The sequence below is a fragment of the Nocardiopsis sp. MT53 genome (assembly GCF_019598965.1).
In the GTDB taxonomy this organism is placed as follows: domain Bacteria; phylum Actinomycetota; class Actinomycetes; order Streptosporangiales; family Streptosporangiaceae; genus Nocardiopsis; species Nocardiopsis changdeensis.
In genome coordinates, this window is the sequence record NZ_CP080599.1 from 980118 (window position 1) to 1095156 (window position 115039).

General features: G+C 74.1%; 97 protein-coding genes and 1 pseudogene (1 of these 98 running past the window's edge). 40 read left to right on the plus strand and 58 right to left on the minus strand.

Annotated elements, in window-relative coordinates; genetic code table 11:
- Positions 1-12 precede the first annotated feature (12 nt).
- The gene (gene gatB, locus K1J57_RS04135) at positions 13-1509 is read right to left on the minus strand and encodes an Asp-tRNA(Asn)/Glu-tRNA(Gln) amidotransferase subunit GatB (RefSeq protein WP_220565340.1); all 1497 of its coding nucleotides are present in this window, start codon (positions 1507-1509) and stop codon (positions 13-15) included.
- A 241-nt stretch (positions 1510-1750) separates the two neighbouring features.
- Between gatB and K1J57_RS04140 the strand changes: the two genes are divergently transcribed.
- From K1J57_RS04140 to K1J57_RS04155, 4 genes are all read left to right on the plus strand, one after another.
- Positions 1751-2875, plus strand: coding sequence for a thioester domain-containing protein (locus K1J57_RS04140; RefSeq protein ID WP_220563148.1), 1125 nt, complete (start codon positions 1751-1753; stop codon positions 2873-2875).
- 371 nt (positions 2876-3246) lie between these two features.
- The gene (locus K1J57_RS04145) at positions 3247-4458 is read left to right on the plus strand and encodes a thioester domain-containing protein (RefSeq protein ID WP_220563149.1); all 1212 of its coding nucleotides are present in this window, start codon (positions 3247-3249) and stop codon (positions 4456-4458) included.
- 272 nt (positions 4459-4730) lie between these two features.
- Entirely contained in the window at positions 4731-5930 is a 1200-nt protein-coding gene (locus K1J57_RS04150; protein ID WP_220563150.1) for a thioester domain-containing protein, read from the plus strand.
- A 225-nt stretch (positions 5931-6155) separates the two neighbouring features.
- Entirely contained in the window at positions 6156-7271 is a 1116-nt protein-coding gene (locus K1J57_RS04155; RefSeq protein ID WP_255646836.1) for a thioester domain-containing protein, read from the plus strand.
- A gap of 279 nt (positions 7272-7550) precedes the next feature.
- On the opposite strand, the gene gatA is transcribed toward K1J57_RS04155, so the two are convergent.
- The 7 genes from gatA to mnmA all read right to left on the minus strand — a co-directional run bounded on the left by gatA (position 7551) and on the right by mnmA (position 17160).
- A complete protein-coding gene (gene gatA, locus K1J57_RS04160; protein WP_220563152.1) occupies positions 7551-9050 on the minus strand; it encodes an Asp-tRNA(Asn)/Glu-tRNA(Gln) amidotransferase subunit GatA in 1500 nt (499 codons plus the stop codon).
- 2 nt (positions 9051-9052) lie between these two features.
- Positions 9053-9352, minus strand: a complete 300-nt coding sequence (gatC, locus tag K1J57_RS04165; RefSeq protein ID WP_220563153.1) for an Asp-tRNA(Asn)/Glu-tRNA(Gln) amidotransferase subunit GatC — start codon at positions 9350-9352, stop codon at positions 9053-9055.
- A 44-nt stretch (positions 9353-9396) separates the two neighbouring features.
- Positions 9397-11526 (minus strand): bifunctional diguanylate cyclase/phosphodiesterase, encoded by a 2130-nt coding sequence (locus tag K1J57_RS04170; protein WP_220563154.1) that lies wholly within the window; start codon positions 11524-11526, stop codon positions 9397-9399.
- A gap of 321 nt (positions 11527-11847) precedes the next feature.
- Positions 11848-14142, minus strand: a complete 2295-nt coding sequence (gene ligA / locus K1J57_RS04175; protein WP_220563155.1) for an NAD-dependent DNA ligase LigA — start codon at positions 14140-14142, stop codon at positions 11848-11850.
- Positions 14143-14169: 27 nt separating this feature from the next.
- The gene (locus K1J57_RS04180; protein ID WP_220563156.1) at positions 14170-15213 is read right to left on the minus strand and encodes a methionine synthase; all 1044 of its coding nucleotides are present in this window, start codon (positions 15211-15213) and stop codon (positions 14170-14172) included.
- A 103-nt stretch (positions 15214-15316) separates the two neighbouring features.
- The gene (locus K1J57_RS04185) at positions 15317-15901 is read right to left on the minus strand and encodes a DedA family protein (protein WP_220563157.1); all 585 of its coding nucleotides are present in this window, start codon (positions 15899-15901) and stop codon (positions 15317-15319) included.
- A gap of 161 nt (positions 15902-16062) precedes the next feature.
- Positions 16063-17160, minus strand: coding sequence for a tRNA 2-thiouridine(34) synthase MnmA (gene mnmA / locus K1J57_RS04190; protein ID WP_255646837.1), 1098 nt, complete (start codon positions 17158-17160; stop codon positions 16063-16065).
- A 73-nt stretch (positions 17161-17233) separates the two neighbouring features.
- Here mnmA and K1J57_RS04195 point away from each other — a divergent pair, with 73 nt between their 5' ends.
- On the plus strand, positions 17234-18415 hold the full coding sequence (locus K1J57_RS04195) for a DUF695 domain-containing protein (protein ID WP_220563158.1): 1182 nt from the start codon (positions 17234-17236) through the stop codon (positions 18413-18415).
- A gap of 176 nt (positions 18416-18591) precedes the next feature.
- Entirely contained in the window at positions 18592-19539 is a 948-nt protein-coding gene (locus tag K1J57_RS04200) for a hypothetical protein (RefSeq protein ID WP_255646838.1), read from the plus strand.
- Positions 19540-19559: 20 nt separating this feature from the next.
- On the opposite strand, the gene K1J57_RS04205 is transcribed toward K1J57_RS04200, so the two are convergent.
- Complete coding sequence (locus K1J57_RS04205; protein WP_220563159.1) at positions 19560-19898, minus strand: helix-turn-helix transcriptional regulator; 339 nt, start codon at positions 19896-19898, stop codon at positions 19560-19562.
- On the minus strand, positions 19895-20752 hold the full coding sequence (locus K1J57_RS04210) for an SRPBCC domain-containing protein (protein WP_220563160.1): 858 nt from the start codon (positions 20750-20752) through the stop codon (positions 19895-19897). Before K1J57_RS04210 ends, K1J57_RS04205 begins: the two co-directional genes overlap by 4 nt.
- Before the next feature lie 245 nt (positions 20753-20997).
- Here K1J57_RS04210 and K1J57_RS04215 point away from each other — a divergent pair, with 245 nt between their 5' ends.
- Together K1J57_RS04215 and K1J57_RS04220 are read left to right on the plus strand one after the other, a co-directional pair.
- The gene (locus tag K1J57_RS04215; protein WP_220563161.1) at positions 20998-21345 is read left to right on the plus strand and encodes a hypothetical protein; all 348 of its coding nucleotides are present in this window, start codon (positions 20998-21000) and stop codon (positions 21343-21345) included.
- Between the two features lie 98 nt (positions 21346-21443).
- Positions 21444-21731: a DUF4287 domain-containing protein gene (locus tag K1J57_RS04220; RefSeq protein WP_220563162.1), complete on the plus strand. Its 288-nt coding sequence runs from the start codon at positions 21444-21446 to the stop codon at positions 21729-21731.
- 73 nt (positions 21732-21804) lie between these two features.
- Here the strand turns inward: K1J57_RS04220 and K1J57_RS04225 are convergent, their stop codons facing one another.
- Positions 21805-22323, minus strand: a complete 519-nt coding sequence (locus K1J57_RS04225; RefSeq protein WP_220563163.1) for a hypothetical protein — start codon at positions 22321-22323, stop codon at positions 21805-21807.
- Positions 22324-22446: 123 nt separating this feature from the next.
- Between K1J57_RS04225 and K1J57_RS04230 the strand changes: the two genes are divergently transcribed.
- A complete protein-coding gene (locus tag K1J57_RS04230; RefSeq protein WP_220563164.1) occupies positions 22447-23118 on the plus strand; it encodes a TetR/AcrR family transcriptional regulator in 672 nt (223 codons plus the stop codon).
- 46 nt (positions 23119-23164) lie between these two features.
- Here K1J57_RS04230 and K1J57_RS04235 read toward each other — a convergent pair whose 3' ends face one another.
- On the minus strand, positions 23165-23761 hold the full coding sequence (locus K1J57_RS04235) for a TetR/AcrR family transcriptional regulator (RefSeq protein WP_220563165.1): 597 nt from the start codon (positions 23759-23761) through the stop codon (positions 23165-23167).
- A gap of 78 nt (positions 23762-23839) precedes the next feature.
- Here K1J57_RS04235 and K1J57_RS04240 point away from each other — a divergent pair, with 78 nt between their 5' ends.
- Both K1J57_RS04240 and mug read left to right on the plus strand, forming a co-directional pair.
- Positions 23840-25087: an FAD-dependent monooxygenase gene (locus tag K1J57_RS04240; protein WP_220563166.1), complete on the plus strand. Its 1248-nt coding sequence runs from the start codon at positions 23840-23842 to the stop codon at positions 25085-25087.
- 61 nt (positions 25088-25148) lie between these two features.
- Entirely contained in the window at positions 25149-25775 is a 627-nt protein-coding gene (mug, locus tag K1J57_RS04245) for a G/U mismatch-specific DNA glycosylase (RefSeq protein WP_220563167.1), read from the plus strand.
- 541 nt (positions 25776-26316) lie between these two features.
- Here the strand turns inward: mug and K1J57_RS04250 are convergent.
- From K1J57_RS04250 to K1J57_RS33335, 7 genes and pseudogenes are all read right to left on the minus strand, one after another.
- Positions 26317-27042, minus strand: a complete 726-nt coding sequence (locus tag K1J57_RS04250; RefSeq protein ID WP_220563168.1) for a hypothetical protein — start codon at positions 27040-27042, stop codon at positions 26317-26319.
- A 195-nt stretch (positions 27043-27237) separates the two neighbouring features.
- Positions 27238-28137, minus strand: a complete 900-nt coding sequence (locus K1J57_RS04255) for a hypothetical protein (protein WP_220563169.1) — start codon at positions 28135-28137, stop codon at positions 27238-27240.
- Between the two features lie 71 nt (positions 28138-28208).
- Positions 28209-28676, minus strand: coding sequence for an ATP-binding protein (locus K1J57_RS04260; protein ID WP_220563170.1), 468 nt, complete (start codon positions 28674-28676; stop codon positions 28209-28211).
- The gene (locus K1J57_RS04265; RefSeq protein ID WP_220563171.1) at positions 28673-29200 is read right to left on the minus strand and encodes a hypothetical protein; all 528 of its coding nucleotides are present in this window, start codon (positions 29198-29200) and stop codon (positions 28673-28675) included. The genes K1J57_RS04260 and K1J57_RS04265 overlap by 4 nt, the downstream gene beginning before the upstream one ends.
- Positions 29201-29590: 390 nt before the next feature.
- On the minus strand, positions 29591-29770 hold the full coding sequence (locus K1J57_RS04270) for a DUF397 domain-containing protein (protein WP_220563172.1): 180 nt from the start codon (positions 29768-29770) through the stop codon (positions 29591-29593).
- Entirely contained in the window at positions 29767-30351 is a 585-nt protein-coding gene (locus tag K1J57_RS04275) for a DUF5753 domain-containing protein (RefSeq protein WP_255647112.1), read from the minus strand. The genes K1J57_RS04270 and K1J57_RS04275 overlap by 4 nt, the downstream gene beginning before the upstream one ends.
- Before the next feature lie 51 nt (positions 30352-30402).
- Positions 30403-30540: pseudogene (locus tag K1J57_RS33335) on the minus strand (multiprotein-bridging factor 1 family protein); the annotation flags it as partial.
- Between the two features lie 97 nt (positions 30541-30637).
- Between K1J57_RS33335 and K1J57_RS04280 the strand changes: the two are divergent.
- Positions 30638-30916, plus strand: a complete 279-nt coding sequence (locus K1J57_RS04280; RefSeq protein WP_220563174.1) for a hypothetical protein — start codon at positions 30638-30640, stop codon at positions 30914-30916.
- A complete protein-coding gene (locus tag K1J57_RS04285; protein ID WP_220563175.1) occupies positions 30913-31308 on the plus strand; it encodes a hypothetical protein in 396 nt (131 codons plus the stop codon). The genes K1J57_RS04280 and K1J57_RS04285 overlap by 4 nt, the downstream gene beginning before the upstream one ends.
- Before the next feature lie 860 nt (positions 31309-32168).
- On the opposite strand, the gene K1J57_RS04290 is transcribed toward K1J57_RS04285, so the two are convergent.
- On the minus strand, positions 32169-33104 hold the full coding sequence (locus tag K1J57_RS04290) for an ion transporter (protein WP_220563176.1): 936 nt from the start codon (positions 33102-33104) through the stop codon (positions 32169-32171).
- Positions 33105-33815: 711 nt separating this feature from the next.
- Here K1J57_RS04290 and K1J57_RS04295 point away from each other — a divergent pair.
- Positions 33816-34367: a thymidine kinase gene (locus tag K1J57_RS04295; protein ID WP_220563177.1), complete on the plus strand. Its 552-nt coding sequence runs from the start codon at positions 33816-33818 to the stop codon at positions 34365-34367.
- 220 nt (positions 34368-34587) lie between these two features.
- Here K1J57_RS04295 and K1J57_RS04300 read toward each other — a convergent pair whose 3' ends face one another.
- Complete coding sequence (locus K1J57_RS04300) at positions 34588-36588, minus strand: LCCL domain-containing protein (RefSeq protein ID WP_220563178.1); 2001 nt, start codon at positions 36586-36588, stop codon at positions 34588-34590.
- 771 nt (positions 36589-37359) lie between these two features.
- Here K1J57_RS04300 and K1J57_RS04305 point away from each other — a divergent pair.
- Positions 37360-40011 carry an FtsX-like permease family protein gene (locus K1J57_RS04305; RefSeq protein WP_220563179.1) on the plus strand — a complete coding sequence of 884 codons (2652 nt, stop codon included), beginning with the start codon at positions 37360-37362 and terminating at the stop codon, positions 40009-40011.
- A gap of 5 nt (positions 40012-40016) precedes the next feature.
- Positions 40017-40814, plus strand: a complete 798-nt coding sequence (locus K1J57_RS04310; protein ID WP_220563180.1) for an ABC transporter ATP-binding protein — start codon at positions 40017-40019, stop codon at positions 40812-40814.
- 27 nt (positions 40815-40841) lie between these two features.
- Here K1J57_RS04310 and K1J57_RS04315 read toward each other — a convergent pair whose 3' ends face one another.
- The 5 genes from K1J57_RS04315 to K1J57_RS04335 form a co-directional block, all read right to left on the minus strand.
- Complete coding sequence (locus K1J57_RS04315) at positions 40842-41933, minus strand: GNAT family N-acetyltransferase (RefSeq protein WP_220563181.1); 1092 nt, start codon at positions 41931-41933, stop codon at positions 40842-40844.
- 422 nt (positions 41934-42355) lie between these two features.
- Complete coding sequence (locus tag K1J57_RS04320; RefSeq protein ID WP_220563182.1) at positions 42356-43126, minus strand: hypothetical protein; 771 nt, start codon at positions 43124-43126, stop codon at positions 42356-42358.
- Complete coding sequence (locus K1J57_RS04325) at positions 43119-44294, minus strand: bifunctional lysozyme/C40 family peptidase (protein ID WP_220563183.1); 1176 nt, start codon at positions 44292-44294, stop codon at positions 43119-43121. Before K1J57_RS04325 ends, K1J57_RS04320 begins: the two co-directional genes overlap by 8 nt.
- A gap of 4 nt (positions 44295-44298) precedes the next feature.
- Entirely contained in the window at positions 44299-44964 is a 666-nt protein-coding gene (locus K1J57_RS04330) for a hypothetical protein (RefSeq protein ID WP_220563184.1), read from the minus strand.
- Between the two features lie 40 nt (positions 44965-45004).
- Complete coding sequence (locus tag K1J57_RS04335; protein ID WP_220563185.1) at positions 45005-47275, minus strand: type IV secretion system protein; 2271 nt, start codon at positions 47273-47275, stop codon at positions 45005-45007.
- Positions 47276-48110: 835 nt separating this feature from the next.
- On the opposite strand from K1J57_RS04335, the gene K1J57_RS04340 reads away from it, so the two are divergent.
- A complete protein-coding gene (locus tag K1J57_RS04340; protein WP_220563186.1) occupies positions 48111-49232 on the plus strand; it encodes a hypothetical protein in 1122 nt (373 codons plus the stop codon).
- Between the two features lie 132 nt (positions 49233-49364).
- Complete coding sequence (locus K1J57_RS04345; RefSeq protein ID WP_220563187.1) at positions 49365-50138, plus strand: hypothetical protein; 774 nt, start codon at positions 49365-49367, stop codon at positions 50136-50138.
- Positions 50139-50434: 296 nt separating this feature from the next.
- On the opposite strand, the gene K1J57_RS04350 is transcribed toward K1J57_RS04345, so the two are convergent.
- The gene (locus K1J57_RS04350; RefSeq protein ID WP_220563188.1) at positions 50435-51211 is read right to left on the minus strand and encodes an SDR family oxidoreductase; all 777 of its coding nucleotides are present in this window, start codon (positions 51209-51211) and stop codon (positions 50435-50437) included.
- 92 nt (positions 51212-51303) lie between these two features.
- On the opposite strand from K1J57_RS04350, the gene K1J57_RS04355 reads away from it, so the two are divergent.
- On the plus strand, positions 51304-52230 hold the full coding sequence (locus K1J57_RS04355) for a sigma-70 family RNA polymerase sigma factor (RefSeq protein ID WP_220563189.1): 927 nt from the start codon (positions 51304-51306) through the stop codon (positions 52228-52230).
- Between the two features lie 463 nt (positions 52231-52693).
- A complete protein-coding gene (locus tag K1J57_RS04360; RefSeq protein WP_220563190.1) occupies positions 52694-55186 on the plus strand; it encodes a serine/threonine-protein kinase in 2493 nt (830 codons plus the stop codon).
- 37 nt (positions 55187-55223) lie between these two features.
- Here the strand turns inward: K1J57_RS04360 and K1J57_RS04365 are convergent, their stop codons facing one another.
- The 4 genes from K1J57_RS04365 to K1J57_RS04380 form a co-directional block, all read right to left on the minus strand.
- A complete protein-coding gene (locus K1J57_RS04365) occupies positions 55224-56504 on the minus strand; it encodes a hypothetical protein (RefSeq protein WP_220563191.1) in 1281 nt (426 codons plus the stop codon).
- Positions 56505-56712: 208 nt separating this feature from the next.
- The gene (locus K1J57_RS04370; RefSeq protein WP_220563192.1) at positions 56713-57750 is read right to left on the minus strand and encodes a hypothetical protein; all 1038 of its coding nucleotides are present in this window, start codon (positions 57748-57750) and stop codon (positions 56713-56715) included.
- A gap of 374 nt (positions 57751-58124) precedes the next feature.
- Complete coding sequence (locus tag K1J57_RS04375; RefSeq protein WP_220563193.1) at positions 58125-60590, minus strand: ATP-binding protein; 2466 nt, start codon at positions 60588-60590, stop codon at positions 58125-58127.
- Positions 60591-60905: 315 nt separating this feature from the next.
- A complete protein-coding gene (locus K1J57_RS04380) occupies positions 60906-61565 on the minus strand; it encodes an HNH endonuclease family protein (protein ID WP_220563194.1) in 660 nt (219 codons plus the stop codon).
- A gap of 560 nt (positions 61566-62125) precedes the next feature.
- On the opposite strand from K1J57_RS04380, the gene K1J57_RS04385 reads away from it, so the two are divergent.
- Positions 62126-62992 carry a phytanoyl-CoA dioxygenase family protein gene (locus K1J57_RS04385; protein ID WP_220563195.1) on the plus strand — a complete coding sequence of 289 codons (867 nt, stop codon included), beginning with the start codon at positions 62126-62128 and terminating at the stop codon, positions 62990-62992.
- A 139-nt stretch (positions 62993-63131) separates the two neighbouring features.
- Here the strand turns inward: K1J57_RS04385 and K1J57_RS04390 are convergent, their stop codons facing one another.
- From K1J57_RS04390 to K1J57_RS04400, 3 genes are all read right to left on the minus strand, one after another.
- Complete coding sequence (locus K1J57_RS04390; protein ID WP_220563196.1) at positions 63132-66917, minus strand: conjugal transfer protein; 3786 nt, start codon at positions 66915-66917, stop codon at positions 63132-63134.
- Between the two features lie 18 nt (positions 66918-66935).
- Positions 66936-67244 (minus strand): hypothetical protein, encoded by a 309-nt coding sequence (locus tag K1J57_RS04395; protein ID WP_220563197.1) that lies wholly within the window; start codon positions 67242-67244, stop codon positions 66936-66938.
- Between the two features lie 72 nt (positions 67245-67316).
- Entirely contained in the window at positions 67317-68267 is a 951-nt protein-coding gene (locus tag K1J57_RS04400; RefSeq protein ID WP_220563198.1) for a conjugal transfer protein, read from the minus strand.
- Between the two features lie 361 nt (positions 68268-68628).
- On the opposite strand from K1J57_RS04400, the gene K1J57_RS04405 reads away from it, so the two are divergent.
- A complete protein-coding gene (locus K1J57_RS04405; RefSeq protein WP_220563199.1) occupies positions 68629-69312 on the plus strand; it encodes a lysoplasmalogenase in 684 nt (227 codons plus the stop codon).
- Between the two features lie 30 nt (positions 69313-69342).
- Here the strand turns inward: K1J57_RS04405 and K1J57_RS04410 are convergent, their stop codons facing one another.
- On the minus strand, positions 69343-69969 hold the full coding sequence (locus K1J57_RS04410; protein ID WP_220563200.1) for a 1,4-alpha-glucan branching protein: 627 nt from the start codon (positions 69967-69969) through the stop codon (positions 69343-69345).
- Between the two features lie 22 nt (positions 69970-69991).
- The gene (locus K1J57_RS04415; protein WP_220563201.1) at positions 69992-70483 is read right to left on the minus strand and encodes a YbaK/EbsC family protein; all 492 of its coding nucleotides are present in this window, start codon (positions 70481-70483) and stop codon (positions 69992-69994) included.
- A gap of 87 nt (positions 70484-70570) precedes the next feature.
- On the opposite strand from K1J57_RS04415, the gene K1J57_RS04420 reads away from it, so the two are divergent.
- On the plus strand, positions 70571-71098 hold the full coding sequence (locus K1J57_RS04420; RefSeq protein ID WP_220563202.1) for a helix-turn-helix domain-containing protein: 528 nt from the start codon (positions 70571-70573) through the stop codon (positions 71096-71098).
- On the opposite strand, the gene sigJ is transcribed toward K1J57_RS04420, so the two are convergent.
- Entirely contained in the window at positions 71077-72000 is a 924-nt protein-coding gene (sigJ, locus tag K1J57_RS04425) for an RNA polymerase sigma factor SigJ (RefSeq protein WP_220563203.1), read from the minus strand. The two genes, K1J57_RS04420 and sigJ, sit on opposite strands and share 22 nt — an antisense overlap.
- 101 nt (positions 72001-72101) lie before the next feature.
- On the opposite strand from sigJ, the gene K1J57_RS04430 reads away from it, so the two are divergent.
- Positions 72102-72491, plus strand: coding sequence for a hypothetical protein (locus tag K1J57_RS04430; protein ID WP_220563204.1), 390 nt, complete (start codon positions 72102-72104; stop codon positions 72489-72491).
- Between the two features lie 90 nt (positions 72492-72581).
- Here K1J57_RS04430 and K1J57_RS04435 read toward each other — a convergent pair whose 3' ends face one another.
- Complete coding sequence (locus tag K1J57_RS04435; RefSeq protein ID WP_255646840.1) at positions 72582-73289, minus strand: hypothetical protein; 708 nt, start codon at positions 73287-73289, stop codon at positions 72582-72584.
- A gap of 187 nt (positions 73290-73476) precedes the next feature.
- On the opposite strand from K1J57_RS04435, the gene K1J57_RS04440 reads away from it, so the two are divergent.
- A complete protein-coding gene (locus K1J57_RS04440) occupies positions 73477-73833 on the plus strand; it encodes an iron chaperone (RefSeq protein ID WP_220563205.1) in 357 nt (118 codons plus the stop codon).
- Positions 73834-73877: 44 nt separating this feature from the next.
- On the opposite strand, the gene ychF is transcribed toward K1J57_RS04440, so the two are convergent.
- Entirely contained in the window at positions 73878-74969 is a 1092-nt protein-coding gene (ychF, locus tag K1J57_RS04445) for a redox-regulated ATPase YchF (protein ID WP_220563206.1), read from the minus strand.
- 285 nt (positions 74970-75254) lie between these two features.
- On the opposite strand from ychF, the gene K1J57_RS04450 reads away from it, so the two are divergent.
- Complete coding sequence (locus K1J57_RS04450) at positions 75255-76196, plus strand: FkbM family methyltransferase (RefSeq protein WP_220563207.1); 942 nt, start codon at positions 75255-75257, stop codon at positions 76194-76196.
- 241 nt (positions 76197-76437) lie between these two features.
- Here the strand turns inward: K1J57_RS04450 and K1J57_RS04455 are convergent, their stop codons facing one another.
- From K1J57_RS04455 to K1J57_RS04465, 3 genes are all read right to left on the minus strand, one after another.
- The gene (locus tag K1J57_RS04455; RefSeq protein WP_220563208.1) at positions 76438-77136 is read right to left on the minus strand and encodes an alpha/beta fold hydrolase; all 699 of its coding nucleotides are present in this window, start codon (positions 77134-77136) and stop codon (positions 76438-76440) included.
- Positions 77137-77444: 308 nt separating this feature from the next.
- Complete coding sequence (locus K1J57_RS04460; protein ID WP_220563209.1) at positions 77445-78140, minus strand: alpha/beta fold hydrolase; 696 nt, start codon at positions 78138-78140, stop codon at positions 77445-77447.
- Positions 78141-78166: 26 nt separating this feature from the next.
- Positions 78167-79372, minus strand: coding sequence for an MFS transporter (locus tag K1J57_RS04465; protein ID WP_255646841.1), 1206 nt, complete (start codon positions 79370-79372; stop codon positions 78167-78169).
- Positions 79373-79579: 207 nt separating this feature from the next.
- Between K1J57_RS04465 and K1J57_RS04470 the strand changes: the two genes are divergently transcribed.
- Positions 79580-80590, plus strand: coding sequence for a LacI family DNA-binding transcriptional regulator (locus K1J57_RS04470; RefSeq protein ID WP_220563211.1), 1011 nt, complete (start codon positions 79580-79582; stop codon positions 80588-80590).
- A 296-nt stretch (positions 80591-80886) separates the two neighbouring features.
- Here K1J57_RS04470 and K1J57_RS04475 read toward each other — a convergent pair whose 3' ends face one another.
- Positions 80887-83400 (minus strand): glycoside hydrolase family 3 protein, encoded by a 2514-nt coding sequence (locus K1J57_RS04475; RefSeq protein ID WP_220563212.1) that lies wholly within the window; start codon positions 83398-83400, stop codon positions 80887-80889.
- A 134-nt stretch (positions 83401-83534) separates the two neighbouring features.
- Between K1J57_RS04475 and K1J57_RS04480 the strand changes: the two genes are divergently transcribed.
- The 3 genes from K1J57_RS04480 (at position 83535) to K1J57_RS04490 (ending at position 86311) form a co-directional block, all read left to right on the plus strand.
- Positions 83535-84188, plus strand: coding sequence for a TetR/AcrR family transcriptional regulator (locus tag K1J57_RS04480; protein WP_220563213.1), 654 nt, complete (start codon positions 83535-83537; stop codon positions 84186-84188).
- Positions 84189-84194: 6 nt separating this feature from the next.
- Complete coding sequence (locus K1J57_RS04485) at positions 84195-85451, plus strand: DNA recombination protein RmuC (RefSeq protein WP_220563214.1); 1257 nt, start codon at positions 84195-84197, stop codon at positions 85449-85451.
- A gap of 281 nt (positions 85452-85732) precedes the next feature.
- A complete protein-coding gene (locus tag K1J57_RS04490) occupies positions 85733-86311 on the plus strand; it encodes a DUF6542 domain-containing protein (protein WP_220565343.1) in 579 nt (192 codons plus the stop codon).
- Between the two features lie 75 nt (positions 86312-86386).
- Here K1J57_RS04490 and K1J57_RS04495 read toward each other — a convergent pair whose 3' ends face one another.
- The 4 genes from K1J57_RS04495 to K1J57_RS04510 all read right to left on the minus strand — a co-directional run bounded on the left by K1J57_RS04495 (position 86387) and on the right by K1J57_RS04510 (position 89425).
- On the minus strand, positions 86387-86653 hold the full coding sequence (locus K1J57_RS04495) for an exodeoxyribonuclease VII small subunit (RefSeq protein ID WP_220563215.1): 267 nt from the start codon (positions 86651-86653) through the stop codon (positions 86387-86389).
- A gap of 2 nt (positions 86654-86655) precedes the next feature.
- Positions 86656-87915 (minus strand): exodeoxyribonuclease VII large subunit, encoded by a 1260-nt coding sequence (gene xseA / locus K1J57_RS04500; protein ID WP_220563216.1) that lies wholly within the window; start codon positions 87913-87915, stop codon positions 86656-86658.
- Positions 87916-87999: 84 nt separating this feature from the next.
- Positions 88000-88518, minus strand: coding sequence for a DUF3060 domain-containing protein (locus tag K1J57_RS04505; protein WP_220563217.1), 519 nt, complete (start codon positions 88516-88518; stop codon positions 88000-88002).
- A 166-nt stretch (positions 88519-88684) separates the two neighbouring features.
- Positions 88685-89425 (minus strand): hypothetical protein, encoded by a 741-nt coding sequence (locus tag K1J57_RS04510; RefSeq protein WP_220563218.1) that lies wholly within the window; start codon positions 89423-89425, stop codon positions 88685-88687.
- 348 nt (positions 89426-89773) lie between these two features.
- Between K1J57_RS04510 and K1J57_RS04515 the strand changes: the two genes are divergently transcribed.
- Complete coding sequence (locus K1J57_RS04515) at positions 89774-90709, plus strand: 4-hydroxy-3-methylbut-2-enyl diphosphate reductase (protein WP_255647113.1); 936 nt, start codon at positions 89774-89776, stop codon at positions 90707-90709.
- A gap of 72 nt (positions 90710-90781) precedes the next feature.
- On the opposite strand, the gene K1J57_RS04520 is transcribed toward K1J57_RS04515, so the two are convergent.
- Positions 90782-91354, minus strand: coding sequence for a DUF4245 domain-containing protein (locus K1J57_RS04520; RefSeq protein ID WP_220563220.1), 573 nt, complete (start codon positions 91352-91354; stop codon positions 90782-90784).
- 97 nt (positions 91355-91451) lie between these two features.
- On the minus strand, positions 91452-92069 hold the full coding sequence (locus K1J57_RS04525) for a TetR/AcrR family transcriptional regulator (protein WP_220565344.1): 618 nt from the start codon (positions 92067-92069) through the stop codon (positions 91452-91454).
- Positions 92070-92219: 150 nt separating this feature from the next.
- Here K1J57_RS04525 and glpX point away from each other — a divergent pair, with 150 nt between their 5' ends.
- Positions 92220-93236 (plus strand): class II fructose-bisphosphatase, encoded by a 1017-nt coding sequence (glpX, locus tag K1J57_RS04530; protein ID WP_220563221.1) that lies wholly within the window; start codon positions 92220-92222, stop codon positions 93234-93236.
- 290 nt (positions 93237-93526) lie between these two features.
- Positions 93527-95104, plus strand: coding sequence for a hypothetical protein (locus K1J57_RS04535; protein WP_338151191.1), 1578 nt, complete (start codon positions 93527-93529; stop codon positions 95102-95104).
- A gap of 59 nt (positions 95105-95163) precedes the next feature.
- Here the strand turns inward: K1J57_RS04535 and K1J57_RS04540 are convergent, their stop codons facing one another.
- A complete protein-coding gene (locus K1J57_RS04540; protein ID WP_220563223.1) occupies positions 95164-96006 on the minus strand; it encodes an ABC transporter permease in 843 nt (280 codons plus the stop codon).
- Positions 96003-96968, minus strand: coding sequence for an ABC transporter ATP-binding protein (locus K1J57_RS04545; protein ID WP_220563224.1), 966 nt, complete (start codon positions 96966-96968; stop codon positions 96003-96005). Before K1J57_RS04545 ends, K1J57_RS04540 begins: the two co-directional genes overlap by 4 nt.
- A 629-nt stretch (positions 96969-97597) precedes the next feature.
- On the opposite strand from K1J57_RS04545, the gene K1J57_RS04550 reads away from it, so the two are divergent.
- Together K1J57_RS04550 and K1J57_RS04555 are read left to right on the plus strand one after the other, a co-directional pair.
- Positions 97598-97963 (plus strand): RNHCP domain-containing protein, encoded by a 366-nt coding sequence (locus K1J57_RS04550; protein WP_220563225.1) that lies wholly within the window; start codon positions 97598-97600, stop codon positions 97961-97963.
- Position 97964: 1 nt separating this feature from the next.
- Positions 97965-98399 (plus strand): RNHCP domain-containing protein, encoded by a 435-nt coding sequence (locus tag K1J57_RS04555; RefSeq protein ID WP_220563226.1) that lies wholly within the window; start codon positions 97965-97967, stop codon positions 98397-98399.
- Between the two features lie 19 nt (positions 98400-98418).
- On the opposite strand, the gene K1J57_RS04560 is transcribed toward K1J57_RS04555, so the two are convergent.
- Positions 98419-99627 carry a hypothetical protein gene (locus K1J57_RS04560; protein WP_220563227.1) on the minus strand — a complete coding sequence of 403 codons (1209 nt, stop codon included), beginning with the start codon at positions 99625-99627 and terminating at the stop codon, positions 98419-98421.
- 166 nt (positions 99628-99793) lie between these two features.
- Between K1J57_RS04560 and K1J57_RS04565 the strand changes: the two genes are divergently transcribed.
- The 3 genes from K1J57_RS04565 to K1J57_RS04575 all read left to right on the plus strand — a co-directional run bounded on the left by K1J57_RS04565 (position 99794) and on the right by K1J57_RS04575 (position 104149).
- The gene (locus K1J57_RS04565) at positions 99794-100384 is read left to right on the plus strand and encodes a DUF1707 domain-containing protein (protein WP_220565345.1); all 591 of its coding nucleotides are present in this window, start codon (positions 99794-99796) and stop codon (positions 100382-100384) included.
- A 119-nt stretch (positions 100385-100503) separates the two neighbouring features.
- Positions 100504-101892: an aspartate ammonia-lyase gene (locus K1J57_RS04570; protein ID WP_220563228.1), complete on the plus strand. Its 1389-nt coding sequence runs from the start codon at positions 100504-100506 to the stop codon at positions 101890-101892.
- 259 nt (positions 101893-102151) lie between these two features.
- Positions 102152-104149, plus strand: a complete 1998-nt coding sequence (locus K1J57_RS04575; protein WP_220563229.1) for a serine/threonine-protein kinase — start codon at positions 102152-102154, stop codon at positions 104147-104149.
- 60 nt (positions 104150-104209) lie between these two features.
- Here K1J57_RS04575 and K1J57_RS04580 read toward each other — a convergent pair whose 3' ends face one another.
- Positions 104210-104854 (minus strand): lytic transglycosylase domain-containing protein, encoded by a 645-nt coding sequence (locus tag K1J57_RS04580; RefSeq protein ID WP_370634596.1) that lies wholly within the window; start codon positions 104852-104854, stop codon positions 104210-104212.
- Between the two features lie 43 nt (positions 104855-104897).
- Positions 104898-105590 carry a lytic transglycosylase domain-containing protein gene (locus tag K1J57_RS04585; RefSeq protein ID WP_220563230.1) on the minus strand — a complete coding sequence of 231 codons (693 nt, stop codon included), beginning with the start codon at positions 105588-105590 and terminating at the stop codon, positions 104898-104900.
- Between the two features lie 416 nt (positions 105591-106006).
- On the opposite strand from K1J57_RS04585, the gene K1J57_RS04590 reads away from it, so the two are divergent.
- Positions 106007-110047: an SCO7613 C-terminal domain-containing membrane protein gene (locus K1J57_RS04590; protein WP_220563231.1), complete on the plus strand. Its 4041-nt coding sequence runs from the start codon at positions 106007-106009 to the stop codon at positions 110045-110047.
- An 81-nt stretch (positions 110048-110128) separates the two neighbouring features.
- Here K1J57_RS04590 and K1J57_RS04595 read toward each other — a convergent pair whose 3' ends face one another.
- The 3 genes from K1J57_RS04595 to K1J57_RS04605 form a co-directional block, all read right to left on the minus strand.
- A complete protein-coding gene (locus K1J57_RS04595; RefSeq protein ID WP_220563232.1) occupies positions 110129-111478 on the minus strand; it encodes a PhoH family protein in 1350 nt (449 codons plus the stop codon).
- Positions 111479-111745: 267 nt separating this feature from the next.
- Positions 111746-112507, minus strand: coding sequence for an isoprenyl transferase (locus K1J57_RS04600; protein ID WP_220563233.1), 762 nt, complete (start codon positions 112505-112507; stop codon positions 111746-111748).
- A gap of 95 nt (positions 112508-112602) precedes the next feature.
- On the minus strand, positions 112603-113214 hold the full coding sequence (locus K1J57_RS04605; protein ID WP_220563234.1) for an RNA polymerase sigma factor: 612 nt from the start codon (positions 113212-113214) through the stop codon (positions 112603-112605).
- 355 nt (positions 113215-113569) lie between these two features.
- Here K1J57_RS04605 and K1J57_RS04610 point away from each other — a divergent pair, with 355 nt between their 5' ends.
- The gene (locus tag K1J57_RS04610; protein WP_220563235.1) at positions 113570-114937 is read left to right on the plus strand and encodes a serine/threonine-protein kinase; all 1368 of its coding nucleotides are present in this window, start codon (positions 113570-113572) and stop codon (positions 114935-114937) included.
- Positions 114938-115003: 66 nt separating this feature from the next.
- Here the strand turns inward: K1J57_RS04610 and K1J57_RS04615 are convergent, their stop codons facing one another.
- Positions 115004-115039: the final stretch of a thioredoxin domain-containing protein gene (locus K1J57_RS04615; RefSeq protein ID WP_220563236.1), read on the minus strand. It continues 2004 nt past the right edge of the window; only the last 36 of its 2040 coding nucleotides appear in the window; its start codon lies beyond the right edge, outside the window; the stop codon is at positions 115004-115006.

Consider the following 115039-nt stretch of genomic DNA (forward strand, 5'->3'; position numbering starts at 1 on the left):
GCACACGCGGGGTCAGGAGACGCCGAGCCGCTCCAGGATCAGCTGCCGGGCGCGCCCGGCGTCGGCCTGCCCGCGCGTCGCCTTCATGACCGCGCCGACCAGGGCGCCGGCCGCGGCGACCTTGCCGCCGCGCACCTTGTCCGCGGCGTCGGGGTCGGCGGCGATGGCGGCGTCGACGGCGGCGCCCAGCGCGCCGTCGTCGCTGACGACCTTGAGGCCGCGGGCCTCGACGACCGCGTCGGGCTCGCCCTCACCGGCGAGCACGCCCTCGACGACCTGGCGGGCCAGCTTGTTGGTGAGCGTGCCCTCGGCGACCAGGGCGATGATCCGCGCGACCTGGCCGGGGGTGATCGGCAGGGCGGACAGCTCCACCTCCTGCTCGGTGGCGCGGCGGGACAGCTCGTTCAGCCACAGCTTGCGGGCCTCGCCCGAGGGCGCCCCGGCGGCGACGGTGGCCTCCACCAGCTCGACCGCGTCCGCGTTGACCAGGTCGCGCAGCTCGGTGTCGCTGAGGTTCCACTCGGCGCGGATGCGGGCCCGCTTGGCGGCGGGCAGCTCCGGCAGGGTGGCGCGCAGCTCCTCGACCCACTCCGCGGACGGGGCGACCGGGACCAGGTCGGGGTCCGGGAAGTAGCGGTAGTCCTGCGCCTCCTCCTTGCTGCGGCCGGAGACGCTGGAGCCGGTGTGCTCCTGGAAGTGGCGGGTCTCCTGGACGACCCTGCCGCCCGCCTTGAGCACGCCCGCCTGCCGCTCGATCTCGGAGCGGACGGCGCGCTCGACCGAGCGCAGGGAGTTGACGTTCTTGGTCTCGCTGCGGGTGCCCCACTCGGCGGCGCCGCGCTCGTTGATGGAGACGTTGACGTCGCAGCGCATGGAGCCCTCCTCCATGCGGACGTCGGAGATGCCCAGGGAGCGGACCAGGTCGCGCAGCTCGGCGGCGTAGGCGCGGGCCACCAGCGGGGCCAGCTCGCCGGTGCCGGTGATCGGCTTGGTGACGATCTCCAGCAGCGGGATGCCCGCGCGGTTGTAGTCGACGATGGAGTACTCGGCGCCGTGGATGCGGCCGGTGGCCCCGCCCACGTGGGAGGTCTTGCCGGTGTCCTCCTCCATGTGGACGCGCTCGATCTCCACCCGGAACTCGCGCGGCCCGTCGGGGGTGTCCACCGTCACGTCCAGGTACCCGTCGACGCAGATCGGCTCGTCGTACTGGGAGATCTGGTAGTTCTTCGGCATGTCCGGGTAGAAGTAGTTCTTCCGGGCGAACCGGCCCCAGGGGGCGACGGAGCAGTTGAGCGCCAGGCCCAGGCGGATGGCGCCCTCGACGGCCTTGGCGTTGACCACCGGCAGGGAGCCGGGCAGCGCCAGGCATACCGGGCACACCTGGGTGTTGGGCTCCGCGCCGAACCCGGTCGGGCAGGAGCAGAACATCTTCGAGGCGGTACCCAGCTCGATGTGGGTCTCCAGGCCGAGCACCGGCTCGTATTCGGCCAGCGCCTGCTCGTAGGCCACCGGGCCGCCGTTGGTGGTGGGAGTCACCGCGTGGGCCATCGCCGCAAACCCGTTTCCGTAGAGGACATACCTTCCAGGTCAGCCTACCGAGCGCCCGGGGGTGACGCGTCCGACGCCGGATGTCACGTGATGCGCACGATCAGGCCACCGTAGAGGTGTTCCTTCGTCACCCACGGTGCCGGACCGTTAGTCTGAGTGTCCCCAGGAGACGATTTCGCCAGGCCGAACACGGGAGCTGTACATGGGCGTCCTGCTTCGGTGCGCAACGCTGTTTTCCTCGGTCGCCCTCGTCGCGGCCCTGGCCGGAGCCCCGGCCGCCCTCGCCGACGACTTCTCCCGTGTGGAGCGCGACGCCGTGGCCGGGACGGACCTCGTCACCGCCGGCGGCGGACCCGTGCCCACCGCGCTCTACAGCCTGCGGACCGGGAACGAGGGCGCCGTGCGCGCCTACACCGCCTCGCCCGACGGCGAGGTCCGCCGGCGTGCCGCCTACGTGGAGTCGGGCTGGTCCGACACCGGGGCCGGGGACGGCGACCGCGCCCGGTGGATCGTCGCCCACTCCTACCCCCACGTGGACCTGCTGGCACTGGGCCTGGACGTCGGCCTGCCGCTGGGCGAGGAGCAGGCGATCGCCGGCACCCAGGCCGCCCTGTGGAAGGTGCTGTCGGGCACCGAGCCGGACCGCGAGGCCAACGACGAGGCCGTGCTGGCCCTGTACGACCACCTGACCGAGGCCGAGGGGGTCCTGCCGGCGGGGCCGCGCCCGCTGACCGTGGACCCCGGCCACCTGGAGGCCACCGCCCCGCAGGAGCCCCTGGGCCCGCTCACCGTGTCGAGCACCGGCGACGGGCCGGTGAGCCTGTCGCTCAGCGGGGCGCCCGCCTCCTGGCTGGTGGACGCGCAGGGCGACCGGACCGACCGGGCCGTCGACGGCGACCCGGTGTACCTGGACGTGAGCCCGTCCGTCCCGGCCGGGGTGGTGACCCTGCACGTGCGCGGCGAGGACCTGCCGCTGGCCGAGGGGAGCCTGTTCACCGGCCGCGACGGGGTGCGCACCCGCCCGCTGGTCACCGCCGAGCCGGCCGAGGCGACCATCACCACCACGGCGACGGTCACCTGGCGCGCCCCGAGCCCCGAGCCGACTCCGGTGCCCGAAACCCCGGCCGAAACCCCGGAGCCGGAGCCCGAAGAGCCCCTCACCGAGGCCGTACCGAGCCCGGAGGCCACGCCGACCGAGGCCGACCGAATCCCCGAGGAGGACCTGCCGACGACGGGCACCTGGCTGTCGGGGCTGCTGGTCATCGCGGGGGCCCTGGTGGTATCGGGCCTGATCATCCTGGTTCTGGGCCGCAAGCGACGCGAGTGACCCCCGTTCAGTTGCATAACATTCGCCCATAATGCGGCCTTGTCCGCGCGCCATTTTTTCTCGCCCGTATCCGGTCACATTTTTCGCGAACCGGGTTGGAAGTGGCGAATGGGATCGCTAGTATCGGGCGGGCGATCGACCTAGTGCGGCGCCGCAGGCCCGCCCCCGCGAGACGGCTCAGCCCGGGACCGGGACGCACCCACGCCCTTCCCCATGGCTCCACGCCGCCTGACCCCGACGTTGCTACCCCCGACCCGGACGCACGTGTGGCGGCCTGTACCGCCCGTCCTTCGCACGGATCGCACCGCGGTCCCCTACCGCGACCCGAACCGTTTCCATCCGGTCACCCCTAGATGACACCGGGATACGACTTGACTCAGATCTCCCTCCTCCGCACCGCCGGGCGCGCGGGCCTGGCGGCCACCGCCGCCGCCTTCCTCGCCTTCGGCCTGGCGGCCCCCGCCTCCGCCGAGCCCGAGCTCTACGAGGGCGCGGTCACCGGCACCTACGTCGGCAACGCCGAGAGCGGCACCCGCGTCAAGATGGACGGCGGCGCCGCCTCCACCAGCCTCTTCAACCTGAAGCTGCAAGACGGCACCATCCTCACCACGTACTGCATCGACTTCAGCACGAGCATCGTGAGCGGCGCGGGCTACGCCGAGGACAAGTGGGAAAACTACCCGGGCAAGGGCGACTTCGCCGAGCCCGCCAAGGTCCACTGGATCCTCCAGAACGCCTACCCGAACGTCAGCGCCGAGGAGCTGGGCGCCGCCGCCGGGGTCGAGGGCCTGACCCCGAAGGACGCCCTGGGCGGCACCCAGGCCGCCATCTGGCACTTCAGCAACGGCATGGACCTGACCGACGACAACTCCGCCGGCGTCAAGGCCGTCTACGAGTACCTGGTCGGCAATGCCGAGGACCTGCCGCAGACCTCCGAGCCCGACGCGACCCTGAGCATCACCCCCGGCACCGCCGAGGGCGTGGCCGGCACCACGGTCGGCGAGTTCACCATCGAGACCAACGCGACCTCCGCCATCGAGGTGGACCTGACCGCCCCCGCGGGCGTCGAGCTGGTCGACCTGGAGACCGGCGAGGCCGTGACCGAGGTCGAGAACGGCGACAAGGTCGGCTTCGAGGTGCCCGCGGGCACCGAGGCCGGCCAGGCGTCCTTCGCTCTGGAGACCAGCGCCCACGTCGCGACCGGCCGCCTGTTCCAGGGCATCGAGATCGTGACGCAGACCCTGATCACCGCCGAGGGCGGCGACACCACGGCCTCCGCCTCGGCCTCCGCCACCTGGACCGCCGGCGGCGGCGAGGAGCCCACCCCCTCCCCGTCCCCGTCCGAGGAGCCCAGCGAGTCCCCCTCGCCGACCCCGGGCCCGACCCCGACGCCGTCGGAGTCCCCCTCCACCCCGGCCTCCCCGAAGCCGAGCGCCCCGGACGATGACCGTCCGGCCCTGCCGGTCACCGGTGGCGCCCTGGCCGGCCTGGTCGCCGCGGGCATCGCCGCCCTCGGCGCCGGCGGCGGTGCGATCTACCTGAGCCGCAAGCGCAAGGCGGCCGGTACCTCCACCGAGGACTAAGGCCACCTCGTGAGAGCCCCCTCCCGGGATTCACCCGGGAGGGGGCTTTCGCGTGTACACCGTTCGCCCCGCCCGCGCGTCCTCTTCCCGGGAGCCGCGAACCGCGCTCCGGGGCCCCGCCCCTCTCGGCTTGGTGGGGACATCCCATATCGCTAATATCGGTCACGCGGTATTCGCCGACTCCCCGCTCACCCTCCTCACGGTGTTCCTCCTGCCGTGCGAGCATCCCCTGGTCCCTCCGCGGACACCACCGCAGAACTCAAGGAAGAGACGTGACGAACGTGTCCCTCCCCCGTGCCCTCGGGCGCACGACCGTCGCCGCAGGCGCGGCAGCCCTCCTCGCCCTGGGCCTGGCCGCCCCGGCCGCCGCCGACAACGCCGTCCGCGCGCAGTACACGGGCACCACCGGCCCGAACAGCGTCCAGATCACCATGGGCGGCCAGAACGTCGGCGCGACGATGTTCGAACTCACGCTGGAAGGCGGGGACACCTTCAGCGCGTACTGCATCGACCTGGAGACGAGCACCCGCAACAACGCCTGGTACGTCGAGGACGCCTGGGCGAACTACCCGGGCAAGGGCGACTTCACCGCGCCGGGCAAGGTCCACTGGATCCTCCAGAACAGCTACCCGACGGTCTCCGCCCAGGAGCTCGGGCAGCAGGTCAACCTGCCCCGCCTGTCCGAGTCCCACGCGATGGCCGCCACCCAGGCCGCCATCTGGCACTTCACCAACGGCGCCGACCTGGGCCGCGCCCCGGCCAACGTCACCAAGGTCTACCGCCACCTGATCGAGAGCGCCGAGGACCTCCCCCAGGAGCCGGGCCCGTCCCTGACCGTCACCCCCGGCACCGCCGAGGGCGAGGCCGGGTCGACCGTCGGCGAGTTCGCCATCGAGACCAGCGCCGCCTCCGTCCCGGTCACCGTCGAGGCCCCCGCGGGCGTCGAGCTGGTGGACCTGGAGACCGGCGAGGCCGTCTCCGCCGTCGAGAACGGCGACAAGGTCGGCTTCGAGGTGCCCGCGGGCACCGAGGCCGGCCAGGCGTCCTTCTCCCTGGAGACCACCGCCGAGGTGTCCGCGGGCCGCCTGTTCAAGGGCGAGGACCCGGCCAAGCCGACCCAGACGCTGATCACCGCCAAGTCCGAGGACGTCACCGTCTCGGCCTCCGCGACGGCCACCTGGACCGCCGGCGGCGGCGAGGAGCCCTCCCCGAGCCCCTCCCCGTCCCCCTCCGAGGAGCCCAGCGAGTCCCCGGAGCCGACCCCGGGCCCGACCCCGACCCCGACGCCGTCGGAGTCCCCCTCCACCCCGGCCTCCCCGAAGCCGACCGCTCCGGACGATGACCGCCCGGCCCTGCCGGTCACCGGTGGCGCCCTCCTCGGCCTGGTCGCCGCGGGTGTCGCCGCCCTCGGCGCCGGCGGCGGCGCGATCTACCTGAGCCGCAAGCGCAAGGCCGCTTCCGGCCAGGAGTAATCCACCGGCCCTGGGGCCCCGTCCTGTTACAGGACGGGGCCCTTTGTCATGTGTTCAACGGACAAAAACCCCAACTGTGGACACAGTGCACTTGAGCCACTACCGAGGGTTGGTCTCATGGAGTCGAATCGCTACCATCGGCCCGGTATCCCCCAGCGGAACAGGTACCCCGCCACCGTTCCCGAGCACCTCTCCCCCTCCGCTCCCCCCGACGGAAAGAGAACCGTGAACACGTCCGCACTCCGCCGCCCCGCCCTCGCCGTGGTCGCCGCCACCGTGCTCCTCGCGGGCCCGCTGGCCCTCCCGGCCGCCGCCGACCCCGTCCGCGGGCGGTACACAGGGGTCGACGAGCACGGGCACGGGATCGTCATGCGGGGCGAGGAGTTCACCACCACCGCGACCTTCGGCCTCGACCTGGGCGACCGCACCCTACCGACCTACTGCATCGACTTCCGGACCGGGATCGTGGGGGACGCCTGGTACGTGGAGGACAGCTGGGCCGACTACCCGGGCGAGGGGGACTTCAGCGAGCCGGGCCGGGTCCACTGGATCCTCATGAACTCCTACCCGGTCGTGGAGATCGGCGACCTGCGCGAGGAGACCGGCATCCCGGGGCTGACCAAGGCCGAGGCCCTGACGGCGACCCAGGCGGCGATCTGGCACTTCAGCAACGGGCTCGACCTGGAACAGGTGGAGCAGAACCCGGACCTGCCCACGGTCTCCGAGGAAGAGGTGGTGGAGCTCTACGAGCTCCTCGTCGCCGACGCGCGGGAACTGCCCGACGAGCCGCCGACCGCCCTGTCGGTGTCCCCCGAGGAGGCGTCGGGGCTGGCCGGGGAGACCGTCGGCGAGTTCACCGTGGAGACCAGCGCCGCGTCGGTGCCCGTCGAACTGGACGCGCCCGACGGCGTGGAGGTCGTCGACCTGGCGACCGGGGAGGCCGTCGAGACCGTGTCGGACGGCGACCGGATCGGGCTGTCGGTCCCGGCGGACGCCGCCGCGGGCGAGGCCGGGTTGACCCTCGCCGCGGAGGCGGCGGTGCTGACCGGGCGCCTGTTCAAGGGCGAGGACGCCGACGAGCCCACCCAGACGCTCATCGCGGCGGCCGACGGCGAGATCACCGTCTCCCGCACGGTGACCGCGGCCTGGGACGAGGCGGGCGGGACCCCGCCGCCGATCGCGAGCCCCTCCGCGAGCCCGGTGGCCGCGGCGGCCGACGACCGCGGCCTGGCCCTGACCGGACCGACCGTCGCCGCCCTGGTGGCGGTCGCGGCGGTCCTCATCCTGGGCGGCCTGGCCTTCCTCCTGGCCGCGCGCCGCCGCCGCACCGCCCGGGACTGACCCCGAACCCGGGGCCCGGACCGTACCCCCCACGGCCCGGGCCCCGCCCCCACCCCCGGGGAGCCGACCACTACCGGAGGCGGCGCGGTGCTCCCGCCCCGCCGGGCCCTCCACCCGACCGAGGCGGCCGGGGCACGGCCGGAGGGCCTTCACCCTGAGGGGCCCCGACCCCCCGGCGCGACCGGGGCCCCGGGGCGGAGGCACACTCACGGCCCGGGCACACGACGGCGCCCGCCGCCCCGGAGGGGGCGGCGGGCGCCGTGCGTCCGTCCTTCGCGCCTACGCGTTGACCGCGTACGGGCTGCGCGCGATGAGCGCGCCGTCCCGGTCGGCCAGGGCGCGCTCGACCGCGGCCGCCACCCGGTAGGTGCGGTCGTCGGCCAGCGGCGGGGCCATGATCTGCAGGCCCACCGGCAGCCCGTCCTCCGGCGCCAGGCCGCACGGCACCGACAGCGCCGCGTTGCCCGCCAGGTTGGACGGGATGGTGCACAGGTCCGCCAGGTACATCGCCATCGGGTCCTCGGCGCGCTCGCCGATCGGGAACGCGGTGGTCGGCGTGGTCGGCGAGACCAGCACGTCCACGCTCTCGAACGCCGCGTCGAAGTCGCGCTTGATGAGCGTCCGCACCTGCTGGGCGCTGCCGTAGTAGGCGTCGTAGTAGCCGCTGGACAGCGCGTAGGTGCCCAGCATGATCCGCCGCTTCACCTCGGGGCCGAAGCCCTGGGCGCGGGTCAGCGACATGACCTCCTCGGCGCTGCGCGTGCCGTCGTCGCCGACGCGCAGCCCGTAGCGCATGGCGTCGAACCGGGCCAGGTTGGACGAGCACTCGCTGGGCGCGATGAGGTAGTACGCCGACAGGGCGGCGTCGAAGCTGGGGCAGGACACCTCGACGATCTTGGCGCCCAGGGACTCCAGCAGCTCCAGGCTCTCGTGGAAGCGCTGGCGCACCCCGGCCTGGAAGCCGTCGCTGTCCAGCTCCTTGACCACGCCGACGCGCAGGCCGTCGATGTCGCCGCGGCGGGCGGCCTCGACGATCGGCGGGACGGGGGCGTCGATGGAGGTGGAGTCGCGCGGGTCGTGCCCGGAGAACGCCTCCTGGAGCAGGGCGGCGTCGAGCACGTTGCGCGCGAACGGGCCGGGAGTGTCCAGGGAGGAGGCGAACGCGATCATCCCGTACCGGGACGAGCCGCCGTAGGTGGGCTTGGCGCCGACCAGGCCGCACACGGCGGCGGGCTGGCGGATGGAACCGCCGGTGTCGGTGCCGGTGGCCAGGGGGGCCTCGAACGCGGCGACGGCCGCGGAGGACCCGCCCGAGGACCCGCCGGGGATGCGGTCGGTGTCCCACGGGTTGCGGGTGACCTGGTAGGCGGAGTTCTCGGTGGAGGAGCCCATGGCGAACTCGTCCATGTTGGTCTTGCCCAGGATGACCAGCCCGGCCTCGCGCAGGCGCGCGGTGACGGTGGCGTCGTAGGGCGGCTGCCAGCCCTCCAGGATCTTGGAGGCGGCGGTGGTGGGCATGTCCTTGGTGACGAACACGTCCTTGTGGGCGACGGGCACGCCGGCCAGCGGGCCCTGCTCCTCGCCCGCGGCGCGGCGGGCGTCCACGGCCCGGGCCTGCTCCAGGGCGGTCTCCCGGCGCACGTGGAGGAAGGCGTTGATCTCGCCGTCCACGGCCTCGATCCGGTCCAGGTAGGCGTTGGCGGCCTCCTCCGCGGAGACCTCGCCCGCCTTGATCGCCGCGCCGAGGTCGGCGGCGCTGAGACTGACGATGTCGCTCATGGCTACTCCTCCTCCCCGAGGATGCGCGGGACCCGGAACCGCTGCTCCTCCACCGCCGGGGCCCCGGACAGGGCCTGCTCCGGGGTGAGGCACGGCCGGGCCTCGTCGGGGCGGAAGACGTTGGTCAGCGGCAGGGCGTGCGAGCTCGGCGGGATGTCGCCCTTGGCGACCTCCTGCACCTTGGCCACGGCGGTGAGGATGTCACCGAGCTGGGCGGCGAGCGTGTCGAGCTCGCTCTCGTCGAGCGCCAGCCGCGACAACCGGGCGAGGTGCGCGACCTCATCGCGGGTGATGGCGGTCATGAGTGTCTAACCGTTTCTTCGGCGGACGGGCTAACCCGTCAATCCTATGGCTCCCCCGCCGTCCCCGGTGCCGGTACACCGAGGCCGGGACCGGGATCACCCGGGTGCCGGCCCCGGCCGGGGCCCTGACCGCCGCCCGCCCCGGCCGGCCCGCTCCCCCGGTGTCCGGTGAGCCAGGCGGGGACGTCGGCGGCGGGCATCGGCCGGGCGAAGTAGTGGCCCTGGGCGGCCTGGCAGCCGGTGTCGCGGGCCGCCTCGGCCAGGGCCCGGGTCTGCACGCCCTCGGCGGTGGCGCGCATGCCGAGCGCGTTCACCAGGGCGATGGCGGCGCGGACGACGGTGGGGCCGTTGCCGGTGCCGTCGGTGAGCCGGGCGGTGAACGACCCGTGGATCTTGACCTCGTCCAGCGGCAGCCCGGCGAGCTGGACCAGGGTGAAGTGGCCGGTGCCGAAGTCGTCGAGGGCCAGCCCCACCCCCAGGTCGCGCAGCCGGTGGACGGCGGCGGTGGCGGCCTCGGTGTCGGTGATCAGGGCGTTCTCTCCGATCTCCAGCACCAGCCGCTCGGGCGGGACCCCGTGTTCGGCCAGGGCGGCGGCCACGGTGTCGGGCAGGTCGGGGTGCAGGAGTTCGCGCACGCCCAGGTTGACGGAGACGGGCAGCATGACGCCGCGCTCGCGCCAGCGCGCGGCGCGGGCCAGGGTGATGTCCAGGACCTGCCCGGTGAACGCCCGGAACAGGTGGGACTCCTCCACGACCGGCATGAACTCCCCCGGCTCCAGCAGCCCCCGGGAGGGGTGCCGCCAGCGGGCCAGGGCCTCCAGCCCGACGGCGTGCCCGTCGTCCAGGCTGACCTTGGGCTGGTAGTGCATCTCCAGGGCGCCCTCGGTGAGCCCGCGGCGCAGTTCGCTGAACAGGCTGAGCCGGGCGGTGGAGTTGCGGTCCTTGCCGGGGTCGTAGGACTCCACCCCCGAGCGGGCGGACTTGGCGACGTACATGGCGACGTCGGCACGCTGCATGAGGTGCTCGAAGTCGACGGCGTCCTCGGGGTGCAGGGCGATGCCGATGCTGGCCTCCAGGTCGAGGTCCATGCCGTCCAGGCGGACGGGTTCGCTCAGGGCGCCGCGCAGCCGGGTGGCGACCTCGGCGGCGGCCTCGGTGTCGCGGATCTGGGGCAGCAGCACGGCGAACTCGTCGCCGCCGAGCCGGGCGACGAGGTCGCCGGGGCGGACGCTGTGGGTGAGCCGCCCGGCGACCGTCTGGAGCAGCCGGTCGCCGGTGGGGTGCCCCAGGGTGTCGTTGACCTCCTTGAACCGGTCCAGGTCGAGCAGGAGCAGGCCGACCCGGCCGCCGCGCCGCCGGGCGGCGTCGATCTCCTGGTGGGCCCGGACGGTGAGGAGCTTGCGGTTGGCCAGCCCGGTGAGCTCGTCGTGGTTGGCCTGGTGGTCGCGTTTGACCGACAGCAGGGCGCTGCCGTGCAGGGCGAGCAGCGGCAGCGCGAACAGCGGCACGTACAGCACCGAGTGGGTCGCGGTGACGGCCACGAGGGGCGCCAGCGCGATGAGGACCGCGTTGACCCGGGCCTGGCGCCCGATGCCCTTGAACAGGACCTGGGACAGCGACACGCGTTCGTGCATGGCGACGGCGCAGGTCACCAGCACCCGGTTGACCGCGAAGTAGGCGGCCCCGGCCAGGCCGACGGCGATGAGGCCCTCTCCGGCGGGGATCCAGCCGGTGGCGCGCAGCGGCGGCAGGACCAGGCGCAGGACGGCGTCGGCGGCGCCCAGGGACAGCACGTACTGGGCGGCGTTGAACGCGGTGCGGTGGGCGGCGTGGCCGCGGGCGAACCCGGCGATGACGGTGGCGGCGGCCTGGACGAGCCCGGCCAGGGGCAGCCCCTGGAAGATGACCAGGGCCAGGGAGAACGGCAGCGAGGTGGGGACGCCGTCGCCGGGCGCCTGTCCGGGGATGGCGATGGGGCGCAGCTCGCCCAGCACGACCATGACGAGCAGGACCCAGGTGAGGGGTTCGACGGCGTACCGGAGCAGGTCGGGACCGGCCCACGGCAGGGCGGCGGCGAGCAGGAGCGTCCCGGAGACGACGGTGCCCGCCATGTACAGCCAGAGCGGGGTGCCGGCGCGGGGGCCGATGTCCCGGGTGCTGATGGGGTCTCTCATGCGTGCTGTCCTCATGAGGGGGACGCGGAGACCGGCGGCACCGTCGGTGCCACCGCTCCTGATGGTTCCGGCCTGCGGGAGCGGTCACCCCTCCATGACCGAATCCCGGGATCGGTGGTGCCCGTTTCACGGGGTGCACTGTCCACCTTACGCCGCTTCGTCACCAAGTGTCGCCTGTTCGGAACTATCAGTTAACCAAGACGCGGGTCGATTGTGACGTGAACCGGGAAAAAGATACGGCGGCCCGGAACGAACCCCGATCCGCACGCCCGCAGAACAGGCGTGCGGCTCCGGGCGTGCCGGGCCGCCGTATCCGGTGCGCTACTCCTGCGCGGGGGCCTCCTCCGCCGCGGCCCCGGAGCCGTCCCCGGCCTTTTCGGCCCCGGCCTCGGCCCCAGCGGCGTCCCCGTCCCCGGGCTCCTCCTCCGGCGGGTTGATCCGCACCTTCTCCGCCGCCTCGGGCCCCGCCTCCAGCAGCACGCGGAACCCCTGCTCGTCGAGGATCGGCACGCCCAGCTTGACGGCCTTGTCGTACTTGGACCCGGGGCTGTCGCCCACCACCACGAACCCGGTCTTCTTGGACACCGACGCCGTGGCCCGGCCGCCGCGTTCGGCGATCGACTCCTTGGCCCCGTCCCGGGTGAAGCCCTCCAGCGAGCCGGTGACCACCACGGTCACTCCGTCCAGCACGCCCGAGAGGGCCTCGTCGACCTCGTCCTCCATGCGCACCCCGGCCGCCGCCCACTTGGCGACGATCTCCCGGTGCCAGTCGACCTCGAACCACTCCCGGATGGAGCGGGCGATGGTCGGGCCGATCCCGTCCACCGCGGCCAGCTCCTCCTCCGAGGCGGCGCGGATGGCGTCCATCGACCGGAAGTGCCGGGCCAGGTCCTCGGCGGCGCGCGGGCCCACGTGCCGGATGGACAGCGCCACCAGCACCCGCCACAGCGGGCGCGACTTGGCGATCTCCAGCTGCTCGAACAGCTTCTCCACGGTCTTCTTGGGCTCGCCCTTGAGGTTGGCGAAGAACGAGACGACCTTGGGCTCGCCGGTCTTGGGGTCGGTCTTGGGCTCGGAGGTGTCGGGGTCGAGCACGTGGGTGCGGATCGGCAGCAGCTGCTCGACGGTGAGGTCGAACAGGTCGCCCTCGTCCTTGAGCGGGGCGTCGGCGGGCTCCAGCGGCTGGGTCAGCGCGGTGGCCGCCACGTACCCGAGCGCCTCGATGTCCAGGGCCTTGCGGCCGGCCACGAAGTACACCCGCTCGCGCAGCTGTCCGGGGCAGGACCGGGCGTTGGGGCAGCGCAGGTCGACGTCGCCCTCCTTCTGCTGGCCCAGCGGCGTCCCGCACTCGGGGCACTTCTCCGGCATGACGAACGGCCGCTCGCCGCCGTCGCGTTTCTCCACCACCGGCCCGACGATCTCGGGGATGACGTCGCCCGCCTTGCGCAGCACCACCGTGTCGCCGATGAGCACGCCCTTGCGCTCGACCTCCTGGGCGTTGTGCAGGGTGGCGAACTCCACCTCGGACCCGGCGACGAACACCGGCTCCATCACGCCGTAGGGGGTGACCCGGCCGGTGCGGCCCACACCGACCTTGATGTCCACCAGCTTGGTGGTGACCTCCTCCGGCGGGTACTTGTACGCGATCGCCCAGCGCGGGGCGCGGCTGGTCGACCCCAGCCGCCGCTGGAGGGCGAAGTCGTCCACCTTGATGACGATGCCGTCGATCTCGTAGGCGGGCTCGTGCCGGTGCTCCTGGTAGTGGGCGACGTAGGCGCGCACCTCGTCCATGGTGGACACGACCTTGTAGCGGTCGCTGAGCGGCAGCCCCCACTCCCCCAGCAGGGCGTACGCCTGCGACTGGCTCGTGAACCGCACGTCCTCCGAGCCCTGCGCCGGGGTGTAGGCGCCCACGCCGTGCACGATCATCGACAGCGGCCGGGTGGCGGTGACCCGCGGGTCCTTCTGCCGCAGCGAGCCGGCCGCGGCGTTGCGCGGGTTGGCGAAGGGGGTGTGCTCGCCGGTCTCGGTGATGCGCCGGTTGAGCGCCTCGAACGCCTCCACCGGCAGGAACACCTCGCCGCGCACCTCCAGCAGCTCGGGCGCCGGGCGCACGCTCTCGTCGAGCTGCTCGGGCACGACGTCGATGGTGCGGATGTTGAGGGTGATGTCCTCGCCCACCCGGCCGTCGCCGCGGGTGGCGGCGCGCACCAGGCGGCCCTTCTCGTAGACCAGGTCCACGGCCAGGCCGTCGATCTTCAGCTCGCACAGGTAGGCGCCCACGGGCACCTCCGCCGAGGCGCGGTCCGCCCAGGCGTTCAGCTCGTCGAAGTCGAAGGCGTTGCCCAGGCTCTCCATCCGCACCAGGTGCTCGACCGCGGCGAAGTCGACGCTGATCGGCGCGCCGACCTTCTGGGTGGGCGAGTCCTGGGTGATGAGCTGCGGGTGCTCCTCCTCGATGCCGCGCAGCTCGCCCATGAGGGCGTCGTACTCGGCGTCGGAGATGACGGGGTTGCCCAGGTAGTAGCGGTAGCTGTGGTCGTCCAGCTCCCGGGAGAGCTCCTCGTGCCGGTTGCGCGCCTCGTCGGGGATCTCGGTGCTGTTCTCGGGCGCCACGTGGCCGCCTTTCCGTCTCGTGCTCGACTACGACCGGTGGGGCTCGTCCCGCAGGACGCGCGCCCCGTTCCGGACGGCCTTCAGGGCCGCCCGGGCGTGCTCGGGGGAGGCACCGGCCAGCCCGCACGCGGGGGTGGGCACCACCGCACGGGTCAGCAGGTCAGGGCCGAAACCCAGCCGGTTCCACAACTCGCGTACGACCTCGACGTTAGCCGCCGGGTCGGACATTCGGTCGCGCTGCGCGGGGGGCGGATCGACCGCCGGAACGACGCCCAGCATCAGGCCGACACCGGCCTCCACGGCGGTGCCGACCATGTCGTCGTGGCGCCGGTCGAGCAGCGCGGCGTCCAGGCCCAGCGCCCGCGCGCCGCTGCGGCGCAGCAGGTCGAGCGGGGCGTTGGCGGCGCAGCAGTGGACGACGGGCACCGCCCCGGCCTCCTCGACGGCGCCGAACAGGGTGCGCAGCACCTCCTCCACGCGGACCCGGTCCACCGCGCGCAGCCGCCCGTAGCCGCTGGCGGTGGGCAGGGCGCCCATGAGGACGGCGGGCAGGGAGGGCTCGTCCACCTGGACGAGGAGGCGGGCGCCGGGCACCCGCTTGCGGGCCTCGGCGATGTGCGCGAGCACCCCCTCCAGGTGGGAGGCGGCCAGGTCGCGGTAGGCGCCGGGGTCGGCGGCCATGCGCTGGCCGTTGCGCAGTTCGACGGAGGCCGCCATCGTCCAGGGGCCGGCCACCTGGATCTTGAGGGCGCCCTCGTAGGCGTGGGCGTGCTCGGCCAGGAGGTCCAGGTCGCGGGAGAGGAAGCCGCGGGCGCGGTACAGGTCGCGGCCGGGCGAGTCGGCGACGCGCCAGCCGGTGGGCTGCACCTCGACGGGGAACTCCACCAGGAGCCCGGCGGTGCGGCCGATGACGTCGGCGCCGACCCCGCGGCCGGGCAGCTCGGGCAGGTGCGGCAGGTCGGGGAGTTCGCCCAGGACGGTGCGGACCGCCTCGTCGGGGTCCTCTCCGGGCCAGGACCCGACCCCGGTGGAGGAGGCGGCGGGCCAGGGGTAGGGGTGCTGTTCGCTCACATCGCCCAAGGTTAGGGCAACGGCGGGCCAAGGAACGGTACGGCGCGGCCGCCCGGCCGGTCCGGCGCCGGGAGGGGGCGGCGCGGCGGGACGCGGGGCGGGGTCAGCCGGCGGCGGTGCGCTCGGGGGCGGAGCCGGTTCCGGAACCGGTGCCGTTCTCGGCCCCGGGCTCCTCTGCTTCGGGCTCCTCGTCCCCGGTGCCGGGCCCGGCCGCCCGCGCCCCGCGGCTCCGGCGGCGCAGCAGCACCATGGCGGTGACCAGCACGGCCGCCGCCGCGACGACGCCCACGGCGGTCCACGGCGAGTCCAGGAAGAGTTCCAGCCAGGTGCCGACGATCCCGGAGATGACCATGCCCCACAGGCCCGCCCAGGCCAGGCCGCCCAGGAACACGGCGGCGAAGTAGCGCGGGAAGCGCATCCGCACCACGCCCGCGGACAGGTTGATGGCGGTCTGCATGCCGACGGTGAAGAAGCTCAGGGTGACCACGGGGGCGCCGTAGCGGTCCACGAGGCTCTTGGCCCGCTCCAGGCGGGGCCCCAGGCGGGCGCCCATGCGGCTGCGGTTCACCCCGGCGCCCAGCCCGCGGCCGATCCAGTACGTCGCGGGGGCGCGCAGCAGGATGACGACGAGCAGGGTGAAGTAGACGACCCAGAAGGGTTGTCCTTCGAGGAAAGCGAACTGGGGCATGGACGGGTCTCCCAACCTTGACCCCCCTGAGTTTGCATTGCCTTACCTAACCCGGGCAAGGGGCGAAGGTCGGAACGTGACCGAAAAGCCGCCCCGTTCGTCCCTTTTTGTCCGATGGGTGGCGAGACTCACGCCCCGCCCGCCCGCGGCTCACTCCCAGGTCAGGCGGACACCGCCGCGCGCGACGTCGCGGAGATCGTCGCCGACCCCAGCACCGTGTCGCCCCGGTCCCCGTCGTAGACCACCACGGCCTGCCCGGTCGCCACCCCGGTGGCGGGCTCGGCCAGCCGCACCACCAGCTCGGGGCCGTCCGCGCCGTCCCGCTGGTGCACCTCGGCCCGGTACACCTCGCCGTGGGCGCGCAGCTGCACGTGGCAGCCGACGGGCTCGGCGGGCGGCTCGGCGCCGCTCCACACCGGGCGCACCCCGGTGATCGTGTCCACCCGCAGCGACTCGCGCGGGCCCACCGTCACCGTGTTGTTCACCGGCTCGATGGACAGCACGTAGCGCGGGTTCGGGGAGCCGCCCAGGCCCAGGCCCTTGCGCTGGCCCACCGTGAACGCGTGCGCCCCGCCGTGCGAGCCCAGCACGTTGCCGTCCTCGTCGAGGATGTCCCCGGGCCGCTCCCCCAGCCTGCGGTTGAGGAACCCGGCGGTGTCGCCGTCGGCGATGAAGCAGATGTCGTGGCTGTCGGGCTTGTCGGCCACCGACAGGCCGCGCCGCTCCGCCTCGGCCCGCACCTCGGCCTTGGTGCAGTCGCCCAGCGGGAACATCGCGTGCTCCACCTGCTCGGCGGTGAGCACGCCCAGCACGTACGACTGGTCCTTGTCCCGGTCCACGCTGCGCACCAGCCGCCCGTCGACCTTGCGGACGTGGTGGCCGGTGGCGACCGCGTCGAAGCCCAGGGCGACGGCGCGGTCCAGCACGGCCTCGAACTTGATCTTCTCGTTGCAGCGCAGGCACGGGTTGGGGGTGTTGCCGGACTCGTACTCGGCGACGAAGTCCTGCACGACCTCTCGGTCGAACTCCTCCGACATGTCCCACACGTAGAAGGGGATGCCGATGACGTCCGCGGCCCGGCGGGCGTCGTGGGAGTCCTCCACCGTGCAGCACCCGCGGGCGCCCGTGCGGTAGGACTGCGGGTTCTTGGAGAGCGCCAGGTGGACGCCGGTCACGTCGTGGCCCGCCTCGGCCACCCGGGCCGCGGCGACCGCGGAATCGACCCCGCCCGACATGGCGGCCAGTACACGCAAAGTCATAGTGCTTCCAGCCTATGCGCCCGTCGGGGGTGTGCGGGGCGGGTGTGGTCGTCCGCTCTGCGAAAATCGACCCATGGCTCTGTTCCGTCGTCGCCGCTCCAACGACACCACCGATTCGACCGCCGCGATCACCGCGTTCTGGGAGGCCTGGCCGTCCCTGCGCGACCCCCTGGCCGAGGCCGCCGAGGCGGACCGCCCGGTCTCCGACGAGGCCGCCGAACGGGTGACCGCGCTGGTCAAGGCCGTGCACCCGGACCTGGACTGGGAGGTGGGGCCCGCGCCGAGCGCGCCCGCCCCGGACCTGACCGACCTGGACCTGTCGATGGACGTCGACCCCGACGAGCTGCTGGCGCGGCTGGCCGCGCTGGACGACCCCGGCTCCCTGGCCGAGCCCGCCGCCCACGCCCTCACCCTGCGTCCGGGCGCCTCCGACGACGCCCGCATCCAGTCCGAGCGCTGGGCGCGCTCGGCCCCCGAGGACGGCGCCTGGCGGTTCCTCCCGGCGCGGCCCGCCGACCACGACGGCCTGACCCGGACGGTGACCTGGGACGGCCACGAGCTGGACCTGTCCCACGTGTCGGTGTCGATGCGCGTGAACCACGCCACGGGCCGGATCGAGGTGGGCGTCTACCACCCGGACAACATGTTCCTCTCCGAGGAGGTGCGCCGCTCCCTGGCGGACCACGTGGTGATGCTCGCCCTGGGCGAGGACGACATGGTGCGCTACATCGCCAAGGTGGACCCGCTCGACGAGTCGCCCATGGACCCGCTGCCGCCCACGTCGATCCCCGCGACGGTGCGCCAGATGGTGGACATGCTCGGCGGCGGCGAGGGCGGCTGGGTCACCCTGCACGGGACCGGCCCGGGCCGCGGGCGGGTGACCTTCTCCGCCCGCCATCCGCTGACCCGCCGCGACTTCCCGGCGCTCACCCTGGCCGTGCGCGTGATCGTGCCCTACGCCGAGACCGCCGCCGACGGCAGCCCCGGCGAGTCGTCCGAGCTGGCCCTCCAGGACCTGGAGAACCGGCTCAACCGGGTGCTGGGCGACAACGGCGCGCTGTTCATGCACCAGACCGTGCCCGGCCGCAAGGACATGCTGTACTACCTCGACCCCGACTCGGGCGCGCTGGCCCCGTTCGAGGAGGAGCTCAAGGGCTGGGCCGAGGGCGACCTCAAGCTCAGCACCCAGCTGGACCCGGCCCGGAGCGTGTTCGGCGGCCTGCTGCGCCCCTACCGCTCCTTCTTCAAGAACTGACGCGTCAAGCGGGGCGGGCCGGGCGTGGACTCCCGTTGACCGTGGGACGACCCGGTGCGGACCCTCCCGCACCGGGGGCGCCGCGCGGGTCAAGCCCTGTCACCGCGTTGCACATCTGGCGCTCAAGCCCCAAGAGGCGTAACGTGGCCTCCCCGCCAGGAGGATGATTCGGCCTGATGGACGGTGTGCTTCCCCGCGCTCCCACGGGCCGGCCACGGATCGCCGCGGTCGGTGCGATCCTCGCCCTGTGCCTGGTGGGCGCCCCGCTGATGTCGCTCTTCCCGCTGGCGCTGTGGGAGTTCTCCCGCGCCCTGACGCTGAGCGACGCGGGCATGGGGCTGTTCCTGCTCGCCCCGGTGGTCACCGGGGTCGTCCTGCTCATGGCGTGGATGGCCGACCGCTGGCTGGCCGGGTTCGGCGTCGTGCACGCCCTGACCTGCTCGGTGCTGGTGACCGGCACGGCCATGGCGGTGCCGGTCGTCGTGTCGTTCCTGGCCCCGGACGCCGCCCCGCTGCCGGGCGGCCCCAACGTCAACATCCCATTCCTGACCGGGGTGATCTCCACCCTGGGCCTGGGCGCCGCCATGCTCTCCACCCGGCTGCCGGGCGCCCGAGCCCCGGGCACGCTGCCCGCCGTCGCCGTGGTGTTCGTCCTGCTGCTCCTGCTCCCGGTGCTGTCCGAGGCGATGCGCGGCCACACCGCCGCCGAACGGGCCGGGGCGCTCATCCGCGGCTACGGGCGGCCGATCACCGTCCTGGACCACCCGGACTGGACGCTGGCCGCCGCCCACCGCACCCACCAGGGGCTGCGGCTCACCTACCTCGACGGCGACGGCGCCCCGCTGTACGTGGTCACCTGGGACCGCGCCTCCGAGGGGATCGACCAGGGCTGCGACTACCCGGGGACGCGGTGCGTCCGCAGCGGCGACACCGTCGCCGTCCACCACTCCGCGACCGAACCGGCCGAGCTGCGCGTCGCCATGGGCAACGGGCGGATCGTGAGCCTGTCCCCGGGCTGCGGCCCCGGGGCCGACCTCGCCGCCGCGGCCGACCGCCTGCGCCCGGAGTCCCCGGGCGAGCGCGACCTCCTCGCCGAGGCCCTCGCCCCCCTCCCCTGGCGCTGACGGCCCGCCCCGGGGCCGCCTCATCCGTCGCCGCGTTCGGCGATCTCCTTGACGGCGGCGAGCCTGCGGTCCCATGCCTCGGCGACCCGTTGCAGGTCGCGGCCCACCTCGTCGAGCCGGGAGCCGATCGCCCGGTACACGACCTCGCGCCCCCGCCGGTGCGACTCGACCAGGCCGGCCGCGCGCAGCACCTCCAGGTGCTTGCCGATCGCCTGCCGGGTGACGGGCAGCTCCGCCGCCAGCGCCGACGCCGAGGCGGGCTCGCGGCCCAGGCGCACCAGGACCGCCCACCGGGTCTCGTCGCCCAGGGCGGCGAACACCGTCGCGGTGGCGCCGCCCCCGCCGTCCGGGACGCTCACTTCGGCTCCCCCGCCAGGTGCGCGGTCAGCGCGGCGAAGCCCCCCGCCCAGCCGTCGGCCTCCGCGGCGGCGTTGTCGGCCGCCGCGCCGAACCGGGGCGCGAGCGCGTCGAACCCCGTCTGGGCGACGGTGAGCAGGGTCCCCTTCCCGGAGGGGCGCACCGCCAGCTCGACCAGGGTGGAGCCCTCCTCCCTGGGCTCGGTGTCCGGCTCGGCCGCGATGCGGTAGGCGAACCGGCTCGGGGCCTCGGCCGCCACGACCCGCCCCCGGTAGGTGCCGTGCTCGTCCCAGTGCAGCGTCATGGGCGCCCCGGCCTCGGGGCGGAAGCCGGCGCCGCCGAACGCGTACCAGGCGGCGAAGTGCGCGGGCGTGGTGACGGCCTCCCAGACGCGCTCGGGCGGGGCGTCGATGTGAACGGCCCGGTGCACGGTCAGCGGGTCCACGTGCTCGCGGGCGGCGGCCAGTTCGATCCGCCAGCCCTCGGTGTTCTCCTCCAGTCGGCGGCGCCGGTCGGCCTCGGTTCCGCCGAGGGTGTCGAACCCGCTCTCGACCACGGTGAGGCGCACCCCGCCGGGGCGTTCCTCCAGGTGGAACTCGACCAGGGTGGAGGCGTCGCTGTCGGCGTCCAGCCAGCGGAACGCGGCGTAGCCGTGCGGGTCGAGCTTCTCGGTGCGGAAGCGGAAGTCGCCGTGCACGGGGTCGCGGACGATGTCGGTGTCGCCGTCGCGGTCGATCCTGTGGTCGATGACGGCGCCGTCGTTGATGAACCATCCGGGCCGGGTGACCAGGTCCCAGACGCGCTCGGTCGGGGCGTCGATGTCGATGGAGCGTTCGATCCGGTCGGTGTCGGTCATGGTGGAGCCCTCCTCTAGTGCAACCCCAGAGTTGCACAGCGAAGGCCAAGGTGCAACCAAGGGGTTGCATCGCCTTCTTTGCGACACGCCCTCCGGTTGCGTCGCGGGAACGGCCCGCGCGGCGATCCTGAGGTGGTGGAGACGACGATGCCCGCCGCGTCCGCCGCCCGCGGCCGCCCCGTGAGCGAGCCCGGGCCCGACCGCCGCACGCCGTGGCCGCCGGCGCCGCCGCGGGGGGCCGACCGGTGACCGGGGCCGAGTGGGGCGACGAGGAGCTGTTCGACGAGCTGCTGCACCGCCTGAGCCCGGGGGACCGCGCGGCGATCGCGTCCCCGGACCGCACGACGGTGCTGCTGGACGGCGGGGACGGCGGGAAGCCCTTCATCCTGCACGTGGATCCGGCCGCCCTGGGTGTCCGGCTGCGGACGACGGCCCGGGAGGCGCGGGAGGTCTTCCCCGACGCGGAGCCGCTGATCGCCGCACTCCGGCTGTTCCTGGTCCACGTGGACGAGGCCGTCGACACGGCCCCGCCGGACCACCGCCACCTGGCCCTGGAACCCGGGGGCGTCCGCGCCCACCGCGTCTGGGCCTGACGGCCGGTCCCGGAATGTCCGAGGGGCGCGGCATGCTCCTCCCATCGGCACGGCGCACCGGGGACGACTCGGGAAGGCGCCCGGTGAAAGGACTCCCCATGTCGTTCCAGGCCTACCTCGACACCATCGAGGACAAGACCGGTCTCACCCCTCGGCAGCTGGTCGACCTCGCCAGGGGGCGCGGTCTCGACGCCCCCGACACCAAGGCCGGGGTCATCCTCGCCTGGCTCAAGGAGGACTACGACCTCGGCCGCGGCCACGGCATGGCCCTGGTCCACGTCATCAAGAAGGGGCCCAAGATCGACGCCAAGCACGTCGGCACCACTGGCTCCCACCGGGACGAGTCCGACACCCTCTGGCTCGACGGCAAGGCCACCCGCCCCTGACCCCTCCCCTCCCCCGGGCCCGCGACGGCCCCAGGAGGCACCGCCCGAACGGTGCGCCGGGGGCCGTCGGCGTTCAGGCGAGGGCGGTCGCGACCAGCGCCGTCGCGCCCCCGCCGAAGACCACCGTGTTGCGGATCCACTGCTGGAGCCGCACCCAGCTCGGGAAGGCGTCCTCCGCGGCCTTCAGGAACGCGGGGACGTCGATGCGCAGCAGCTCGGGGTCTCCCTTGCGTTCGAACGCGGTCCGCACCGACGAGGCGGCCGTGAGGTTGCTCCAGACGATCAGCCCGTTGCCGACCAGCACCAGCGGCATGAGCACCAGTCCGACCGGCTGCGCCCAGGGCGCGCCGGCCAGGTTGAGCGCGGCCAGGGCCACCATGAGCACCGCCACGGAGACGGGGGCGGCCGTCTCGTGGCCCCCGGCGTCGAACCTCATCCCGTTGTCGGCCAGGACGCCGCCCCGCACGCCCTGCCGGGCGAGTTCGGCCTCGGCCGCGGCCGTGGCGCGGGCTCCGAAGCGGTGGCGCACCAGGGGGATGCTCACGAAGGCGGCGGCGATGAGCAGCTGCATGACGGCGGCGAGAACGTACATGGGGGGCCTCCCGGCCAGAGGACTTGATCTAAGTTCAAGTGGATCGTAGCCCAGCACTTGAACTTAGTTCAATAGAGTTGTCGAACTAAGTTCAAGTCCGGTGTCCGACCTAGGATGAGCGCCATGCCCCGCAACACCCTGACCAAGCCCCAGATCGTCCGGGCCGCCATCGACCTCCTCGACGAGGAAGGGCTGGACGGCCTGAACATGCGCGCCCTGGGCCGGCGGCTCGGCGCCGCCCCGACCGCCGTCTACTGGCACGTCGAGAACAAGGACGAGCTGATGCTCCTCGCCGGCGACCACGTGTGGGAGGAGATCCCGCTCCCCGCCGCCGAACCGGCCGACTGGCACGCCGCCGCCCGGGCCCTGGCCACGGACCTGTACGCGATGTTCGGCCGGCACCCGTGGCTGGTGCAGGCGTTCGGCTCCCACCTTCTCTACGGCCCCAACAAGAGCCGCTACGACGACCGCTGCCTCGCCGTCTACGAGGCGGCCGGGCTCACCGCCCCGGAGGCCGACCTGGCCGCGGCCGCCGTCTTCACCTACGTCCTGGGCAACACCCTGGGCGCCGCGGCCACCGCGTCGCTGTCCCGCCGCATCCGCGTGCGCGGGGGCGACCCGGAACAGGAGATCCCCCGGGCGGTGGAGCAGGCCACCGCCGTCGCCCGGGAGTTCCCGCGGCTGCGCGAGCGCGTCGACTCCCCGGCCGCCGCGTACAACGCCGCCCCCGACTCCGCCTTCTCCCACGGGCTCGCCCTGCTCCTCGACGGCATCGGGGCGAAGGCGGTCCGCTGAGGAGGCCCGGGGACCGTCGGCGTCCGGTCCCGGTCCGGGGCGGGGCTCAGGCGGGGTCGCGGTCCGGGCCCGCCGCCCCGCGCACCATGGCCGCGACGAGCCTGCGCACGTCCGCCTGGCCGAACGCCCCCGCCGGCCCGGTGACCAGCGTGAACAGCGCGCCCCCGTAGAGCGTGGCCAGGGTGGCCACCGCCCCCGGCGGCACCGACGTCCCCAGCACCTCGTGCAGGTCGACGGTGTCGGCCAGCACCGCCCGCTCCAGCCGACCCAGCACCTCCTCCAGCGCGGGCCGCCGCCGGGCCTCCAGCCGGAGCTCGAAGATCGCCAGGTAGCGGTCGCGCAGCACGGTCGCCGCGCCCCACAGCGACGCCGCGATCATGTCGGTCAGCTCCTCGGGCCCGGTCGGCCCGGCCATCCCCTCCGTCGCGGCGGCCATGTCGGCGGTGTGCAGCTCCAGCACCCGTTCCGCGGCGGCGACCAGCAGCGCCTCCCGGTTCCGGAAGTAGTTGGTGGCCGTCCCGGCGGGCACCCCGGCGCGGGCCTCCACCGCCCGGTGCGTGACCCCGTGCATCCCCTCCTCCGCCAGCAGCGCGATCGCGGCGTCGGCGAGGGCCCGGCGTCGGCGCAGGTTGGCGGGTGGCATGGGGCCGAGTATAGGACTCGGCCGCTTACCACTACCATCGTATTGAATGGTGGTGGAGGACCGAGGCTTGGAGGGATCATGGGCGGCGGAACACTGACGGCGACGGTGGTCGGCGGCGGCATCGCGGGGCTGGCCGCGGCGACCGCGCTCGCCCGGGCGGGCTGGCGCACGACCGTGCTCGAACGCCGCACCGGCGGCCCCGAGGTCGGCGCGGGCGTCGCCGTCCCCCGCAACGGCGTCGCCGCCCTCGCCGCCCTGGGCATCGGCGGCGACCGGCTCGCCTCCCTGGGCCACGAGACCGTCGGCACCGGGTTCCGGGACACGCTCGGCCGCCCGATCCTGCTCATCCCGGACGACCTCGAAGAGGTGCGCGAGGCCGTCACCATCCGGGGCTTCCACCGCCGGCGCCTGCACGCGGCCCTGGCCGACGCCGCCCGCGACAGCGGGGTGGAGGTGGTCACGGGCGCCCGGGTCGCCAACCTGTCCGCGGGGACGCCCGGCGGGCCGCGCGCCGCCGTGTCGTGGCGGGACCCGGCGAGCGGCGAGGTGCTGCGCGCCGACGCCGACCTGGTCGTGGGCGCCGACGGGATGTGGAGCGCGGTGCGCGGCGTCCTCTTCCCGAGGGTGCACCCGGCGTACAGCGGCAGCACGAGCTGGCGGGCGATCGTCCCGGACACCGAGCGCGACGGACGCCTCTTCGAGTACTGGGGGCCGGGCGCGGAGTTCGGGGTCATGCGGGTGAGCGACACCGAGCTGTACTGGTACGGCTACGTGCGCGCCCCGCGGGGCGCGGTCGTGGCCGACGAGCTGGCGACGGCCCGCGCCCGCTTCGTCGGCTGGGCGCCGGAGGTCACCGGGCTCATCGAGCGCACCGACCCGGCCGACCTGATGCGGCACGACGTCCACCACCTGCGCGGCGGGCTGCCGACCTACGTGCGGGGGCGGGTCGTGATGATCGGCGACGCCGCGCACGCGGCGCTGCCCACCATGGGCCAGGGCGCGGCGACCGCGCTGGAGGACGCGGTGGCGCTCGGCACGCTGGTCGCGGCCCCGGTCGCGGCGGGCGCGGACCAGGCGGAGGCGATGGCCCGCTTCGACGCCGAGCGCCGCCCCAAGTGCCGGAGCATCGCCCGGCAGGCCGCGTTCATCGCCCGGGTGGGCGCGGACCTGGGCGGCGGCTGGCGGCAGTCGGTGCGCAACGCGCTGCTGCGCCGGGTGCCCGCGCGGGCGCTCGCCCTGGCGGGTTCCTCGGCGGTGGGCTGGGACCCCGACCCGGCCGTCCTGGGCGGCCCGTCCGGACCGGGAACCGATCCGGAACGCCCCTGACGGCTCCGGCGGACGGGGTAGGTCCTCCCGGGAGGGCACACGGACGGTGAAGGGGGAACCGATGGGCGACGCCACGGGGTCGGGACGCGGCCGGGGCACCCGGCCGCTGCGCGGGGTCGGCGGGCTCAGCCGCGCCGAACTGGACGCGGCCCGCGACCGGCTGCTGCCGGACCTGCTCGCGCCGGGGATGAAGGTGGTGTTCTGCGGGGTGAACCCGGGGCTGACCACCGCCGTGCGCGGCCACCACTTCGCCGGTCCGGGCAACCGGTTCTGGCCCGCGCTGGCGCTGGCCGGGTTCACGCCCGAGGTGCTGCCCCCGGAGCGGGAGGGCGAGCTGCGGGGGTGGCGGCTCGGGCTGACGAACCTGGTGGCCCGGCCCTCCCGCGGCATCGACGAGCTGACCCCCCAGGAGTACGCCCGGGGTGCGGAGCTGCTGCGCGAGAAGGTGCGCAAGTGGGAACCGGAGTGGCTGGCGATGCTGGGCGTGACCGCCTACCGCGCGGCCTTCGGGGCGCGAAAGGCCGCGGTGGGGCCGCAGGAGGAGGGGATCGGCGGCACCCGGGTGTGGCTGCTGCCCAACCCGAGCGGCCGCAACGCCCACTGGACGCTCGCCTCCCTGGCCGGGGAGTACGCCCGCCTGCGGGAGGCCGCGGGCCTGCCGGACCTCCATCCCGACCGCCTCCCCTGAGCCCGGCCGCCGACCGGGGGCAGCGGCCGAGGGGCGTCGGCCGGGAGCCGCGCGGGCGCGGCCCGTCGGCGGGCCTGTGTGCGGCCCCGGAGCACGGCCCGGCAGCGGCCCGGGGTGCGGTCCCGGCGCGCGGTTCCGTCGACGGTCCGGGCACGCGGTCCCGGCATGCGGCTCCGGAACCCGGCCCCGGTGTGCGGCACCGCCAAGAGCCCGGTGTGCGCCCCGGGCGTCCTGTCCCGGCGTGCGGCACCGTCAAGGGTCGGGCGTGCGGTCCCGTCGACGGTCCGGGCGTCCGGCCCCGGCATGCGGCTCCGTCAGGGGCCCGGCATGCGGCTCCGTCAGGGGCCCGGCATGCGGCTCCGTCAGGGGCCCGGCGTGCGGCTGCGTCGACGGCCCCGCAACGGTCCGGAGCCCGGTCCCGGCCACCGGTCCCGGAGCACGGCCCCGCCGACGGCCCGGCGCCCAGCCGCCCGGCGGGGCGGCGTCCGCCCGCCGTCCGGCCTCGGTACGGCGCCCGTCCCCGCCGCCCGTGCGGGGGCCGTCAGGCGGGGGTGATGCCCTCGACGATCCGCAGGACCTCCTCGGGGTCGCCCTCGGCGGTGAGGTCGTCGCTCTCCTCCACCTCGGCCCAGTAGGCGTCGTCCACGTAGGAGAGGTGGACGACCACCCCGGGCTCCGGGGAGAAGATCGCCGTCGACCCGTTGTAGTGCCCGTCGCCGTCCGGCAGCTCCCGGGCGGGCGAGTCGTGGAACTCCTCCTCCAGCACGGTCCCGGTGGCCTCGTAGTAGGCGTCGATGTCGGTGAAGTCGTCGCGCCGCATCACGGACACGTACAGGCTGGAGACGGCGACGGCCTCCCGTTCGGCCATCACCTCGCCGAAGTCGTCGACCAGGTGGTCGACCTGGATGGTGTCGGCCAGCCAGGAGCGCTCGACCTCGTGGGTGTCGGGAACGACGTGGCCGTCCCGCTCGGCCAGGGCCGTGTGGTCCAGGTCGTAGGGGGTGCCCGTCACGTCGTCGGGCAGGTGGCCGATCTCGTAGCCGTTCAGGTCGCCCTCGGCGGGCAGGTACCCCTGCGCCTCCAGGAAGGGAGCGGCCTCCTCCAGGGACATGTCCTCGGAGGGCGCCTGGCCGTCCGCGCCCGGGAGCGGCAGCCCGTCCTCCTCCACAGCCCGGACGGAGGCGGCCTCGGGGGTGGGGGCGCAGGCCGTGGCCGCGAGGGCGAGGAGGGCCAGGGCCCCGAAGGCGGTCTTCGCTCGGTTCGTCATGCCCCCATCCTCACCGCGCGGGGGCGGGGGCGCCTGAGTACGGCGACGCGTTCCCTCTGGGGCGGTGAGCGCTTGTGCGCGGACGCCGGACCTGGTAGGCGCGGCCCGGAACGGCGGGGCGCCCCCTCGCGGGGCGAGGGGGCGCCCGGTGTGCCGGATCCCCGGCGGCCGGTCCGGGGCCCTCGGGCGGCGGCGTCAGTCGAAGAGGTCCTCGGCCCGGGAGATGTCGAGGGCCCTGTCCAGCCAGGAGTTCAGGGTGTCGAGGTCGCCGCAGGACCGGATCCGGGTGCGGACGCCGTCGGAGACCGCGATCCCCCTCTTGGCGAGGACGCGGAGCACGCTGTCGGCGACCCCTTCCTCGCGGCCCTCCTCACGGCCTTCCTCACGGCCCTCTTCACGGCCCTCTTCGCGGCCGATGCCGACGTACTTGCGGGCGAAGTCGCTCTGCCATTCGTAGGTGTCCACGGACATCAAGCCCTCCAGCTCCTTACGGGCCGCCTCGTTGAGGCCGGCCAGCACGTAGTCATAGTAGAACGGACGGTTCGTCTCACCGGCGGAGTCCAGCGCCTCGACCAGGGCCTTCAGCACCCGGCCGTCGCGCCCGCCGTGGGCGTGCGCGGACAGCACCGCGAGTTCGGGCAGGGCGCGGGCCCGTTCGGGGTCCACCACCACCGGCATGGTGTCGGGGCCGACCACCAGGGGGCGCAGGGTGAACCCGGGGTGGCCGGTCTCGATCGGCCGCGCGCACCAGCGGGCGACCGCCTCGTCCGGGCAGAGCACCACCAGCACGGCGGGGCATTCGAGGCGCCCGTACAGGGTGGCCAGGTAGGCGGGCAAACTGAAGTGCTTCTCCGTGTCGCGGTCGTTCTGGCGTTCCACGGCCACCGCCAGGACGGGGTGGCCGCCGTCGCGGAGCAGGACAGCGCCGTCGGCGTTCCACTCCTTGGGATCGCAGTTGGTCAGGACGGAGGAGGTCAGGACCGCCTCCGTGTGGCCGGGGACCGGAAATCCCAGGGCCTCGCGCAGCAGGACCGGGACGGTCTCCGGCCTGTTCTGGATCAGCCGGAGCGGGATCTCGTGGGATCGACTCGGCATCGGGCTCCTCGGTCGTTCGTCGCAGGGGTGCGGGGTGGGGGGCCGCGGGCGGGGCCCGCGGCCCGGAGGGTTCACGCGGTCTCGAGCAGGTCGGGCGGATCGGGCGGATCGGGCAGGGTGAACGCCGCCCAGGTGTGGCGGCCCAGGTCGCAGCAGTCGCAGACCGGCCGGTGCCCCCACACGGTCGCGGTGGCCTCGATGAGGAGCAGGCCCCGGCCGCCCTCGGCCAGCGCCCACTCCTCGTCCGTGCGGGCGTAGGGGATGCGCGGGACCCGGCCGCCGGTGCCGCCGTCGTCGGTGAACCCGACGCAGACCCGGCCCCCGATCGCCCACAGGGTCCGGACCACCCGCCCGCCCGAGCGGCCGGAAGCGGTGTACTTGAGACAGTTGGTGAACAGCTCGCTGCCGCAGAGGAGGACCGCGTCGACCGTGTCGGGGGCGAACCCGCGCAGGTCGGCGGCCAGGTCGGAGCGCATCCGGGCCAGCTCGGATGTGGTGCCCGGGTAGCGGCGCGGCGGCCAGGCGCGGACCCCGGTCATACGCCCGCCTCCCTGCGGTGGTTCCGGGCGACCCACACCCGGACGGCCCTCTCCAGGTCGGCGAGGTCCGGCGGCACGAACGGGTCCCGGGCGGGGGCGGGCCGGGGCGCCACGGGGGCGAGCAGGTCCCCGGGGGGCATCGGGCGCGGTGCCGGGATGCGGGGCGGCGCGGAGGGGTCGACAGGTCCGCCGGTCCAGCGGGCCAGGCGGGCGCGGGCGTCGGCCTGCGCGCGGTCGGCGTCCTCGGCGGCGGCCGCGAGGGAGTGTTCGTGGGCGGTGTAGTAGGGCCGGACCAGGGCGACGTCGTCGGCCGGGAGGACCTCGGCGGGCGGCGCGGGGGCGGCCGGGAGGTGCGGGGCGGAACGCCGGGCGGGTCCGGGGTTCGCCGCGTAGCGGCGGACCCGGGTCGACCTGCGGCGGAACCCGAGGAGACGGGTCCGGGAGTGGCGGCCTCGCGGCGGGGAGAGGAGCGCTTCGAGCAGGTGCAGGGCACGGCTCAAAAGCGCGGCGCTAAACTGGCTCACGCTGGCAATCCTTTGGAGTCAAAGTGGTGAATTGCTGGCCACGACCCCGGGCGCCTTACGAGCGTCGCGGGGTCACTGTTTTCGGTTGTCAGGCAGAGATTATGCGATGGCAGAGACGATAGGGCCTGTTGGGGCGGGATCGGGCCGGGAAAATTTCATGGGGGGGTGTCTGTGCAGGTGGGGGCCTCTCTGGGAATTTTTCTGGCCATTTTCATCAAAGGCGCTATTCGGTCATTCGTCATGAAAAAAGCCCCCGTCCTGGAATTCCAGGTCGGGGGCCCGCACCGCCGCGCGGTCGGCCGGCGGTGCCCGCCGGGGCCGGGCGGCCACGGCCCCGGGGCATGGAGAAGTCCCCCGCGCGGACACGGGGAACGGGGGTGGAACCGGGGGTCAGCGGCCGGTGCGCACCCCGGCGAGGAGCGCGGACCACTCGGTACGGCCGAAGGCCAGGTGCCCGGCCTCGCGGTTCCGGGTGTCGCGCACGTCGGCACCGGTCTCGTGCTCGCGCACCTCCACGCAGTTGCCCCCCGAAGACGAGTAGGACGACTTGTGCCAGAGTTCATTGCTCACAGTAGTTCTTCCAATACCTTTCGCGACTGGCCAGCGGGAAGCGCGGCACCGAGCGCCTGCTTCACCAGACCCTGCAAACGGGCGTACCCGTCGGAGTCTGCGTAGACGACGTTACCGTCCACGTGGTCGCTGGAAACAGCCGTTCCGCCGTCGTGCATGTGGAAGACGAGGAGCATGGACGTCACCCCCAGCAGGAGGGATCCGGAGGGGACCAGGTGGATCCTCACCCGCCCCGCGTCGGTCAGCTCCACCAGGTGGCGCGCCTGCTCCACGCGCACCGCCTCGGGCACCAGCGTCAGCGCCGTCTCCGGGAACACGGCGACGACCTTGGGGTCGTTGTCGCTGCGGAGCTTCTCGTAGCGCCCGCACCGCAGCGCGACCAGTTCGTCCAGGTCGGCGCCGGTCTCGCCCATCAGGGATTCTTCGAAGATCAGCCGTGCGTACGAGGGCGACTGGAGGAGGCCGGGAATCAGCAGCGGCGAGACCAGCTCGATCAGGCGCGCGAGTTCTTCGAGCCGCACCAGGTCGCGCATGTACGCCGGGAGGCCCGCGCCCTCCCTGTCACCGACCCACGCCTTCAACAGGGCGCCGTAGGCCTTGACCGCATCATCGAGGATCTGGACGTTGTCCCGTTGCGGCGTGGTCTTGCCCGCTTCCCACCGGGATACAGACGCCGACGACGTACCCGCGCGCGCCGCGAGCTGCCTTTGTGTTAATCCTGCTAGTTCGCGTGCTTTGGCCAATCGTGCCGGGAATTGCTTTGCAGTCATGTTGCAAAGCCAATCAGAGCGCTACGGCCCCGACCATGTCTTTACGGGAATACTTATCTATCTGGTGGAGCGCGCCCCGCGCGACGACCCTGGGGACATGAACGACACCGCTCACACCCCCGCCGCCGATGACGGAACGGCGGCCCTCGCACTGCGCTCGGCGCTGCGCCGCCGGGGGATCGCCGCGGCGGACGGCGACCCGCCGGGCTCGGTACGCGCCGAACACGCCGGACGCCGGCTCACCGTCCGCCACGCGGACGGCCGGTGGTGGCGGCCGATGCCGGGCCGACCCCACGTCCTCTTCCCGGGCGCCCCCTCCGGCGGCGAGGAGGCCCTGGCCCGCGACCTGGCCGCCGAACTCCTGCGCCGCCTGTGAACGGCCGCACCGGACTCACCTGGGCCGAGTTCGCCCGCCTCGCCGCGCCCCGGACCCGGCCCGAGAACGCCGCGCCCCCGACCGCCGGGCCGCTCCCCCGGCGCACCTCCACGACCCGCACGCCCGTACGCACCACCGAGAAGGAGAACACGATGCCCGAACCGACCACCGCCGCCCGCAAGCGCCGCACCGACCGGCCCGTCACCCGGGTCCAGCGGGAGCGGGCCGACGAACTCTTCGACCGGCTGTCCTCGCTGCTGCGCGACGCCGCCGACCCCACCGTCGACCCGGCGTCCGTCCTGCGCCGCGCCGACCGGGCGTTCGAGGCCCTCCACCGGTACCTGCGGGGCGGCGGCGCCCTGCCCACCCCCTGGCTCGACGCCCGCCGCTGACCCGCCGCGGACGCAGGGAGCCCTCCGGCCGGGCGGTGGGACGGCGGGGCCGCCGGGCGGGGGGACCGCCGCACGGCGGCGCGGGGCCGGTGGGACCACCGCGTGCGCACCCCGTGCGGAACGCCCGTGCTCCGCACGGGACACGCCCCCGCTCCGCCGCCGGGCCACCGGGCGGTTCCGGTGCGCCCGGGGCGGGACCGGCGGATGGGCGTACGGCCGCGCCGGTGTCCGCTCCGCCCGGACGCCGGGGCCCGGAGGGACCCGCGAGCCCACGGGCCGCCGCGCCCCCTCTCGCGCTGCGGGGCCGATGGGCCGCTCGGAACCACGGGCCGCCGCGCCTCCGCCGTCCGGCCAGACCCGAAAGGCCCCACCGGCCACCGTGCCCTCCACCGCGCGGCGGGACCCCGCGGAGCCACCTGCCACCGCATCCCCTGCCGTACGGCAGGGCCCGGGAGGAACCGCCCGGCACCGTGCCCTTCACCGCACGCCGGGACCCGGCGGAGCCCTCGGATCCACGGGCCGCCGCCCCTCTGTCGCCCCATGAGGCCCGGTGGGACCCCCGGATCCACCGGCCGCCGCGCGGTAAGGCCCGAGGGAAGCGGTGGGACCCATGGGCCCGCCGACCGCCTCGGCCCTGCCGTACGGCAGGGCCCGGGAGGAACCGCCGGGCGCCGTGCCCTTCCCCACGCGGCGGGATCCGGTGGGGTGCTCGGATCCACGGGCCGCCGCACTTCTGCCGTAGGGCGAAACCCGAGGGGCCCGGGCGAGGCGCTCGAATCCACCGGCCGCCGCGTCACCTGTTGCGCTGCGGGGCCGGTGGCCGCCCGGTCGCCGCGCCCTCCACCGCGCGGCGGGCCCGCTCACACGTCGCGGTGGTGCCCGTTCCCCTGCGCCGCGGCACCCGCCCCGCAGCCGGCGTCGGCGACCGCCCCGAGGCCCGGCTCCCCGGCCGGGCCGGTGTCCGGTCCCGCGCCCGGTCCGGCCCCGTCGGCCGCGCCCCCGTCACCGCGCTGCTCACGCAGCATCCGGTCCAGCCGCTCCACCTGCGCGCCCAACTGCTCCAGCCGCGCCATGACCTGATCGTGCTGCACGGCCTCCAGCTCCTGGTCCTCCTCCCAGCGCACCTCGTTGACCTCCTGCTCCATGGAGGTCACGATGACGCCGATGACCAGGTTCAGCATGATGAACGCCGTGAGCACGATGTAGATCACGAAGAACATCCACCCCAGCGGGTGGTCTTCGAGGACGGCGTCCGACACGTCCGGCCAGTTCTCCGTGGTGAGCAGCAGGAACATCGTGTACAGCGACGTTCCCAGGTCGCCGAAGAACTCCGGCACGTCCTCGCCGAACAGCTGCTGGGCGATGATCGCCGCGGTGTAGATGGTCACCAGCAGCAGCCCGATGACCGTCCCCATGCCCGGCACGGAGCGGAACAGCGCCGTCATGATCATCCGCATCTGCGGGACCGCCGTGATGATCCGCAGGATCCGCAGCACCCGCAGGATGCGCAGCACGGAGAACGGGCCGGTCGCCGGGATCACCGAGATCGCCACGACCAGGAGGTCGAACCAGTTCCAGGGCGCGCGGAAGAAGTCCCCGCGCCAGGCGTAGAGCTTGAGCCCCATCTCGATGACGAAGACGCCGACGATCACGTGCTCGGCGACCAGAAGATAAGGAAGGGCGGAACCCCCATAAGTCGCCCAACCCAAAATCCCCGCATTGACCAGGATCACCAAAAGCATCACATTGGAGAACCACTGGCTCTCCACCACACGGGTGACCTGTTCCCTGCGCAATGTGCCGTTCCCCTCCGCAATTCCACCCCCGATTCGGACAGTGGCCACCCAGATATATCAAAAGCAACCGAACAACTCTTCGGCGCGTCCCCCGGCGGCGTTCGGCGCGTCGCCCCGGGCGGCCACCGCCCCGGCCGTCGGCGGGGTCCGGGACCGACCAGGAAGGATACGGGGCGTTCCGGCGCAGGTCATCGGGGCCGCATCCGCGGCCCCGTCCCGGCGGGGCGGCCCGGGCCACCGTCCCGGCCGGCGCCCGGAGCCGGACGGGCGCGGCCGCGCGGCGCCACCGGTCCCGCACGGGCGCATACCGGCGCCGGACGGTCACGGGCGGATGACGACCGGGGCGATTCACGGGTGCAACACACCACATCGGCAATTCCGGCTGGAACACACTCGGCGCGTAAACCGGGCCGAAAAAGCGCCAACGGCGGGGAATCCGCGAGCCGGAGCGGAAGGAAGGCCCCCGGAGCCCGGTACGTCCGGACACCCGTCGGGGTTCCTGCGAACGGGCGGCGCACTGGTATCTTCTCTGCTGGCCTCCGGCCCCCACCGTCCCCAGCCCCCTCGGCCGCACCGGTCCCGGGACCGCGCCCGGACCGGCCCGCCCCGCCCAGCGGGAGGGCCGCCGGAACCGCCGCGCGAACCGGAGTCCGGAACCCGGGATCCGACGGACCGCACCCGGACCCCGCCCCCGACCGAGGAAAGAGAGCCATGGCGGAGCTGAAGTACTTCACCGGAGCCATGAACTCGGGCAAGAGCACCATGGCCCTCCAGGAGCACCACTCCCGCGGCAGCGAGGGCGTGCTCTACACCCGCCAGGACCGCGCGGGCGCGGGCATCATCTCCTCCCGCCTGGGACTGGTGTCCCCGGCCGTCGAGGTGACCGACGACCTCGACCTCTACGACGACGTCGCCGACCGCAAGGCGCCGTACGTGATCTGCGACGAGGCCCAGTTCCTCTCACCCAAGCAGGTCGGCCAGCTGGCTGGCGTCGTGGACGGAATGCGGATCGACGTGTACTGCTACGGGATCCTCACCGACTTCCAGGGGCGGCTCTTCCCGGGATCGCAGCGGCTCGTGGAGCTGGCGGACAAGATCGAGGTGCTGCCGGTGTCCGCGCGCTGCTGGTGCGGGGAGCGCGCCACCCACAACGCGCGCGTGGTGGACGGTGTCATGGTGTACGAGGGCGAACAGGTGCACATCGGCGGCAACGAGTCGTACGCGACCCTGTGCCGCCACCACTTCATGGCGGGCGTCGCCTGACCCGCGGCGGGGACCGGGGCCGGCTGATCGGTGACCCGTACCCCGCAACCGGCGGCCCGTACCGGTGGCCGGTCAGAGGACGGGTTCCGAGCCCAGGACCGGTTCGCCGGCCATGTGCCCGCCGCCCCGGCACCCGGCCTTCCGGAACGGCAGCGCCCGGGGCCTCCCGGGAGAGGCGCCGCGGTCGCCGCCTCGGTGCCGCGACGCGGGTGGCCCGCGATCAGCCGTCGATCTCCAGGCACAGGGTGTTCCCGCCGAGTACGAGCGTCTTCTCGCTTCCCGACACGCCCTCACACCTGGCGTACAACCCCGCGGCCCCCGTGTCGTCGGCTTCGAGGAGACTCGTTCCCGGCCGGACGGCGAGCACCTCGTACCGGCTGTTCGCCGCCAGGCAGGGGATCTCGGTGTACACGGTGGACTCCCCTCCCCCGTAGACGGCCAGGCAGTCGCCCGCCTCGATGTCCGAGGCACCGTCGTTCACCGCCTGGCCGACCCAGGCCGCGAACCCGAAGTGGTTGGCGTACAGCACCAGGAGGACGACCGCACAGCCCAGGGCCCACCACCAGCCGTTGCCGCCGTCCTCCTGGGGCTCCGGCGGCTTCTCCGGCTGCTTCTCCGGCTGCTTCTTCGGCGCGGCCGGCTTCGGGTCCCGCTTCCCGGCGGACACCGCGTTCGAGGAGGTGCCCCACCTCTCCGCCCCTTGGGGAGGCTTCCAGGAGTCACCGGACCCGCGGACGAACTCGAAGCTGCCCGACCACTCCTCCCACGTCCTGCTCGTGATCCCGTTCCGCGTGGAGGCGCGGTAGGACTCCCGCCCCGGGCGGACCGTGAAGGTGACGCGGCCCCCGCTCCGGAGGGTGATCAGGCCGGCGTGGACGGCGGCCAGGCCCACCGAGGAATCGTCGCTGTAGATGCCGTCGCCCCAGACGGAACCCGCGCTCTTCGTTCCTCCGGGCGGCAGGACGTAGGAGAAGGAGTGGTGGTCCCGGCCGCGGAACCGCTCGGCCGTGGCGTCCCAGCCGACCTTCTCCCCCTCACGCCCGAGGTCGTCGACCCGGCCGTGGAACGCGTCGGCCATGGCCTTGTAGTGGGTCTCCCGGCGGGCGTCGTGCCCCTCGGCCTCCGGCCGTTTCCCCCCGCCCTTCTTCCCCTGCTTCGACCCCTCCCCCTTTCCCTGCTTGGTTCCCTTCCGCTGTTCCTTGGCGCCCTTCGACCCTCCCGGCTTCTCCGGCGCCTTCTCCTTCGCCCGGGTTCCGGACCGCGCGGCGGACCCCTCCTTCTTCCGATCCGGCTCCCGATCCGGCTCCTGCGGCTCGGAGTCGACGAGGGTCATGAGCAGGGTCTTGTGCAGGGTGATGACCTCGGTGACCGACTCGGGCGGCCAGGCTCCGCCCGCCCCGGGGACGTCCCCGGCGTCGGCCAGTGCGCGGAAGGCGCCCAGCACCTCGTCCGGGGTCGGCCGGTCCGCGGCCTCCTTGGCCAGGCAGCGTTCGACGGTCGGGGCGAAGCCGTCGGGCACCCCGCTCAGGTCCGGCTCCCCGTGCACGATCCGGTAGGTCATCGCGTGGGCCGGGCCGTCGCCGAAGGGGCCGCGGCCGGTGGAGGCGAAGACGAGGACGCACCCCAGCGAGAACACGTCGCCGGGCGGGCCGACCGCGTCCCCGAGGATCTGTTCGGGCGGCATGAACGCGGCCGTGCCCATGACGGTGCCGGTGCGGGTGTACGACGTGGCGTCCAGGGCCCGGGCGATGCCGAAGTCGATGAGCCGGGGGCCGTCCTCCCCGAGGATGATGTTCCCCGGCTTGATGTCCCGGTGGATCACGTCCCTGGCGTGCACCGCCTTGAGGGCTTCGGCCAGCCCCGCACCGAGCACGGCCGCCGACGCGGCCGGCAGCGGACCGCTCCCGACCACCGCCTGGTGGAGGGTGGGGCCGGGGAGGTAGGTGGTGGCCAGCCACGGCGGATCCCCCTCGGTGTCGGCGGCGGCGATCTCGGCACCGTAGAAGCCGCCCACCCTGCGCGCGGTCCTGACCTCGGTGGTGAAGCGCCGCCGGAACTCGGGGTCCGACGCCAGGTCGGGGCGGACGGTCTTGACCGCCACCACGCGGCCGCCGGGCGAGCGGCCGAGGTAGACCACTCCCATACCGCCGACGGCCAGGCGCCTGTGGAGGGTGAAATCGCCGATCCGGGCGGGGTCGCCGCCCTGGAGGGGGGTCGTCATGGCATCGCTTTCCGCGGGAGGCGTCCGTCGGGTCGGGTGGATCATGCCAGAGCCGTACCGCCGTGGACACGCTCCGTCCACTTCCGGCCACACGGGCACGGCGTCCGGGGCCTTGCGCTAGGGCGGTGGGGGTTCCGGGGAGTAGGACGGCGGAGCGGCCGGGGTGGTTCGGCGGGGCACCGGAGGCGGCTCGGCGGAGGCGGTTCGCGGGGCTGCCCGGGACGGGACCGGGGCTGCCCGGGACGGGACGACGGGAACACGGGAACGGTTCGGCAGAGCGCCGAAGGCGGCTCGACAGGGCTCCGGGGCAGGGGCGCGGGGACGCGGGGACGCGGAGTCGCAGGGCCGCGGAGTCAGAGGAGCGCGATCGGGGGCACGGTCGGGGACGCGTCGGGGGCGCGACCCTGAGGGCGCCCGCGCGCACCCTGTGGAACACCAGGGGGGCGGGGCGCGCCGAACCGGGGCCCTCCCCTGATGTGCCCCGGCCGGGGCCGCGACTAATTTCGGTTCCGCGGCCACACCGGAATTCTCCGACCCCGTCCCGGCCCCTCCGGGCGGAAAGGGATTCCCCGGCGCGAGAACCGCGGAACCCTCCGTTCCCGGAATCCACCGGCCGCCGGACCGGCCCGGAACGCCCCGCCCCAGGGGCGTTCGGCACGTCGGCGGCCATGCCCTCGGCCCTGGTCGGCGGCGGCGCGGACCGGTTTCCGAGCCTTTCCCCCATCAGGCCGAACACGTCGGCCGGCGAATCCCGGAAGTTGGGAGTTGCAGGTGCGGACCAGGGATTCTCTGTATTTCCGGTATGCGTACAACGACCTCAGGAAGAACAAGGGCGTCACCCTCGCGCTCACCGTCGTCCTCACCCTCAGCGCCTTCCTCATGGCCACCGGCGCGATGGTCATGGAGCGCACCGTCGGCGCGGTCGACCGCCTCTTCGAGCAGGCCGAACCCCCGCACTTCCTCCAGATGCACCGGGGCGACCACGACCCCGGGGCGCTGGCGCGGTTCGCCGCCGAGCAGCCCGGGATCGACGCCTGGCTCATCAAGGAGATGCTCGGCTACGACGGCGCCTCCCTCACCTGGCGGCGCCCCTCGACCGGCGAGACCGGCGACTTCGGCGACAGCCTGATCGACAACCTCTTCGTCACACAGAACGAGGAGTTCGACTTCCTCCTCGACGGGACCGGGGCCGCCCCGCGCCCCGGACCAGGCGAGGTCTACGCCCCGGTGGCGTACCGGCAGCGGTTCGACCTCCGGGTCGGCGACGAGCTCGGGATCGGCACGGACGGGGGCGTCCACCGGCTGCGCGTCCAGGGGTTCGTGCGCGACGCGCAGATGGCGTCGTCGCTGGCCTCGTCCACCCGCTTCCTGGTCTCCGAGGCCGACCACGCGGCACTGGCGGCGGCCGGAGGCGGCGCCCCCGAGATCATCGTCGAGTACCGGCTGGCCGACCCCGCCGGGGCCGCCGACCTGCAACGGGCGTACGAGGCCGACGCGGACCTGCCCGCGAACGGGCAGGCGGTCACGTTCGCGATGATCCGCCTGCTCAACACCTTCGGCGACGGCCTGGTGGCGGCGGCGCTGGTGTTCGCGAGTCTGCTGCTCATCGCGATCTCCCTGCTCAACCTGCGCTTCGTCATCCGCGGGACGATGGAGGACCGGGTCCGGGAGATCGGCGCGATGAAGGCCATCGGCATCCCGGCCCGGGAGGTGTCCCGGCTGTACCTGGCCAAGTACGGCCTCATGACGCTGCTCGCGTGCGCGGCCGGCGGGGGGCTGGCCGTCCTCGCGCTGGAGCCGCTGACACGGGGCGTGCGGATGAACTACGCCGAGCCGCCGCCGGGGCCCGCGACCGTCCTGGTGCCGCTGCTGGCGCTGGCGGTGGTGTACCTGTTCGTCCTGCTGGTCTGCCGGGGGGTCCTGCGCGGGGTCGGGCGGATCGAGGTCGTCAACGCGCTGGTGCACGGGAGCCTCCTCGACGAACGCGGGACCGCGCGCCGGGCCGCCCGCCGGGCCCGCCGGGTCCGCCGGTCCGCCCTCGCCCCCGAGCCCCCGGCCGCCCTGGACACGACCGGCGTGGGCGCGGCGGGCACGGAAGACCCGGCCGCGGGAGGCGCGGCAGCCGGTACGGGCACCGTCGGCACGGCAGGCCCGGACCCGAAGGCCCCGCCCCCGACCCCGGACGCCTCGGACACGACGGGCTCGACCACGGGAGTTCCGGCCACACGGGCTCTGGCCACAAGGCCCTCCGGGATCGCGCTCCCCGGCCTCGGTGTGAACGGCCGCCTGGTCCTGCTGGACCTGCGGGCCGAACTCGGGCAGTGGGCGCTGGTCCCCGCCGTGTTCTTCCTCGCCGCCGTCCTCATGACCCTGCCGACCAACCTGCTCAGCACGTTCGAGGACCCCCGGTTCGTCACCTACATGGGCGCCCCGCAGAGCGACCTGCGCGCCGACCTCCAGTTCTCCGACGACGTCGACGCCGTCCGCGCGGCCCTGCTCGCGGACATGCACCGCGACGAGCGGCTGACGGGCGTGCGCGCCTTCGCCACCGTGCCCTACCGGGTCCGGGGCGAGGAGGGCTGGGAGACACTGCGCGTCGAGGTGGGCGACCACTCCGGCGACACGGTCGAGTTCGTCGAGGGCGGGCCGCCGGGGGCCGGGGAGATCGCGCTGTCCGTGCTGAACGCGCAAGCGTTCGGGGTCTCGGCCGGGGACGGGCTGACCGTCCGCCGCGGCGGGACGGACGACGGGTCCGGGGAGGCCGGGGAGGCGGGCGGGACCGCGACCCTCACCGTCAGCGGCGTCTACCAGGACGTCACCAGCGGCGGGTTCACCGCCAAGGCGCAGGGCGAGGTGACGTCCGGCGCCACCGGCTACGTGGTCTACGCGGACACGGTCGGCGACACCGACCCGGCCGGCGTCGCCGCCGACTACGGCGAGCGCTTCCCCACCGCCTCCGTGATCCCCATGCGGGAGTTCGTCCGGCAGACCCTGTCGCACGTGACCGGCACCCTGCACGAGATCGCCGTGCTGTCCGTGGTCTTCGGGGTGGGGGTGGCGGTGTTCATCACCAGCCTGTTCCTCGAACTGCGGCTGGCCCGGGACCGCCGCAAGACGGGCGTGCTGTCCGCGCTCGGCTTCTCGGCCCGCGAGATCGCCGCGCAGGTACGGGCCAAGACCCTCCTCGCGGTGGCCCTCGGCACGGTGGCGGGGCTGGTCTTCGCGGCGACGGCCGGCGAGGCCGTCGTCGGGGCGCTGCTCGCGGCGGCGGGGCTGGGGATCGCGGACCTGGCGCTGCTGCCGGACCCGCTGCTGGTCTACGCGGCCTACCCGCTGCTTCTGGTCGGCGCCGGATACCTCGGCGCCGTGTTCCTCACCGCGCGTCCGCGCGGTACCGACAAGAGTGCATGGCTCAGGAGCTGACAGGGATGACCGGAACACTCGAGACGCACAACGGCCACCCGGCGCTGGAATGCCGCGGGCTGACCAAGGCCTACCGCTCCACCGACCCGCCGACCAGGGTCCTCAACGGGATCGACCTGAGCGTGGACAGGGGCGAGTTCCTGGTGGTCATGGGGGCGTCGGGTTCGGGCAAGTCGACGCTGCTGTACAGCGTCAGCGGCATGGACCGGCCCACGGACGGGAACGTGCGCCTGGAGGGGCGCGACCTGACCTCGCTGGACGACGCGGAGATGAGCCGCGTCCGGCTGACGAGGATGGGGTTCGTGTTCCAGCAGGCGTACTTCCTGGAGAACCTGAACATCCGGGACAACATCCTGCTGCCCGCCCTCAAAGCCGTGCCCCGGGGCGACCGGGCCGGGCGCGACGCCGCGATCGCCCGGGTGGACGCGCTCATGGAGCGGTTCGGGATCGCGCACGTCCGGCGGCACGGCGTCACGGAGGTGTCGGGCGGGCAGTTGCAACGGGCCTCGGTCTGCCGGGCGCTGGCGTGCGGGCCGTCGGTGCTGTTCGCCGACGAGCCCACCGGCGCGCTGAACAGCGCCATGACGGCCGAGGTCATGGACACGCTCACCGACGTGCACCGGGAGGGCACGACCCTCGTCATGGTCACGCACGACCCGTCCTGCGCCGCCCGCGCCGACCGGGTGGTCTACCTCCGCGACGGCACCGTGGTGGACTCCCGCCGCCTGGGCCCGTGGAGCCCGGAGGAGGCACAGCGGCGCGAGGACGACCTACTCACCTGGCTCCGGGGGTTGGGTTTCTAGGGGTGGGAGGCGGACGCCCGTGTCGGGTCAGGTCGGGGGCGTCGGGGTCGCGGGCTCGAACATGTCCGGCCGGGTATCGAGGTACCGGGTGAGGGTGAGGCGGACCGGCGCGAACCCGTGCCCGCGCCAGAAGGCGTCGCTGACGAGGTTGGCGGAGGTCCATTCGGCGCCGCAGGCGCGCATACCCCGGGCGGCCGCCCGGGCGAGCACCTCCGAGAGCAGCGCGGTCCCGACGCCGCGGTTCCGGGACCGCGCGTCCACGACCGCGATGCCGATGGTCACGGTGTCCGGGAAGCCGCTGTCCGGGTCGGCGACGAACAGGCCGTCCAGGAGGGGCGGTCGCGAGCGGTCGGCAGGACCGGTCCGCTGATCGCCGCCGCCGGGGGCCTCGGAGACCAGCACCAGGCGGTCGGGGTCCGCGATGGCGGCGCGGAGGTCGTCGGCGAGGGCCCGGAAGTCGAGGCGGACGGGGCTCAGGACCGGGGGCTCCGCGTGGAAGCGCTGGAGTTCGAGGACGAGGCGCAGGATCTCCGGCAGGTCGGTGGGGACGGCCGGTCGGCCGCGCCGGGGGCCGCGCCGGCGGGCGGACCCGGGGCCCGGGGCTGGCGGGTCGGGTGGGCGCAGGCCTTTGACCTGGTCCAGGCCGAAGCCGAGTTCCACGAGGTGGGTGACGGTCTCGCGGTGCAGGGCGGAGACCACCACCGTGTGCCGGGAGCAGCCGATCTCCGCGAGGCGGCCGGAGAGGCCGCCGTAGAGGTGGCGCAGGACCGCGCGGGCATGGTGCGCGGGGATGGAGCGGGAGGTCGCGTGGTGCGGCAGCCGGACCCGGGCGCTCGGGGCACCCGGGACGTGCGGGGTCTCGGTGACGGTCGCCCCCATGAACCCCAGCAGGGCCCCGTCCGGGGAGAGGGCGGCGACGGCCGGGCCGGCGGTGCCGCAACCGGCGACCCGGGCGCGGGCGGTGCCGGGGTCGGCCAGGTCGAGGACGGGGAGCGGACCGGAGGGCCCGCCGTCCGTGTCCGGGTTCGCGCCAGCGGGAGGGTCGTGCGCGGCCGCGAGGAGGGCGGCGGCCCGGTCGAGGAATCGGGCGTCGTCGTACGGGGCGATGCGGGGAAACACGGCACCTCCGGCATTGGTCTGCCTCAGGAGTGGACGGGTGGTCCGGGGAAGCGGCGCGGGGGCCGGGCACGAAGGGGGAACGGGACTGGGCCGGGAGCGAAGGGGCACAGGGGCCGGACCCGGAGAAGGGCAGAGGCGGTCCGGGGGCGAGGAGGCGTGGGGACCAGGAGCCAGGTGAGCGGGGACGGTCCGAACACGAAGGTGACGGCAGGGACGGAGCGGCGGCGGACTACGGCCGGGCGGTGGAGGAGACGCAGCGGGAGCGAGAGGGCAGCGCTATGTCGGCAGAACCTCGGCTCCCCCTTACATCCACCCTAGAGAGCGCCCCGGAGCGGAGGAAGCCGTTCGCCCAGGCTGTGGAAAACCCCGCGGCCACCGAAGCCGAGCGGGCGGTCGGCCCCAACTCGATAGCCCGACTCCGCTCACTCCGGAATCAGGAGAAAGAAGCGGTTGTCCAACCTCTGCACTACATCCGCGGCCTGGCGCTGGAAGGCGTTCTTCGAAACGGCACCCGCGTTCGCGTCGGCACTGTCCCCGGCAAAGCCGAAGGTGTAGACGGCACTCCGCGTGCGCGAGACCACCAGGTAGTGGCTCTCCCCGGTTTCGCTCACCCAGTAGAACGAGCGCGACTCCCCGGCCCAGTCATGGTCATCGATCTCGACGGAATCGTTGCTTTCCTGCTCGGCCTGGGAGATCTCGCTCTCGAACACCTCGGCCGCCTGCTCATCAAGTCCCCCGCTCGGGTCGAAAACGAGAGCTTGATAGGAGAAGTCCATTACCCACTGACTCGACTGGGAGTCGACTCCGTACGCCGGCTGTATCGAGAACGAGCACTCTCCCGACACCTCGCGCCGCTCACCCGTTTGGAAACCCTCGACCTGAGCATCATCCCTGTCAGCGCTGGAAAGGGTTTCCCTGATGGTCACATCGGAGATGTTCGGAACGTAGTTCTCACATACGTTGAGGTCGCCCGCCGGGAGTTCGTCTCTGGGAGTTCCCGTCTGTTCGGCTCCGGCCACTTGGTCCGCTTCTCCCGACACCCCGGTCGAGGTGGCCCGAAAAAAAGTACCCACGATAAGGACGAGAACACCGAACACACCGAAGGCCGCCAGCGTTCCGCAGCCGAAAACCGCGAGTGCGGCCTTCCACCCGTGCAGCCCCTGCTTCTTGGGTGGTGCCTTCTCGTCAACCACGGCTGTCCTGCGCCTCCAACTGGGCCTTCACATCGGGGTGCTCGAGCGGACGGGTGAAACCCACGATCTCCGACCGATTGGGGTCATCGTACTCGCGCACCGCGATCGGTCCACAGTTGGTGCACCAGGCCTCCACCATCAGGCCGTCGCCGATCACCATTGCCATATGCCCGGGGCCCGGCGGTTCTCCCGCCCGGGTCACATCGAAGAACACCAGGTCACCCGGCTGCTCTTCACCCGCCGGAATCTCCGGTCCGAATTTCCACTGGTCCTGCGACACCCGCGGAATCGTGACGCCGATGCTCTCGTACGCCTTCATCGTGAGGCCCGAGCAGTCGAACCCGTCCGGCCCCGTCCCGCCCCAGATGTACGGCTTCCCCCGCTGCGCCAGCGCCCAGTCGACCACGGCCTGCGTCAGCTCGTCCGGGGCCCGCCCGATCGGCACCCCCTGCTCGTCCAGCTCGCACAGCACCGCGGTCCGGATGGGGTCCGAGGTGTTGTAGTCGCCTTCGGCGTACCGGTCCGCCCACTCCAGCACGTCGTCCACGTACCACCAGGCGTGGTTGTAGCCGAAGATCGCCTGCCGTACGTCGTCCTCGATGCCGTGGGCGATCAGGTAGTCGGCGGCGGCCGGAATGGCGTCGGCGGGGTCGTAGACGTTGACGATCCCGTCGCCGTTGCCGTCCACCCCGTACCCGTTCTCCGGCCGGTCCTCCACCGGCTGGATCGGCTCGCCGCCCCAGCTGTTCCCGGCGGCGGAACCGTCCAGCGAACCGAACTGCATCGGCCCGGCCGCGCCCCAGTCGTTGTGGCCCTCGGTGATCCCGGGCCCCTCCCACCTGCCGTGGTGGGACTCCACCTGGCCGACCCCGGCGAGGATGTTCCACGGGATCCCCCGGTCCTCCCCCACCTCCTGGTACAGCTCCAGGTAGTTCTCCGGGATCGAGTCCATCGCGTACCCGCTCGCCCCGGGCTGCTCCGCGTCGGCGTTCGGCGTGCACACCAGCCCGCTCGCCATGAGGCTCGCCAGCTGGCTCCCGGTTCCGGTGACCACGGGAATGACGAACATCGCCACCATGATCAGCAGCGCCGCGCCGATCGCGACCCCGCCGCCGAGCCACCAGCGGACCGCCCCCCGGTCACCGGAAGCACCGAAATAGGAGAGCATCGGATCACTCCTCCCCGAACTGCCCGACATCGGCGGGCTGGAAGTCGAAGACCCTCCAGGTCCGCCCCTCCTGGACCACGGTGATCGCGAACTCCCCGAGTTCCTCGTCGAACTCGCGGTTCGCCGTCTCGGTGATGGACTGCGCCGTCACCACGAAGGTGATCGAGCTGTCCCCGAACGTACGGATGGACCGCACCTCGGCGCGTCCCTCGGCGATCGCCTCGGCCTCCGCCATCTCCGTCCAGAAGGCGCCGGCCCGGGAGGACTCCGCCAGCACGTCGGCGTACTCGTCGGTCGCCAGGGCGCGCATCGAGTCGTAGTAGGCCTCGGGGGAGCCGGTGTAGTCGATCGTCCCGTAGGCCTCGGCGAACGCCTTCGCGGTCGTCCCGGCCGTGCGGAGATCCTCCTCCGGGAAGGGGAACCACTCCAGCACGTCCACGTCGTCCGCCGCCGTGGTCGGCAGCGGGCTGGGCTCCACACTGGACAGGGCGTCGGGAGCCCCGGCGCTGCCGCCGTTCTCCCCTTGCGAGACCTCCGGTTCGGCCGGGGCCTCAGCGCCCCCTCCGCCCCCGAAGCCGCCCGTGCTGAAATACACCCCGGCCCCGACCAGCACGACGATGAGTCCGATGAACACGAACCTCTGGGCACGCTCGGGGAGGGGGTTGGGCATCGTCAGGGGCCTTTTGTCGTCGTCGGTCGGGGATCGTCGGTCAGTCGTCGTTCAACCAGAAGGGCACGTCGCGCTTCCGGTCCCTGCGGGGAGAGTTGGAGCTCTCCCCCCAGAAGGGGGTGATGGGAGCATTGTCGCCGCGCTTGCCGGAACCACTCAACCAGCCGCCCTCACCGTCGCCGCGCCGACGCTCCGGGGCGGGCGGTGCCGGGCGGCCCGGACGCTGCGGAGCGGGGCGCTCCCGCCGCTCACGCGGCGCCCCCCAGCGGGACCCCCGCGCGTCGAGGTTGCCCCTGGGCGGGGTGTCCTCGCGAGCGCCGAAGATGCCCCGGCCGGTGCTGGGCTCCGGCCGCTCCGCCCCGGCCGCACGGCCGAACCCGGCCGCGGGTGCGGCCGCGCCGTCGTCCCGCTGCTCGGAACGCCCGCCGGAGGCGGTGCCGAACACCGAAGCCCAACCGGTGTCACCGGCACCGGTGTAGCCGCCGCTGGGCCGCGGCGGGATCGCCCCGCTGCGCCCGCCCAGGCTCGGCGCGTCGTCGGCGGTGCGCCGGGACCCCGCGGAGCGGCCGCCGCCGTCCTGGCGGCTGACGTTGAGCGGCGGCGCGGCCCCGTTGTCCCGGACCCGGCCGTAGCCGCCGGTCCCCCGCACCCGAGTCGGTTCCGCGGCCTCGCCGACGGCCTCCTCCGCACCCCTCAGGTCGGCCGTCGCACCGGTACCGGCCGGGATGCCAGCGGCGGCCCCGGCGATGGCGGCGCTGTTGCGGCGACCCCAGTTCTGCGCCTTGAGGTAGGCCACCGGCGGCAGGACCGTCGCGCTCCTGGAGAGGACCTGGCTGTTCGCCGCGTCCCCGACGACCCGAGAGGTGAAGGAGTTCGCGTTGACCGAGGAGAACAGGTAGGCGAAGGGCTTGCGGTAGATGAAGAGCGCCAGGGTGAACAGGGCCAGCAGGATCATCTGGAGGCCCCAGCCCAGGCTGGTGGACATGACCATGCCGTAGCACATGACCAGCAGGGAGATCAGAAGCACGACGAAGATCTGTTTGAGCAGGAACCCCACCATCAACTCGACCCAGCGCAACAGCACCATGCGCCCGTAGCCCGGATGGATGCCGATCAAAAGGAAGACCGGGGACAACAGGAACAGGACCAGGAAGGCGATCTTCAGGACGATGAGGGCGACCGATCCGGCGAGGATCAGGCCCCCGGCGAAGATCGACGCGAACAGGGCCAAGGTCGCGACGCCCAGTCGGCTGCCCTGGTCCTCTCCCGAGAAAAGCGGGTAGATGCTGGGATAGGTGGACTGGATATCCGAGGCCACTCCCTGATAGGCCTCCTGCTTCTCCTCGACCAGCGTCGTGGCGTCCAGCTCGCCGTCACGAATCTGCTGCTGCTCGATACGGCTGATCCCCTGGGCCGCGATCAGGTCCATGGCATGGTCGATAGAGGCGTCCTCGGCGATGTCCCCATTACCGAACTGCCCCGCCACCCACGGCTGGCAGACCAGGCTCGACCACAGCATGTCCGCGTTCCGGCGAACCTGGAAGTCGGCCTCCGACTCCCAGTCCGCCCTCTCCGGGGCCTCCGCTCCCGGCGGGCACGTCCCCGACCCTCCCCCGTAGGGGATCTGTCCGACCGTGCTCGTCACCAGCTGGCTGCCCGAGTTCACCAGGCTGCTCGCCAACCCCATGACCTGCGCCGGGTTGACCATGATCCACAGCCCCAGCGCCGTCGCCCCGACCATCCAGACCGTCGACTCGATGGTGAGCGTCATCCGCTTCCGGATGAGCCCGTACCACCCCAGCCAGATCGCGCCCAGGATCACCACCGTCGGGATCAGCGGCCGCCAGATCCCCTCCCGGAGGGTGACCACGACGTTCTCGACCAGCTCGTTGAAACTGGCGAGCAGCCCGTCGGAGGTCGCCGCCTGGTAGACGGTGATGGTCGACTGGTTGATGGTCTTGGACAGGTCCCAGGCCGTGTTCGCCAGGGTGGCCTGCGGCCCGTTGGTGATCCCGTCGACGCACGACTCGGTGATCATGTGCCACTGCTGCCCGGCCGTCCCGTACTGCCCGTACATGCTGGCGTCGGGCGGGAGGCCGTCGGGGGCCCCCTCGATGGCCGACTGGGACTGCGGCGGCACCAGCAGGCCGTCGGAGCCGCTGCCCGCGGACTCCGGCAGCGGTGCCGGCTCGCCCGGGCACAGCGGGTTGGCCTGGGCCGAGGTGAGCGGTAGTACCACGAGGCCGGCCAGCATGAGGAACGTGATCAGGAGGCGTCGCCATCCCCGCCGTCGGACGTTCTGATCCGTCATCTGCTGGCTCCTGCGTCGTCGGTCGGTGCCCTGGGGTCATGATGGCGGACAACCGTGAGGCCCGGTGCTCTCCCGATGGCCGGCACACGCCGTCCCACCGGATGCGCGCGAACGCACACCGGTGTGCGGCCGTGCGCGACCACAGGGCCCCCGGATGTCTTTACCCCATCCTCTATGGTGCTCCATCACCGGGTTCGCGTACGGGCACAACGCGATGGGTTTTCGGGTTCTCTATCCGACCACACCCGAACTGGGGGTGACAAAGGGTTCACATATCAATGTTTCCCCAGCTAGCGGACATCATCGGCCTTGCACAAGCCCGGAAAAACTCCCATCCGCAATTACCCCTCCAGCCACTCTCTATGATCGGCGTCACACCATCACCCGTGTCCAAAAGTGGACACTCGACGGGCAATCGGACTGGTACGCGGTGCCGACCTCGGCTTCTGCGGAAACCGCAGCCGGGTTTGTCGCAGGACCGAAAAGAAGTTCTCCGGAGAGGTCAACCCCCCGGGTCCCCCACGCATCACACAGGCAGCGCCGGCACGCCCCGCCCCACGTTCCCCACAGCCCTCGCCGCCCCTGCCGGTCGGCGGTTCCCACCACCCCGATCCGCCTCCGCCGCCCGCCCCGTCCGATGACCCGAGCATCCGCTCACCCCCTTCGCCACCGCTCCGGGCGGAGATGGAGACGGCCGCCCGCCCCCGCCCTCCGACGACGACCGCACACCACCTCCGGACGCCGGGGGCACGGCGGCCCCGGGAGGAACAACAGCGTCGGCAAGGCCCCGAACAGCACGAGCGGCGCGGAGTCCGCGACCGAGAGGATCGACCAAGTGACCGATACGAGCGATACGAGCGATACGCCCGGCCGGATCGGCGCGTCCGGGCCCGGCGGCGGCACCCGCCCCGACCCGCGCGACCGCCCCCGGAGCCCGGTCGTCACCGCCGTGGCCGGAGTGGTCGGGGTCGGCGCGGTGTTCCTTCTAGGGGGCATCCTCAATCTCTTCGCCCTCTTCGGCATCGGCGACCTCGACGGCGGCGGGTTCGACCCGGCGGCGTTCGCGCGCGGCACACTGCTCGTGGGGCTCCGCTTCTGCCTGCCGGTCATCCTCGTGCTGGCCGCGGTGCTGTGGTGGGCGCGCGTACGCCACCCCCTGGCCGCGACGGGTCTGCTGACCCTGATCGCGGTGGCGTGCACGGTGGCCTCCGCCGTGCAGGAGCTCTCGTTCCCGTTCGCCCCCGAAGGGCTGTGGTGGGCGACGGTCGGCTGCCTGCTCATCGGCGGCACCACCCTGGTGGCGCTGTTGCGCGGGCGCGGCCTGGCGTTCGCGGCGGGCCTGGCGGCGGTGCCGCTCCTGGCGTGGCCGCTGACGATGTGGGGGTGGCACTCGTACGTCCAGGCCCGGCACCTGGAGACGACCGCCGCCGACCTGGAACGGTACCGGGACGGTCTGGACGGCGGCGGGCCCGGGTTCGTGCTGCTGGACACCCCGGAGTGGGAGCCCCTGAACGCGACGGTCTTCACCGAGCCGGACCTGCACTCGATCCTCGTCTACGGGGAACCGGAGGGGGAGCGGATGCTGGTCGTGCAGGGGGCGGACCCGATGAACGGCGCGGGCGCCGACGACCCGCTGTGGGAGGGGTGCGACGACCCGGACGCGGAGTGCTTCGAGTACCCGGTGCCCGCGGCCCTCGGTGAGGGGACGGCCGTGCTGCGGATCCCAGGCCCGGACCGGACGGATGAGGACGACCGGATCCGGATGGAGGTGGACGGGGTCGTGGTCACCCTCGTCCACCGGGCGCACCGGGATCCGATGGAGACCCGCACCGGCCCGTTCCCGGACCCCGCCGCCGAGGAACTGGTGGAACTCCTGGAGCGGATGCGCCCGGCCGGACCGGACGACCTCAGGGCACTCGCGGAGGCCGATACCCGTTCCCTGGAGGAGATCCACTGAGCGGTCGGGGCACGGAGGGCCCACCCGCCCCGCTCCCCCGCCTGCCCCCGAGCCTCCGAGCCGTCCTGGCCGCCCCATCGAGCCCGGGTGTCGCTGCCCCGGGCGGCCCCCTCCGGGCCGGAGACTGGCCGCATGGCGGAGAGCACGGCGGTGGAGGACTCACGGCGGAGCGCCGCGCGCATCGTGGTGGCGGCACTCGTGCTGGCGGTCCCGGTCGTCAAGCTGGCCTGGACGCTCGGCGGCGGCTCGGCGGCCCGCGAGGCCCTGTACGCCATGGGGCCGAGCAACATCATGGAAGTGGCCATCGACCTGTTCCTGGCGGAGCCGCTGCTGGCCGCGTCGCTGGCGGTCGTCGTCTCGCACATGAGCTACTCCTACTTCTCCGCCAGGGGCGGGGCCCAGCGGCACCTGCGCTCCCCGGTCCCCCTGGCCGTCGGCTCCGCCATGGTCGTCCCGGTGGCCGTGGGCGTGGTGGTGGGCGCGATCAACGGGCCGGTGTGGGGAACGGCCACGTGCGCGCTCGCCGCCCTCCTGCGGCTGACGGTGTTCCTGGAGTACCGCACCGGCCGGCGTTCACCGGAGAGCGGGAAACGCACGGGTGAAGCCGTCGGGAGCCTCTGGCAGGGCGTCGCCGACGCCGGGCGGATCGCGGCTCTGGCGCTGACCGTCATCGTGCTGCCGCTGGTGGCGTTCGGCGTGGCGGTGAACGGGCACTCCTGGACGACCGTGATGTTCTGCGACGTCGACACGGGGAGCGGTACCGAGCGCGCCCGCGTGATCGAGCTGGGCCGCCAGGGGCACGGCATCACCGCGTGGAGCCTGGACGACCACCAGGTCGTGGTGGGCGAGAACTGCCTGCTCGACGAGGACGAGGTGATCCGCCCGCCCCTGTGGCGGAGCGGCTGACGGACCGTACCGAAGGACGCAGGATGCTGGCGCGTGGCTGCCCGTGGCCGGGCGGCGGCCGCACCGGAGGGGGCGGATCCCCACGGGGCACCGGCGTGGCCCCTCGGCCGCATTCCGCTCCGACCGTGCGGGTTCCGGCGGGAACGGGACGGCCACGCGCCCCGGATCCCGCCCTGCACCGCCCCGAACCCGCTCGCGCCGCCCCCGGCCCCGCACGCCCACACCCCCGACCGGCCACAACCCTTATCGGGCACACCCCTTGTCGGTCACGCTCCCCTGTCGGCCACACCCCCGCTTCACCGGCCGGAGGACACCGCCCCCAGGTGCTCCGCCAGGAACGCGGCCCAGGTGCGGGTGCCCCGGTCGGCGTCCGGGCCCGCCAGGTTCTCCCCCGCCCGGTACGCACGCCCGGCCGCTCCGGGGATGCGCAGCGGCACCGTCGGGCGCCGGACACCCCGCGCCTCCAGGTAGGTGCGCAGCAGGTCCGCCATCGGCAGCACCTCCGGCCCGGCCAGGTCCGCGACCCGGCCCGCGGGTCCGCCCGATGCCAGAGCGGCGAGGCGTTCGGCGACGTCGCGGGCGTCCACCGACTCCCAGCGCAGGCCGGGGACCGGGACCAGCGGCGCCTTCGCCAGGGCCCGCACCGCGGTCAGCGCCAGGTCGTGGAACTGGGCGGCGCGCAGCACCGTCCAGGGCACCGCCGACTCCTGTACCGCCCGCTCCGCGCCCAGCTTCGCGCGGAAGTACCCCAGCGGGACCCGGTCGGCGGCGACCACCGAGATGAGCAGCAGGTGGCCCACCCCGGCGCGTTCGGCGGCCGCCACCAGGTTGCGGGTGGCGACGTCGTCGCCCTTGGGTCCGCCCGCCAGGTGCAGGACCGTGCCGACCCCCTCCAGGGCCGGGTCGATCCCCTCCCCGGTGCGCAGGTCGGCCCGCACGTGGGCCAGGCCCTCGGGGGCGGGTCGGGAGCCGCGGGTGAGCAGGCGGACCTCGTGGCCGGCCCCGCGCAGCAGCGGCACGACCAGGGAGCCGAGCGTTCCGGTACCCCCGGTGACGAGAACGGGTGCGTTCATGGTGGATTCTCCTCTGTGTCGGTGTGCGGTGGGCTCGGGCCCACCACCGGGTTCGTTGACGTGACCCGGGCGGAGAGGGGAACGTGACGGGAATGCGCGAACTTTTTTCCGCGGCGCAGCGATTCGAGGAGCACCGGCCCCGGCTGCGGGCGGTCGCCTACCGGATCCTGGGGTCGGTGGGCGAGACCGACGACGCCGTCCAGGAGACCTGGCTGCGGCTGGAGCGCACCGGGATCGAGAACGTCGACGACCTGGGCGCGTGGACGACCACGGTGACGGCGCGGGTGTGCCTGAACATGCTGCGTTCACGCGAACAGCGGCGCGAGGAGCCCCTGGAGGCCGGGCCGTGGGGCGCGGAGCGCCTGCCGGACCCGGTGGTGGGGCCGGCTGCGGCCGGGGACGACCCGGAGACGGCGGCGCTGACCGCCGACTCGGTGGGGTGGGCGCTCATGGTGGTGGTCCAGGAACTGAACCCGCTGGAGCGGGTGGCGTTCGTGCTGCACGACCTGTTCGCCGTGCCGTACACGGAGATCGGCCCGCTGGTGGAGCGCAGCGAGGACGCCGCCCGGCAGCTGGCCAGCCGGGCGCGGCGGCGGGTGCGCGAGCAGGGGACGCGGGGCGCGGTCCCGGACGGGGACCCCGCGCGGCGGCGCCGGGTGGTGGACGCGTTCTTCGCCGCGGCGCGTGAGGGGGACATCGACGGGCTGCTGTCGGTGCTGCACCCGGACGCGGTGCTGCGCTCGGAGGGCGGCGTGCGCGGCCGGTACACGACCCGGATCACGGGGGCGGCGGACGTGGCGGGGCAGGCGGTCACGTTCCACCGGTTCGCGCCGTTCGTGCACCCGGCGTCGGTCAACGGCGCCGAGGGAGTCGTGGTGGCGACGGGCGGCCGGGTGCTGTCGGTCATGGGGTTCGCGGTGGTCGGCGACCGGATCGCCGCCATCGACGTCCTGGCCGACCCGGACCGCCTGGAGGCCCTGGGACTCACCCCGCACGCCCTCGGCATCCGAGAGGGGTAGCCCCGAGCGGAGACCGGCGGGGCGGGGCGGGAGCGGGCGGGACGGCGGCGAGCGGGGCGGCGGCCGTCCGAGAGGAGGAATAGGCGAATCCGTTTCGGGGTCACCCTGCGTGAAGCACCGGGGGCGTCCGGGCGGGTTCCGTGAGGCGGGGAAAGGCACCGCAGAAAAGTGTGGGAACCGTGCCCCGCCGAGGCAACGGATAACCGGTGAACAGCAATGACTCCGCGTTCGACGACCGTTTCGAGCCGACCCGGCGACCCCCTGGACACGGGGCGGCGAAGGGGGTTCGACCGATGACCGTTACCGGTCGCCCTCCGTCGCCACCGTGCGGGGAGAGGGCGGGATTTCACAGTGAGAATGCTTCGGAAAGTGTCGGTGACCACCGATAACGCCGGTGTCGGGTCCTTTCTCGGATAGATTGGCCTGCGCATCGCCCCCCGACCCCCAGAAGGGATGCGCCCCTATGTCCACCCCCCGCTCCTCCGTCGGCCGGTACGAGCTGCGCGAGCGGCTCGGCGCGGGCGGGATGGGAACGGTGTGGCACGCCTGGGACCCCGCCCTCCAGCGCGACGTCGCCGTCAAGGAGGTCGTCCTCCCCGACGGCATGAGCCCCGAGGAACACGACGAGGCGCGGGAGCGCACCCTGCGGGAGGCCCAGGCCACCGCGCGGATCAGGAACGACGCCGTGGTGACGGTCCACGACGTGCTGGAGCACGACGGCAGCCCGTGGATCGTGATGGAGCTGCTCAGCGGGCACTCGCTCCAGGAGCACCTGGACCGGGACGGCCCCATGCCGGTGGCCCGGGTGGAGGAGACCGCTCGGTCGCTGCTGGGCGGGCTGAGGGCGGCGCACGCGGCCGGGGTGACCCACCGGGACGTCAAGCCCGCCAACATCATGCTCACCGAGGACGGCCGGACGGTGCTGACCGACTTCGGCATCGCGAACGTCGACGGGAGCACCGCGCTGACCCAGACCGGCGTGTACATCGGCTCGCCCGAGTACATGGCGCCGGAGCGGTTCGAGGGCGAGCGGGCGCTGCCCGCGTCCGACCTGTGGAGCCTGGGCGTCACCCTCTACGCGCTGCTGGAGGGGCGTTCGCCGTTCAAGCGGGAGAGCATCACCGGGATCATCAGCGCGGTGCTGACGGCGCCGATGCCGCCGCGCCAGGTGGTCCCCGGCCGGGTGGACGAGGTGGCGGCGGCCCCGCTGCGGGCACTGATCGAGGCGTTGCTGAACCGGGATGTGGCCTCGCGGCCGTCGGCGGCGCAGGCCGTCGAGCTGCTGGACCGGGCCAGGGAGGAAAGGGTCCGCGACGGGGGCACCACCCGGGTGACGGGGGTTCCCGGAGGGACTGGAGCGGCGACCGGATCCGGATCCGGGAGCGCGGAAGGGCCCGGGAACGGCGAGGAGGCCGTGGACACGGGCGGAACCGCCGGGCCGGGTGGCGCGGGTGGGCCTGGCGGGACCGGTGACTTCGGTGGCGCGGGGGCGCCTGGTGAAGCAGGTGCGCACGGCCGGGCGGACGTTTCCAGCGGGGCCACGGACTTCGGTGGTGCGGGGGTGCCCGGTGGTACGGGCGGGCCTGGCGGTGCGGGTGCGCCCCGCTGGGCAGGTGTTCCTAGCGGGGCCGCTGACTTCGGTGGTGCAGGTGTTCCCGGTGGCGCGGGTGCGCCCGGTGGTGCAGGCGGGCCTGGCGAAGCAGGTGCGCACGGCGGCGCGGATGTTCCCGGCGGCGCGGAGGCGCCCCGTGGTGTGGGTGCACCTGGTGGTGCGGGGACGCACGGGGCCGTCGGCGTTCCCGGCGGGACCGGTGACTTCGGTGGCGCAGGTGCGCACGGCCGGGCGGGTGTTCCCGGCGGTGCCACCGGGCCGAACGGGGTCACCGGGCACGGTGGCCCGGGCGGCCCGGCGGGGAACGGGTCGGCGGCGGCGGGCGGAACCCCCGCCGGTGCCCCCGGCGGCGGGCCGGGCACCGGTGCGGCGACGGGCCCGCACGCTCCGGCGTACCCGCCGCACACGGCCTCGGGTCCGCACGCCTCCCACGCGCCGCCGCACACCCCGTACAGCGCGCACGCCGCCTCCGGGCCGCAGGCGCCCCCCGCCGGGGCCGTCCCCCATGTCCCGAGCGGCCCGCAGAACCCCTATGCCCCCGGCCGCCCGCGGCCGCCGTACCCCGCCCGTCCTCCGCAAGACGGTCCCCCTGTTCCGGGCGGACCGCAGGCGCCCGCGGGGGGCGGCACCGGCGGGAACCCCGCCCCGTTCGGCCCCGGCGGCCCGCGGCCGCAGCCCGGCCCCTTCCCCAACACCGGGCCCGGCCCCGGCTTCGGGCCCGGCGGCGACCCCGCCTACGCGGGTCACACCGGTTTCGGGGCCCGGCCGACCGGACCGCACCCCGGCCACCAGCCCCACGGGCCCGTGCCGGTCCCGCCCATCAGCCCCCTCGGCCCCCCGGACCCGCGGGCCCAGATCGACAAGACCACCGCGGCGCGCGGCTTCGTGCGCGGGGTGGGCCACACCGACCTTCCGGGGCCCGCCCCCGCCGCGGGCGCCTCGGCGCCCAAGCCCTCGCCGTCGGTGATCGCGGCGTGCGCGATGCTCGGGCTCAACGCCCTCTACCTGCTGGTCCTGGCCCTGCTGTCACTGGGCGGCTCCGGCTCCGGGACCGCCTTCACCGGGTGGGACGGGCCGGTCGTGCTCGCCCTGTGGGGCGGGTTCTCGGCGGCCGCGGTGGTGGGCCTGCTGCTGCGCTCGCGGGTGGTGTACGGGCTGGTGGTGCTGTTGCAGACCGTGGTGTCGGTGGTGCTGGTCTTCACCATGTTCAGCGTGGTCGTCTACGCGCGCGAGGACCTGCCGTACTACCTGGTGCTGCTGCTGTTCAACGCCCTGATCGGCGCCCTGCTGCTGATCCCGCCCAAGGCCCGGGCGTACTTCCGGCTGGGCGCGGCGTTCGGCTGACGCGGCCGGCACCGCGGGCCGGTGCCGCCGCCCGGCCTCACCAGCGGGTGACCTGCAACTCGCCCAGGTCGGCGAGGGCGACACGGCCCTCGTCGGCCAGGACGCGCACCATCTCCTCGGCCTCGGGGAGGGTGACGTGGCGGCCGCTGGCCAGGCGCTCGTCGGCGGACGGGCTCTCCATCCACAGCCTCGGCCCCTCCTGCCACATCATCTGGACCACCGCGCCCGAGCGCGCCGCGAACACCCCGAAGGTGCCGTCGACCGGCGTCAGCCGGTAGACGAGGTCGCGGGCGGCGGCGCCGCTCATGGGCTCGGCGTAGTCCACGAACCCCATGCCCCCGGTCGCAGCGTCGGCGTAGGTGACGTCCAGCGGGCGCGGGCCCGCGGTCCGGGGGTCCGGCCCGGGCGGTGCCGGCCAGCCGGCGCCCACCGCCCAGCGGGCCAGGAGGTCCTCGATCCGGTCGCGGTCCAGGACCGGGCCGCCCTCCACGCGCAGGAGGTCGGAGTCGCGGGTCAGGACCGCCGTACGGCCGCCCGCGCCGACCGTGGCGCGCACGCCGCGGGGCAGCCAGGGCAGCACCAGGCGGGCGAGTTCGCGGACGCTCACCCGGCCCCGGTGGCGGGTGACCCAGTCGGGGAGGCGGTACGGGCCGGGGTTGGAGAAGTCGGCGTCCACGTGCGGTTCGCCCTCGGAGGCGGGGCCGGGGAAGGCGGCCAGGCGGTCGTGGCGGCGGCGGCTCCAGTCCATGTCCACCTCGATCCGGCGCTCCGGGTCGCCGTCCCAGTGGGCGGTGAGCCCGTGGGCGCGCAGGGCCTCGGCGACCTCCGCGCCGACGGCGGCGCGGCGGACCCGGTGGGTGGACTCGAACCCGACCGTCAGCGGGGCGCCGTCGGCCGCGGCCAGGGTGTCCTGCCAGTGGTAGTAGGCGTAGCCGCGGCTGCCGGTGGCGGCGGCCTGCGCGTCGAGGTCGGCGCGGGCGCAGCCGTCGCAGCAGAGGAACTCCTCGCGGGCGATGATCCCCGAGGCGTCCAGGGACCGGAACGCGCGGGTGAGGCGCTCGGAGTCGGTGCGGGAGGGGCGGCGGCGCTGGCGGTGGACGTGGTCGGCCAGGACGGCGTCGACGTACTCGGGCAGGGAGTCCGCTAGGGCGCGGGCCCGCGGGTCGTCCGGCGCCAGGTGTCCGGGCAGGCCGGATTCGAGGTCGCGGCGGGCCCGGTCCAGCAGCTCGGTGTAGCCGCCGCGGGCCGCGGCGGCCCGGACCGTGACACCCCTGCGCACCGAGGCGAGCAGTTCCTCGCCGTCCCAGCGTTCGCTCATGCGCCCAATGTGTCAGAACCCGGGGGTGCTCGGTGCGGTTCGTCCGAGATATCGCTGTCCGCAAGCGGCCGGGCACGGAAATCGGAGGCGGCGGGCCCGCTCCGGCGCCCGGGCCCCGCCGCGCGGGCGCTCCCCGCCGCGGGGCACCGCCCGGGCCGCATCCGTCGACCGAGCCGCACCCGCCGTCCGGGCTCCCCCGGACAGCGGGTCAGAAGAGGAGGGAGTGGCCGGTGAGCCGCTCCACGTGCTCGTCGCGGATCCGGCGGGCCGCCTCGGCGGTGGCGGCCAGATCGGACACCTCCGGCGCCCCGGCGCCCAGGAACGCCGCGGCGGCGCGGTGCTCGGCGTAGGCGGCGGTGGAGTCGGCGGCCTCCTGGCACTGCTCCCACTCGCGGTGGGCGGCCACGGCCCGCTCCACCAGGCGGCCGTACTCGACGATCTGCTCCACCCGGGCCTGCACGGCGTCCTCCACCGCGCACAGGTGCTCGCGCTGGGGCCGCAGCGCCTCGCGCACCCGCGGGGAGTCGGCGCGCTGCCAGCGGCGCAGGTGGGCGCGGCGCAGCTCGCGCTGGCGGGCGAGCAGGACGGCGATGCGCCACTCCTGGTCGCGCAGCACCGCCAGGGCGCGGTCGGTGTCCAGGGAGTCCCCGCCGCCGAACGCCTCGCGGGCGCGTTCGACCACGTCGATGGTGCGCTGGACGGCGCAGAGGGCGGCGTGGTCGGCCTCGCTGAGGTCGTCCGGGAGGATGACGGACCCCTCCGGGGCGTCGTCGGACGGGCCCTCCTGGACACGGGAGGTGAGGGCGTCGGCGGAGACCAGGGCCACCAGGACGCCGAACAGCCCCCACGGGATGCCCGCGGCCGGGTCGCCGGGCAGGAGGTCGAGCAGCCACACCGGGATGGCGGCGAGGGCGCCCGCGCCCGTCGCCACGCTCGCGGCGCGGGTGGCGGGGTGGGCGTCGCCGCGCAGGGCGAGGGCGGCCACGTGGGCGACGAGGCCGATGTTGACGACGGCCATGCCCAGGTACCAGCCCGCGGTGGCCAGGGCGAGGGCGAGGGTGCCCCCGACCGCGAGCAGGTGGACCGCGGCCTCGCGCAGGCGGGCGCGGCGGGTGACGAGGTCGCCGCCGGACCACTGCGCGAGGGGGTGGGGGGCGGCGGCCCGCCTTCGCAGCTCGTCCCGTCGGGGGGCGGGGAGGGCGGGGTCGATGACGGGTCTGGGCCGGCGGATGACGTCCTCACTCATGGGCGGTCCCTTGTGAGTGTGTCGGTTCGAGGGGGGCGGCGGCGGTCGGGCACAGCGGGAGGAACCCGACAGGGTAAGAGATGCCCACCCTTCGCCCCCACCGAACACGGCTGTGCCCGGAGCTTGCCGGGCGGCCCCGGCCGGGGCCGTCGGCGCAGGTCGGAGGCGTCCGCTGGCCCGCTCCGGCCACCGGCGGCCCGGAGCGGGGCACGTGGGACGGGGCCCGTGGGACGAGGTCCGCGCGCCGTACCCGGCCGCGGGCGGACGCCGACCGCCAGGGACCGCCCGGGGCGGGACGTGTCGGCCCGGGACGGCGACGGCCCGCAGCCACCGGCGGGCCGGAGCCCAGGGACCCGGGCCCCGGGCCGGGGCCGTCAGCCCTCGCGGGTGGTGGTGACCAGGTCCTCGTCCCCCGCGCCCGGGCGGCGGCGGGTGGGGTTGGTGTCCAGCCAGCGCAGCAGGTCCTCCGAGACCAGGTCCACGGAGATCCGGGCGGCCCGGCCGTCCAGGTCGCGGAACAGGCACTCGCCGTTGCCGAGGTTGCGCAGCACCGCCAGGTGCTCCTCGGTGGGCTCCACCCCCAGCAGCGACATGACGCTCTCCACCTCGTAGCGTTCGCTGGAGCGGAACGTGAACACCGAGGACAGGCAGTTGGTGACCTGCTCGTTGAGCAGGTCGCCCGCGTTCTGGGACACCAGGATGAGCGCGGTGTTGCGGGAGCGGCCCATCCGGGAGACCTCCGGGACCAGCTTGGCGCCCTCGGGGGTGGAGGTGACCGCCCACGCCTCGTCCAGGAAGATCGCCTTGGGCAGGTGCCGGTCCAGGCCGTTCATGAGGCGGCGGGCGAACTGGGACACCAGGTACAGCAGGGCCACCGACAGCCGCTGCTCGTAGGAGTAGTCGTCGCGGCGCAGCCCCGAGTCGGGCAGGGTGAGCCCGCCCAGCGTGAACACGGTGGTCCACCCCTCGGTGTCGATCTGCGCGTCGCCCTGGGGGTCGAAGCACAGGGACGCCAGGCGCATCTCCGACATGGAGCCCAGGACCGCGCCGAGGTTGCGGGAGGCGGCGTCGGAGGCGTTCGACAGGTGGTCGACGACCTTGGCCAGGGAGGGGCGGGGCTGGTTGGCGACCGCGGCCACGGCCTGGATCATCGCCGACTCGCGCTCCTCGCTCATGCGGGGCAGCAGCAGGCGCAGGGTCTCGGTGGCCATGGTCTTCTTGGCGGCCAGGTCGTCGCCGAACGCGAACGGGTCCAGCAGGCCGGGCTGGGCCGACCCCAGGGACATGATGCGGGCCTTGCGGCCGCGGCGCTGGAGGAGCTGCACCAGGGACTCGGCGTCGCCCTTGGGGTCGATGGCGGCGACGGTGACGCCGCGCAGGGCGAGCTGGTAGATGAGCAGCAGCGCCAGCGTGGTCTTGCCGCCGCCGGGCTCCCCGGTGATGGCGATGGCGGTGGGCCGGTTGCGCGCGGCGGCGACCAGCGGGTCGAAGTGGACGATGGAGCGGGCCCGGCCGATGGTCTCGCCGATGTAGGGCCCCACCCAGCCGTCGCCGGAGCGGTCGGTCCGGTCCCCGACGTCGACGGTGGCGGTGGGCATGCCGCCCGCGATGGTGCGCAGCGGCTGGCGCTGGGCGTAGGCGCTCAGCCTGATGCGGTCGCCCGGCAGGGACTCGTTGAACAGGGAGAACTGGTCGCCGGTGGAGTTGATGACGTCGATGCCGATGTCGCGGTAGTGCTCGATGACGGCCTCGACGTGCTGGACCAGGAGGCGCTCGGTGGGCGCGGACACCATGAGGCGGTGCCAGCCGTAGACGAACGGCAGGCGCTCCTTGGTGATGCCGTGTTCGAGCATGCGGGCGGCGTCGATCTGCTCGGCCAGGGCGATGGGGGCCTCCACCCCGGCCTCGCGGATGTGGGCGTCCATGTCGCGGGCGTGCGCGAGCTTGCGGCCGACGTCCTTGGACGCCTTGGCCGGCGGGATGAGCTTCATCCGCAGCGACATCTCCACCGGGAAGGGCAGGGAGTCGGCGTGGTGCAGCCAGGGCTCGCCGTCGGGGAACGGCATGAGGTCGGGGAAGCGCGCGAAGGACAGGAAGGCGACCCAGGTGGAGCCGGAGGGCTGTTCGAGGCGGAGCATGGAGCGGCCGTTGTGGAGGGTGCCGTCCACCAGGGCCTCGATCTCGCCGCGGCCCCAGGTGCGGCGCCCGGCGGCGGAGGGGCGGGGCTCCTCGGAGCTGCCGGTGACGGAGTGGCGGATGAGCCAGGCGATCTCGTCGGCGGTGGCGTGGCGGGCGTGCAGGGAGCTGGCGGCCAGCGCCCGGCCCAGGCGTTCGGCCTGGTCGGTCCAGCGGGCGAGCTCCTTGTCGTCGACGGCGTCGTCGACGATGCCGAGGATCTCCTCGGTCCGCTGGTAGGCGCCCCGGAACTGGGAGAACAGGCCCAGGCCGGTGCCGGAGCCGCGCAGGCCGAGCCGCACCCCGAGGTAGACCTCCTTGGTCCAGAAGTCCTTGGCCCACACGTGGCGGTAGGTCTCGTCGAGGTGGTCGTACCAGCCGGGGCCGGAGTCGGAGGTCTCGTCCAGGCGGGTGGCCCACTCGGCGGCGGGGTAGGTGCGGTGGGCGATGCGGAGGTGGACCTCGGCGTCGTTCATGCGGATGGCCGCGAGGGCGATGGTGATGTTGGTGGCCAGGGCCTGGCGCTCTTCGGGGGTGGTGAACTCGTAGGAGACCGTCGGCAGCCGGAAGTAGGCCCAGGCCTCGCTCTCGCTGAACAGCACGCGGTCGTCGAAGTAGCGGACCGCGAGGCGGGTCGAGCCGCGGGTCCCCCATGTGCCGGTCATCTTCTGCCGCCCCTCCTGGTCGCGTCGCGCGGCGACCGCGCCCGGCGGGGGGCGCGGCCGTGCCTGTGCCACCCCCATAGTGTGCTGCATGGGTACCCGGCGGTAGAAGCGGAACGCTTTACGGCGAGCCGGAAACCGCGGCGCCCCGCCCCGAAAGGCGGAGCCCCGTGCGGCGCGTCGCGCGGGGCCGGCGGGACCGGGCCGACGGCCGGGCGGCGGCCGGGCGGCGGGCCCGGCGCCGACCCCTGACGGCCGGGCCGTGGACGCGCGACGGCCCGCCCCGGAAGGTGGGGGCGGGCCGCGGACCGGGGCGGATCAGCAGCGGTTGTTGATGGTGCTCTGGATGGAGGACCTCTCGCTGGAGGTGACGGTGAGGTCGTAGCGGTACTTCACGTTGACCCACGCCTTGACGTAGTCGCAGTGGACGGCCGTGTTGGGCGGCATCCACTGGGAGGGGTCCTTGTCGCCCTTGGAGCTGTTGATGGACGCGGTGACCGCCCACAGCTGCGGCGAGTTCACGTCGTTGGCGAAGGCGCGGCGCTCACTGGTGGTCCAGGAGGCGGCCCCGGTCTTCCACGCCTCGCTGAGCGGGACCATGTGGTCGACGCTGATCTGGGAGACGGCTCCGGTCCAGGTCACGGCGTCGTAGAAGCTGTACCAGCTGCCGGAGGTGGGCTGGCAGTCGGAGTCGGTGACCACGTTGTGCCCGTCGCGGACCAGGACGTGCTGGCGGGCGGTGCAGGGGCTGTCGACCACGGCCCAGTGCGGGAACAGGGAGCGGTCGTAGCCGGTCTGGGGCCCCTTGGCGGCGACGGTCAGGGAGTTGAGCTGCGACTGGGCGGTGGAGGTGGAGGGGATGCCCGGGGGGAGGCTGTGGGCCGCGGCGGCCGGGGCGGCCCAGCCGACGACGACGGCGAGGGCCAGCGCGAAGACCGTCGCCAGGGCGGCGCGCAGCCCGCGGGGGGTGGGGGTCATATTCTGTTCTCTCCTCTTGAGCGGGTTCGAGGGAAGGACCTCCACCACTGTGCGGCGGCCGGGGCTTTCGCACCAGACCCCCGTACGGGAATTCCCGGAGAATCCGGTGTTACGGCCCCGGGTTCCGGGCCGGTGCTTTTGCACCAGGCTCCGCACCATATCCATGTGAAGTGGATCACTTAAAAAAAGCGCATGGCCGGACCGGGGTTTGGGCGAATGCACCGCCCCTCCCACACCTGCGGCGATGAACGCGGTGTCACCGCATGGAGCACACGGTGTCGCGGCCGGCGCGCGAAGGGCGGGGGCACATGGGAGAACGCCGCGCCAATGGACAGCAAGAACACGAAAGGCGCCCTTGACCTTTCCGTCGGGCGCCCCAGAGCAGGCCCGTTGTACCCCCGCCGAAAGCCGATAAACCAGGCGGAGGAAATCGCCTGAAATCACCCTCCGAGGTGTTTGTTACGTTCGGATGTCGTACGACCCGTCCAACGAAGAGACAGCGACACCGAAGCGACACCGAAAGGATCACCCCGCACAGGGGTTCGGCCATGACGTTGCAGATGGATCTCCCGACACTGGACGACTACCCCACCCGCAAGGGCACCGAGGCCGCGCTCCTCTACCGGAGGGACCCCACCGTCTGGGGCACCGCCGAGGACGGGCCCCTCACCGACGAGCGCCTCCAGGAGCACGACCGCCGCGGGTACACCCGGTTCGCGTCGCTGCTGGGCGAGGACGAGGTCGCCGGGCACCTGGACGAGGCCGACCGGCTCGTCGGCGACCCCGGGCTGCGCGACGACGAGCGCGCGGTCGTGGACCCCTCCGACGGGGGCGTCCGCTCCGTGTTCGAGGTGCACCGGGTGAGCGAGGCGTTCGAGGCCCTGGTGAACGACCCCCGACTGCTGGAGCCCGCCCGCCAGATCCTCGGCTCGGAGGTGTACGTGCACCAGAGCCGGCTCGACCACCGCCCCGGGTTCGGCGGCGGCCCCCTGTACTGGCGCTCGGACTTCGAGACCTGGCACGCCGAGGACGGCATGCCGCGCATGCGCGCCGTCGGCTTCTCCGTGGCGCTGACCGACCACCACCCGCACAACGGCGCGCCGCTGGTGATGCCCGGCTCTCACCGCACCTACGTCTCCTGCCTGGAGGAGGGCGACGGCGGCCGCGCCGGGACCCCCGACCGGGCGACGCTGACGATCCTGGCCGACCGACACGGCATCGACGCCCTCCAGGCGACGCCCGGGGACGTGACGGCGCTGGACGCCAACTGCATGTACGCGGCCGGGGCGAACATCACGCCGTGGGCTCGGTCGAGCGTGTTCGTCGTCTACAACAGCGTGGAGAACGCCTGCGAGAAGCCGTTCGGGGGCGAGGACCCCAGGCCGGGGTTCCTGGCCTCGCGCGACTTCACCCCCGCCGGGAGGTGAACGCGCCGGTGCCCCGCCACCCGGGAACGGGGGGCGGGGCACCGCCGTGCGCGGACCGGTCCGGACACGCGGGCGCCCCGCCCGGGGACCGGACGGGGCGCGGGGCGGCCGGGGCGAGCTCGACGCGAGGCGGTCGGGCTCAGGTGAGGAGCTTGTCGACGATGACGCCCGCCAGGGCGCCGTGGGCGCGCTTGGTGCTGGCCCGCAGGGCGCCGACGTCGATGCGCGTGTAGGAGGACCCCAGGTGGTCGTCCCACGGGATGCGGACGATCGCCCGGCAGCGGCCGCGGGCCACCCGCTCGGCGGCGTCCACGTCCGGCAGGCTGCGCTTGCTGACCCCGTTGACCACCAGGACGGACCTGGCGCGCAGGGCGCCGTGGCCATTGCCGTCGAGCCAGTCGAAGGTCATGGAGACCGCGCGCTCGGCGTCGGCGTTGGCCGGGGTCACCAGGACCAGGCCGTCGGCGGCGGGCAGGGCGCGGGCGACGCCGGTGGCCGCCGGGTCCAGCACGGTCACCGCGTAGAAGCGGCCGAGCAGCCCGGTGAGCTGGGCGTAGTCGCGGTCGTCGAGGGTCTGGACGTAGGGGTCGTCGAGGGTCTGGACGACCTCCAGGCCGGTCTGGGTGCGGCCGGTGTAGGCGCTCATCGCCTCCTGGTCGCCGATGCCGTCGGCGTTGGCCAGCAGGGCGGTGAGGGTCTCGGGCGCCTGCGCGCCGATGCGGCGGGAGAGGCCGTTGGGGCCGGGGTTGACGTCGACCGCGACGATGCGCTCGTCCCGGTAGCCCGCCAGGGTGTGGCCGATCATCAGCGTGGTGACGGTCTGGCCCGCGCCGCCGGTGCAGCCCAGGACGACCAGGCTGCGGGGGCCCGCCAGGGGGGTTCGCAGGCGCTCGACGTCCTCCGGGGACAGCTCGGAGCGCACCGGGGCGGCGCCGCCGGTGACGACCTTGGCCAGGCGCCGCCAGCCGCGGGTGCCGCCGGAGTCGTCGGAGGAGGCGGCCGGTGCGGGCGCGGGGGCCTCGGTGCGGACGGCGGAGGCGCCGGCCGGGGTGGCGTCGCCGGCGGTGGGCGAACCGTGCGGGGTGTCGCCCAGGCTCTCCTGTTCGCCGGTGCCGTGGTCGAGTTCGAGGTCGGGGCGGGGCTCGCGCCGGGGCGGCTCGGGCTCCTCGCCGGGGGCGGGCTGGCCGAAGAGGCGGCCGATCCGGCGGGCGTTCTGGGCGACCCGGTGGAACATGCCGTCGTGCGGGTCGTGGCCCGGCTCCTGCTCCGCCTCCCGGGGTTCCCGGGTGGTGGGGGCGGCCGGGTCGGCGGACTCCGCGGCGGTGTCCGGCTCCGCGGAGCCGGAGGCGCGCATGCTCCACTTGACCGGGGCCGGGCGCTCGTCGTCGTCGGCGGCCGCGGGCCCGGGGGCCGGGGTGCGGCGGCGGGCCAGAGCGGCGGCCTCGGCCGCTTCGAGGTCGGCGGCGGTGCGGCGGCGCTCGGGGGCCTCGCGGACCTCGGCGAACCCGGCCAGCTCGCCGGTGCCGTGGTCGAGCTGGGTGGGCGGTTTGGCCGCGGGGGCCGCCTCGCCCTCGCGCAGCTCCCCGGCGGGGATGACGGGGTTGTCCTTGTCGCCGATCCGCGGCTGGTCGGGGTGGCGCTTCTTGCCGTCGTCGAACCACTCGGAGGGGTCCTTGGCCCCGCGCGTGTGCCCGGGGACGACGTCGGCGAACTTGGGGCGCGGCGGGGCGGGGGTGTCGGCGGTGCTGAGGTGGCGGTCGAGCACGTTCATGTGCTCGTTCCACTCGGGTCCGCGGTCCTCGGCCTCCTGCGGGCGCACCGGGATGGACTCCTGCTCGCCGGTGCCGTGGTCCAGCTCCAGCGGGGGCTTCGTGCCTGTGGGGCCGCCCCGAGCGCCCGCTGCGGGCGCCGCGTCCGCGGCCTCCCGGCCGTCGGCGGCGGGACCGTCCTCGGGAGCCCCGGGGCGTGCTTCCGTGTCGGAGGCAGGCACGGAGGCCGCCGGGGCCGCCAGCCGCGCATCCGTGTCGGCGGCGGTGCCGGTCTCGGCCGTGGGGCGGGCGGTGCCCGTGGAACGGGCGGGAGCGACCGCGTCGGCCCGCGTCGGACCCACCGGGCGCACGTCCGCCTCAGCGGCGGTACCGGCCTCGACCGTGGGACGGGTGGGGCGGGCGGTGCCCGAGGGACGGGTGGGGCGGGCGGGAGCGACCGCATCGGCACGCGTCGGACCCACCGGACGCGCATCCGCCTCAGCGGCGGGCGCGCCCTGGGGATTCCCGGGGCGGACCTCCGTCTCGGAAGCGGGTGCGGCGGCGGCCGGGGCCACCGGCCGCGCGACAGCGTCCGTGTCCGCTTCGACATCGGCGTCGGCGGAACGAGCGGTGTCCGTGGGACGGACCGGGGCGACCGCGTCGGCACGCGTCGGACCCACAGGCCGCACGTCCGCGCCGGCGGGCGCCTCGGAGGCGAGGGAGCCCTCGGCCGTGCGCACCGGGTCCGCCTCGTCCTCGGCCGGCTGCGGGAGCCAGGGGGCGGACGTGGGCTTGGCGGCCGGACGGCCCGTGGCGGCGGCGTAGCGGGCGGCGTAGTCGGACACGTCGTAGCCCGGCGCCTCCTCCTCCGCCCGCTCCTCCCGCGCGGTCTCGCCCAGCTCCCACGGGGCGGCGTGCGGCCGCCCCCGGCGGCGGGGCCGGACCGGCTCCGGCGCCGACGCCTCCTCTTCGGCGGGCACCCCGGTGGCGCGGCGCTCCTCCAGCTCGCGGGCCACCCGGATCCCCTGGGTGCGGCCGCGCAGGCGGCGGGCGGCCGGGGACTCGTCGTCCTCCTCCTCGTCCCCGACGGCTCCGGCGACCTCCTCGCGGCTGAGCGCGGAGGTGTCCCCCACGGAGTAGGCGCTCTTGGAGCTGAGGTTCACCGGCGTGTGCCCCGAGGAGGCGCGCAGGCGCGAGAACCACTCGTCGCTGTCGCGCTCCTCCTGGCCCGCGGTGTCGTAGACGGGTTCGGCGAACCCCTCCTCGAAGTCGTTCCCGCCGGTGTCGGCCGGGGCCTGCGCCGGGGCGCGGTCCAGGGCGAAACCGAAGTAGTTGAGCACCCGGACGCCCACGCCCGGGCCCTCGGGGGCCTCCGCCCCCTTCTTTTCCTCCCGGTCCCCGTCCCCGGTGCCGCCGGTGTCCGCCGGGCGCTCCACGGCGGTCACCGTGGCGACCGCGGACCGCGCGGGCTCCGGCCGCTCCGCCTCGTCGGCGGGCGCGGACGGCGCTTCGGCCAGGACCGGTTCCCGGGCGGGCTCGGGCGCGACGGGTTCGGGCGCGACCGGCTGCTCGACCGCGACAGGCTCGACCGCGACCGGCTGCTCGACCGCGACCGGCTCGACCGCGACGGGCTCCGGAGCGCGGACCGGGCCCGCCTCGCGGACGCGGCGCAGCGGCGGCGCCTGCTCCGGCGCGGGCCGCACCTGCTCGGCCTCGACGGCCACGGGCGCCTCCGCCGCCTCGACCGGCTCGGCCTCGCGTTCGGCCCGGCGGCGCGGCAGCGGCAGCGGGCCCGCCGCCGGGTCGCGGTGCCACACGCGCACCGCGACGCGCACCTCGGCGGGCTCGTACTCCGGGGCCAGCCGGGTGTACGCCCGCGCCTCGGCGAGGTAGCGGGCCTGCGACAGCAGCAGTTCGGTGAGGCGCTTGCCCTCGATCACCGGTCTGGTGACCAGCACCGTGATCACCCCGGGCGGCACCACCCACAGCACCAGGTGCCACCCGTTGCCGAACACGAACGGGGCGTTGAGGATCCCGAGCAGGATCACCCAGACCAGGAACACGCCCACGGCGACACCGAAGGTGCCCACCGGGAGCGGCATGGGCAGCCGGAAATCGTAGAGCTTGTAGAGCCGCTTCTCGATACGCCAGATGTTGGTGTACGTGGGCAGATCCACGTTCCCGGCCTCCCTCGCCTATTCCGTCGAAACGCCCATCGCTCGCGCGAGCGCCACCGCGATGACCTCGATGATGCCGGGGACGTAGAAGACGATCCCGATGAAGATCGCCAGGATGATGAACTGAGCGAACCGCGTGATCTCCCTGGTGAACAGGAAGAAGATCGCGACGATGGACACGATGACCAGGAACAGGGGTCCGAAGAAGCCGCGCAGGAACTCCGCGAGGCCGCCGGTGTCGGGGGCCTGCGAGTCGGCCAGGACGAGGGGGTCGGCCCCGCCGAGCACGGTCACGGTCTCGGCCGCGGTGGACAACAGGGGGAGCATGTCAGGCGCCGCCTCCCGGTGTCGTTTCTGCTGTGCTCATGGTCCTTCTCGTCTCCTTGCCTACGTGCCCCGTCACTCGCCGAACGAGTGGGGGGCTCCCTGGATGTCACGCACGTGCCACTCGTTGCCGGAGTCCACGACGGTGACCAGATAGCTCTGCCTCAAGGTGCCCGCCGCCTCCCCCTCGGGGGCGGGAGCGGTCCAGTGCACGGTGACGGCCACCTCTCGTACGTCATCATCCCCGCTCTCGCTCCGGGATGGCACCGTGATATCGGACAGTTCGGAGAATTCCAGGGTGTTCGCCGGAAGTGGGGCGATCGTGACGCCGGGTTCGACGTAGCGCTCCAGGTGGCCCGGCTCCTGCGCGTAGGCGCCGAAGAACCCGGTCAGCACCTCTTCCAGCTGCTCGGCGGCGGCCGGGTCGGTGTCGAAGGCGGCCTGCTCGGGCAGGGAGGCGCGGGCGGGCGCGGCCAGCAGGGCGGGGCGGCCGGAGACCACGAGGGAGTCGCCGTCCGAGTAGACGGGGACCTCCAGGCTCACGGGCTCGCCGTTGACGTCGGCGCGGACGACCACGAGGGCGTTGTTGTCGTCCTTGACGTCGACGGCGGTGACGGCGAGGTTCTCGCCGGCGAGCGAGCCCGCGGGGACGTCGAGCCCCTCGGCCTCGCCCTCGGGGACGAACGCGGCCAGGGCGGTGCGGCGTGCCTCGATGTCGTCGGTGGTGAGGTAGGCGTCGGCGAAGCGGAGCGCGAAGTCCGCGGCCGAGGTCTCGGGGAAGGCGGGGGCCTGGGCCTGCTCGGGTTCGGGGTCGGGGGCGGGGAGCGCGAGGCCGCCGCGCAGGGGGAACCAGATGCCGTTGAAGATGACGACGATGAGGAACGCCCACAGGACGGCGCGGCCCACGCCGACCCACCAGCGGCCGCCGGCGCCGGGGCGGGGGCGCCGCCGGGGGGGCGGGGCCTCGTGGTCCGCGTCGTCGTGCCGTTCGCGCACGGCGGCACCGCGCCGTGGTGCGTTCGCCATCCCCGACCTCCTGCACACAGTTCCGCGCCGCCCGTTCGGACGGCGTATCCGCCACGCCCTTGTCTACCCCATCCCTATAGTGAGGCATTGTGCGGGTTGGGCGAGGGCATGGGCGCTCCGCGTTTCCCCGTCAACCGCGCATTGCACGCAACAGTCGAAGTTCCCAAAGACGGAACAATACGGCAATAAGCAGACGAACTCATCTGACGGTTGTCCCCCGTCCGCGCTTTATGGTCGGCCCGAAAATGGATTAGTCACCTGTTGGCGAGCAACATGTGTCCCCGGGGACAGAGAACGGCCGCCGGATTGTGACCGGGGTCTCCCCTGGGGGCCGCCGGACGGGGGTGTCTATGATGACCCGATGATCCCCCGCGAGACCCTCCCCCGCGTCCTGTTCTCCCTGTTCGCCCTGGTGACGGCGGCGCACCTGGCCGTGCAGGCCCTCGGCGCCGAAACCTGGTCGCGCCCCACCCAGGCGCTGCTCATGCCGCTGCTCGCGGCCTTCGTCTGGACCGCGGCCCCGCGCCCGCACGGGCGGCCGGTCCGCCTGGTCCTGGTCGCGCTGTTCTTCTCCTGGCTGGGCGACACCGCCCCGGCGCTGGCGTCCGGGGACGCGGCGTTCCTGGTGATGGTGGGCTTCTTCCTGATCGCCCAGGTGGTGTACGTCGCCGCGTTCGCGCCCTGGTGGGCTCGGAGCCCGCTGGGCACCAACCGGACGCTGCTGGTGCCCTACGGGGTGGTGGTGGCGGGGCTGGTCGTGCTGTGCGCGCCCGGGGCCGGGGCGCTGCTGGTGCCGGTGCTGGTGTACGGGCTGCTGCTGGGGACGACGGCGGTGCTGTCGGTGGGAGTGCACCGGTGGACGGCGATCGGCGGGGCGCTGTTCCTGCTGTCGGACGGGCTGATCGCGCTGCGGGCGTTCAGCCCCGGGTTCGACCTGCCGCTCAGCGGGGTCTGGGTGATGCTGACGTACGCGGCGGCGCAGGCCCTCATCGTGCTCGGGGTCCTGGCCCGCGACCGCGAGCCCGCCGAGGAGGTCCCCGCCTGAGGCGCGGACCGGCCGTCCCGACCGGGGCCGTCAGACGACGGTGACGAAGGGGGCGCGGTGCTCGGCGCCGTCCGGGGTGCGCCAGGTGGCGGAGACGTGGCCCGTGCCGTCCGGCGACGGGGCCGGGGCGAGGGCGCGCGCGACGCGCAGGGCGAGCCGGTCGCCGGCGGTGGTCTCCAGGTCGATCACGGTGCCGCCCGGGCCGTGGGCGGTGGAGAACGAGGCGACCCCGGCGCCCGCGCCGAGGGCCGCGGGGCCGGTGAGCACGGACGGGTCCGGGGTGTCGCTCACGCTCTGCTGCTGCGGCTCGGCCGTCCCGGCGAGCAGGGCGAGCAGCTGCGCGACCAGGACCGGGTCGCGGGTCCCGTCGTACACCCACCGCTTCCCCAGGACGCCGTGCTCGGCCGTGCCGAGGAGCGCGTCCCGCGCCCCCTCCAGCGGCGCCCCGCGGTAGGTGAGGGGCACGTGGTAGGCCGCCCCGCCGTCGGTGACCACCATGAACTCGATGCCGACCTCCCCCTGCGGGTCGTCGAGCCGGAACCCCCCGGCCTTGGCCGGGTCGGGCCGCTCCCCCGCGTACCACGGCTGCGCGGGCAGCCACGCCTGGAGGAGTTCGAGCTTGGTGGGGGTCAGGGTGGTGCGGTGGACGACGGCCACGGGGCGTCCCTTCGGCGGCGGGTCAGGCGGTGACGGGCAGCAGCGTACCGCCGGTGAGGCGGACGAGCTCGGAGGCCGTGGTGGGGAAGACGGTATGCGGGGTGCCGCCCGCCGCCCAGATCCGCTCGTAGTCGGTCAGGGCCTCGTCGACCACGGTGGGCAGCGGCGCGGGGTGGCCGACCGGGGCCACGCCCCCGATCGCCTGCCCGGTGGCCTCGCGCACCTGGTCGGGCGTGGCGCGGCGGAGTTCGCCGCGGCCCCAGCGGGCCGCCAGGGCGGCGGTGTCCACACGGTGGCGGCCGCTGGTCATGACCAGGACCGGCGCGCCGTCGGAGACGAACACCAGGCTGTTGGCGATGGCGCCGACCTCGCAGCCCAGCGCGGCGGCGGCCTCGGCCGCGGTGCGCGCGGACTCGGACAGCTCGCGCACCCGGCCCGGGACGCCCGCCGCGGCGAGGGCGCGGGCCACCTCCCGGCTGCGGGCGGGCAGGGACTCGACGGCGTGCGCTTCCATGGCTCTCCTCGACATCGTTCTGTCTATGGAACGATAGGAGAACGCCGGTGGCGGAGCAAGCCGGATACGGACACGGGAGGAGAGGCCATGGAGCTCGCCGTGCGGGTGGGGCTGCGGCTGCGTGAGCTGCGCGGACGGCGGGGCCTGTCGCTGTCCGAGCTGGCGCGCCGCTCCGGGGTCGGCAAGGGCACCCTCTCCGAGTTGGAGTCCGGCCGGCGCAACCCCACCCTGGAGACGCTGTACGCGCTCACCACCGCGCTCGGGGAGCCCCTCGGTTCCGTGCTGGGGCCCGTCGCCGAACGCTCCGAGGTCTCCGGCCGCGCCGTGGACGCCGTCCTCATCGACCGCTTCGAGGACGGCGCCGCCACCACCGAGACCTACCGCCTGCGCATCCGCGCCGGGGCCGTCCAGGAGTCCCCGCCGCACGTCCCCGGCACGACGGAGCGCCTCATCGTCCTGAGCGGCACGGCCCGCGCGGGCGCCGCCTCCGCACCTTTGGAGCTGGGCCCCGGCGAGCACGGCTGCTGGACCTCCGACGTCCCGCACGTCTACAGCGCGCCGCACGGGGACGTCGAGGCGGTCCTGGTCGTCCGCTACCCGGTGCCCGGTCCCTGACCGCCCCCGGTCCGAGTCCAGGCACGCAGTTTCTCCGGGTTCCGGACGACCCAGATCCGGGTGACACGACCCTCGGAGACACCGAACGAGGCCACGGTCACGACCGTGCCGGCGCGCCGGCCCACCAGGCCCGGGGCGCCGTTGACCGACCGCTCCAGGAGTTCGAGGCCCGGGGCGCGGTCGGCGATGGCGGTCATGTACGCGGCGATGTTCCGGCGCCCCTCGATCGGTCGCAGGGCGGCACCGGCCAGGCCCCCGCCGTCGGAGGTCATCACGGCGGACGGGTCCAGGAGTCCGACGAGGGCGGCGATGTCCTTGGACCGCCAGGCCCGCTTGATGTTCCGGATCACCTCGGCCCGCCCGGCCCCCGCCCGCGGCGGGTGGGCGGTCCCCGGTCGGCGCCGGGCGGAGGACGCCAGTTGCCTGCAGGCGGCGGGGGTGCGGTCCAGGATGTCGGCGATCTCGGCGAAGGGGTACCGGAACACGTCGTGCAGGACAAAGGCCACCCTCTCGGCGGGCGTCATCGACTCCAGGACGACGAGGAAGGCCGTATCCACCGACTCGTCGAGGACCATCTGGTCGGCGGGGTCGGTGTTCCGGCCGTGGTTCCACTCGTCGCGGTCGGGCAGGGGCTCGGGCAGCCACGCGCCGACATAACGTTCCCGCCGGGCCCGGGCCGAGCCGAGCACGTCGAGGCAGATGCGGGAGGTGACGGTCGTCAGCCAGGCGCCGGGGGACACGATCTCCTCGCGCCGGCCCGGCGGCAACGCGTACCAGCGGGCGTAGGCGTCCTGGACGGCGTCCTCGGCCTCGACCAGTGAGCCCAGCAGCCGGTAGGCGACGTTGATCAGCAGGCGGCGTTCACCGGCGGCCCCGGCGGGGGCCTCCCCTGCCGTTCCCATGGTCCCGACCACCCTTCGCCTGACCTTTTGCGGGCCCGCGTCGTCGGACCGGTGAGACCTTATCCATCCACCGCCCCCGGGCGGAAAAGGGGGGCACCGACATGACCACCGTCCGAACAGCGGAACGGCGATTCCCGTTCCTCCGGGTCGCGATCGCGACGCAGACCCTGACCCTCTTCCTCCAGGCGGTCTCCGCCGGACTGCTGCTGGTCTCGCCGTACGGGGCGGTCATGCACGACATCGGCTCCCGGGTGATGTACGGGGCGGCGATGCTGTACGTGCTCGCGGCCGCGCTGGTGTGGAAACCGGGCGGTGGCTCGCCCCGGCACCTCTGGTACGCGTCCGGCTTTCTCGCCCTGGCCTCGGTCCAGGTCGTGCTCGGCATCCTGCACGTCCCGGCGGCGCACGTCCCGCTGGGTGTGCTGATGTTCGGCCTGAGCCTGCTGGCCCTGGCCCTGAGCCTGAAGCCGGGCGCCCGGACCGCGGACTGACAGGCGCCCGGGCCGCGGACCGGGCCGCCGTTCGAAGGTTCGGCGCCGTGGGGCGGGCCGGGGATCCGGGTCAGGGCTCGGGGCCGTGCCTCAGCTCCATTTTTCGAGCTCCATGTCGATGCGCGGATCGGAACGCACCCACACCTCGCCCGGAGAAGCGCCGGCCGGGGTCTCTGCGATGTGGAGGCCCAGGGCCTCGACCGTCTCCAGCAGTTCGTCCCGGGCCGCGCCCGCCTCTGCGAGCGTGCGGCCGCCGAAGAGCACGTAGTACACCTCGGCATCGCTCACGTACTCGTTGTGGCCGGTGTCGGCCCAGATCCCGCAGAACCGTTTCAGGGCCTTCCTGTCGAGCTTCGGCATCGCCGCGACCTCCCGGCGCCTCTGCTCGACCCTGCGCGATTCCCGCGCCCAGGCGAGTTCGAGGTTCTCGAACGACTCGTCCGGCAGCAGGCTCTCGCGATCCGTGGTCCACGGGCCGTGGTCGTCGAGGGCGGCGTGACCCCTGTAGGCGAAGCGCAGTTGCAGGTCGACGCCGTCGGTGCGCCGCTCATAGCGGCGGTAGTCGGCCTCGGCGTCCTCGCCGTCGCGCACACGTCCGACGATCCCGAAGGCGGTCTCGATGACCAGCACCTCATCGGTGAGCACACGTTCGAGACGGAAGGTCGAGTTGTCCTCGCTCACGTGCTTCTTGATGAAGCCGTTGAACGCCGTCGAGAACTTGAGGTGGTCGTGGTCGCCCATCGTGAACGAACGCCTGTGCCCCTGCCCATCCCGGAATACGAGCTTTCGGTCACTCACATCGCACCTTCCCCTTCGAGGCCGCGCGGCCGTGCACGGGCCGGTACGCGACCGCCCCTCGGCCGTATTCTCGCCCGGATGACGGCTCGGCCGTGCTCTGCGGGGCGGGTCCGGGGCCGGGCGTGGAACCGCCGCCCTTCGGCACCCTGGCGGCTAGAGTGCGCACATCCGCGAGGAAGGCAGGGACATGGCGACCATCACCGACCACGACTCCTACATCGCCGCCGCGCCGGAGGCGTTCCGCCCGGTCCTCCACCGCCTCCGGGAGCTCCTGCGCGAGGCTCTCCCGGACGCGGAGGAGATGACGGCGTACAACATGCCGGGGTTCCGGATCCGTGGCACGGTCGTCGCGAGCTACGCGGCGTTCAGCAAGCAGATCGGGCTGTACTTCCTCGCCCCCGCGATCTCCGATCACGCCGCGGAGATCGCGGAGGCAGGCCTCAAGGCGAGCAGGACCGGCATCACCTTCCCGCCACGCAAGCCGGTCCCGGACGATCTCGTGACACGGATCGCGCGGGCTTCACGCGAACACGCCGACGGCTGAGGACCGCCGCCGCGGATCCGCGCGGCGCGGGCGCCGCGGGGCCGCTACACGTTGAAGCGGAACTCCACGACGTCGCCGTCGGCCATGACGTACTCCTTGCCCTCCATGCGGACCTTGCCCGCGGCGCGGGCGGACTGCATGTCGCCGGCCGCGACCAGGTCGTCGTAGGAGACCACCTCGGCCTTGATGAAGCCGCGCTGGAAGTCGGTGTGGATGACCCCCGCCGCCTCCGGCGCGGTGGCGCCCTTCTTGATGGTCCAGGCGCGGGCCTCCTTGGGCCCGGCGGTGAGGTAGGTCTGCAGGCCCAGGGTGTCGAACCCGACTCGGGCCAGCTGGGCCAGGCCGGACTCGGTCTGCCCCATGGACTCCAGCAGCTCCTGGGCCTCGTCGTCGTCCAGCTCGGCCAGCTCCGCCTCGATCTTGGCGTCCAGGAAGATCGCCTCGGCGGGGGCGACCAGCTCCTGGAGCTTGGCGCGCAGGGCCTCGTCGGCCAGCTCGCCGCTGTCGAGGTTGAACACGTAGATGAACGGCTTGACCGTGAGCAGGCTCAGCTCGCGCAGCCGGGCCAGGTCGACGTCCTTGTCCCCGGCCGCGTACAGCGAGGTGCCGCCGTCGAGGATCTCCTGGGCGGCGCGGGCGGCGGCCAGCAGCTCCTGGGAGTCCTTGTCCTTGGCGTTGCGCTTGGCGTCCTTCTCCAGGCGCGGCAGGGCCTTCTCCAGGGTCTGGAGGTCGGCCAGGATCAGCTCGGTGTTGATGGTCTCGATGTCGCGCGAGGGCTCGACCTCGCCGTCCACGTGGGTGACGTCGGGGTCGTCGAAGACCCGGATCACCTGGCAGATGGCGTCGCTCTCGCGGATGTTGGCGAGGAACTTGTTGCCCAGCCCCTCACCGGTGGAGGCGCCGCGCACGATGCCCGCGATGTCCACGAAGTCGACGGTCGCCGGGAGGACCTTGGCGGAACCGAAGATCTCGGCGAGCCGGCCGAGCCGTGCATCGGGCACGCCGACGACTCCGACGTTGGGCTCGATGGTCGCGAACGGGTAGTTCGCGGCCAGAGCGTCGTTCTTGGTCAGCGCGTTGAAGAGGGTGGACTTGCCGACGTTGGGCAGTCCCACGATCCCGATAGACAGACTCACAAGGTGAGAGTCTATGCGGCCCGGCGGCCCGGCCGATCCGTTCCCGGGGGGAAACCGGACCGATCGCCGAAACACGCTGCGCAGGCATCACTACGCACAGTAGGTTCGATTCATGTCGCCGGGGACCCGGGCGGGAGATGTCCGACCCGCCGACCCCTTCCCCGGTACCCCGGCCTGCGAGCCACGGCCGCGGGTCCCGGCGGCGGGGAGGCCCGCGCACCACGCGGAGCGCGGGCCGGTGCGCGGACGACCGCCCGGGCCCCCGACCCGTTTCTTGGGGGGAACATGGTCACCGACCACCTGCGCGAGATCGTGCGCCGCTACCCGCTGGTGAGGTTCGCGGCACGGCGGCTGCGCGTCCGGCTGCCCCGGAGCATGGGCGGCCTGGACCCGGGCCGGGTGCCGCCGTGGAGCCGCACCTTCACCCTGGCCCTGCCAGAGGGCGGGGCGGGCGATCCGCGGGAGCTGACGCTGCACCTGCCCGGCTACCTGACGGTGCCGCGGAGACTGGCCGCCCACGGGCTGGCCGGGCACGGCCCCGACGCCCTGTCCTGCTTCCTGGCCATGCTGGACCGCACCCGGCCGGGGGCGGTGCTCGACGTGGGGTCGGGGGTCGGGGTGTACGCGATGCTGGCGGCGACGCGGTCGCGGCGCCCGGTGTTCGCGTTCGAGCCGACCCCGGAGATCGCCCTGGCGGCCCGGTCGGCCGCGGAGGCCACGGGCCGGGGCTTCACGGTGGTGGAGGCCGCTCTGAGCAACCACAACGGCAGCGCCTACCTGCGGCGGGCCCGGCACAACGACATGTGCAACACGATCGGGCTTCCGCGGCGCCAGGACCTGTCGGGGACGACGGTGCGGGCGGCCACGCTGTCGCGGTGGTGCGAGTCGGAGGGCTGCTCCCCGGCCGTGGTGAAGATCGACACGGCGGGCACCGAGCCCGACGTCGTGGCCGGGGGCCTGGGGGTGCTGCGCCGGTTCCGGCCGTGGCTGCTGGTGAGGGTGCGTCCGGGCCGGGGCCTGGAGGAGCGGCTGATGGCCCTGCTGGACCCGCTGGAGTACACGTGGTACCCGGTCAACGGGCGGCCGCCGTACCAGCCGAGCCGGGAGATCGCGGCGCGTTCGTCCCCGGCGTGGGAGCGGATGTGGCTGCTCACCCCCGAACCGGCCGGGGAGGGCTTCTGGGCGGCGGCGCGGGCCTGGCGGGAGGCGCTGGCCGCCTGTTCCTGAGGCCGGGGCGCCGACGGGGTGCCGCCGAGGCGCGGAGCACGGTCCGCGGGGGGTGCGGCGCGGCCCGCAGGGGGTGGGGTGCCGACGGGGCGCGGAGTGTGGTCCCCGGGGCGGAGCGCGGTCCGGGGGGTGGGGCGCGGTCCGGGATGCGGAGCGCGGTCCCCGGGGCGGAGTGCCGCCGGGGCGCGGAGCGCGGTCCGGGGGGTGGGGCGTGCGCCCCGCCCCCGGTCCGGCCGGCGGGTCAGAGCCAGGAGTCCAGCTCGGCCAGCAGCCCGGCGGGGTTGTCGCGGTGGATGCAGTGCCCGGACCCCGCCACCCTGCGCACCTCGAAGCCGCGCTCGACGAGTTCGGCGGCGGCCCGGTCGTCGACCGTGATGGCGTCCTCGGCCCGCAGCACCAGGGACGGGACGTGCGCCTTGTCCGGCAGCAGGTCGTGCCCGGCGACCTCGGCCGCGACGAAGGCGTAGAACTCCGGGTCGCAGGCGGCGAAGCCCGCCAGCTCCTGCTCCACGTCGAGGTCGTTCCAGCGCGGGTTCATGGCCCGCACGTGCGCGGCGTCGGCGGTCTCGAAGACCCGGCGCATGCGCTCCCCCGCGTCGGCGGGCATCGGCGGCAGCCGGAACGCCGGGTCCAGGTAGACGGCCCGGGCGGGGGCCGAGCGCTCCACCGCCAGGGACAGCGCCAGGCCGCCCATGGAGTGGCCGATGGCGAGGTCCGCCCCCGAGGGCAGGGAGTCCACCAGGTCGTCGCCCAGCGCCTGGACGCTGTAGCCGCCGCGGCCGCTGGCCCCGTGGCCGCGCAGGTCCGCGGACACGACGCGGTACCCCCGCTCGACGAGGGCGGGGACCAGGGCGTGCCAGGTTCCGTGGTGGGCCCCGGCCCCGTGGACGAGCAGGGCCGTTCTTTCTCCGGTGCCGGTGGTGTAGGTCTCCAGGTTCAATGGGACTCCTTGCGAAGGGACGAGAGGCCGCCCCGGGACCGGGAGGGGACCGGTCGACCGGAGCGGTCATCTCAGCCTCTCGGACAATCCGGGGACCGAGAAGGAAATGACCGGAAGCGGACGTGCGCGCGCAGCTTTCCTTCCCGGTCACGGCACCGGCCCCTCCGCGGGCGGACCGGCGGGGTCCCGGGCCGTCGCGACGGCGGCGACGGCGCGACGGCCGTTCTGCGCTCTGCGGTCCCGGCGGTACGGAGTCCCCCTCGCGGGGCGCGGCGCCCGGGGGCCGGGCGCCGCGCGGGAGGGGCGGCTCAGATCCAGCCGTCGAGGGAGGCGAGGAAGCCGGGCAGGTCGTCGCGGTGGATGCAGTGCCCGGCCCCGGCGACGGTGCGGACCTCGAAGCCCCGTTCGGCCAGGCGGCGGGCCCCCTCGGCGTCCACCGTGAAGCTGGGGTCGGCCAGCTGCACCAGGGAGGGCACCGCGGCCGCGGCGGGCATCGGGTCGTGCGCGGCGGCGTCGGCGACGACGTCGAAGAACGCGGGGTCGAAGGCGGCGAAGCCGGCGAGCTCGGCGGCGATGTCGGCGTCGCTCCAGCGCGGGTTCATGGCGCGCACGGACTCGGCGGTGGCCTCGGCGACCATCCTCCGCATGGCCGCGGAGACCCCCGGGTCCACCTGGGCGAAGCCGAAGGCGGGGTCGGAGTACACCGCGCGGGCGGGTGCGAGCCGCTCCACCGCCAGGGACAGCGCCAGGCCGCCCATGGAGTGGCCGATGGCGAGGTCCGCCCCCGAGGGCAGGGAATCCACCAGGTCGTCGCCCAGCGCCCGGACGCTGTAGCCGCCGCGGCCGCTGGCCCCGTGGCCGCGCATGTCCACGCCGATCACCCGGTAGCCGAGGCCGGTCAGGTGCGCCTCGACGGCGTGCCAGGTGCCGTGGTCGGACATCGCTCCGTGGACGAGCAGAGCGGTGCGGTCACCGGTACCGGTGTCGTAGGTGGCCAGTTCCATGGGTTTCCCTTCGGTTGCGGGCGGCGTCAGCGGACGCCGCGGACGAAGACGATGGCGAGCGCTCCGAGCAGGCCCACGGCGGAGCCGACCAGGAACAGGGAGCCGTATCCGCCGAGGTGGAGGATGATCGTCGAGGCGATGAACGGGGCGATGACCTGCGGCCCGGCGGCGGCGATGTTCAGCACGCCCATGTCCCGGGCGGCGTCGGCCCCGCTGGGCAGGACCAGGGTGGCCAGGGCGGTGTCGACGGCCATGAAGCAGCCGAAGGCGCTGCCGTTGACGACGGCGAAGACCAGCATCCCGGTCCAGGTCGGCAGGAAGAACGGGATGAGCATCGCCCCGGCCGACACCACGCCGCAGACCAGGGCGAAGAGGCGGCGCCGGTCGAGGCGGTCCGAGAGCGGGCCGCCGACCGCGGTGGTGACGACGGTGGCGGCGGCGGTGACGAGGCTCAGGACGGTGACCCCGGCGGCGGGGGCCAGGCCCTCGGGCATCTCGACGAAGTAGTCGAGGATGTAGAGCTGGAAGCCCAGGACCAGGAAGTAGCCGAAGAAGAGCAGCGCCCGGCCGACGAACACCAGGGTGAAGTCGCGGTGGGAGAGGGCCGACAGGAAGCGGCCCAGGGCGGCGAGCGGGCCGACCCGCCCACCGGCGGCGACGGGGGGCAGCTCGTCGCCGCGGGGGTCGTGGGTCGTGGTGGTGAGCACGACGGCGACGGCGACCACGAGGCCGCCCAGGACGATGTAGCCGAACGGCAGCGCACCGGTGAACAGGGTGGCGACCCCGGTGCCCAGCACCCCGGCGGCGGCGACGGCGATGCCCATGGCCGCGGCCGCGGTGCCGCGGCGCTCGTGGGGGACGCGGTCGGGGATCACGGCGGTGACGGCGGCCTGGTGGAGGTTCATGGCCCCCTGGGCCAGGCACCAGCCCAGGGCGATCATCAGCAGCGAGTCGGCGAAGCCGAGCGCGAGGACCAGCAGCAGCCCGGCGACGGCGCCGCCGAGGATCCACGGGTTGCGGCGCCCCCACCGCGAGCGCGTGCGGTCGGACAGGGCGCCGCCGATGGGGTTGAAGACGGTGCCGAAGACCGCGGCGACGCCCGAGACCAGGCCGAGGTTGGCGACGGCGGCCTCCTCGTCGCCGGGGGTCAGGCCCTGCACCTGGAGGGGCAGCAGGACGGCGCCGATGCCCAGGTAGAAGGCGTAGACGGCGAGGTTGCCGACGCCGAGCACCGGGATCAGGCGCCGCAGGCTCCGGCGGCCTCTGGTCCGAGAGGGGGGAAACGGATTCGGACATGTCGCATCATCCTTGGCCGGAGTGAGGAGAAACACCTGTTCAGGTGTGGTTATTCGTTTAAGCTAGTTACACGTTTAACTATTGTCAACGGTCCGGTGACCGGAACTTCACACCCTCCTGAGAAGACAGGGCACACTAGCCGCATGACCTCGATCCGCCCCCGACCCGCGACCATCTCCGACATCGCCCGCCGGGCGGGAGTGTCCACCGCGACCGTGTCGTACGTGCTCAACGACGCCCCCGCGGGCGCGCGCATCCCCGAGGAGACCCGGGCCCGGGTCCGCGCCGCCGCCGACGACCTGGGGTACGTGCCGCACGCCAGCGCGCGGTCGCTGCGCACGGGCGCCCGCGACCTGGTCCTGTACGTGCACTTCGACGTGGCGCACGGGCCGCTGGCGTCGGAGTTCCTGTACGCGCTCGCCCGCGCGCTGCGCGACCTGGGCTACACGCTCATGCAGTACGGCGCCGAGAAGAACCGCGGAGTCAAGGCGGCCCGCGCCTGGGCGGCGCTGCGCCCGGCCGCCGTCCTGGCGGGCGACGACCGGCTCACCGCCGCGGGCGTCGAGCTGCTCACCAAGGCGGGCATCCGGGTCATCGGCCTGGGCTCGGACCCGGCGCGCGCCAAGGGGACGGGCCTGTCCACCCTGGTCATGGACCACCACGCCGTCGGCCTGGCCGCGGGCCGCCACCTGACCGGCCGCGGCTACCGCGACCTGGCCGTCGTGCTGCCCACCGACCCGCCGCTGCGCACCATGGGCGAGGGCCGCCTCGCGGGCGTCCGCGAGGCGGCCGCCGAGGCCGGCGCCGCCGTGCGCGTCCACGACATGGACTACTCCCCCGCCTCCGCGGCCGGGATCGTCGCCGCCTGGCGCGCCGAGGGCCTGCCCCGCGGCGTCTTCGGCTACAACGACGAGTTCTCCGGCCTGCTGCTGGGCGCCCTCCTCGACGCCGGCGTGCGGGTCCCCGAGGAGGTCGGCCTCGTGGGCGCCGACGACCTCATGCTCTGCGAGATGCTCCGCCCGGCCCTCACCAGCGTCCGCCTGCGGAGCGAGAGCCCCGAGGAGATCGCCCGCCGCATCACCGAGGCGATCACCGAGGGGGCCGAGGTGCACCTCTCCCCCTGGACCGCCCACCCGGTCCCCCGCCGGACCTGACCCCGGGCACACCGAGGGGAGGGGAGGGCACGAGGTCCCCTTGCCTATAGCGGACCACGGCAGCGCCCCCGCGCGCCACCCACGCCCTCCGCCCCTGTGGACGAACGCCGCCCCGGCCGCGGCTCGCCCCCGGCCCGCGACGCAGCGGGCCGGGCACAGCAGGCCACGATGCAGCGGGCCGAGGCGGGGATACGCACGCCCCGACCGGCGCCCCGGCCCCCGGTCCGCGACGCAGCGGGCCGGGGCGGGGCGTGCACGCCCCGCCCCGGCCCTCCCGGCCCGTCCGCCCCCGGGGGCTACCCGAGTTCGGCGCGGGCGGTCAGGCGCACGTCCGCGTAGGAGCGGCCGACCAGCAGGTCGTAGCCGCCCGCGGGGTACTCCCACTCACCGGCGTCCTCCGCCCAGGTCCGGATGGCATCGCGCGGGACGTCGATCTCCACGTCGACCGTCTCCCCCGGCTCGGCGGACACGGCCGCGAACCCGGCCAGCCAGCGGGCCGGGCGGTCGCCCGCCTCGTGGGGGGCCAGGTAGAGCTGGACGACCTCGCGGCCCGCCCGCTCGCCGGCGTTGGTCAAGCGCACCCGCACCCGGGCCACCGCGGCCTCCTCACCGACGGCACCGTCGACGTCACCGGCGCCACCCGCGCCCCCGGCCCCACCGGCCGCGTCGGCGCCGACGGACACCTCCAGGGCGTCGTAGCGCCACCGGGTGTAGGACAGCCCGTGCCCGAACCAGTAGGCGGGTTCGGCGCCCGACCGCTCCCAGCCGCGGTGGCCGACGAACACGCCCTCGGAGTACTCCAGCGCCCCGTCCTCCGGCACGACCTGCGTGACCGGGGCGTCGGCCAGGGCGACCGGCCAGGTGGTGGGCAGCCGCCCGGACGGGTCCTCCCCGCCCAGCAGCACGTCGGCCAGCGCCCCGCCGACCTCCTGCCCGCCGAACCAGGCGAGCAGCACCGCCGCCACGTCCTCCCGCCAGGGCATCTCCACCGGGGCGCCCGCGCAGACCACCACGACGGTGCGCTCGTTCACCTCGGCGACCCGGGCGACCAGCTCGTCCTGGCGCCCCGGCAGGGCCAGCGAGTCCCGGTCGAAGCCCTCCGACTCCACCTCGTCCGTGGTCCCCACCACGACCACCGCGACGTCGGCGCCGCGCGCGGCCTCGACCGCCTCGGCCAGCAGCGTGGCGTCGTCGGCCAGCGGCGCCCGGTGGGTGACGGTGAACCCGATGAACGCGAAGTCCCCCATCCCCAGGTCCTCGTGGGCCTTGACCACCGAGAGCCGGACCGGCCGCCCCGCGGTGAGCGCGACCGGGACCGCCGCGGTCGGCGGCGCGAACATGGCGGCGGCCGGGTCGTCCCCCTCCGCCTTCAGCTCCCCGTCGAACACGGTCTCCCCGTCGACCGCCAGCACGTACCGGCCCGCCCCGGAGACCCCGATCAGGTGGTCGCCGTCCACGTCCGGGGTGAACTCGCCGGTGAGCTCGATCCGGTCGAGCTCGGCGTTGGACACCCCGGCCGGGAGCTCGCCGATCCACCGGGCGGTGCCGTCGGGCAGCGGCTCGGTGGCCAGGACCCGGCCGTCGGCGGCCAGGAACGCGGCGTTCAGGGGCGCGGCCACGGCGGGCGGCCCGGTGCGCGGGTCGGTGCCGACGGCGTGCACGAGCTCCACGTCCCCGGGCAGCGCGGCGCGCAGCCCCTCCAGCGGCGAGACGGTGCGCTCGGCGAACACGCTGGCGCTGCCGCCGCCGCTGGTCCGGGCCTCGGAGGCGGGCAGGCCGATGAGCGCCACCCGGCGGATCCGCTCGGGCTCCAGCGGCAGCGCGGAGCCCTCGTTGCGCAGCAGCACGAAGGACCGCGCGGCGGCCTCCCGCGCCACGGAGCGGCCGTCCAGCCCGGCGGGCCGGTCGGTCGGGGCCACCACGGGCTCGGCCCCCTCCAGCAGCCCCACCCGGGCGGCCAGGCGCAGCACCCGGCGGGCCATCCCGGTGACGGCCTCCTCGGGGACGCGGCCGTCGCGGACGGCGTCCACGAGGTGGCTCCCGTAGACGGTGTTGGGCCCGGGCATGGCCACGTCCATCCCGGCCAGGGCGGCGGCGACGGTGTCGCGGGCGGCGGTCCAGTCCGAGACGATGAACCCGTCGAAGCCCCACTCCTCGCGCAGTACGGCGTTGAGCTCGGCGTGCTCGGTCAGGGTGGTCCCGTTGACCTTGTTGTAGGAGGCCATGACGCCCCAGGGGCGGGCCTTGGCGACGATGCGCTCGAAGGGGGCGAGGTAGATCTCGCGCAGGGTGCGCTCGTCGGCGCGCACGTCGACGGTGAAGCGGTCGGTCTCGGAGTCGTTGGCGACGAAGTGCTTGACGGTGGTGGCCACACCGCCCTCCTGGACGCCCTGGACGTAGGCGGCCCCGATCTCGCCGGTGAGGAGGGGGTCCTCGGAGTAGGTCTCGAAGTGGCGGCCGCCCAGCGGGGAGCGGTGCATGTTCACGGCGGGGGCGAGCAGGACGTGGACGCCCTTGCGCCGGGCCTCCTGGGCGAGCAGCCGGCCGACGGTGCGGACGAGGCCGGGGTCCCAGGTGGCCGCGAGAGCGGTGGGGCTGGGCAGCTGGACCGAGGGGTCGCTGGGCGTCCAGTGCTCGCCGCGCACGCCGACGGGGCCGTCGGACATGACGAGGCGGCCCAGGCCGATGGCCGGGTTCGCGGGGACCGCCCACATGGAGCCGCCGGACAGGAGGGCGACCCTGCCCTCCAGGTCGAGGGCGGCCAGGGCCTCCTCGACACGGCGTTCGCGGTCGGCGTCGGATGCGTGCATGGTGAACCTCCGAGGGTCGCGCACAGAATTTACCTACCGAGCACTCGGCAAATTATGACCTTTAGGTTAAACGCTTAACTCGACCTTGTGAAGCCCCGACGCCTCCGTGTCACGACGGACTAGCCTGGGACCCGATGACCGAACAGACACCCGCCCCCGGACCCGCGGCCGACCCCGCCCCGGCCCCCGCCCGCCGCGGCCGGGGCCGCCCGCCCGCCACCGCCCGCCGCGAACAGATCGTCACCGCGGCCCTGGAGGAGTTCGCCGAGCACGGGTTCCACAACAGCTCCCTGGCCTCCGTCGCCGAGCGCGTCGGGCTCAGCCAGCAGGGGCTGCTGCACCACTTCCCCACCAAGGAGGCCCTGCTGGTCTCCGTCCTGCGCCGCCGCGACGAGATCGACGAGGCCGACTTCGGCTCCCTGGACGACCTCGACCGCCTGCGCGACGTCGCCGAGCGCAACGCCTCCCGCCCCGGGATCGTGCGCCTGTACACCCTCCTGTCCGCCGAGGGCCTGGCCGAGGACCACCCCGCGCACGGCTACTTCGCGGAGCGCTTCGCCGTCCTGCGCGCCCGGATCGCCGCCGTCCTGCGCGGCACCCACGGCGACCGCCTGCCCTCGGGCGCCACCCCCGAACAGGCGGCGGCCCTGCTCATCGCGGCGATGGACGGGCTCCAGCTCCAGTGGTCCTACGACCCCGAGGCGGCGGACATGCCCGACTTGTTGGCTCTGCTCACCGATGTCCTGCGTGGCGGGGGGGACCCGGCCGGACACGGACTGACACCATAGGGCGCCATGGATCTCCTCTCACTGATGGCGGTACTCCTCGTCGGCATCGCGGTGGGCGTCGCGCTGGGCCTGCTCTGGGCCCGGGGGCAGAGCGCGCAGGCCCGGGCGGAGGCCGAGGCGGCCCGGGACCGGGCCGAGTTCATGGAGGAGCGGCTGGCCGAGCGCTTCCGGGCGCTGTCCGCCCAGGCCCTGGACCAGACCAACCGGAACTTCCTGGAGCTGGCCGAGGGGCGGCTGCGCGCGGTCGGCGCGCAGGCGGGGCACGACATGGACGAACGGCGCAGGGCCGTCGAGCGCATGGTGGAGCCGCTGACCGAGATGCTGGACCGGGTCGAACGCCAGCTGCGGGAGGCCGACGCGGGCCGGGCGGCCGCGCACGCGGAGCTGGCCAAGCAGGTGGAGTTCGTGCGCGAGGGCTCCGAGCGGCTGCGCGACCAGACGCAGGCGCTGGTGACCGCGCTGCGCCGCCCCGAGGCGCGGGGCCGGTGGGGCGAGGTGCAGCTGCGCCGGGTGGCGGAGCTGGCCGGCATGAGCGCGCACTGCGACTTCGAGGAGCAGGTGGCGGTCCAGGACGGTGCGCGCCGCCCGGACATGGTGGTGCGCCTGGCCGGGGGCAAGAACATCGTCGTGGACTCCAAGGTGCCGCTGTCGGCGTACCTGGACGCGGTGGCGGCCGAGGGCGAGGCGCAGGTCCGCGAGCGGCTCCGCGCGCACTCCCGGCACCTGCGCACGCACGTGGACCAGCTGGCGGGCAAGGCGTACTGGTCGGCGCTGAGCCCGGCGCCGGAGTTCGTGGTGCTGTTCATCCCGGGCGAGGCGTTCCTGGCCCCGGCGCTGGAGCACGACCCGGCGCTGCTGGAGTACGCCATGGGCAGGCGGGTGCACATCGCGACGCCCACGACGCTGATCTCGCTGCTGCGCACCGCCCAGTACGCCTGGCAACAGGAGGCCCTGAGCCGCAACGCCCGGGAGGTGTTCGAGCTGGGCAAGCAGCTGCACGCGCGGCTGTCCACCCTGGGCGGCCATGTGGAGGGGCTGGGCCGGGCCCTGTCCCGGACGGTGTCGGCCTACAACCAGACGGTGGGGTCGCTGGAGAACCGGGTGCTGGTGACCGCGCGCCGGTTCGGGGAGCTGGGCCTGGTGGACGGCGACCTGGAGCGCCCGCGCGGGGTGGAGGAGCCGCCCCGGACGGTCGCGGCCCCGGAACTGGTCGAGGACGCCGCCATTCGGATGACAAATAACGGCCACAACAGCGCGACCTAAAAAGAAAGATCCCCGCCCGGGCGGGCCGGAATGGCCTCCCCCGACCGAAAGAAAACCAGGTCAGGGCGCCCCCGGCGACCCGCGGGACGAATGCGGACACTTCATCCGCGAACATGGTGAACCGCGGCACCGCATCCCGGTGTCCAACGGGAGGAAGGCGTGTTCGGTGCGGAAGGGGCAAGTGGACGAAATGACGACACGTTCCCCGGAAAAGACACCGAACGCTCACGAGAAGTGACACACTAAACACTGTGAGTAACACACTTGGGAGGCGCACGGCCATGCCCCCGCGCAAGACGGACGGCCCGGAACCCGGGCGGGCACCGTACTTCGTGCGGCCCGAGGGCCGTTCCCGCAACGCGCCGAAGACGAGGAAGCCCGCGCCCGCCCACCCCGCCGGTCCCCCCGGCGGCGCGTCCGGGCCGCGGCCGACCGCTCCACGCACCCGCCCCGCCACGGGCGCCGCACGGCTCACCGGCCGCGGCGGCGTCCTCGTCATCGCCCTGTTCAGCGTCACCGGCACGGTGATCGCGCACGTGGCCGCGCTGCCCGCGGCCCCGGGCGTCGCCTTCACCCTCGCCTGCCTGCTGACGGTGTCGCTGGTGCGGCCGGGCGACCTGCTCTCGCTGTCGGTCAGCCCGCCGATCGCGTTCTTCGTGGCGGTGGTCGCCACGGAGAGCGTGCTCGCCCTGGGCAACGAGGGCTTCGCCCGGGTGCTCCTCCTCGCCCTGGCCTCGCGTCTGGCCCAGGTCGCCCCCTGGCTGTTCCTGGGCACGGCGCTGGTGCTGGTCATCGGGGTGTTCCGAGGGCTGCCCGGCAACCTGCGCGACCTGGGCGACGAACTCAACGGCCGCAAGTGAGCCGGGGCCGCACCGGCCCCGGATCCCCTCGCCCCCGCCCCGGCGGCCCCGGCGGGCCGCCGCCGGACGGCGCCCTCAGAAGGGCGTGTCCGCGTCCTGGGGCGCGTCGTCCTTCCCGCGCTCGTCCATGGCAGCCGCCATCGTGGCGCGGGCGCCCTCCAGCCAGCGCTCGCAGATGCGGGCCAGCTCCTCGCCCCGCTCCCACAGGGCCAGGGACTCCTTGAGGCTCAGCCCGCCCGACTCCAGCCGCCGCACCACGGTGTTGAGCTCCTCGCGGCTCTCCTCGTAGCTCAGCTCGGGCTCCTCGGCCCCGGCCTCGCGGCCCGCGTCCTTCTTCGCCATGTCTACTCTTCTCCTCCGGTGCTGTCTGCGGTCTCGTCGGCCGTCTCCGGGTCGGTCTCGACGGCGTCCACGGTGACGGCCAGGCCGCCCTCGGCGAAGCGCACCCGCAGGGTCTCGCCCAGGTCGGGTTCGGCCGCCGAGCGGACCACCGTGCCGTCGGCGCGCTGCACGATCGCGTACCCGCGGGCCAGGGTGGTGGCCGGGGACAGGGCGTGCAGGCGGGCCCGGGTGTGGCCCAGGTTCTCGGCGGCGCGGTCCAGGGACACCGCGAGGTTGCGCCGGGAGCGCTCGCGCAGGTCCAGGACCTGTTCGGTGAGGCGGTCGATCTCCCGGACCGGGTCGGCCAGCGCCGGCCGGGAGCGCATCGAGGCCAGCCAGGCGCTCTCCCGCTCCAGGGCCCCGGCCAGCACCCGGCGGCCGCGGTCGCGCAGCTGGCGGATGATCTCCAGCTGCTCCCCCACGTCCGGGACGGTCTTCTTGGCCGCGTCGGTGGGGGTGGAGGCGCGCAGGTCGGCGACATGGTCCAACAGCGGGGCGTCCTGCTCGTGGCCGATGGCGCTGACCACGGGGGTCCGGGCGGCGGCGACGGCGCGGACCATGGCCTCGTCGGAGAACGGCAGCAGGTCCTCCAGGGAGCCGCCGCCCCGGGCGATCACGATGACGTCCACCTCGGGGCGGGAGTCGAGGTCCTTGAGGGCGTCGACCACCTCGCGGACCGCGCGGTCGCCCTGGACGGCGACCTGGCGCACCTCGAAGCGCACGGCGGGCCAGCGGCGCCGGCTGTTCTCCAGGACGTCGCGCTCGGCCGCGGAGTCGCGTCCGCAGATCAGGCCGACGGTGCCCGGCAGGAACGGCAGCGGGCGCTTGCGCTCGGGGGCGAACAGCCCCTCGGCCTGGAGCGTGCGGCGCAGCTGCTCCAGGCGGGCCAGCAGCTCGCCCAGGCCGACGTGGCGGATCTCCAGGGCGCGCAGCGAGAACGTGCCGCGCACCTCGTAGAAGTCGGGCTTGGCGTGCACCACGACCCGGGCGCCCGCCTCCGGCGGGGGCTGCTGGGCGTCCAGGACGGACGTCTGGCAGACCACCCGCACCGAGACGTTGGCGACCGGGTCGCGCAGGGTGATGTAGGCCATGCGGCCGCGCCGGTTCAGCTCGGCGATCTGGCCCTCGACCCAGATGCGGCCCAGCCGGCCGATCCAGCCGCCGACGGCGTTGAGGACCACGCGGACCGGCTGCGGCGCCTCGGGGGAACTCTCCATGCCCATGACACCCGAGCCTAGGCCAGGGGTGCGACCGTTCCCCCGAGCCGCCGGGCGCCCGGCGGGTTCCGGGCCCGGGGCGGGCGGGCCCTACGGGGTGGCGTCGCCGCCGGAGGAGACGGAGTTGTTGCCGCCCAGGTCGGTGACCTCGGGCTCGCCGGAGGCGTAGTGGACGGTGTTGTCCGCGCCGATGACGTGGATGGAGTCGGCGGAGCCGATGTGCACCGTCAGGTTGCTGCCCGCGACGGTGACGGTGGTGCAGGAGCCGTTGAGGACGACCACGGCGTCCTCGGAGGCGATGTTGACGGCGCGGCCCTCGCAGTCCTCGGTGAGGTCGCCCCCGGTGACGTTGAGGACCTCGTCGCCGCCGACGCCCACGCCGCCCTCGCCGTCGACGGAGACCTCGCCCTCGCCGTTGTCGACGCTGACCCCGCCCTCGCCGTCGACGGAGACCTCGCTCTCGCCGTCGCGGACGCTCACACCGTCGGGGTCGACGGAGACGTCCTGTCCGCCGGGGAGGGAGAAGGAGCAGCCGGTGAGCCCGAAGGCCGCGGCCGTGGCGAGCACGGCGGCCAGGCGGGCCGGGGTGCGGAGGGCGGAAGCGGTCATGGCGGTGGGCCTTTCGAGCCGGGAACGGAGATGTCTCTCACCGGATGTGACGCTCCGGGCGCCGTCCGGGTTCCCGGTGCGGCGGCGGGGCCGCCGTCCCCGGCGGCCCCGCCGGTCCCCGGACCGCGCCCGGTTCCCCCGTTCGGGCACGGCGCGGGGGCCGGGATCAGGCCTCGGCGTCCTCCAGCTTGGCGATGCGGTTGTCGTACATCTTGATGAACTCGGGGCGGCCCTGGTGCGCGACCTCGTAGGCGCGCAGGTCGCGGACCTGCTCCACGGTGAGCTTGCGCAGGCGGGCGCGGACGGAGGGCAGGGTGAGCTCGTCGTAGGTGGGGACGGCCAGGTCCTCGGCGGCGGGCGCGTTCTCGCGGCGGACCTTCTCCAGGACCTCGGAGTCGGCGATCTCGGTCTTGGCCTCGGCCACGGCGAGCTCCTCGGCGACGGAATCGCCGCCGTCGGGCAGGTCGGCGGTGGCGGGGACGGCCGGCTCGGCCTCCTCCGCGGTCTCGGCCGCGGGCTTCTCCGCCACGGGCTCGGCGGCCTCGGCGGCGGCGGGCTTCTCAGCGGCGGGCTCGACGGGCTCCGCGGCAACGGGCTCGGCGGCCTCGACCGGCTCGGCGGCGACGGGCTCCGCGGCGGCGGCCTCGGCGGCGGGCTTCTCCTCGGCGGGCTCCGCGGCGGCGGGCGCGGCCGGGGCCGTCTCCTCCACCTCGGCGACCGGCGCCTTCTCCTCGGCCTCCGCCTTCTCCCCGGCCTTCACCGGAGCGGCGGCGGCCTCGGCGGGTTCCGCGGCGGCGGCCTCCTCGGCGCGGGGAGCGGCGGACTCGGGCGCGGCGGCCGTGTCCTTGCGCCCGAAAAGGCCCTTGAACAGGGTCGCGACTTTCGTGGCGAACGTCGGGTTCGACATGGGGCGGGGGCTCCTGATTGCTCTCGGCGGGGCGAATCGCACCCCGTGATCCGGCCGGGCCGGGTGAGGGCGAACCGCCTATAACACAATGCGATGGTGAACCAGGATAGAGGAGGGGAGAACACCATGAGCAGGGGATAAGTGAACGATTTCGCCACTTCGAAGCGGAACCGGAGGCCTCCTGTTGCGATACCGTCACCATTGACGCCGGGACACGGCCCACCGCGGCCGCCCGGGTCCCCCGCCCTGTCCGGACGTGCGCTCCCCCACGCCCGCGCGGCGCACCCGCGTACCCCACCTAGGATGTATTGCATGACAGCGACGACCACCGCCACCAAGCAACGCCGCGTGCTGCTCGCCAACCCCCGGGGTTACTGCGCCGGTGTGGACCGCGCGGTCATCACCGTCGAGAAGGCCCTGGAGCAGTACGGCGCCCCGATCTACGTCCGCAAGCAGATCGTGCACAACACGCACGTGGTGCGGACCCTGGAGGAGCGCGGCGCGATCTTCGTCGAGGAGACCGACGAGGTGCCCGAGGGCGCGATCGTCGTGTTCTCCGCGCACGGCGTCTCCCCGGCCGTCCACGTCGAGGCCGCCGACCGCGGCCTCAAGACGATCGACGCCACCTGCCCGCTGGTCACCAAGGTCCACAAGGAGGCCAAGCGCTTCGCGGCCGAGGACCGGGACATCGTCCTCATCGGGCACATCGGCCACGAGGAGGTCGAGGGCACCAGCGGCGAGGCCCCCGAGCACATCCAGATCGTGGAGAGCCCGGCCGAGGTCGACCGGCTCCAGGTGCGCAACCCCGACAACGTGTCCTGGCTGTCGCAGACCACCCTGTCGGTGGACGAGACCAACGAGACCGTCGACGCCCTGCGCCGCAAGTTCCCGAACCTGCTCGACCCGCCCAGCGACGACATCTGCTACGCCACCACCAACCGCCAGGTCGCCGTCAAGACGATGGCGCCCGAGTGCGAGCTGGTGATCGTGGTCGGCTCGGACAACTCCTCGAACTCGGTGCGGCTGGTGGAGGTCGCCCTGGCCGCCGGGGCCGACGCCTCCCACCTCATCGACAACGCCTCCCTCCTCAAGGAGGAGTGGCTGGAGGGCGTCACCACCGTGGGCGTCACCAGCGGCGCCTCGGTCCCCGACATCCTGGTCCGGGAGCTGCTGGACCGCCTGGCCGGGTACGGCTACGGCGACGTGTCCCTGGTGACCACCGCGGACGAGACCCTGACCTTCTCGCTGCCCAAGGAGCTGCGCCGCGACCTGCGCGCCGAGTAGCGGGACCCGACGGCGAAGGGGGCCCGGACCATGCGGTCCGGGCCCCCTTTCGTACGTCGTCGGGAGTCCCCCTCAGGAGTCCCCGGCCGGCTCCTCCGCGGCCCCTGCCCCGTCGCCCCCCTCGGCGTCCGTCTCCAGCCCGCCCGCGAAGTGCGCCAGCTCGTCCAGGTCGGCCGGGCCGGCCACCACCAGCGTGTACCCGTCCTCGCGCAGGACCAGGGCCGACCAGTCCTCGGACTCGTAGTGCTCCCACTCCCGGCCGCCGACCGCGACCGTGCCGGTCTCCTCCGCCCCCCTGGAGCGGTCCGCCACCACCGCGTCGGGGTCGCCGTCGCTCTGGGTGAACATCACGTGACTGTCGGCGGCGGTGGCGAACCCCACACTCCACTCGACCGGTCCGGCGGTCTCCAGGGTCGAGCTGGTGGGCGTCCACCCCTGCTCGGCGAGGTCGTCCGCGGGCATCGTCACCGGGTAGTCGGCGCTCCCGCGCAGCACCTCGGCCTCGGGCCGGTAGTCCACGGACGGGATGTTCTCCCCCGATCGCGTGGAGACCACGAACGCCAGCGCCAGGACGATGGCGATGATGACGCCCAGGGAGATGGCGTAGTTCTTGAAGGTCGCGCTGGACCGGCTGTACTCACTCATGACGGTTCCAGCTTGCCGCAGGTCGCGGCCCGCTCCGACCCGGGGTGCGGTTACCGCCCCGGCCCCGCAGGGCGGGTCCGGCGCGCCGGGCGGGGCCTCACGGCCGGTCGTCGTCGCGGCGCAGCGGCTGGAGCTGGTCGAGCAGCCGGGTGATGTCGTCGGCCAGGCGCAGGGAGTCGGCGTCGTCGCGGTTGACCACCTCGGCGACGGCCAGCAGCATCGCGCCGCTCACCACGATCAGCAGCGCCTCGTCCACCGGCTCGTCGGCCTTGCGGTACAGGGCGACGTTGCGGTCGGTCCACTGGGTGAGCCGGGCCCGCAGCTGGTACTCGAAACCGGGCGGGCCGTCACCGCTGAAGAACAGGCGTGTGGTCTCCCTCTCCTCGATGCAGCCGAGCAGGTAGGCGCGGGCGGCGATGTTCATCAGCCGGGTGGGGTCGCTCTCGCCGCGGGCCCGCGCGTCCACCACCGCCTGGTGGGTGCGCTCCTGCTGCCGCTGCTGGAACTCCTCGTACAGGGCGAGGTAGAGGTCGGCCTTGCCGGTGAAGTGGTGGTAGAGGCTGCCCACGCTGGCACCGGCGACGGCCACGACCTCGCTGACCCCGGCCTTGGCGAAGCCCACCGTGCGGAAGACCTGGGCGGCGGCCCTGAGCAGCGCGGTACGCGTCGCCGCGCCGCGCGGGGAGACCCGGGTCGGCCGGTCCGTCTTTTCCACTGTCATGCCTCACTCCCGTCCGGATCACGCCAGCGTAGACCTTACGCTTCCGACCGGACACGGGAGCGTGCCCGCCGAGGCGGCCGATCATGCCGGGTGACTACCCTAAGACGTGAATCCCACCCTGTCCCCGACGGAAGGCACCTTCCCATGTCACAGGCCGGCGGTCCCACCGCGCCCGACCGCAACCTCGCCCTCGAACTGGTCCGTGTGACCGAGACCGCGGCGCTGGCGGCCGCCCGCTGGGTCGGCAAGGGCGACAAGAACGGAGCCGACGGCGCGGCCGTGCGCGGCATGCGGCACATGATCAGCACCGTGTCGATGAACGGCACCGTCGTGATCGGCGAGGGCGAGAAGGACAACGCCCCGATGCTGTACAACGGCGAGCGCGTCGGCGACGGCGGCGGACACGACTGGGACGTGGCGGTCGACCCGATCGACGGCACCACCCTGACCGCGATGGGCATGCCCAACGCGATCGCCGTCATCGCGCTGAGCCCGCGCGGTTCGATGTTCGACCCGTCCGCCGTGTTCTACATGGAGAAGCTGGCCACCGGCCCCGAGGCCGCCGACGTAGTGGACATCGCCGCGCCCGTGGCCGACAACATCCGCGCGGTGGCGCGGGCCAAGGGCAAGTCGCCGCAGGACGTGACGGTCGTCATCCTCAACCGCCCGCGCCACGAGCAGATCGTCAAGGAGGTCCGCGACGCGGGCGCCCGGATCAAGTTCATCAGCGACGGCGACGTGGCGGGCGCGATCATGGCGGCCCGCGCCGGCACCGGCGTCGACCTGCTGCTGGGCATCGGCGGCACCCCGGAGGGCATCATCACGGCCTGCGCGATGAAGTGCCTGGGGGGCGTCATCCAGGGCCGCCTGTGGCCCAAGGACGACGCCGAGCGGGCCAAGGCCGTCGACGCCGGGCACGACCTGGACCGGGTGCTGTACACCGACGACCTGGTCTCGTCCGACGACGTGTTCTTCGCGGCGACCGGGATCACCGACGGCGAGCTGGTCGGCGGCGTGCGCTACGAGTCCTCGCGGGTCATCACCGACTCGCTGGTGATGCGCGGCCGCAGCGGCACCGTCCGCCAGGTGCTCAGCGAGCACCGGCTGAGCAAGCTGTCGGCCTACAGCGGCGTGGACCTGACCTCCGCCCCGCAGGCCTGACGGCCGCCCCACCCCCGACGGGTGGTCGGAGGACGGGCCCCGGAACCCCGTCACGCCGGCCACCCGTGTCACATGTCGCGCGGGAGTTCCCCCTTCCCTGTGAGAACCGCGGCGGGGGGAGGCGGCATCTGAAAGTTCGTTGGCAGCGCGGACACCGCGCCTGTGAGAAATCCGTCGGAGGTCCGATGTCCTATCCCGATCCCCCCCGGCAGCCCCAGTGGCAGCCGCCGAACCAGCCCGGGGGCCCCGTCCCCGGGCAGCCTCCGGCGCCCGGCGCCGTACCCCCCGGCGTGCCCGGACAGCAGTACGCCGCCCCGGGCGGCCCCGGCTTCCCCGGAGGCCCCGGTGGTCCGGGCGGGCCCGGCTTCCCCGGCGGACCGGTGCCGCCCGGGGCCCCGCGCAAGCGCAACCGCTGGCTCATCCCGGCCGCGGCCGGCACCGCCGTCGTGGTGATGGCCGGGACCGTGTGGGCCACGGTGTCCCTGGTCTCCTTCGGCGGCCCGCAGCCGGAGGAGGTGCTGCCCGGCAGCTCCATCGCCTTCGGCAAGGTCGACCTGGCGATCGACGGGTCGCAGGCGATCGAGCTGCTGGAGTTCGTCGACCGCCTCCCCGCCGAGGTCGTCGAGGAGACCGGGAGCCCCGACGGGGACATGACCGAGTTCTTCGCCGAGATGTTCGTGGACGCGTTCCCCGACAGCGCCCCGAGCCAGGACCGGGTCGAGGAGTGGATCGGCCAGCGCGCGGGCTTCTCGGTGTGGCCGACCTCCGGCGAGGCCGAGCTGGAGGAGGGGGCGGGGGTCGCCCTCGCCATCGCCCTGGCCGTGGAGGACCCGCGCTTGGCGGAGGAGGACTTCGCCGACATCGCCGCCGCCGAGGAGGACATCTTCTACTCGGTGGACGGCGACTACGTCGTCTTCACCCACTCCCAGGCCGCCCTGTCCGACCTGGAGGCGCAGGTACAGGAGCACGGGTCGCTGGCCGACGCCGACGTCTTCTCCGACGACATCGCGGGCGTCCCCGACGGCAGCCTGGCCCTGGCCTGGGCCGACCTGGGCGCGGCGATGGAGATCGAGTCGTTCGCCAACGAGTTCTCCGCCGACCTGGCCGCGGAGCCGGCCGACTTCTCCGGCCGGGCGACCGCTTCGGTGCGCGTGGACGGCGAGTACCTGGAGGCGCGGATGGACGCCTTCGCGTTCGAGGTCAACGAGGCCGACCTGTCATGGCTGGCGGAGACCCCGGGCGAGAGCGTGGCGGCGCTGGGCTCGCTGCCGGACGACACGGTGATGGCCCTGGGCGCCAGCGGGCTGGACCAGGCGCTGATCGACGCCTACAACAACGACGAGATCCCGCTCTTCAGCAGCTCCGGCCAGCAGCAGGAGTTCGAGCGCGAGTTCAACGGCATGGGCGTCTCCATGCCGGAGGGCATCAGCGACCTGCTGGGCTCCTCGACCGCGTTCGGCGTCACCGGGATCAGCCTGGACGACTTCTTCGGCGGCTACGGCGGCGAGCAGTTCTCGTTCCAGTACCGGGCGGTGGGCGGTGACGAGGCCGTCATCGGCGACTTCGTCGAGGCCATGGTCGCCGACCCGTACTCCACTCCCCCGGGCGTCTCCTCCGACGGCGACGCCGTGGTGGTCTCCCAGGGCAGCAGCGGCACCGGCCGCCTGTCCGACGACCCCGTCTTCCAGCAGACCATGCAGGAGATGGACGAGGCGATCGTGGCCGGGTACTTCGACATGCGCCAGGTCCTGACCCCGGAGGACGTGCAGACCCCCGAGGAGTGGGGGGCGCTCGGCCTGGCGCTGAGCGTCACCGACGAGGGGCAGCGCAGCAGCGTCGAACTGCGCTGGGCCCCCAGCGCGGGCTGACCGGGACCACGCACAGGGGGGAGCGGCCGCGGGCCGCTCCCCCCTTCGCGCTCTCCCGGTCAGGTGACCACGCGGCGGCGCATCTGCGACCCGGCGAGGAACCACATGAGCACGATGAACGCCAGCAGCACCCCGACGTGCAGCAGCGCCGCCCCGGCGGACAGGCCGCCGAAGACCGAGCCGCGGATGAGCTCCACCGCGTGGTAGAGCGGGTTGGCCACCGCCAGCCCCTGGACCCAGTCCGGCAGCTCGGTGAGCGGGAAGAACGTGCCCGCCACCAAGAACAGCGGTGTGAACAGGCCGCTGAACACGTAGTCCATGGACCGCACCGAGTTGATCACCGCCGAGATCCAGATCCCGAACAGGGCGAAGGCGAACCCGGCGAAGAACGCGATGAACGGCACCAGCAGGCCGCCCCAGCCGGGCCGCAGCCCGAACCCCATGGCGACCAGCAGCGGCACGCACCCGTAGACGCCCGAGCGCATCGCCAGCCACAGGGCCTCGCCGGTGACGAGCTCGCGCACGTCGACGGGGGCGGCGAGGATGCCCTCGTAGGTGTGCAGGAACCGGCGCTTGATGAAGGTGTTGATGACGGCGGGCATCATCGACTGGAACATCACCGACACCGCGACGATGCCGGTACCCAGGAAGTCGATGTAGCTGAAGCCCGCCAGGGTCCCGATGAGCGCGCCCATGCCGAACCCGAAGCAGAGCAGGTACAGGGTGGGCTCGACGACGGCGGCGAAGGTGGTGGCCCGCCAGGACCGCCCGTAGAGGATCCACTCGCGGGCGACGACGCCCAGGACGGCGTCGGCCTCGAACCGGCCGGGCCGGGCGTGCTCGTCGGGGCGGGCGTCCTCCCGGTCGCGCAGCCGCCGGGCGTCGGCGTGGTCGGTGCTCATTCCACGTTCTCCCCGGTCAGGGTGACGAACACGTCCTCCAGGTTGCTCGCGCGGCGCAGCGGCACGGGGAGCAGGTCCCGGAGCGACTGCGGGAGCTCCTCGGCGCGCAGGACCGAAACGGTGGTGCCGGTGCGCCGGGTGGTGAATCCGTGGTTTCTGATGCGTCCCTCCAGGGCGTCGATGCCCTCCCCGTCGGGGAGGTACTCCTCCACGGTGGTGCCCGCGTACTTGGCGACCAGGTCGGTGGGCGTGCCGCGTTCGATGATGCGTCCGGCGGCCATCAGGGCCACCTCGTCGGAGAGGCGCTCGGCCTCCTCGATGTAGTGGGTGGACATGAGCACCGTGGCGCCCTCCTGGCGCAGCGCGTCGATGACGCCCCACAGGTCCTGGCGGACCTGGGGGTCCAGGCCCACGGTGGGCTCGTCCATGAGGACCAGCTCGGGGCGGTGCAGCAGGGCGCGGACGATGAGGAGCCGGCGCCGCATGCCCCCGGACAGGTCCTCCACCACGGTGTCGCCGCGGTCGGAGAGCTGGGCGATGCGCATGGCCCGGGCGATGGCCTCGCGCCGGCGGGTGCGGGGCACCCGGTACAGGAACGAGAACATCCGCAGGTTCTGCTCGACGGTGAGCTCCTCGTCGAGGTTGTCGTGCTGGGGCACGACGCCCATCCGGGCGCGGGCCCACTTGGACTCGGCGGGGATCTCGTGGCCGAGGATGCGGATCTCGCCCTCGTCGGCCATGGACTGGGCGGTGAGCATCTTCATGGTCGTCGACTTGCCGGCGCCGTTGGGGCCCAGCAGGCCGAGCACGACGCCCTGGGGAACCTCCAGGTCGAGGCCGTCGACCGCGGTGAAGGATCCGAAACGCTTGACGACTCCGCGCAGGTGCAGGGCGGGGACGTCCGCGGCGGCCGACGCCGCCGCGCGGTCCGGGGTGTGGAGACCGGGTTCGGAAGAGGTCATGGGGCCCACGGTAGGTCGTGGGTGTGACGGAAATCCACGGATTTTACGCGCCAACGGGGGCACGGTGCCCGAAAAGGGGGGCCCTGTCCGCGGGCGGCGCCGCGGCGCCCCGGGTCACCGATCCGAGCCCCTTCACGAAAAATGCCGGAAATGCCGGAACACCGTTCCACCTCCCCCTTCCCGGCCTCGGCGGGCCGGTCGGCGGGCGGTCGAACGGTCAGCCGAAAAGGGATCCGGCCATTGCCCGGAACACCCGGAGAAAAACGGACGTCCGCTTTTCCCGGCGAAATCCCCGCCTTTCACGGAGACATACGCGCCGCGGCCTTTCCCGCCGCCCGGACGGCCCGGAGGCCCGGGGCCCCGGCCCGCCCCGCCGGGTGTCCCGCCTCACCCGGAAAATCCGTTGCCCCGCCCCGGGCCGCGGCCTACCATCGACGGCGACCTTGCAACAACGGACACCGAGGGACCCTCCCCGGTGAAGGGGAGAGTGTCTTGATGACCCGGAACGCGCCGAGCGCGCCTCACCAGAACCGGAACGCCCGCTCCGACCGGAGCCGCTGACCCGACCACCGAGTAGCGCTCGGCCTGCTCCCGCTGACCCGTTCCACCTCCAGCGAGGAGTTCCTCCGGTGTCCACCACCGAACCGAGCCCCACCCTGCGCACCGCCACCTTCACCTGCGTGCGCTGCGGCCTCACCGTCTCCGCCCTCGATCCCGACGGGCGCGGGCGCGACCACTGCCCCAGCTGTCTGAGCTCCCGGCACACCGTCGACCGCGTCGACGGCGGGGCCTCCGACTGCGGCGGGCGGATGGTGCCCATCTCCATCGCCGTGCCGCGCAGCGGCGCCTGGGTCCTCATCCACCGGTGCACCCGGTGCGACGAGCTGGCCGAGGCGGCCGTCGCGGCCGACGACAACCACCTCGTGCTCATGCGCATCGCGGTCCGGCCGCTGGCCGACCCGCCCTTCCCGCTCGACCTGTTCGGGGAGGTGTGACGTGGCACGACGCAACCGGGACCGCCGCGAACGGCGGCCCCAGCGGCCCAAGACCGTCCTGCACGCCCACGGCGAGGCGGGCCGGGCCGGGTCGTTCCGCTGCGCGGGCTGCCGGCTGGAGGTGCCCGCGACCGCTCCGGGCACCTCCCACCGCAACCACTGCCCGCACTGCCTGACCAGCCTGCACGTGGACCTGCGGGTCCCGGGCGACCGGGCCGCGGACTGCCGCGGCCCGATGTCCGCGGTGAGCATGGCCAGCCGCGCCGACGGCGAATGGATGCTGGTCCACCGCTGCGCCCGCTGCGGTGAGCTGAGCGTCAACCGGATCGCGGGCGACGACAACGCCCGCGCCCTGGTGCGGCTGGCGGTCCGCCCGCTGGCCGGGGCGCCGTCCGGGTTCGCTTCCGTGGCCCGCGACGCCCTGGTCCGGCTGTGAGCGCGGGTCCCGGACCCGGTCAGCCCCGCAGGGGCTCGAACGGGTCCGGGACCGCGCCGGTCCACCGGTGCAGTCGGGCGACACCCGTCTCCAGGGTGGTCCCGCCCTCTTCCCGGCGGCCGCGTTCGACCACGTAGAAGCGGCCGTCGCCGAGGGAGGCCAGTCCGTACGGCCCCCCGCTCACCGGCCAGCCGGACACCCCGGAGGGCTCGTGGACCTCGCCTCCCCGGCTCAGGTGCAGCAGCCACCCCCGCTCGTCCCGGGCCTGGCCCCGGATCGGGCCGTGCACGGGGCGGCGGGACCCGTCGACGACGTACAGCGAATGGTTGGGGAAGTCCGGCTTCACGCCGTTGTAGACCGCCATGTACCAGTCGCCGGTGGCCGCGTCGTACTCCAGGTTCTGCACCCCGTAGGTGGTGTTGCCGGTGTACACGAAGTACTTGCCCTCGGGGCGGCGGGGGCCGCTGGTGTGCGGGGCGTCCTGGTCCAGCGGGCGGTCCAGGCCGCGCCAGCGGGACACGTCGTACTGGAGCAGCACCTGGTGGTCGTTGTCCCCGCGGCCGGCGTTGGAGTACACGCCGTAGGCGACGGTCAGCATCGTCCGCCCGCCGGGGCGGCCGAACTCGGGGCCGAAGGAGACGCCGTCGATGCCGCTGCACCCGTACCGGTGGTCGGCGGTGTCGGCGACGTTGCCGTCGAAGACGCCGTCGCCGTCCATGTCGGCGGTGTAGTCGGCGGCGACCTCCTCCAGGTGGACGGTGGTGAGCACGCCGTCGTCCTCCGCGTCCATGCCCACCCGGGTGATGCGCTCGGGGTCGAAGACGGCGATGTAGAACGCCTCCGCCGCCTTGTACTCCAGGGAGCCGTAGACCCGGCCGTCGCGTTCGTCGACGTCGAGGTCGCCCAGGTGCCCGGTGAGCCCGGTGACGGTGCCGACGACCGTGCCGGACAGGTCGGTCTTGACGAGGGTGTCGGTGAAGGAGAAGTACATGTGCCCGCGTTCGGGGTCCAGGCCGATGCCCTGGACGTGCCCGGAGTCCCAGGCTCCGCCGTCCACCGAAGCCGGGAGGTCCGCGGCGGCGGCCGCGGCGGCGGTGGCGGTGACGGCCGGGGGTCCCGCGGGGGCGGGTTCGGCGGCGGCCGGGGCGGTGGCGGCCAGTGCCGCCAGTGCCGCTCCCAGGGCCACCGCCCGGTGGGTCGGGGTCTTCCACGTTCCGGTCGCGCGCATGGGGGGTCTCCGTCCTCCGCGTCCGTACTCGCAGCAACGGACCGGATGCTAGGAGTGCCCGGTGAACCGGGCGCGTGCGGCCGGGCGACGGTGTGGGGAACAGCGCGCGAACCCGTACCGGCGCCGGGGGCCCCGGTCGTCTAGGGTTGGCGGTGTGAGCGAGCGGATCCCCCCTGAACGGCTGCGGGCCTCCCACAGCGACCGCGAACGGGTGCTGAAGGTGCTGCGCGAGGCCGCCGCGGACGGGCGCCTGGACCTCGACGAGTTCCAGGAGCGCTCGGACAGGGCCCAGGAGGCCAGGACCCTCGGCGAGCTGCCGCCGCTCACCGCCGACCTGCTGCCCGCGCAGGAGCAGCCCATCCGCCTGGACCACCAGCCCGCCTTCGGGGTGTTCGGCACGGCCGTCCGCAGGGGGCGGTGGGTCGCCTACCCCGGCGACCTGGCCCTGGCGGTGGCGGGCCGGGTCGAGGTGGACATGCGTGAGGCGCTGCTGCTGCGCGGCCACCACCGGATGACCGTCACCGCGGTGCTGGGCCGGGTGGAGATCCTGGTGCCCGACGGGGTGGAGGTGCGCGTCAACGGCCGCTCCGTGCTGGGGCTGCGGAGCACCACGGCGCGGAGGTCGGACCTGTCCGATCCCCCGGTCCTGGAGATCAACGGGTTCTGCCTGCTGGGCACCGTCCGGATCAGGGCGCCCCGGCGGCCCTTCCTCACCCGGTTGCGGCGGCGCGAACGGCGTCCCGGCATCGGGTCCTGACCTGCCCCGATGTCAACATGATGCGCGTAACACCGCCTTGGCGGGGTGAGGTGGCGGTGTGCCCCCGTGCGTCTGGCAGGCTGGGATTCACAGGTTTTCCCAGGAGAGTGTGGTAGCCAATGAGTGAGTTCCGCATCGAGCACGACTCGATGGGTGAGGTCAAGGTCCCGGCCGACGCCAAGTGGCGTGCCCAGACCCAGCGCGCCGTCGAGAACTTCCCGATCTCGGGGCAGGGGCTGGAGGGCGCCCACATCGCCGCCCTGGGCCAGATCAAGGCCGCCGCCGCCAAGGTCAACGCCGAGCTGGGCGTCATCGGCGACGACCTGGGCAAGGCGATCCGCGAGGCCGCCCTCGAGGTCGCCGACGGCAAGTGGGACTCCGAGTTCCCGATCGACGTGTTCCAGACCGGTTCGGGCACGTCGAGCAACATGAACACCAACGAGGTCATCGCCACCATCGCCAAGGAGCGGACCGGCCTCGACGTCCACCCCAACGACCACGTCAACGCGTCGCAGTCCTCCAACGACGTCTTCCCCTCCTCCATCCACATCGCCGCCACCTCCGCGGTGATCAACGACCTGATCCCGGCGCTGCGCCACCTGGAGGGCGAGCTGACCCGCAAGTCCGTCGAGTTCGCCTCGGTGGTCAAGAGCGGCCGCACGCACCTGATGGACGCCACCCCGGTCACCCTGGGCCAGGAGTTCGCCGGGTACGCCGCCCAGGTCCGCTACGGCGTCGAGCGCCTGGAGGCCTCCCTGCCCCGGGTGGCCGAGCTGCCGCTGGGCGGCACCGCCGTGGGCACCGGCATCAACACGCCGGAGGGCTTCTCCGCCCGGGTGATCGCCGAGATCGCCGCGCACACCGGCCTGCCGCTGACCGAGGCCCGCGACCACTTCGAGGCCCAGGGGGCCCGCGACGGCCTGGTCGAGCTGTCCGGCCAGCTGCGGACCATCGCGGTCGGCTTCGCCAAGATCGCCAACGACGTCCGCTGGATGGGCTCGGGCCCGACCACCGGCCTGGGCGAGCTGTTCCTGCCCGACCTCCAGCCGGGCTCCTCGATCATGCCGGGCAAGGTCAACCCGGTGCTGTGCGAGGCCGTGCTCCAGGTGTCCTCGCAGGTCGTCGGCAACGACGCCGCGGTGGCCTTCGGCGGCGCCAGCGGCAACTTCGAGCTCAACGTGCAGCTGCCGCTGATCGCCCGCAACGTGCTGGAGTCGATCCGCCTGCTCGCCAACGTCTCGCGGGTGTTCGCCGACCGCTGTGTCGCCGGGATCGCCGCCAACGAGGAGCAGTGCCGCACCTACGCGGAGTCCTCCCCGTCGATCGTCACGCCGCTCAACCGCTACATCGGCTACGAGGAGGCCGCCAAGGTCGCCAAGCAGTCGCTGAAGGAGAAGAAGACCATCCGCCAGGTGGTCCTGGAGCGCGGCTACATCGCGGACGGCAAGCTCACCGAGGAGCAGCTCGACGCCGCCCTCGACGTCCTGAAGATGACCAACTCGCAGTAGGCGCCGCCGGGGTCCCGGGGCCGGGGGTCCCCGCCCTCCGGGACGCCGGACACGACGGCACCGGTCACCCGAGGTGACCGCGGGGCACCCCGCCGGGCGGGGTGCCCCGTCATGTGTCCGCGCCCTCCCCGGGGAGGGCGCGGGAAGGTGACACTTCCGTTCCGATGCCCACTGTTCAGGAACCTTCCCCATTCGGTAGGCGTCGGACATTCTTGACAGAGCACCCGTGAGCACGAGCCCGCGTCCGAGAGGGCAGTACATGTCGAGTAACAGCGACAGTGAGCGCATCGTCGCGAACCGTTACATCCTGCGCCGAGAACTCGGCCGGGGTGGCATGGGAGTGGTCTGGGAGGCGTTCGACCCCTCCCTGGACCGGACGGTCGCGATCAAACAGGTGCTCCTGCCCGATCACTTCACCGACGAGGAGCGCGCCGACGCCCACGCCAGGGTGCGCCGGGAGGCCCGGTCGGCGGCCCGGATCTCGCACCCCTCCGTGATCACCATCCACGACGTGTTCGACTTCGAGGGCGACCCGTGGGTCGTGATGGAGCTCGTCGAGGGCGGCTCCCTCCAGGACATGCTCGAACAGCGCGGCGCCCTGGACGTGGAGACCACCGCGACCATCGCCGAGGCCCTGCTCAAGGCGGTCCAGGCGGCCGACGCCGCCGGGGTCCTGCACCGGGACATCAAGCCCGGCAACATCATGATGTCCGCCGACGGCCGGGTCATCCTCACCGACTTCGGCATCGCCACGATGGAGGGCGGGCCGAGCATCACCCGCACCGGGGCGCTGATCGGGTCCCCCGAGTACATGCCGCCCGAGCGGCTGGAGGGCGGCCCCGCCGAGCACCGGGGCGACCTGTGGAGCATCGGCGTGACGCTGTTCGCCACGGTGGAGGGGCTCTCGCCCTTCCGCCGCGACTCCATCACCGCGGCCATCGCCGCGGTGCTGGGCTCCCCCCTGCCCCCCATGCGCCGGGCGGGCCGGCTCACCCCGGTGATCGCCGGCCTGCTGGAGCGCGACCCCGACCGGCGGCTGACCGTGGACGGGGCGCTGGCCCTGCTCGACGAACGCGGCGGGGCGGGCGCCGCCGCGGCGTACGCCGGCGGCCACTTCCCGGGTCCCGGCCCGGCCTCCGACAGCGGTCCGGTGACGGCGGCGAGCGGCGGGTACCCGAGCGGTCCCCTCACCGGCCCGGGGACCGGGTACCCCAGCGGTCCGATCCCCGGCGGCCCGGTCGGCGGCCACCCCAGCGGCCCCCTCACGGGACCGACCGGCGGCCACCCGGCCGGCCCCGGCCCGGGGGCGACCAGCGGCCCCCTGAGCGGACCGCACCCGGGCATGGGCGGTCCGAGCGGCCCGCACACCCCGCCGCGCCCGTTCCCGCCCCACGGTCCGACGACCCCGGGCACCCCCTTCGGCCCCTCGCGGCCGCAGCCGTCCTTCGCCTCGCACAGCGGCGGCCACGGCCCGGGCCACGGCGGCCCCACCGGCGGACAGGGCACCCTGGCGCCGCCCCGGCCCCCGGCGCGGTCCTCCGGCGGTGTGAACAAGCTGCTCATCGGCCTGGGCTGCGGCGTCCTCGCGCTGGTGCTCATCGCGGTGGTCGCGGTGGGCGGCATGCTGCTGTCGAACAGCGGCGCGGAGGACCCCGACCCGCAGGCCGACCCGTCGGAGAGCGCGCTCCCCGGCGAGCAGGGCGCCCCCGTGGAGCCCACCCCCTCGAACGTGCCCGACGACGCCGGGGACGACCAGGACGGCCCGCCGTCCTACGAGGAGATGGAGACCTTCGAGTCCCAGTGGTTCGACGTGGAGTACCCCGAGACCTGGACGGTGGACGACAGCAGGATCGACGAGAGCCTCGTCGTGTTCGTCGCCCCCGGGTCCGACCACCAGGTGTGGGTCGCCGGGTGGACCGAGGAGGAGTTCACCGGGACCAGCGCCGAGTACCTGGAGGAGACCAAGGGCGGCACCGACGTCGAGGGCGACGTGACCACCGACTACCTCCAGCTCAACCTGCACGAGTTCGGGGAGGACGAGTACGAGGACGGCTGGGACGTCGCGCTGGTCCGGTCCAACCTCACCAACGACACGTGGCCGAGCCCGGCCCGCCGCTTCTGGGCCTACGCGGTCAGCATGGACCACCAGGGCGAGCGGGTGTTCTACATGGTCACGGTCAACGTGCCGCGCGGCGACTCGGGCTACTACGAGGAGCTGCCCGGCGAGGTGATGGACTCGTTCGAGCCGCACCTGTGACCGGTGCCGGACACCGCGACGGCCCCCGGCGATCGCCGGGGGCCGTCGTGCGCGTCGGGATCAGTACCAGCCGACGGACTGGGAGTGGGCCCAGGCACCGCAGGGGGTGCCGTAGCGGCCCTTGATGTAGTCGATGCCCCAGGCGATCTGGGTGGCGGGGTTGGTCTGCCAGTCCGAGCCGTGGGACGCCATCTTGCTGCCGGGAAGCGCCTGCGGGATGCCGTAGGCACCCGAGCTGGGGTTCTCGGCCAGGTGGTTCCAGTTGCTCTCCTTCTGCCAGAGCGGCTGGAGGCAGTCGGTGAACTCGCTCTCGGGCCAGCCCTCGGCGAGGACCATGTCCAGGGCCAGGCCCTGGGCGTCGCCCGTGAAGGCGGGGGTCTCGGGCTCCTCGGGCTCCTCCTCGATGTCCTGGGCCTCGGAGGCGGTGGTCTGGGTCCGGGCCCCGACGGCGGCGTCGCGCTCGGCGCGGGCCTCGTCGCGGGCGGCCTGGAGTTCTTCCTCGGTCGGCTGCTCGGAGGACGAGAAGAAGTCGTCCTCGACGGCCTCCTCGGCGGGGGCCTCCTCGTCCGGGACGGCGGCGCTGGCCGCCACCTCCGGGTCGACGCCCTCGTCCGCGAACGCGGAGACGGCGAACGTCGCGCCCGCGACGAGGGTGGCCGCACCGATGGCCGCCGTACTGCGCAGCGACATGCGGTTGAGTAACACGGTTACCTTTCCCAAGAGGGGGTCATGGGGCGGGAAAGCCCTATTAATACCAGTTGTTCGCCTGGGAGTGGGCCCACGCACCGCACGGGGTGCCGTAGCGGCCCTTGATGTAGTCGATGCCCCAGGCGATCTGGGTGGCGGGGTTGGTCCGCCAGTCCGAGCCGTGGGACGCCATCTTGTCGCCGGGGAGCGACTGGGGGATCCCGTAGGCGCCCGAGCTCGGGTTCTCGGCCAGGTGGTTCCAGCCGCTCTCCTTCTGCCACAGCGGTTCGAGGCAGTCGGTGAACTCGCTCTCGGACCAGCCCTCGGCGAGGACCATCTCCAGGGCGATCTCCTTGGCCGACCCGGCGGGGACCGGGGTGCCGGAGCCGCCGGAGGATCCGCTGTCCCGCGGCTCGGGGTCGGGCTCGGGTTCGGGCTCCTCGAGGATGTCGGAGGCCTGTGCGTCGCCGCTCAGGACCGCGTCGCGCCCGGCCTGCTCGGCGGACTCGCGGGCCTGTTCGAGGTCCTCCTGCCGGCGCTGCGGGTCGGCTGCGGCCGGGGTCTGGAAGAAGTCGTCGTTCTCCTGGGCGGTCGGGACCGGGGAGGGCTCCGGCGGCAGGGCCGCCGAGGCCGCGTCACGGGGGTCGGGGGTCCCGGAGTCGGCGAAGGCCGCGACACCGAAGGTGCCCGCGGCGACCAGGACCGCGGCGCCTGCGGCGCCCGCGTAACGCAACTGAATCCGTGGGAGTGGCAAGATCGCCCTTTCGCGTAGACGGCCGCACGCGCCTACGGGACGCCCGGCCGGGCCGGGGCCGCGCGCGTGCGGTGGATCTCCGCCGTCGGCCTCGGGGCCGGGAGAGAAGGGGGACGGGCGCGATCGCGCTCCGCCCGCACGGCGGGTCCGCACGGTGGGGGTGCTCTGTGCAGCGGATTCAGCCTGCACCATCATTACGACCACGTAACACCGTAGATACTGTGGCTTGACTCACATCACGTAAAGTGTCCACATTGCCGGACTCTGACCTGCACTGGGACACGGAGAGTCAAGGGGTGACCAAGGGGACTCCAAGGAGTGGGCGTTCCCACTCCGGCCGCGGCCCCCGGATCCGGGTCCGGACTGAGTACGCGTACGGATGTGCCCGGCCCGGTCCCGGGGACAGGATGGCGGACATGGACGTCAACGCATCCCCGCCGCCCGCAGCAGGGCCGTCCCTGCGCTGCCCGGACTGCCGCTCCCCGCTGGCGGCCGGGTCCGCGGCCTGCGCCCGGTGCGGGCTGCTGCTCACCGGCCCGCTCGCCCAGCGCCTGTGGGAGGTCGACACCGAGATCGGCCGGGCCGACGAGCACCTGAGGCGCCTGCGCAGCGAACGCTCGGGGCTGCTGCATGCGCTGCGCGCGGCCTCCCGCCGGGCGGCCGCCGTCCCCCCGGCCGCCGGTCCCGTACCGCCCGCGGCCCATCCGGCGGCCGTCCCCGCCGCCGCACCGCACGCCGCCGTGCCGCCCCGGCCGGACGGCGAGATGCGCCGCCGCTCCGCCCAGAACGTCATCCTGGGCCTGGGCGGGCTGCTCGTCGGCATCTCGGCCCTGGTGTTCGCGATCTGGACGTGGAGCGACATGGGCACCGGCACCCGGGCCCTGGTGCTCGGGGCGACCACGCTCGCGTTCGCCCTGGTCGCCGTGCCGCTGTACCGCCGGGGCCTCCAGGCCACCGCCGAGACCTTCGGCGTGCTGGCCGCCGCGCTGCTGGGCATCGACGCGCTGGCGCTGTGGCTGCTCATGCCCGAACGCCTGCCCGAGGGCCCCGGCTACTCGGCCGGGGCGCTGGCCGGCATCGCCGCGCTGACGGCCCTCTATCCCCTGCTGGTGCCGCTGCGCGCGCCCCGGATCATCGCGGCCCTGGCCGCCCAGCCGGTGCCGCTGCTGCTGCTCTTCGCCCTGCCGCTGGACGACCCCTTCCCCTGGATCCTGCCGGTCCTGGCCGCCACGGGGCTCGCCGACCTGGTCCTGGCCCGCGTGACCGCGCCCCTCGGCGAACACTCGCCGCGCAGGACGCTGACCGTGCTGTCGGTGGTCCTCGCCGTGCTCACCACCACCGTCTCCGCGCTGCTGGTCTTCGCCGTCACGGAAGCGGACCCGCCGGGCTGGTGGGGCCCGGCCCTGGCCCTGCTGCTGTCCGGGGCGACCTGGCTGGTCCTGGCACGCGACCGCGCCAACGGCCGGATCGCCGCCCTCCCCGCCGTCGCCGCCCTGGTCCTGGTCCCGCTCGCCGCCGGTCCGGCGGTCCTGCCGGTGCTGCCCCGCCCGCCGGCCGGCGAACCGTGGAGCCTGCGCTCGGCGGACGTCCCGGCGGCCACGGTGCTGGGCGTGGACGGCCCCGGCACCGCCTGGCCGGAGAGCCTGCCCTACCTGGCGGCGATCGCGGTCGGCGCGGCGCTGGCCGCCGGGGTGACGGCGCTGCTGCGCCGCGACCTGCTGCCGACCGTGGCGTTCCTGGCGGCCCCGCCGGTGCTGCTGGCCCCGCCGCTGCTGCTGGGCCTGCCGCACCCGGTCGCGATCGCCTGGGCGCTGTGCCTGGGCGGGCTCCTGGTGCTGGGCACCGCGGCGATCCCCGCCCGCCCGTACGCCTGGGCGTCCGCCGCGGCCGGGGTGGCGACCCTGGTCACCGCCCTGCTGTGGTCCGCGGGGCTGTTCTGGACCTTCATGGCCGCGCTGCCGTGCGTGGGCCTGGTCGCCCTGGCCGCGCTGCTGCTCCTGCGCCACCGGTTCCCCGGCTTCGGGGCCCCGGCCGCCCCCGTTCCGCCCGGGACGGCGGTCCCCGTGCCGCCGGGCCGGGTCCTGTACGGCGCCGCCCTGGCCCTGTGGGCGGTGGGCCTGCCGGCCTGGGCCTCGGCGTGGGCCGCGCTGGGCGCCGGTGTGATGCCCGCCCAGGGCAGCTGGTGGACCGCCGCCGCGATCCTGCTCAGCGGGGTGACCGCGCTGCTGCTGGGCCGCACCTCCCCGCGCCCGGCCACACCGGGCGCCCCCGACGCCCGCACCGCCTTCACGGTGTTCGGGCTGCTGCTCCTGCCGTTGGCCCTGGTGCTGGCGCCCCCGGGAGGTGCCCTGTGGAGCGGGGGCACCTCCCTGGAGGTCTGGAGCGCGCCGCCCGAGGTGATGCTCGAACCCGCGACCGAGGTGCTGGGGACCGCCGTCGCCGTCGGCCCGGGCACCGCGGCCGGGCTGCTGGTCGCCGGGGCGCTGGCCGTGGCCCTGGTCGGGGCCGTCGACCGCCGGTGGCTGCTGCCCGCCGCGGCGCTGGCGGCCCCGCCCGCGCTGGTCCCGCTGCCGGTGATGCTGGGCGCGCCGTTCGCCGTCGCCGTCCTGTGGGCCGCCGCGGTGGGCGCCCTGCTCGCCCTGGGCGCGGCCCTGGTCCGCGACCGCCTGGCGTGGGCGCCGGCGGTCACCGGCCCGCTGACCCTGGCGGCGGCGCTGTACTGGTCGCTGCCCGAACAGCACACGACGCTGCTCGTGGTCCTGCTGTCGGCGGGCGCCGCCCTGGGCTGCGCGCTGCTCTCCCGCCGGGCCGCCGCGCCCCGGCACCCGGCGGAGGCCCGGGCCCTGCCGCCCGTGCCGGTGGCCGGGCCGGCGGCCGGCAGCGCGGCGCCCGTTCCCCCCGCCCCGGGCATCAGGATCGGCACGGCCTTCGGGGCGGCCCTGGGCACCGGGTTCCCGGCCGCGGCGGCCTGGGCGCTGTGCCTGGCGGGCGCCGCGGGCGCGGAGACCGGGGTGGCGGCCTGGTGGCTGCTCGCGGCGGTCCCCGTCCTGCTCGGGGCGACGGCGCTGGTGCTGGGCGAGGGAACGGACGCGCGCCCGCTCACCGCGGCCGGCCTGCTGCTGGGCGGCGCCGCCCCGCTGGTGGCCGGGACGACGGCGGCCACCGCCCTGGTCCCGGTCTCCTGGAACCACGGGGTGGCGGCGGCCGGAGCGGCCGCCCTGCTCGACCCCGCGTACGTTTTCCTGGGCCTGGGCGACCGGCCCGACCCGCTGGTGGCCCTGGGGGTCGTGGCGGCCGGCGCGGCCGCGGTCGGCGCCGCCTCCCTGGCCGCCCGCCGGTGGACCGGGCACACGGCCGCGCTGGCCGTCCCGCCCGCGCTGGTACCGGTGGCGGTGCTCGTCGGCGCGCCCTTCGCGGTGGCGCTGGCGGTGTCGGTCGCGGTCGGCGCGGGGTTGGCCCTGTGGTCGGCGCTGTCCCGGGACCGGTCCTTCTCCTGGCTGCCGGGGCTCACCGGCCTGCTGGTCCTGGCCCAGGCGCTGGGCTGGGCGCTGGCCGAACGGTACGCGACCATCGCCGTCCTGCTGGCCGTCGCGGCGCTGGGCTCGGCGGTGGCGGCGCTGGCCCGCACCGTCCCGCCCGCGGTGGCGGCGACGGCGGCGGCCACCGCGGCCACCGGCGGGTTCGCCTTCACGCTCGCCCTGGCCCTGGGCGCCCCGGCGGAGTACGCGGCGCTGGCGCCCATCGCCCTGGTGGCGGGGGTGGCCGCGGCCGCACCGCGGATGCGCTCTCCGCTGGTGGAGGCCGCCGAGGTCCCGGCCGCGCTGTGGGCGGCGGTGTCCGTGGCGGTCGCCGCGGTCCACGGCGCGCACGGCGGGATCACCGCCCTGGCGCTGGCGGTCGTCGGCGTGATCGCCCTGGCCACGGCGGTGCGGCCGGAGCGCCGGTGGGCCGCGGCGGTCGGCGCGCTGCTCATGCTCGCCGCCCTGTGGACCGCGCTGGCCGCGTGGGACGTGACCGTCCCCGAGGCCTACACCGTGCTCCCGGCCCTGGCCGCCCTGGTCGTCGGCTGGGAGTGGGCCCGCAAGGCGGAGCGGACCCCGTCGAGCTGGGCGTCCCTGTCCGGCGGCCTGTGCCTGCTGCTCCTGCCGGGCCTGGGCATGGTGCTGGCCGGCGAGGACACGCTGTGGCGGGTGCCCGCGCTGCTGGCCGCCGCGCTGGCCGTGGTCCTGTGGGGCCTGCGCCGGCGCAGCCAGGCGGCGCTGGTCATCGGCGGCCTGACCCTGCTGGGCACGGCGCTGCGGGCGTTCGGCCCGCCGCTGTGGGACCTGACCCGGCTGCTGCCCAACTGGGTGCCGTTCGCGGTGATCGGCGCGCTGCTGCTGCTGATCGGCGCCCGCTACGAGGCGAGCCTGGAGCGGGTGCGCAGGCTCGGGCACTTCATCGGGGGCATGCGCTGACCGGCGGGCCGCTCCGACCGGGCCCCGGCGGACGCGGGCGGCCCGCTCCCGGTCGGGAGCGGGCCGCCGCCGTGCCCTGCGTCAGTTCTCCAGCATCTCCGTGACCAGGGCGGCGATCGGTGACCGCTCCGACCGGGTCAGCGTGATGTGCGCGAACAGCGGGTGCCCCTTGAGCTTCTCGATCACCGCGACGACACCGTCGTGGCGGCCGACCCGCAGGTTGTCGCGCTGGGCGATGTCGTGGGTGAGGACCACCCGCGAGTTCTCCCCCAGCCGCGACAGCACGGTGAGCAGGACCCCCCGCTCCAGCGACTGCGCCTCGTCCACGATGACGAACGCGTCGTGCAGCGACCGGCCGCGGATGTGGGTGAGCGGCAGGACCTCCAGCATCCCCCGGTCCACGACCTCCTCGATGACGTCCTCGCTGGTGACCGCGGACAGGGTGTCGTGCACCGCCTGCCCCCACGGGGTCATCTTGTCGTTCTCCGTGCCCGGCAGGTAGCCCAGCTCCTGGCCGCCGACCGCGTACAGCGGGCGGAACACCATCACCTTGCGGTGCTGGCGGCGCTCCAGGACCGCCTCCAGGCCGGCGCACAGCGCCAGCGCCGACTTGCCCGTGCCGGCCCGGCCGCCCAGGGAGACGATGCCCACCTCGGGGTCGGTGAGCAGGTCCAGGGCGACGCGCTGCTCGGCGCTGCGGCCGTGCAGGCCGAACACGTCGCGGTCGCCGCGCACCAGGCGCACCGACTTGTCCGGGCGGACCCGCCCCAGCGCCTTGCCGCGTTCGGAGACCAGCACCAGGCCGGTGTGGCAGGGGAGCTCGCGGGCCGCCTCGATGTCGGTGGCGCCGTGCTCGAACAGCTCCGACACCTGGTGGGCGGCCACGTCCAGCTCGGCCATGCCCGTCCACCCGTGCTCGATCGCCAGCTCGGCCCGGTACTCGTCGGCCGCCAGGCCGATCGAGGAGGCCTTGATGCGCATCGGCAGGTCCTTGCTCACCAGCACGACCTCGCCGCCCTCCTCCTGGAGGTTGCGGGCGACGGTCAGGATCCGGGTGTCGTTGTCGCCCAGCCGGAAACCGGCCGGGAGGATCTCCGGATCGCTGTGGTTGAGCTCGACGCGCACGCTGCCGCCGTCGTCGTTCACGGGGACCGGGACGTCCAGGCGACCGTTGGCGACCCGCAGGTCGTCCAGGAAGCGCAGCGCGTTGCGGGCGAAGTACCCGAGCTCCGGGTGGTGCCGCTTGCTCTCCAGCTCGGTGATCACCACCACGGGGATGACCACCTCGTGCTCGGCGAACCGGGTCAGGGCCAGCGGGTCGGCGAGCAGGACGCTGGTGTCGAGCACGTAGACGCGCCGTTCCACGCCCGTCTCCGCGGAGGGGGCGATGGGGGACTGGGTGTCACGGCGATCGGTCGAGGAACTAGCCACTCGTTCTCCCCTTGGGCGCCGCGGGGGCGCCCCACTGTCACGGGATCATGGAGGACCGGGACCAGGCCCCACAGGGCCGGGTCCGGCCCTCCTCGTTGACGTTCCGCGGTGGCGGAGGGGATCAATGAGCCGGGGCCTCCCGAACGGGTGGACGAACGCCACCCGCTTCTTCCGAAGCTACGCGCCCGCGAACCCGTTTTCCAGTCCGTTTCCGCCCCGCGGGGTGAACACCGTGTTAAGGGGCGATGCCGTGACGGGAGCCGGGGGTCAGGAGCCGTAGCGCCGGTTGCGCGCGCCGTAGGAGCGCAGAGCGCGCAGGAAGTCCACCCTGCGGAAAGCCGGCCAGAAGACCTCGCAGAAGTAGAACTCCGAGTGCACGCTCTGCCACAGCATGAACCCGGACAGGCGCTGCTCCCCGGAGGTGCGGATGAGCAGGTCCGGATCGGGCTGGCCGCGCGTGTAGAGGTGCCGGGCGATGTCGGCGATGTCCAGGCGCTCGGCGAGCTCCTGGATACCGGTGCCCTTGGCCGCCTCCGCGTGGAGGAGCGACCGAACCGCGTCGGCGATCTCACGTCTACCTCCATACCCGACGGCGACGTTGACAACCAGGCCCGGGTTGCCGGATGTGGCCTCCTCCGCCTCCTTCAGTGCGCGGGCGGTCGACGCGGGGAGCACGTCCAGGGCCCCGACCGGCCGGGTGTTCCACCCCTCCTCGCGCAGCCGGGCGATGGTCTCCTCGATGATCTGCACGAGAGCGCCGAGCTCGGCCTCGTCGCGCGAGAGGTTGTCGGTGGACAGCATCCAGAGGGTGACGACCTGGACGCCGATCTCGTCGCACCACCGGAGCAGCTCGAAGATCTTGTCCGCTCCGGCCCGGTGGCCCTCCGCCGCCTCCGCCAGACCGCTGTTCTTCGCCCACCGGCGATTGCCGTCCATGGCGACACCGACATGGCGGGGAATCTGCCGGCCCTGCAATTGGCGTTCCAGACGCCGCTCGTAGAGCCAGTACAAGGGGTCGCGAAGCCCCATGGGCGAAAACCTCTCAGAGCTGGATCAGGGACAGCACCCTCCTGTGCCAGGAGGTGCCGACGGGGATACCGTCCAGGGTAGTTCGCCGCGAGAGGTCACGTTACGGCCAGGGACTTGCGCACGTGCTTGCGCCCCTGGTGGATGCGGGACTTCACGGTGCCCAGGGCGAGGTTCAGCTCCGAGGCGATCTCGTTGTAGTCCATCTGGCACAGGTCGCGCAGGACCAGGGGGGCCACCAGGTTCGGACGGTCCTTCTCCAGCTGGTCGAGGGCCTCCAGCAGGTCGATCCGGGAACCGGCGATCACGCTGGTGGTGCGCGGGTCGCGCTGGTGGGGCATGCGCTCGGCCTCGGTCGGGAACTCGGCGGCGCGGCGCTTCATGGAGCGGTAGGTCTGGCGGGCGGAGTTGGACACGACGGTGTACAGCCACGTCGTGAACAGGGAGTCGCCCTTGAAGCTGTCGATCTTGCGGGCCACCCGGAGCAGGGCGTCCTGGCAGGCCTCCTCGGCGTCCTGCCGGTAGGGCAGGAAGCGCGCGCACCGGCGCAGCACCTCGGGCTGGATCCGCCGGAGCAGTTCGTCCAGGGCGACGGCGTCGCCGTCCCTGGACCTGCGGGCGAGCTCCTCCAGCTCCTCGTCGACGTTGCTCGCCACCCGTCGACGGGGCGCGGGGGTCGCCTCGTGCTCGTTGTTGTCACTACTGCGCATGGCTGGTCTCTCCCTGACTGACGGCAGACGTCCGGCCGTCCGCTGTTCGGCGCTGTGCGTCCACGATTCGAGGGTCACACGTCAATAGGACGTCTACGGGCCCCCATCGGCTCCGCCTCGTTCCATCCTCCCGGTTCTCCGTCACCCGGAGTCCCACGGACAACGAAAGTTCACATTTCACACTGCCATTCCGCGGGCACGGGGGTACCCGCGGGGGTTTCCACCAGTTTCCCTCCCCCGGCGGGATCCGCGCCACCCGGAGAGGGGATCATATCCGCAAGAGTCAACGCGAAGGTGTAGATGGTGTATTAGTGGGCAACGACCGCGTATTCACCCCTGACAGACCGAGGCGGAAATGAGCCAACCCGAGGCCTTCGGCCGTTACCGCGTCATCAGACGCCTGGGGTCGGGCTCCTTCGCCACGGTCTGGCTGGCCCAGGACGACCTGCTGAACTACCCGGTGGCCATCAAGGTACTCGCCGAGAACTGGGCGCACCAGATGGACATCCAGCACAGGTTCCTGGAGGAGGCGCGCATCCTGCGCCAGACCGACTCCACGTGGCTGGTCGCGGTCCACGACGTGGACGTCCTCCCCGACGGCCGCCCGTACATGGTCATGACCTACGCCGACCAGGGCAGCGTGGCGGACCTCATCCGCCGCGGGCCGCTGCCGCTGGACGAGGCGCTGAGGCTGCTGACCGAGATCGGCCAGGGCATCACCGTGCTGCACAACCACGGCACCATCCACAGGGACATCAAGCCGTCCAACGTGCTGCTCCAGTCCTCCCCGGTGGGCCAGCGGGTGCTCGTCGCCGACCTGGGCTTCGCCAAGGCCATCGACGAGGCGTCGGGGTTCACCGCCGCGGCCGGGACCCCCGGGTACATGTCGCCGGAGCAGAGCATCCCCGGCGGCGACCTGGACGTGCGCTCGGACGTGTACTCGCTGGGCGCCGTCGCCTACGAGCTGATCACCGGGAAGCCGCCCTCGCGCCCGCCGGTGCGCGTCCCGCCCGGCCGCATCCGGCCGGGGCTGCCACGGGAGCTGGACGAGCTCATCCTGTCGGCGCTCTCCGTCGACCGGGAGAGCCGCCCGGCCGACGCCAAGACCTTCACCGACCGGGTCCGCGCCATCCGTATGGCCCCCGACCTGCCCCGGGCCGACCAGTGGTGGCAGCGGTACCGGATGCCGTGGCGTCGGGCCGCCGCCCTGGTGGCGGCGTCCGTGCTGGGGGCCGGCGTGCTCACCATGTCCGGCGGGGCCCCGGGGCTTTCGCTGACCACGGTGCGCCACGCCGGGCAGAACATCCGCATGGGGGTGCCCGCGGTGTGGGCCCGGGAGTTCCACACCGACCTGGAGGCGCAGCCCGCCGCGGCCGACGCCGGGGCCGGGCCCGGCCTGCTGGTGGCCACCGACGCCGACGACTGGCACTCCACCGAGGTCCCGTCCTACGGCGTGTACGCCACCGTGATGCCCGGGGCCCGCGACCTGTCGGGGGTCGCCGACCAGGACCCCTGCCCGGGGGACCCCGCCAGCCGCCGGGTCGACACCGGCGACTGGCAGGGCACGGTGTGGGACTGGCCCGAGTGCAACGGCAACGGGGCCTTCACCAGCGCCGCCGTGCACCGGCCCGGGGAGCCCGCCACGGTGTACATGGAGATCCGCCAGCCGGACTACCGGCCCGACCTGGTGAACGAGATCATCGACAACACGGTCCTGGGCTGACGGCCGGCCGCCGCCTCCCGCGCGTGCCCCGCCCCCGCACCCGCCGGCGGGCCCGGGGGCCCGCCCTCACGCCCTGCGGGCGAGGAGGTCGCGGAGGTCCTC

Coding starts and splice junctions, on each gene's coding strand:
- K1J57_RS04140 (WP_220563148.1), top strand. CDS start 1,751: ATGGGCGTCCTGCTTCGGTGCGCAACGCTGTTTTCCTCGGTCGCCCTC.
- gatA (WP_220563152.1), bottom strand. CDS start 9,050: ATGAGCGACATCGTCAGTCTCAGCGCCGCCGACCTCGGCGCGGCGATC.
- gatC (WP_220563153.1), bottom strand. CDS start 9,352: ATGACCGCCATCACCCGCGATGAGGTCGCGCACCTCGCCCGGTTGTCG.
- K1J57_RS04170 (WP_220563154.1), bottom strand. CDS start 11,526: ATGAGAGACCCCATCAGCACCCGGGACATCGGCCCCCGCGCCGGCACC.
- K1J57_RS04185 (WP_220563157.1), bottom strand. CDS start 15,901: ATGCCCCAGTTCGCTTTCCTCGAAGGACAACCCTTCTGGGTCGTCTAC.
- mnmA (WP_255646837.1), bottom strand. CDS start 17,160: ATGACTTTGCGTGTACTGGCCGCCATGTCGGGCGGGGTCGATTCCGCG.
- K1J57_RS04195 (WP_220563158.1), top strand. CDS start 17,234: ATGGCTCTGTTCCGTCGTCGCCGCTCCAACGACACCACCGATTCGACC.
- K1J57_RS04200 (WP_255646838.1), top strand. CDS start 18,592: ATGGACGGTGTGCTTCCCCGCGCTCCCACGGGCCGGCCACGGATCGCC.
- K1J57_RS04210 (WP_220563160.1), bottom strand. CDS start 20,752: ATGACCGACACCGACCGGATCGAACGCTCCATCGACATCGACGCCCCG.
- K1J57_RS04220 (WP_220563162.1), top strand. CDS start 21,444: ATGTCGTTCCAGGCCTACCTCGACACCATCGAGGACAAGACCGGTCTC.
- K1J57_RS04225 (WP_220563163.1), bottom strand. CDS start 22,323: ATGTACGTTCTCGCCGCCGTCATGCAGCTGCTCATCGCCGCCGCCTTC.
- K1J57_RS04230 (WP_220563164.1), top strand. CDS start 22,447: ATGCCCCGCAACACCCTGACCAAGCCCCAGATCGTCCGGGCCGCCATC.
- K1J57_RS04235 (WP_220563165.1), bottom strand. CDS start 23,761: ATGCCACCCGCCAACCTGCGCCGACGCCGGGCCCTCGCCGACGCCGCG.
- K1J57_RS04240 (WP_220563166.1), top strand. CDS start 23,840: ATGGGCGGCGGAACACTGACGGCGACGGTGGTCGGCGGCGGCATCGCG.
- mug (WP_220563167.1), top strand. CDS start 25,149: ATGGGCGACGCCACGGGGTCGGGACGCGGCCGGGGCACCCGGCCGCTG.
- K1J57_RS04250 (WP_220563168.1), bottom strand. CDS start 27,042: ATGACGAACCGAGCGAAGACCGCCTTCGGGGCCCTGGCCCTCCTCGCC.
- K1J57_RS04255 (WP_220563169.1), bottom strand. CDS start 28,137: ATGCCGAGTCGATCCCACGAGATCCCGCTCCGGCTGATCCAGAACAGG.
- K1J57_RS04260 (WP_220563170.1), bottom strand. CDS start 28,676: ATGACCGGGGTCCGCGCCTGGCCGCCGCGCCGCTACCCGGGCACCACA.
- K1J57_RS04280 (WP_220563174.1), top strand. CDS start 30,638: ATGAACGACACCGCTCACACCCCCGCCGCCGATGACGGAACGGCGGCC.
- K1J57_RS04295 (WP_220563177.1), top strand. CDS start 33,816: ATGGCGGAGCTGAAGTACTTCACCGGAGCCATGAACTCGGGCAAGAGC.
- K1J57_RS04300 (WP_220563178.1), bottom strand. CDS start 36,588: ATGACGACCCCCCTCCAGGGCGGCGACCCCGCCCGGATCGGCGATTTC.
- K1J57_RS04310 (WP_220563180.1), top strand. CDS start 40,017: ATGACCGGAACACTCGAGACGCACAACGGCCACCCGGCGCTGGAATGC.
- K1J57_RS04325 (WP_220563183.1), bottom strand. CDS start 44,294: ATGCTCTCCTATTTCGGTGCTTCCGGTGACCGGGGGGCGGTCCGCTGG.
- K1J57_RS04330 (WP_220563184.1), bottom strand. CDS start 44,964: ATGCCCAACCCCCTCCCCGAGCGTGCCCAGAGGTTCGTGTTCATCGGA.
- K1J57_RS04335 (WP_220563185.1), bottom strand. CDS start 47,275: ATGACGGATCAGAACGTCCGACGGCGGGGATGGCGACGCCTCCTGATC.
- K1J57_RS04345 (WP_220563187.1), top strand. CDS start 49,365: ATGGCGGAGAGCACGGCGGTGGAGGACTCACGGCGGAGCGCCGCGCGC.
- K1J57_RS04350 (WP_220563188.1), bottom strand. CDS start 51,211: ATGAACGCACCCGTTCTCGTCACCGGGGGTACCGGAACGCTCGGCTCC.
- K1J57_RS04355 (WP_220563189.1), top strand. CDS start 51,304: ATGCGCGAACTTTTTTCCGCGGCGCAGCGATTCGAGGAGCACCGGCCC.
- K1J57_RS04360 (WP_220563190.1), top strand. CDS start 52,694: ATGTCCACCCCCCGCTCCTCCGTCGGCCGGTACGAGCTGCGCGAGCGG.
- K1J57_RS04365 (WP_220563191.1), bottom strand. CDS start 56,504: ATGAGCGAACGCTGGGACGGCGAGGAACTGCTCGCCTCGGTGCGCAGG.
- K1J57_RS04370 (WP_220563192.1), bottom strand. CDS start 57,750: ATGAGTGAGGACGTCATCCGCCGGCCCAGACCCGTCATCGACCCCGCC.
- K1J57_RS04375 (WP_220563193.1), bottom strand. CDS start 60,590: ATGACCGGCACATGGGGGACCCGCGGCTCGACCCGCCTCGCGGTCCGC.
- K1J57_RS04380 (WP_220563194.1), bottom strand. CDS start 61,565: ATGACCCCCACCCCCCGCGGGCTGCGCGCCGCCCTGGCGACGGTCTTC.
- K1J57_RS04385 (WP_220563195.1), top strand. CDS start 62,126: ATGGATCTCCCGACACTGGACGACTACCCCACCCGCAAGGGCACCGAG.
- K1J57_RS04395 (WP_220563197.1), bottom strand. CDS start 67,244: ATGCTCCCCCTGTTGTCCACCGCGGCCGAGACCGTGACCGTGCTCGGC.
- K1J57_RS04400 (WP_220563198.1), bottom strand. CDS start 68,267: ATGGCGAACGCACCACGGCGCGGTGCCGCCGTGCGCGAACGGCACGAC.
- K1J57_RS04405 (WP_220563199.1), top strand. CDS start 68,629: ATGATCCCCCGCGAGACCCTCCCCCGCGTCCTGTTCTCCCTGTTCGCC.
- K1J57_RS04415 (WP_220563201.1), bottom strand. CDS start 70,483: ATGGAAGCGCACGCCGTCGAGTCCCTGCCCGCCCGCAGCCGGGAGGTG.
- K1J57_RS04420 (WP_220563202.1), top strand. CDS start 70,571: ATGGAGCTCGCCGTGCGGGTGGGGCTGCGGCTGCGTGAGCTGCGCGGA.
- sigJ (WP_220563203.1), bottom strand. CDS start 72,000: ATGGGAACGGCAGGGGAGGCCCCCGCCGGGGCCGCCGGTGAACGCCGC.
- K1J57_RS04430 (WP_220563204.1), top strand. CDS start 72,102: ATGACCACCGTCCGAACAGCGGAACGGCGATTCCCGTTCCTCCGGGTC.
- K1J57_RS04440 (WP_220563205.1), top strand. CDS start 73,477: ATGGCGACCATCACCGACCACGACTCCTACATCGCCGCCGCGCCGGAG.
- K1J57_RS04450 (WP_220563207.1), top strand. CDS start 75,255: ATGGTCACCGACCACCTGCGCGAGATCGTGCGCCGCTACCCGCTGGTG.
- K1J57_RS04460 (WP_220563209.1), bottom strand. CDS start 78,140: ATGGAACTGGCCACCTACGACACCGGTACCGGTGACCGCACCGCTCTG.
- K1J57_RS04470 (WP_220563211.1), top strand. CDS start 79,580: ATGACCTCGATCCGCCCCCGACCCGCGACCATCTCCGACATCGCCCGC.
- K1J57_RS04475 (WP_220563212.1), bottom strand. CDS start 83,400: ATGCACGCATCCGACGCCGACCGCGAACGCCGTGTCGAGGAGGCCCTG.
- K1J57_RS04480 (WP_220563213.1), top strand. CDS start 83,535: ATGACCGAACAGACACCCGCCCCCGGACCCGCGGCCGACCCCGCCCCG.
- K1J57_RS04485 (WP_220563214.1), top strand. CDS start 84,195: ATGGATCTCCTCTCACTGATGGCGGTACTCCTCGTCGGCATCGCGGTG.
- K1J57_RS04490 (WP_220565343.1), top strand. CDS start 85,733: ATGCCCCCGCGCAAGACGGACGGCCCGGAACCCGGGCGGGCACCGTAC.
- K1J57_RS04495 (WP_220563215.1), bottom strand. CDS start 86,653: ATGGCGAAGAAGGACGCGGGCCGCGAGGCCGGGGCCGAGGAGCCCGAG.
- xseA (WP_220563216.1), bottom strand. CDS start 87,915: ATGGGCATGGAGAGTTCCCCCGAGGCGCCGCAGCCGGTCCGCGTGGTC.
- K1J57_RS04505 (WP_220563217.1), bottom strand. CDS start 88,518: ATGACCGCTTCCGCCCTCCGCACCCCGGCCCGCCTGGCCGCCGTGCTC.
- K1J57_RS04510 (WP_220563218.1), bottom strand. CDS start 89,425: ATGTCGAACCCGACGTTCGCCACGAAAGTCGCGACCCTGTTCAAGGGC.
- K1J57_RS04520 (WP_220563220.1), bottom strand. CDS start 91,354: ATGAGTGAGTACAGCCGGTCCAGCGCGACCTTCAAGAACTACGCCATC.
- glpX (WP_220563221.1), top strand. CDS start 92,220: ATGTCACAGGCCGGCGGTCCCACCGCGCCCGACCGCAACCTCGCCCTC.
- K1J57_RS04540 (WP_220563223.1), bottom strand. CDS start 96,006: ATGAGCACCGACCACGCCGACGCCCGGCGGCTGCGCGACCGGGAGGAC.
- K1J57_RS04545 (WP_220563224.1), bottom strand. CDS start 96,968: ATGACCTCTTCCGAACCCGGTCTCCACACCCCGGACCGCGCGGCGGCG.
- K1J57_RS04560 (WP_220563227.1), bottom strand. CDS start 99,627: ATGCGCGCGACCGGAACGTGGAAGACCCCGACCCACCGGGCGGTGGCC.
- K1J57_RS04570 (WP_220563228.1), top strand. CDS start 100,504: ATGAGTGAGTTCCGCATCGAGCACGACTCGATGGGTGAGGTCAAGGTC.
- K1J57_RS04575 (WP_220563229.1), top strand. CDS start 102,152: ATGTCGAGTAACAGCGACAGTGAGCGCATCGTCGCGAACCGTTACATC.
- K1J57_RS04590 (WP_220563231.1), top strand. CDS start 106,007: ATGGACGTCAACGCATCCCCGCCGCCCGCAGCAGGGCCGTCCCTGCGC.
- K1J57_RS04600 (WP_220563233.1), bottom strand. CDS start 112,507: ATGGGGCTTCGCGACCCCTTGTACTGGCTCTACGAGCGGCGTCTGGAA.
- K1J57_RS04605 (WP_220563234.1), bottom strand. CDS start 113,214: ATGCGCAGTAGTGACAACAACGAGCACGAGGCGACCCCCGCGCCCCGT.
- K1J57_RS04610 (WP_220563235.1), top strand. CDS start 113,570: ATGAGCCAACCCGAGGCCTTCGGCCGTTACCGCGTCATCAGACGCCTG.